Annotated in this window: 98 protein-coding genes, 2 tRNA genes, 5 pseudogenes and 1 riboswitch (1 of these 106 running past the window's edge); of the genes and pseudogenes, 40 read left to right on the plus strand and 65 right to left on the minus strand. The window is 60.2% G+C overall.

What is annotated here, in order from left to right:
• Positions 1 to 123: 123 nt before the first annotated feature.
• The 6 genes from QRN33_RS00005 to ltaE all read right to left on the minus strand — a co-directional run bounded on the left by QRN33_RS00005 (position 124) and on the right by ltaE (position 5,935).
• Positions 124 to 200: transfer RNA gene (locus QRN33_RS00005), tRNA-Arg, on the minus strand.
• Between the two features lie 107 nt (positions 201 to 307).
• Positions 308 to 398: transfer RNA gene (locus QRN33_RS00010), tRNA-Ser, on the minus strand.
• Positions 399 to 460: 62 nt separating this feature from the next.
• Positions 461 to 649, minus strand: a complete 189-nt coding sequence (gene csrA, locus QRN33_RS00015) for a carbon storage regulator CsrA (protein ID WP_002554426.1) — start codon at positions 647 to 649, stop codon at positions 461 to 463.
• 187 nt (positions 650 to 836) lie between these two features.
• Positions 837 to 2,078, minus strand: coding sequence for an aspartate kinase (locus QRN33_RS00020; protein ID WP_016773595.1), 1,242 nt, complete (start codon positions 2,076 to 2,078; stop codon positions 837 to 839).
• 90 nt (positions 2,079 to 2,168) lie between these two features.
• Entirely contained in the window at positions 2,169 to 4,784 is a 2,616-nt protein-coding gene (alaS, locus tag QRN33_RS00025; protein ID WP_285405859.1) for an alanine--tRNA ligase, read from the minus strand.
• A 146-nt stretch (positions 4,785 to 4,930) separates the two neighbouring features.
• A complete protein-coding gene (gene ltaE, locus QRN33_RS00030) occupies positions 4,931 to 5,935 on the minus strand; it encodes a low-specificity L-threonine aldolase (RefSeq protein WP_285405861.1) in 1,005 nt (334 codons plus the stop codon).
• Between the two features lie 189 nt (positions 5,936 to 6,124).
• Positions 6,125 to 6,295: riboswitch (FMN riboswitch) on the plus strand.
• A 103-nt stretch (positions 6,296 to 6,398) separates the two neighbouring features.
• Here ltaE and QRN33_RS00035 point away from each other — a divergent pair.
• Positions 6,399 to 6,908, plus strand: coding sequence for a 6,7-dimethyl-8-ribityllumazine synthase (locus QRN33_RS00035; protein ID WP_252880656.1), 510 nt, complete (start codon positions 6,399 to 6,401; stop codon positions 6,906 to 6,908).
• A 161-nt stretch (positions 6,909 to 7,069) separates the two neighbouring features.
• Here the strand turns inward: QRN33_RS00035 and astE are convergent, their stop codons facing one another.
• The 7 genes from astE to QRN33_RS00070 form a co-directional block, all read right to left on the minus strand.
• Entirely contained in the window at positions 7,070 to 8,077 is a 1,008-nt protein-coding gene (gene astE, locus QRN33_RS00040; RefSeq protein ID WP_285405866.1) for a succinylglutamate desuccinylase, read from the minus strand.
• Positions 8,078 to 8,089: 12 nt separating this feature from the next.
• Entirely contained in the window at positions 8,090 to 8,380 is a 291-nt protein-coding gene (locus QRN33_RS00045; protein ID WP_016773591.1) for a hypothetical protein, read from the minus strand.
• 57 nt (positions 8,381 to 8,437) lie between these two features.
• Positions 8,438 to 9,784, minus strand: coding sequence for an N-succinylarginine dihydrolase (gene astB, locus QRN33_RS00050; protein ID WP_042607201.1), 1,347 nt, complete (start codon positions 9,782 to 9,784; stop codon positions 8,438 to 8,440).
• A gap of 163 nt (positions 9,785 to 9,947) precedes the next feature.
• Positions 9,948 to 11,417 carry a succinylglutamate-semialdehyde dehydrogenase gene (gene astD, locus QRN33_RS00055; protein ID WP_285406300.1) on the minus strand — a complete coding sequence of 490 codons (1,470 nt, stop codon included), beginning with the start codon at positions 11,415 to 11,417 and terminating at the stop codon, positions 9,948 to 9,950.
• Entirely contained in the window at positions 11,414 to 12,439 is a 1,026-nt protein-coding gene (gene astA / locus QRN33_RS00060; RefSeq protein WP_024014014.1) for an arginine N-succinyltransferase, read from the minus strand. The genes astD and astA overlap by 4 nt, the downstream gene beginning before the upstream one ends.
• Positions 12,440 to 12,490: 51 nt before the next feature.
• Positions 12,491 to 13,510: an arginine/ornithine succinyltransferase subunit alpha gene (gene aruF, locus QRN33_RS00065; RefSeq protein WP_024014015.1), complete on the minus strand. Its 1,020-nt coding sequence runs from the start codon at positions 13,508 to 13,510 to the stop codon at positions 12,491 to 12,493.
• 202 nt (positions 13,511 to 13,712) lie between these two features.
• On the minus strand, positions 13,713 to 14,933 hold the full coding sequence (locus QRN33_RS00070) for an aspartate aminotransferase family protein (protein ID WP_065616775.1): 1,221 nt from the start codon (positions 14,931 to 14,933) through the stop codon (positions 13,713 to 13,715).
• Between the two features lie 303 nt (positions 14,934 to 15,236).
• On the opposite strand from QRN33_RS00070, the gene QRN33_RS00075 reads away from it, so the two are divergent.
• Positions 15,237 to 23,015, plus strand: coding sequence for a dermonecrotic toxin domain-containing protein (locus tag QRN33_RS00075; RefSeq protein WP_285405872.1), 7,779 nt, complete (start codon positions 15,237 to 15,239; stop codon positions 23,013 to 23,015).
• Positions 23,016 to 23,022: 7 nt separating this feature from the next.
• Here QRN33_RS00075 and argR read toward each other — a convergent pair whose 3' ends face one another.
• The 7 genes from argR to acs form a co-directional block, all read right to left on the minus strand.
• A complete protein-coding gene (gene argR, locus QRN33_RS00080; protein WP_042607205.1) occupies positions 23,023 to 24,003 on the minus strand; it encodes a transcriptional regulator ArgR in 981 nt (326 codons plus the stop codon).
• A 249-nt stretch (positions 24,004 to 24,252) separates the two neighbouring features.
• A complete protein-coding gene (locus QRN33_RS00085) occupies positions 24,253 to 25,017 on the minus strand; it encodes an ABC transporter ATP-binding protein (RefSeq protein ID WP_042607206.1) in 765 nt (254 codons plus the stop codon).
• A 27-nt stretch (positions 25,018 to 25,044) separates the two neighbouring features.
• Entirely contained in the window at positions 25,045 to 26,157 is a 1,113-nt protein-coding gene (locus QRN33_RS00090; RefSeq protein ID WP_285405875.1) for a succinylglutamate desuccinylase/aspartoacylase family protein, read from the minus strand.
• 1 nt (position 26,158) lies between these two features.
• Positions 26,159 to 26,857 carry an ABC transporter permease gene (locus QRN33_RS00095; protein ID WP_042607208.1) on the minus strand — a complete coding sequence of 233 codons (699 nt, stop codon included), beginning with the start codon at positions 26,855 to 26,857 and terminating at the stop codon, positions 26,159 to 26,161.
• Positions 26,854 to 27,543, minus strand: a complete 690-nt coding sequence (locus tag QRN33_RS00100) for an ABC transporter permease (RefSeq protein WP_016773583.1) — start codon at positions 27,541 to 27,543, stop codon at positions 26,854 to 26,856. The genes QRN33_RS00095 and QRN33_RS00100 overlap by 4 nt, the downstream gene beginning before the upstream one ends.
• Before the next feature lie 91 nt (positions 27,544 to 27,634).
• Complete coding sequence (aotJ, locus tag QRN33_RS00105; protein ID WP_039757969.1) at positions 27,635 to 28,408, minus strand: L-arginine-binding protein AotJ; 774 nt, start codon at positions 28,406 to 28,408, stop codon at positions 27,635 to 27,637.
• 709 nt (positions 28,409 to 29,117) lie between these two features.
• Entirely contained in the window at positions 29,118 to 31,073 is a 1,956-nt protein-coding gene (gene acs, locus QRN33_RS00110; protein ID WP_042607209.1) for an acetate--CoA ligase, read from the minus strand.
• 409 nt (positions 31,074 to 31,482) lie between these two features.
• On the opposite strand from acs, the gene QRN33_RS00115 reads away from it, so the two are divergent.
• The 5 genes from QRN33_RS00115 to QRN33_RS00135 all read left to right on the plus strand — a co-directional run bounded on the left by QRN33_RS00115 (position 31,483) and on the right by QRN33_RS00135 (position 36,554).
• On the plus strand, positions 31,483 to 31,743 hold the full coding sequence (locus QRN33_RS00115) for a DUF2790 domain-containing protein (RefSeq protein ID WP_042607210.1): 261 nt from the start codon (positions 31,483 to 31,485) through the stop codon (positions 31,741 to 31,743).
• 547 nt (positions 31,744 to 32,290) lie between these two features.
• A complete protein-coding gene (locus QRN33_RS00120; protein ID WP_016773579.1) occupies positions 32,291 to 33,541 on the plus strand; it encodes a ribonucleotide-diphosphate reductase subunit beta in 1,251 nt (416 codons plus the stop codon).
• Between the two features lie 348 nt (positions 33,542 to 33,889).
• A complete protein-coding gene (locus tag QRN33_RS00125; protein ID WP_285405881.1) occupies positions 33,890 to 34,423 on the plus strand; it encodes a BRO-N domain-containing protein in 534 nt (177 codons plus the stop codon).
• Between the two features lie 113 nt (positions 34,424 to 34,536).
• Positions 34,537 to 35,250 carry an HNH endonuclease gene (locus QRN33_RS00130; protein ID WP_285405883.1) on the plus strand — a complete coding sequence of 238 codons (714 nt, stop codon included), beginning with the start codon at positions 34,537 to 34,539 and terminating at the stop codon, positions 35,248 to 35,250.
• A gap of 317 nt (positions 35,251 to 35,567) precedes the next feature.
• The gene (locus tag QRN33_RS00135; RefSeq protein WP_285405885.1) at positions 35,568 to 36,554 is read left to right on the plus strand and encodes a hypothetical protein; all 987 of its coding nucleotides are present in this window, start codon (positions 35,568 to 35,570) and stop codon (positions 36,552 to 36,554) included.
• A gap of 47 nt (positions 36,555 to 36,601) precedes the next feature.
• Here QRN33_RS00135 and QRN33_RS00140 read toward each other — a convergent pair whose 3' ends face one another.
• Complete coding sequence (locus tag QRN33_RS00140) at positions 36,602 to 37,321, minus strand: DUF6933 domain-containing protein (protein ID WP_285405887.1); 720 nt, start codon at positions 37,319 to 37,321, stop codon at positions 36,602 to 36,604.
• A 77-nt stretch (positions 37,322 to 37,398) separates the two neighbouring features.
• Positions 37,399 to 38,214, minus strand: coding sequence for a sulfite exporter TauE/SafE family protein (locus QRN33_RS00145; RefSeq protein WP_285405889.1), 816 nt, complete (start codon positions 38,212 to 38,214; stop codon positions 37,399 to 37,401).
• 113 nt (positions 38,215 to 38,327) lie between these two features.
• On the opposite strand from QRN33_RS00145, the gene QRN33_RS00150 reads away from it, so the two are divergent.
• A complete protein-coding gene (locus tag QRN33_RS00150; protein WP_285405891.1) occupies positions 38,328 to 39,095 on the plus strand; it encodes an AraC family transcriptional regulator in 768 nt (255 codons plus the stop codon).
• A gap of 93 nt (positions 39,096 to 39,188) precedes the next feature.
• Positions 39,189 to 39,506, plus strand: a complete 318-nt coding sequence (locus tag QRN33_RS00155) for a helix-turn-helix domain-containing protein (RefSeq protein ID WP_123418913.1) — start codon at positions 39,189 to 39,191, stop codon at positions 39,504 to 39,506.
• Between the two features lie 36 nt (positions 39,507 to 39,542).
• Here the strand turns inward: QRN33_RS00155 and QRN33_RS00160 are convergent, their stop codons facing one another.
• Positions 39,543 to 40,598 (minus strand): MBL fold metallo-hydrolase, encoded by a 1,056-nt coding sequence (locus QRN33_RS00160; protein WP_285405895.1) that lies wholly within the window; start codon positions 40,596 to 40,598, stop codon positions 39,543 to 39,545.
• 211 nt (positions 40,599 to 40,809) lie between these two features.
• On the opposite strand from QRN33_RS00160, the gene QRN33_RS00165 reads away from it, so the two are divergent.
• Positions 40,810 to 41,418: a TetR/AcrR family transcriptional regulator gene (locus tag QRN33_RS00165; protein WP_285405898.1), complete on the plus strand. Its 609-nt coding sequence runs from the start codon at positions 40,810 to 40,812 to the stop codon at positions 41,416 to 41,418.
• 232 nt (positions 41,419 to 41,650) lie between these two features.
• Complete coding sequence (locus tag QRN33_RS00170) at positions 41,651 to 42,970, plus strand: methyl-accepting chemotaxis protein (protein ID WP_285405901.1); 1,320 nt, start codon at positions 41,651 to 41,653, stop codon at positions 42,968 to 42,970.
• 164 nt (positions 42,971 to 43,134) lie between these two features.
• On the opposite strand, the gene QRN33_RS00175 is transcribed toward QRN33_RS00170, so the two are convergent.
• Positions 43,135 to 43,461 (minus strand): DUF2025 family protein, encoded by a 327-nt coding sequence (locus QRN33_RS00175; RefSeq protein WP_065616759.1) that lies wholly within the window; start codon positions 43,459 to 43,461, stop codon positions 43,135 to 43,137.
• Positions 43,462 to 43,681: 220 nt separating this feature from the next.
• Between QRN33_RS00175 and QRN33_RS00180 the strand changes: the two genes are divergently transcribed.
• Together QRN33_RS00180 and QRN33_RS00185 are read left to right on the plus strand one after the other, a co-directional pair.
• Positions 43,682 to 44,809 (plus strand): glycerophosphodiester phosphodiesterase, encoded by a 1,128-nt coding sequence (locus tag QRN33_RS00180; RefSeq protein WP_083352158.1) that lies wholly within the window; start codon positions 43,682 to 43,684, stop codon positions 44,807 to 44,809.
• Positions 44,810 to 44,964: 155 nt separating this feature from the next.
• Positions 44,965 to 45,270, plus strand: a complete 306-nt coding sequence (locus QRN33_RS00185; RefSeq protein ID WP_123418909.1) for a PepSY domain-containing protein — start codon at positions 44,965 to 44,967, stop codon at positions 45,268 to 45,270.
• 299 nt (positions 45,271 to 45,569) lie between these two features.
• On the opposite strand, the gene QRN33_RS26630 is transcribed toward QRN33_RS00185, so the two are convergent.
• Together QRN33_RS26630 and QRN33_RS26635 are read right to left on the minus strand one after the other, a co-directional pair.
• A complete protein-coding gene (locus QRN33_RS26630) occupies positions 45,570 to 46,337 on the minus strand; it encodes a methyl-accepting chemotaxis protein (RefSeq protein ID WP_371919899.1) in 768 nt (255 codons plus the stop codon).
• 117 nt (positions 46,338 to 46,454) lie between these two features.
• Positions 46,455 to 47,270, minus strand: a pseudogene (locus tag QRN33_RS26635) (methyl-accepting chemotaxis protein); the annotation flags it as partial.
• A 197-nt stretch (positions 47,271 to 47,467) separates the two neighbouring features.
• Between QRN33_RS26635 and QRN33_RS00195 the strand changes: the two are divergent.
• Both QRN33_RS00195 and QRN33_RS00200 read left to right on the plus strand, forming a co-directional pair.
• Complete coding sequence (locus QRN33_RS00195; protein WP_042607225.1) at positions 47,468 to 48,490, plus strand: transporter; 1,023 nt, start codon at positions 47,468 to 47,470, stop codon at positions 48,488 to 48,490.
• A 247-nt stretch (positions 48,491 to 48,737) separates the two neighbouring features.
• On the plus strand, positions 48,738 to 50,351 hold the full coding sequence (locus tag QRN33_RS00200; RefSeq protein ID WP_042607226.1) for an inorganic phosphate transporter: 1,614 nt from the start codon (positions 48,738 to 48,740) through the stop codon (positions 50,349 to 50,351).
• A gap of 120 nt (positions 50,352 to 50,471) precedes the next feature.
• Here QRN33_RS00200 and QRN33_RS00205 read toward each other — a convergent pair whose 3' ends face one another.
• The gene (locus tag QRN33_RS00205) at positions 50,472 to 51,368 is read right to left on the minus strand and encodes a LysR family transcriptional regulator (protein ID WP_285405912.1); all 897 of its coding nucleotides are present in this window, start codon (positions 51,366 to 51,368) and stop codon (positions 50,472 to 50,474) included.
• A gap of 121 nt (positions 51,369 to 51,489) precedes the next feature.
• Between QRN33_RS00205 and QRN33_RS00210 the strand changes: the two genes are divergently transcribed.
• A complete protein-coding gene (locus QRN33_RS00210; protein WP_065616754.1) occupies positions 51,490 to 52,248 on the plus strand; it encodes an SDR family NAD(P)-dependent oxidoreductase in 759 nt (252 codons plus the stop codon).
• 93 nt (positions 52,249 to 52,341) lie between these two features.
• Here the strand turns inward: QRN33_RS00210 and QRN33_RS00215 are convergent, their stop codons facing one another.
• On the minus strand, positions 52,342 to 52,779 hold the full coding sequence (locus tag QRN33_RS00215) for a multidrug/biocide efflux PACE transporter (protein WP_116659220.1): 438 nt from the start codon (positions 52,777 to 52,779) through the stop codon (positions 52,342 to 52,344).
• 89 nt (positions 52,780 to 52,868) lie between these two features.
• Here QRN33_RS00215 and QRN33_RS00220 point away from each other — a divergent pair, with 89 nt between their 5' ends.
• Positions 52,869 to 53,723 carry a LysR family transcriptional regulator gene (locus QRN33_RS00220; protein ID WP_285405919.1) on the plus strand — a complete coding sequence of 285 codons (855 nt, stop codon included), beginning with the start codon at positions 52,869 to 52,871 and terminating at the stop codon, positions 53,721 to 53,723.
• 408 nt (positions 53,724 to 54,131) lie between these two features.
• Here the strand turns inward: QRN33_RS00220 and QRN33_RS00225 are convergent, their stop codons facing one another.
• Genes QRN33_RS00225 through QRN33_RS00235 form a run of 3 tightly spaced genes read right to left on the minus strand, consistent with a single transcriptional unit; the run spans position 54,132 to position 56,170 of the window.
• Complete coding sequence (locus QRN33_RS00225; protein ID WP_285405921.1) at positions 54,132 to 55,367, minus strand: RNA polymerase sigma factor; 1,236 nt, start codon at positions 55,365 to 55,367, stop codon at positions 54,132 to 54,134.
• Positions 55,360 to 55,704, minus strand: a complete 345-nt coding sequence (locus QRN33_RS00230; protein WP_042607232.1) for a YciI family protein — start codon at positions 55,702 to 55,704, stop codon at positions 55,360 to 55,362. Before QRN33_RS00230 ends, QRN33_RS00225 begins: the two co-directional genes overlap by 8 nt.
• Before the next feature lie 40 nt (positions 55,705 to 55,744).
• Positions 55,745 to 56,170: a YybH family protein gene (locus QRN33_RS00235; protein WP_042607233.1), complete on the minus strand. Its 426-nt coding sequence runs from the start codon at positions 56,168 to 56,170 to the stop codon at positions 55,745 to 55,747.
• 142 nt (positions 56,171 to 56,312) lie between these two features.
• Here QRN33_RS00235 and QRN33_RS00240 point away from each other — a divergent pair, with 142 nt between their 5' ends.
• Entirely contained in the window at positions 56,313 to 56,798 is a 486-nt protein-coding gene (locus QRN33_RS00240; RefSeq protein WP_285405924.1) for a GNAT family N-acetyltransferase, read from the plus strand.
• A 140-nt stretch (positions 56,799 to 56,938) separates the two neighbouring features.
• Here the strand turns inward: QRN33_RS00240 and QRN33_RS00245 are convergent, their stop codons facing one another.
• From QRN33_RS00245 to QRN33_RS00255, 3 genes are all read right to left on the minus strand, one after another.
• On the minus strand, positions 56,939 to 57,427 hold the full coding sequence (locus tag QRN33_RS00245) for a GNAT family N-acetyltransferase (RefSeq protein ID WP_252874963.1): 489 nt from the start codon (positions 57,425 to 57,427) through the stop codon (positions 56,939 to 56,941).
• Between the two features lie 88 nt (positions 57,428 to 57,515).
• Positions 57,516 to 58,001, minus strand: a complete 486-nt coding sequence (locus QRN33_RS00250) for a GyrI-like domain-containing protein (RefSeq protein ID WP_227972929.1) — start codon at positions 57,999 to 58,001, stop codon at positions 57,516 to 57,518.
• A 69-nt stretch (positions 58,002 to 58,070) separates the two neighbouring features.
• Complete coding sequence (locus tag QRN33_RS00255) at positions 58,071 to 58,733, minus strand: LysE family translocator (RefSeq protein ID WP_064119982.1); 663 nt, start codon at positions 58,731 to 58,733, stop codon at positions 58,071 to 58,073.
• Between the two features lie 138 nt (positions 58,734 to 58,871).
• On the opposite strand from QRN33_RS00255, the gene alaC reads away from it, so the two are divergent.
• Positions 58,872 to 60,089, plus strand: a complete 1,218-nt coding sequence (gene alaC / locus QRN33_RS00260; protein ID WP_042607238.1) for an alanine transaminase — start codon at positions 58,872 to 58,874, stop codon at positions 60,087 to 60,089.
• A 236-nt stretch (positions 60,090 to 60,325) separates the two neighbouring features.
• On the opposite strand, the gene QRN33_RS00265 is transcribed toward alaC, so the two are convergent.
• Entirely contained in the window at positions 60,326 to 61,678 is a 1,353-nt protein-coding gene (locus QRN33_RS00265) for a GntP family permease (protein WP_133339691.1), read from the minus strand.
• Positions 61,679 to 61,760: 82 nt separating this feature from the next.
• Positions 61,761 to 62,294, minus strand: a complete 534-nt coding sequence (locus tag QRN33_RS00270; RefSeq protein WP_285405934.1) for a gluconokinase — start codon at positions 62,292 to 62,294, stop codon at positions 61,761 to 61,763.
• A gap of 216 nt (positions 62,295 to 62,510) precedes the next feature.
• Here QRN33_RS00270 and gntR point away from each other — a divergent pair, with 216 nt between their 5' ends.
• On the plus strand, positions 62,511 to 63,542 hold the full coding sequence (gene gntR, locus QRN33_RS00275) for an HTH-type transcriptional regulator GntR (RefSeq protein ID WP_285405936.1): 1,032 nt from the start codon (positions 62,511 to 62,513) through the stop codon (positions 63,540 to 63,542).
• A 117-nt stretch (positions 63,543 to 63,659) separates the two neighbouring features.
• Here gntR and QRN33_RS00280 read toward each other — a convergent pair whose 3' ends face one another.
• A complete protein-coding gene (locus QRN33_RS00280) occupies positions 63,660 to 64,532 on the minus strand; it encodes a LysR family transcriptional regulator (RefSeq protein WP_064364944.1) in 873 nt (290 codons plus the stop codon).
• Between the two features lie 122 nt (positions 64,533 to 64,654).
• On the opposite strand from QRN33_RS00280, the gene QRN33_RS00285 reads away from it, so the two are divergent.
• Together QRN33_RS00285 and QRN33_RS00290 are read left to right on the plus strand one after the other, a co-directional pair.
• A complete protein-coding gene (locus QRN33_RS00285; protein ID WP_227972933.1) occupies positions 64,655 to 65,095 on the plus strand; it encodes a PACE efflux transporter in 441 nt (146 codons plus the stop codon).
• Position 65,096: 1 nt separating this feature from the next.
• Positions 65,097 to 65,249: pseudogene (locus tag QRN33_RS00290) on the plus strand (MFS transporter); the annotation flags it as partial.
• Between the two features lie 135 nt (positions 65,250 to 65,384).
• On the opposite strand, the gene QRN33_RS26640 reads toward QRN33_RS00290, so the two are convergent.
• From QRN33_RS26640 to QRN33_RS00315, 6 genes and pseudogenes are all read right to left on the minus strand, one after another.
• Positions 65,385 to 65,924 (minus strand): methyl-accepting chemotaxis protein, encoded by a 540-nt coding sequence (locus QRN33_RS26640; protein WP_223259141.1) that lies wholly within the window; start codon positions 65,922 to 65,924, stop codon positions 65,385 to 65,387.
• A 6-nt stretch (positions 65,925 to 65,930) separates the two neighbouring features.
• Positions 65,931 to 66,704, minus strand: a pseudogene (locus QRN33_RS26645) (PAS domain-containing protein); the annotation flags it as partial.
• A 563-nt stretch (positions 66,705 to 67,267) separates the two neighbouring features.
• Positions 67,268 to 68,281, minus strand: a pseudogene (locus QRN33_RS00300) (ABC transporter substrate-binding protein).
• On the minus strand, positions 68,278 to 68,805 hold the full coding sequence (locus tag QRN33_RS00305) for a sigma-70 family RNA polymerase sigma factor (RefSeq protein ID WP_285405943.1): 528 nt from the start codon (positions 68,803 to 68,805) through the stop codon (positions 68,278 to 68,280). Before QRN33_RS00305 ends, QRN33_RS00300 begins: the two are co-directional and overlap by 4 nt.
• Before the next feature lie 123 nt (positions 68,806 to 68,928).
• Positions 68,929 to 69,720, minus strand: coding sequence for a phosphate/phosphite/phosphonate ABC transporter substrate-binding protein (locus QRN33_RS00310; RefSeq protein ID WP_285405945.1), 792 nt, complete (start codon positions 69,718 to 69,720; stop codon positions 68,929 to 68,931).
• 140 nt (positions 69,721 to 69,860) lie between these two features.
• The gene (locus QRN33_RS00315) at positions 69,861 to 70,802 is read right to left on the minus strand and encodes a fatty acid desaturase (RefSeq protein ID WP_285405947.1); all 942 of its coding nucleotides are present in this window, start codon (positions 70,800 to 70,802) and stop codon (positions 69,861 to 69,863) included.
• Positions 70,803 to 71,125: 323 nt separating this feature from the next.
• Between QRN33_RS00315 and QRN33_RS00320 the strand changes: the two genes are divergently transcribed.
• The gene (locus QRN33_RS00320) at positions 71,126 to 71,542 is read left to right on the plus strand and encodes a GNAT family N-acetyltransferase (RefSeq protein WP_285405949.1); all 417 of its coding nucleotides are present in this window, start codon (positions 71,126 to 71,128) and stop codon (positions 71,540 to 71,542) included.
• A gap of 121 nt (positions 71,543 to 71,663) precedes the next feature.
• On the opposite strand, the gene def is transcribed toward QRN33_RS00320, so the two are convergent.
• The 3 genes from def to QRN33_RS00335 all read right to left on the minus strand — a co-directional run bounded on the left by def (position 71,664) and on the right by QRN33_RS00335 (position 73,511).
• A complete protein-coding gene (gene def / locus QRN33_RS00325) occupies positions 71,664 to 72,203 on the minus strand; it encodes a peptide deformylase (RefSeq protein ID WP_042607249.1) in 540 nt (179 codons plus the stop codon).
• Positions 72,200 to 73,156 (minus strand): YihY/virulence factor BrkB family protein, encoded by a 957-nt coding sequence (locus QRN33_RS00330; protein ID WP_039758093.1) that lies wholly within the window; start codon positions 73,154 to 73,156, stop codon positions 72,200 to 72,202. The genes def and QRN33_RS00330 overlap by 4 nt, the downstream gene beginning before the upstream one ends.
• Before the next feature lie 163 nt (positions 73,157 to 73,319).
• Entirely contained in the window at positions 73,320 to 73,511 is a 192-nt protein-coding gene (locus QRN33_RS00335; protein WP_042607250.1) for a CsbD family protein, read from the minus strand.
• A 195-nt stretch (positions 73,512 to 73,706) separates the two neighbouring features.
• Between QRN33_RS00335 and QRN33_RS00340 the strand changes: the two genes are divergently transcribed.
• Positions 73,707 to 74,084 (plus strand): hypothetical protein, encoded by a 378-nt coding sequence (locus tag QRN33_RS00340; RefSeq protein WP_042607251.1) that lies wholly within the window; start codon positions 73,707 to 73,709, stop codon positions 74,082 to 74,084.
• A gap of 265 nt (positions 74,085 to 74,349) precedes the next feature.
• Here QRN33_RS00340 and fadD1 read toward each other — a convergent pair whose 3' ends face one another.
• Both fadD1 and fadD2 read right to left on the minus strand, forming a co-directional pair.
• Positions 74,350 to 76,047, minus strand: a complete 1,698-nt coding sequence (gene fadD1 / locus QRN33_RS00345) for a long-chain-fatty-acid--CoA ligase FadD1 (RefSeq protein ID WP_123418887.1) — start codon at positions 76,045 to 76,047, stop codon at positions 74,350 to 74,352.
• A gap of 349 nt (positions 76,048 to 76,396) precedes the next feature.
• Positions 76,397 to 78,085 (minus strand): long-chain-fatty-acid--CoA ligase FadD2, encoded by a 1,689-nt coding sequence (fadD2, locus tag QRN33_RS00350; protein ID WP_042607253.1) that lies wholly within the window; start codon positions 78,083 to 78,085, stop codon positions 76,397 to 76,399.
• A gap of 225 nt (positions 78,086 to 78,310) precedes the next feature.
• On the opposite strand from fadD2, the gene QRN33_RS00355 reads away from it, so the two are divergent.
• Together QRN33_RS00355 and QRN33_RS00360 are read left to right on the plus strand one after the other, a co-directional pair.
• On the plus strand, positions 78,311 to 79,255 hold the full coding sequence (locus QRN33_RS00355) for an alpha/beta hydrolase (RefSeq protein ID WP_285405955.1): 945 nt from the start codon (positions 78,311 to 78,313) through the stop codon (positions 79,253 to 79,255).
• Between the two features lie 42 nt (positions 79,256 to 79,297).
• The gene (locus QRN33_RS00360; protein ID WP_003227420.1) at positions 79,298 to 79,768 is read left to right on the plus strand and encodes a MaoC family dehydratase; all 471 of its coding nucleotides are present in this window, start codon (positions 79,298 to 79,300) and stop codon (positions 79,766 to 79,768) included.
• 252 nt (positions 79,769 to 80,020) lie between these two features.
• Here QRN33_RS00360 and QRN33_RS00365 read toward each other — a convergent pair whose 3' ends face one another.
• Complete coding sequence (locus tag QRN33_RS00365) at positions 80,021 to 80,488, minus strand: ferritin-like domain-containing protein (RefSeq protein ID WP_123418886.1); 468 nt, start codon at positions 80,486 to 80,488, stop codon at positions 80,021 to 80,023.
• 206 nt (positions 80,489 to 80,694) lie between these two features.
• Here QRN33_RS00365 and QRN33_RS00370 point away from each other — a divergent pair, with 206 nt between their 5' ends.
• Positions 80,695 to 80,931, plus strand: coding sequence for a DUF3820 family protein (locus QRN33_RS00370; protein WP_003227425.1), 237 nt, complete (start codon positions 80,695 to 80,697; stop codon positions 80,929 to 80,931).
• 30 nt (positions 80,932 to 80,961) lie between these two features.
• A complete protein-coding gene (locus QRN33_RS00375) occupies positions 80,962 to 82,143 on the plus strand; it encodes an aminotransferase class V-fold PLP-dependent enzyme (RefSeq protein WP_285405958.1) in 1,182 nt (393 codons plus the stop codon).
• Here QRN33_RS00375 and QRN33_RS00380 read toward each other — a convergent pair.
• The 4 genes from QRN33_RS00380 to zwf form a co-directional block, all read right to left on the minus strand.
• Entirely contained in the window at positions 82,140 to 82,721 is a 582-nt protein-coding gene (locus QRN33_RS00380; RefSeq protein WP_285405960.1) for a peptidase associated/transthyretin-like domain-containing protein, read from the minus strand. The genes QRN33_RS00375 and QRN33_RS00380 overlap by 4 nt on opposite strands.
• Positions 82,722 to 82,891: 170 nt before the next feature.
• A complete protein-coding gene (locus QRN33_RS00385; protein ID WP_016773539.1) occupies positions 82,892 to 83,557 on the minus strand; it encodes a bifunctional 4-hydroxy-2-oxoglutarate aldolase/2-dehydro-3-deoxy-phosphogluconate aldolase in 666 nt (221 codons plus the stop codon).
• Between the two features lie 17 nt (positions 83,558 to 83,574).
• Positions 83,575 to 84,288 (minus strand): 6-phosphogluconolactonase, encoded by a 714-nt coding sequence (gene pgl / locus QRN33_RS00390; protein WP_285405962.1) that lies wholly within the window; start codon positions 84,286 to 84,288, stop codon positions 83,575 to 83,577.
• Positions 84,275 to 85,741 (minus strand): glucose-6-phosphate dehydrogenase, encoded by a 1,467-nt coding sequence (zwf, locus tag QRN33_RS00395; RefSeq protein WP_042607258.1) that lies wholly within the window; start codon positions 85,739 to 85,741, stop codon positions 84,275 to 84,277. The genes pgl and zwf overlap by 14 nt, the downstream gene beginning before the upstream one ends.
• A gap of 226 nt (positions 85,742 to 85,967) precedes the next feature.
• On the opposite strand from zwf, the gene QRN33_RS00400 reads away from it, so the two are divergent.
• Entirely contained in the window at positions 85,968 to 86,828 is an 861-nt protein-coding gene (locus tag QRN33_RS00400) for a MurR/RpiR family transcriptional regulator (RefSeq protein WP_169842436.1), read from the plus strand.
• 208 nt (positions 86,829 to 87,036) lie between these two features.
• Here the strand turns inward: QRN33_RS00400 and QRN33_RS00405 are convergent, their stop codons facing one another.
• From QRN33_RS00405 to edd, 11 genes are all read right to left on the minus strand, one after another.
• Positions 87,037 to 87,891 (minus strand): D-hexose-6-phosphate mutarotase, encoded by an 855-nt coding sequence (locus QRN33_RS00405; RefSeq protein ID WP_064364970.1) that lies wholly within the window; start codon positions 87,889 to 87,891, stop codon positions 87,037 to 87,039.
• Between the two features lie 113 nt (positions 87,892 to 88,004).
• Positions 88,005 to 89,354 (minus strand): carbohydrate porin, encoded by a 1,350-nt coding sequence (locus QRN33_RS00410; protein WP_042607260.1) that lies wholly within the window; start codon positions 89,352 to 89,354, stop codon positions 88,005 to 88,007.
• A 191-nt stretch (positions 89,355 to 89,545) separates the two neighbouring features.
• Positions 89,546 to 90,706: an ABC transporter ATP-binding protein gene (locus QRN33_RS00415; protein WP_064364972.1), complete on the minus strand. Its 1,161-nt coding sequence runs from the start codon at positions 90,704 to 90,706 to the stop codon at positions 89,546 to 89,548.
• Between the two features lie 2 nt (positions 90,707 to 90,708).
• A complete protein-coding gene (locus QRN33_RS00420; RefSeq protein WP_042607262.1) occupies positions 90,709 to 91,554 on the minus strand; it encodes a carbohydrate ABC transporter permease in 846 nt (281 codons plus the stop codon).
• Entirely contained in the window at positions 91,547 to 92,455 is a 909-nt protein-coding gene (locus QRN33_RS00425) for a carbohydrate ABC transporter permease (protein ID WP_042607263.1), read from the minus strand. The genes QRN33_RS00420 and QRN33_RS00425 overlap by 8 nt, the downstream gene beginning before the upstream one ends.
• 139 nt (positions 92,456 to 92,594) lie before the next feature.
• Positions 92,595 to 93,896: an ABC transporter substrate-binding protein gene (locus tag QRN33_RS00430; RefSeq protein WP_024014061.1), complete on the minus strand. Its 1,302-nt coding sequence runs from the start codon at positions 93,894 to 93,896 to the stop codon at positions 92,595 to 92,597.
• 118 nt (positions 93,897 to 94,014) lie between these two features.
• On the minus strand, positions 94,015 to 95,274 hold the full coding sequence (locus QRN33_RS00435) for a D-mannose isomerase (protein ID WP_285405970.1): 1,260 nt from the start codon (positions 95,272 to 95,274) through the stop codon (positions 94,015 to 94,017).
• A gap of 333 nt (positions 95,275 to 95,607) precedes the next feature.
• Positions 95,608 to 97,077, minus strand: coding sequence for an ATP-binding protein (locus tag QRN33_RS00440; RefSeq protein ID WP_285405971.1), 1,470 nt, complete (start codon positions 97,075 to 97,077; stop codon positions 95,608 to 95,610).
• Entirely contained in the window at positions 97,067 to 97,798 is a 732-nt protein-coding gene (locus tag QRN33_RS00445) for a response regulator (RefSeq protein ID WP_039758123.1), read from the minus strand. Before QRN33_RS00445 ends, QRN33_RS00440 begins: the two co-directional genes overlap by 11 nt.
• Before the next feature lie 178 nt (positions 97,799 to 97,976).
• Positions 97,977 to 98,936: a glucokinase gene (locus QRN33_RS00450; RefSeq protein WP_065616738.1), complete on the minus strand. Its 960-nt coding sequence runs from the start codon at positions 98,934 to 98,936 to the stop codon at positions 97,977 to 97,979.
• The gene (gene edd / locus QRN33_RS00455) at positions 98,933 to 100,759 is read right to left on the minus strand and encodes a phosphogluconate dehydratase (protein ID WP_016773527.1); all 1,827 of its coding nucleotides are present in this window, start codon (positions 100,757 to 100,759) and stop codon (positions 98,933 to 98,935) included. The genes QRN33_RS00450 and edd overlap by 4 nt, the downstream gene beginning before the upstream one ends.
• A gap of 220 nt (positions 100,760 to 100,979) precedes the next feature.
• Between edd and gap the strand changes: the two genes are divergently transcribed.
• From gap to QRN33_RS00500, 9 genes and pseudogenes are all read left to right on the plus strand, one after another.
• Complete coding sequence (gene gap, locus QRN33_RS00460) at positions 100,980 to 101,981, plus strand: type I glyceraldehyde-3-phosphate dehydrogenase (RefSeq protein ID WP_016773526.1); 1,002 nt, start codon at positions 100,980 to 100,982, stop codon at positions 101,979 to 101,981.
• Between the two features lie 198 nt (positions 101,982 to 102,179).
• Positions 102,180 to 102,707 carry an RNA polymerase sigma factor gene (locus tag QRN33_RS00465; protein WP_285405974.1) on the plus strand — a complete coding sequence of 176 codons (528 nt, stop codon included), beginning with the start codon at positions 102,180 to 102,182 and terminating at the stop codon, positions 102,705 to 102,707.
• 102 nt (positions 102,708 to 102,809) lie between these two features.
• Positions 102,810 to 103,775, plus strand: coding sequence for a FecR family protein (locus QRN33_RS00470; RefSeq protein ID WP_116658599.1), 966 nt, complete (start codon positions 102,810 to 102,812; stop codon positions 103,773 to 103,775).
• Positions 103,776 to 103,897: 122 nt separating this feature from the next.
• On the plus strand, positions 103,898 to 106,483 hold the full coding sequence (locus QRN33_RS00475) for a TonB-dependent receptor (RefSeq protein WP_285405977.1): 2,586 nt from the start codon (positions 103,898 to 103,900) through the stop codon (positions 106,481 to 106,483).
• Positions 106,484 to 106,586: 103 nt separating this feature from the next.
• Positions 106,587 to 107,183 carry a biliverdin-producing heme oxygenase gene (locus tag QRN33_RS00480; protein ID WP_252874977.1) on the plus strand — a complete coding sequence of 199 codons (597 nt, stop codon included), beginning with the start codon at positions 106,587 to 106,589 and terminating at the stop codon, positions 107,181 to 107,183.
• 164 nt (positions 107,184 to 107,347) lie between these two features.
• The gene (locus tag QRN33_RS00485) at positions 107,348 to 107,758 is read left to right on the plus strand and encodes a YbaN family protein (protein ID WP_227972947.1); all 411 of its coding nucleotides are present in this window, start codon (positions 107,348 to 107,350) and stop codon (positions 107,756 to 107,758) included.
• A gap of 441 nt (positions 107,759 to 108,199) precedes the next feature.
• Positions 108,200 to 109,207, plus strand: a pseudogene (locus QRN33_RS26650) (methyl-accepting chemotaxis protein); the annotation flags it as partial.
• Positions 109,208 to 109,309: 102 nt separating this feature from the next.
• Positions 109,310 to 110,065 carry a methyl-accepting chemotaxis protein gene (locus QRN33_RS26655; RefSeq protein WP_502944969.1) on the plus strand — a complete coding sequence of 252 codons (756 nt, stop codon included), beginning with the start codon at positions 109,310 to 109,312 and terminating at the stop codon, positions 110,063 to 110,065.
• 188 nt (positions 110,066 to 110,253) lie between these two features.
• Entirely contained in the window at positions 110,254 to 111,603 is a 1,350-nt protein-coding gene (locus QRN33_RS00500; protein ID WP_285405983.1) for a CoA transferase, read from the plus strand.
• 196 nt (positions 111,604 to 111,799) lie between these two features.
• Here the strand turns inward: QRN33_RS00500 and arcD (QRN33_RS00505) are convergent, their stop codons facing one another.
• The gene (arcD, locus tag QRN33_RS00505) at positions 111,800 to 113,227 is read right to left on the minus strand and encodes an arginine-ornithine antiporter (protein ID WP_285405986.1); all 1,428 of its coding nucleotides are present in this window, start codon (positions 113,225 to 113,227) and stop codon (positions 111,800 to 111,802) included.
• Between the two features lie 437 nt (positions 113,228 to 113,664).
• Here arcD (QRN33_RS00505) and arcD (QRN33_RS00510) point away from each other — a divergent pair, with 437 nt between their 5' ends.
• Together arcD (QRN33_RS00510) and arcA are read left to right on the plus strand one after the other, a co-directional pair.
• Entirely contained in the window at positions 113,665 to 115,092 is a 1,428-nt protein-coding gene (arcD, locus tag QRN33_RS00510; RefSeq protein WP_042607274.1) for an arginine-ornithine antiporter, read from the plus strand.
• Positions 115,093 to 115,127: 35 nt separating this feature from the next.
• Positions 115,128 to 115,343, plus strand: the 5' portion of a protein-coding gene (arcA, locus tag QRN33_RS00515) for an arginine deiminase (protein ID WP_285405990.1). 1,041 nt of this gene lie beyond the right edge of the window; the window shows 216 of its 1,257 coding nt (coding positions 1-216); it begins with the start codon at positions 115,128 to 115,130; the stop codon falls past the right edge of the window.

Below are 115,343 nucleotides of genomic sequence, written 5' to 3' on the forward strand. Positions count from 1 at the left end.
GTGACCGCTCGGTTCGTAGCCGAGTACTCTATCCAGCTGAGCTACGAGTGCATTTTGTGTTTTTAAACCAGACCACAACTGGCTGAAACCGAGTTACTCACCTTACAGCAAATAACTCTTAAATGGTGCACTCGACAGGATTCGAACCTGTGACCGCTCGGTTCGTAGCCGAGTACTCTATCCAGCTGAGCTACGAGTGCATTTGTTGCCGCGCATTATAGGCCGTCTAATCTCTATGTCAAACACTTTTTCTAGTAATTTCAACAACTTACAGAAGAAGCCAGATTACGACGTACTAAGCAAATAATGGCGGAGAACGGGGGATTCGAACCCCCGACACCCTTTTGAGGTGTACTCCCTTAGCAGGGGAGCGCCTTCGGCCACTCGGCCAGCTCTCCGCAACACGGGGCGTATATTAACCAGCTTCTTCCCCGTTTGCAAACATAAAAATCGATAAAAATTAATGGCTTGGTTCTTCGTCCTTCTCTTTCTTTATACGCAGGTAAATTTCCTCACGGTGCACCGCAACCTCTTTCGGAGCGTTGACGCCGATACGCACCTGGTTTCCTTTGACGCCGAGCACGGTCACGGTGATTTCGCCGTCACCGATAATCAGGCTTTCCGCGCACCGACGAGTCAGAATCAGCATACCTTTCTCCTTACGCCATTCATTTCAGGGACAACAGTCTGCAAAAAAAAGGCACCCGACCTACAACCGCAGCGATCGTAGCCCTACATGCCTGAGTATTGACCAGCGCGAGCAAAAGAACAGTTCAGGGCCCGCGCCATTCAAAAAATAAAGGGCGCGGTCAGACCGCGCCCTTCACAGAATCGGATTACTCGCCCTGACGGGCCGGAGCATCCAGTTCGAAAGCCGTGTGCAGCGCGCGCACGGCCAGTTCCAGGTACTTCTCTTCGATCACTACGGAAACCTTGATTTCCGACGTCGAGATCATCTGGATGTTGATGCTTTCTTTCGCCAGGGATTCGAACATGCGGCTGGCCACGCCTGCGTGGGAACGCATGCCGACGCCGACGATCGAGACCTTGGCGATTTTGGTGTCGCCAACCACCTCACGGGCACCGATCTCGCGAGCGGTGTTTTCCAGCACGGTCTGTGCGGCCTGATAGTCGTTGCGGTGCACGGTGAAGGTGAAGTCGGTGGTGTTATCGTGCGCGACGTTCTGCACAATCATGTCGACTTCGATGTTCGCGGCACTGATCGGGCCGAGAATCTTGAACGCCACACCCGGGGTGTCTGGCACGCCACGGATGGTCAGCTTGGCTTCATCGCGGTTGAAAGCGATGCCGGAAATGATCGGCTGTTCCATGGTTTCCTCTTCATCAATAGTAATGAGGGTGCCCGGACCCTCCTTGAAGCTGTGCAGTACGCGCAGCGGTACGTTGTACTTGCCGGCGAATTCCACCGCACGGATCTGCAGCACCTTGGAACCGAGGCTGGCCATTTCCAGCATCTCTTCAAAGGTGATCTTGTCCAGACGCTGAGCAACCGGCACCACACGCGGGTCGGTGGTGTAGACACCGTCGACGTCGGTGTAGATCTGGCATTCATCCGCCTTCAAGGCTGCCGCCAGCGCCACGCCAGTGGTATCGGAACCGCCACGCCCGAGGGTGGTGATGTTGCCGTGCTCGTCGACGCCCTGGAAACCGGCGACAACCACCACGCGACCGGCCTTCAGATCACCGCGAATCTTCTGGTCATCAATCTGCAAGATACGCGCTTTATTGTGCGCACTATCGGTCAGGATCCGCACCTGATTACCGGTGTACGACACCGCCGGCACACCGCGCTTGATCAGCGCCATGGCCAACAGGGCAATCGTCACCTGCTCACCGGTGGAAACGATCACGTCCAGCTCGCGCGGAACCGGTTGCGCCTCGCCACTGATTTGCTTGGCCAGATCGATCAGACGGTTGGTTTCGCCGCTCATTGCAGACAGCACAACCACCAGGTCATCGCCGGCATCGCGGAATTTCTTAACCTTGTCGGCGACCTGCTCGATTCTCTCGACAGTGCCGACCGAGGTGCCTCCAAATTTCTGTACGATCAAAGCCATTTCAAAGCCGCCTCTGCCCATGAAGGGCGCCCAATAATCTTTCCAACAGTCGCCGGGCCCGCCACTGGACTGCGGGGCCGGCGAGCCGTCTTATAAAGCCTGCTCGACGAATGGAACGGTCAGCGCCAGTGCGCCATCCAGCGCTGCGGCATCGACACCACCGCCCTGCGCCATGTCCGGACGACCACCGCCCTTCCCGCCCACTGCCGCAGCGGCCTGTTTCATCAAATCACCGGCTTTGAGTTGGCCAGTCAGGTCCTTGGTTACGCCTGCAACCAGTACGACCTTTTCCTCATGGACACCGCCGAGCAGGATCACTGCGCGGCCGAGTTTGTTTTTCAGCTGATCGACCAGCGCCAGCAGCGCCTTGCCGTCCTGACCGTCCAGACGGGCGGCCAGCACCTTCACATCCTTGACGTCCACCGCCGAGGCCGACAGATCGTCGCCCGCAGCGCTGGCAGCCTTGGCCTGCAACTGCTCGAGTTGTTTCTCCAGCAGACGGTTGCGCTCAAGTACCGCCGAGAGCTTGTCGATCAGGTTGTCGCGGCTGCCCTTGACGAGGCTGGCCGCTTCCTTGAGTTGTTCTTCCGCCCCGTTCAAGTAAGCCAGTGCTGCAGCACCGGTAACTGCCTCGATACGACGCACGCCCGATGCCACACCGCCTTCGCTGATGATTTTCAGCAGGCCGATGTCGCCGGTACGGTTGGCGTGGATACCACCGCACAGTTCGACGGAGAAGTCGCCCATGCTCAGCACGCGCACGCTGTCGCCGTACTTCTCGCCGAACAGCGCCATGGCGCCTTTGTTCTTCGCGGTTTCGATGTCGGTTTCTTCGGTTTCAACGGCGGAGTTCTTGCGAATCTCGGCGTTGACGATGTTTTCCAGCTGCTTGATCTGCTCTGGCTTGATCGCTTCAAAGTGACTGAAGTCGAAACGTAGGCGCTGACTGTCGACCAACGAGCCTTTCTGCTGTACGTGCTCACCCAGCACCTGACGCAGCGCGGCGTGGAGCAAGTGGGTGGCCGAGTGGTTCAGCGCGGTGGCGTGACGCACTTCGGCGTCGACGTGGGTTTGCACCGGCGCGCCAATGGTCAGGCTGCCCGAGGCCAGCACGCCGTGGTGGAGGAACGCGCCGCCGGTCTTGGTGGTATCACGAACGTCAAAACGGCTGTCGCCGGCCTGAATGAAACCGCAGTCGCCGATCTGGCCACCGGACTCGGCGTAGAACGGCGTCTGGTTGAGCACGATCACCCCCTCCTGACCTTCGCTCAGCACGTCGACCGACTGACCATCCTTATAGATGGCGACGATTTTTGCCGAACCACTGGTGGCGGCGTAACCGGTGAATTCGGTGGCTACATCAACCTTGACCAGGGTGTTGTAGTCCAGACCGAACGAGCTGGCCGAACGTGCACGCACACGCTGCGCTTCCATCTCGCGCTCGAAGCCGACTTCGTCGACAGTCAGGCCGCGTTCGCGAGCGATGTCGGCGGTCAGGTCCATAGGGAAACCATAGGTGTCGTAGAGTTTGAACACCACGTCGCCCGGCACCACGGTGCCTTTGAGCTCGGCCAGATCCTGCTCGAGGATTTTCAGGCCGTGCTCCAGGGTCTTGGAGAACTGCTCTTCTTCAGCCTTGAGCACGCGCTCGATGTTGCCTTGCTGCTTCTGCAGTTCCGGGAAGGCGTCGCCCATCTCGGCGACCAGCGCCGCAACGATCTTGTAGAAGAAGCTGCCGCTGGCGCCGAGCTTGTTGCCGTGACGGCAGGCGCGACGGATGATCCGGCGCAGCACGTAACCGCGACCTTCGTTGGACGGCAGCACGCCGTCGGCGATCAGGAAGCCGCAGGAACGAATGTGGTCGGACACTACTTTGAGCGACGACTGATCGCCGTTTTCGCAGCCGATCGCTTGCGCCGAAGCCTTCAGCAGGTTCTTGAACAGGTCGATGTCATAGTTGGAATTGACGTGCTGCATCACCGCACTGATCCGCTCCAGGCCCATGCCGGTGTCCACCGACGGCGCTGGCAACGGATGCAACACGCCATCGGCGGTGCGGTTGAACTGCATGAACACGTTGTTCCAGATCTCGATGTAGCGGTCGCCATCTTCTTCCGGCGAGCCCGGCGGGCCGCCCCAGATGTGCTCGCCGTGATCGTAGAAGATCTCGGTGCACGGGCCGCACGGGCCGGTATCGCCCATGGTCCAGAAGTTGTCGGAGGCGTAAGGCGCGCCCTTGTTGTCGCCGATGCGGATCATGCGCTCGGCCGGTACACCGATTTTCTGTGTCCAGATGTCATACGCTTCGTCGTCGGTGGCGTAGACGGTGACCCAGAGCTTTTCCTTCGGCAGCTTGAGCACGCCGGTGAGGAAGGTCCAGGCAAAGGTAATCGCGTCGTGCTTGAAGTAGTCACCGAAGCTGAAGTTGCCGAGCATTTCGAAGAACGTGTGGTGACGCGCGGTATAACCGACGTTTTCCAGGTCACTGTTCTTGCCGCCGGCGCGCACGCATTTCTGGCTGCTGGTGGCACGGGTGTACGCACGTTTTTCCTGGCCCAGGAAGCAGTCCTTGAACTGGTTCATCCCCGCGTTGGTGAACAGCAGGGTTGGGTCGTTGCCCGGAATCAAAGAGCTGGAGGCTACACGGGTGTGGCCTTGCTCTTCGAAGAAGCGAAGGAAGGCTTCACGGATTTCTGCGCTTTTCATTAGGTTCTTCCACGGAGGCTGCGGCCAAAGGCCTGTTCGAAACGTCGTGAGACGAAGCAACGGCAAAGGGCCGCATTATATCGGCCCTGCGCGCGGGGTACAGCGTGTTTATACGATAGAAACGGTCAATTGGACGGCTAACGCTGTCACTTGCGCGAAAACTCGACTAATGTCGCGATCACTTGCTCGATTTGCGCTCGGCTGACGTCCATGTGCGTGACCATGCGCAACCGTGCGGCGGCGCTGAGCTTGATCCCGCGTTCGCCGGCAAAGGCCTTGAGCGCTTGAGCCTTGTCGCCCATTTGCACATAAACCATGTTGGTTTGCACGGGTTCGACGACGAAACCGGCCTCACGCAGACCATCGGCGAGCACTTGCCCGTTGGCGTGATCGTCGGCCAGCCGTTCAACATGGTGATCCAGCGCATACAACCCAGCCGCCGCCAGCAAACCGGCCTGACGCATCCCGCCGCCGACCATTTTGCGCAAACGCCGCGCCTTGCCGATCAACGGTTCGGAGCCGCACAGCACCGAGCCGACCGGCGCGCCGAGGCCCTTGGACAGACACACCGACACCGAATCGAAATGCTGGGTGATCTCGCGGGCATCGACGCCGAGTCTGACCGCTGCGTTGTAAAGCCGCGCACCGTCGAGGTGCAATTGCAGGCCGTGATCCTGCGTAAAGCGTCGGGCGCGCGCCAGATATTCCAGCGGCAGCACCTTGCCCTGCATGGTGTTTTCCAGCGCCAGCAGGCGTGTGCGGGCGAAATGGAAGTCGTCGGGTTTGATCGCCGCCGCTACCTGATCCAGATCCAGCGACCCGTCGGCCTGCACTTCCAGCGGCTGCGGCTGGATCGAGCCGAGCACCGCCGCCCCGCCACCCTCGTACTTATAGGTGTGTGCCTGTTGACCGACGATGTACTCGTCGCCGCGCTCGCAATGGGCCATCAAGCCGAGCAGATTACTCATGGTGCCGGTGGGCACGAACAACGCAGCGGCAAAGCCCAGGCGTTTGGCCAGTTCGTCTTCGAGGCGATTGACCGTCGGATCTTCGCCGTACACATCGTCTCCGGTGTCCGCTGCGGTCATCGCTTCGAGCATGGCGGAAGTCGGTTGGGTAACGGTGTCGCTGCGAAGATCGATAACGCTCATGAACCTGGCCTCTGGTCAGCAGGGAGAATCCCTTTGTGAAAGGGATTACTGCGGTTAACGCGCGGATTAATCAAGCCTTGAACAAGGAAAAATCATCATCCTCAGAAAGAAGCACAATCCATGTGGGGGTCTGTGCAGGAGCGGAAAATATGTGTTACAAACTTGCCGCCGCCCGCCTATGGGCGGCGAAAACGTTCTCAGGGCGGGGTGCAATTCCCCACCGGCGGTAATTGCGCGCAATGCGCATAGCCCGCGAGCGCTTGGCGCTGCACACGACTTGATCGGGTGCGTCGGCAAGGTCAGCAGACCCGGTGTGATTCCGGGGCCGACGGTCATAGTCCGGATGAAGAGAGAACGGGATTGACGCCAAAGGGCCGTCCGCGTGCATTCGTGCCTGCGCTCGCACCCTTGCATCCCTTTCGATTCATAACGCCCTGTTTTTCACACAAACAGGAGTCAGAACATGCAACCCACCGCTATCGACAGCAAAAGCAAACACCCACAGGGCGAGCGCGTCGCGTTCATCCAGGCCTGCTGGCACAAGGAAATCGTCGACCAGAGCCGCAAAGGCTTCGTCGCCGAAATGCTGGTGCAGGGTTATCAGGAATCGGACATCGATTTCTTCGAAGTCGGCGGCGCTTTCGAAATGCCGCTGCACGCCAAGCTGCTGGCCAAGTCCGGCCGTTACGCCGGCATCGTCGCCGCCGCCCTGGTGGTGGACGGCGGCATCTACCGCCACGAGTTCGTTGCGCAATCGGTGGTCAGCGGCCTGATGCAGGTGCAGCTGGAAACCGAAGTGCCGGTGTTCTCGGTGTCGCTGACCCCGCATCACTTTCATTCGGGCGAAGAGCACCAGAAATTCTTTCTCGAACACTTTGTGCACAAGGGCCAGGAAGCGGCGCGGACTTGCGCCGATACGCTGCAGAAGATTCGCGCACTGCGCCGTACGGAGCCGCGGGCGGTAGCGGTCTGATTCCACCCGGCCGGGTGGGGACTCAAGCCCCACCCGAATTTAAATGTGGGAGCGAGCCTGCTCGCGAATGCGGTGTGTCAGCCACCATCATTTTTGGCTGGCAGTCAGCATTCGCGAGCAGGCTCGCTCCCACAGGAATTTGCTCCAGCCGCCAGATTGCGTCAGGCGAGGTTTTCGTCGGTGGTCGGGACGATCAGGATGCCGGCGCGCAGGCCGTTCTTGACCTTGGCATTGGGGAAGATGATCCGCGCGCCCTGCTCTTCGATCACCCAACGGGTATTGGCCAGGTCTTCGGCCAGCACATAACCCGGCTCCAGCTCGGAAAAATTCTCGATGTCCGCCGGCAGATTCAGGCGGAACGCATCGCTGTGCTTGATGATCTCCCGCGCGACGCTGAACAGTTGCAAACCATCCAGCCCTGCTTCTGTCTCCGGCTCATTGCCTTCGATGATCTGCTTCAGGCGGGTTTCCAGCAGTGAGACATTGACGCCGTCGTTCTGCCCGAACGGCCGCGCCTTGCCCAGTTCCAGGGTGAAAGCCTCGGCGTCGAGCTTGTCGTAGGTATACGAACTGAAGACGATCGACGGCTTGTTCTGCAACAGCACCGCTTCCATGCCGGCCGCGCGCAGCCGCGCCAGCTCACGACGGGAATGCTGACGCCCTTCCTTCCATGGGTACAAGGCGAACTGCTCGATCTTCGAACCACGAATCGCCGTGTGCAGGTCGTAGTGCAGACGCTGGCGCTCGGGCTTGCTGAAGAAAATCGCCGCCAGCCGCTCCAGCTCACAGGCGCGCAACGCTTCCGAGCCGCTGCTTTGCTCATGACGACCGTTGAACAGCCGATTGACGTCCTGCTCGACGAACCGCTCGCCCTTGCGAATCGCTTCCGGGTTGCCGAACAGGAACAGAATGCGTGCGCGCGGCTTCAGGTCGCCGCGTGCGATGTCGTGCAGCAACCGATCGAGCAACTCGATCGGCGCGGTTTCATTGCCGTGGATACCAGCCGAGAGCAGCAGGTCCAGGCCATTGTCGCGCGCTTCCGGGGGCCGGACTTCCAGCGCCCCTTCGCTCAACCAGCGCATGCGCACGCCTTCGACAGTCAGTTGAGTCTTCTCCGCCGGTTCGCGGCCGGCGAGGGTCAGTTCAAGCAGTTTGCCGAGGGCGAGCATAGAGCGGTTTCCTTAGTGGTCGTGGTTGCAATCCGGGCCGTGTACGTGATCCTCGTCAGCGCCGAGGTCAGCCGGTTCCATTTCCAGTTGCAGACTTACCAGATTAGTCGCCAATGGGCGCAGCAGCAGGTTGGCGTACTCTTCGTCACCTTCCTCCACGTCCACGCCGATCAGCAGCTGGCCACGGCCATCCTGCTGGATCCACAGCTCTTTGCCTTGCCACATGACCGCGACGCGGGTGCACGAGGTTTGCAATTGCGTGCCGTCGGTGTCTTCAAGGATCAGCTGCAGGGAATCGCTCATGTTTTTACTCTCTTGGGGTGACACGCCGCGCGCCGGGTTCAGGCAGCGCGCTGGCGATCAATTGATCTGGAAAGGATAAACCGCGCCCAGTTTAAGGATTTGCGTCAGTTCATCCAGTGCCGTCCGGCATTCAAGCAGCAACTGCGGGTCCGCCAGGTCGGTTTCGCTCAGGCGGTCGCGGTAGTGCTTTTCAACCCATGCGGTCAACGAACCGTACAACGGGGCCGTCATGATAACCCCTGGGTTGACCGCCGCCAGTTCGGTTTCATTCAGCGCCACGCGCAGACGCAGGCACGCCGGGCCACCGCCGTTCTGCATGCTTTGCTTGAGATCGAAGACTTTCACTTCGCGGATCATTCCACCCGAGCTGGTCAGGCTCTGCAGATAAGCCCAGACGCGTTCGTTGGCCTGGCATTCCTGCGGCACGATCAGCAGCATCGAACCGTCGGGACGCGACAGCAACTGGCTGTTGAACAGGTAGGAACGCACCGCGTCATCGACGCTGACCGCCGAACGCGGCACGCAAACGGACTGGAAGTTGCCGCCCACCTTGGCCAGTTTGCCTTGCAGTTCGGCGAGCATCTTGTCGGTCTCGAGGAACGCGTCCTCGTGATAGAACAGAACCTCGCCGTTGCCCACAGCGATCACGTCGTTGTGGAACACGCCCTGATCGATGACGTTGGGGTTCTGTTGCGCGTAGACCACGCCTTCGTCACGCAGACCGTGCAGGCGGGCAACGGCTTGCGAGGCTTCGAGGGTCTGGCGCGCCGGGTATTTCTGCGGCGCCGGGAAACGGTTGTCGAACGCGCTGCGGCCGAACACGAAAAACTCGACGCCGGCTTCACCGTACTCACGGCAGAAGCGCGTGTGGTTGGCCGCGCCTTCATCGCCAAACTGTGCCACCGCCGGCAACGCGGCGTGATGGGCGAAGTGCTGCTGATTGGCGAACATCGCGCCGAGCACGCGACTGGTGGTCGGGTGTTCGATGCTGCGGTGGTATTTGCAGTTGAGGTTGGCAGCGGTGAAGTGCACGCGGCCGTCGGCAGTGTCGGCACTCGGGCTGACCGTGGCAGCGTTGGCCACCCACATGCTCGACGCCGAGCAGCTGGCGACCAGCAGCGGCATCGCCTCTTTGGCGGCCCGCTCGATCACCTGCGCATCGGTGCCGCTGAAGCCCAGACGGCGCAGCGCCGCCACGTCGGGACGTTCCTGCGGAGCCAGTACGCCTTGCTGAAAGCCCATGTCCATCAGCGCTTTCATCTTCGCCAGACCTTGCAGCGCCGCTTCCTTCGGATTCGAGGATTGCTGACTGTTGCTCTGCGAGGCGACGTTGCCGTAGGACAGACCACCGTAGTTATGGGTCGGCCCCACTAGACCGTCAAAATTGACTTCATAGGATTTCATCAGCGAGGCTCCACGAGAATCTGTTGTTATAGGCTTCAGGTAACAATTCAGTCAGACCGCGTCGCGGCTATCGCGAGCAGGCTCACTCCTACAGGTTTAGCGGTGGACACATATGCTGTGTACAACACAAATCCTGTAGGAGTGAGCCTGCTCGCGATGGCCGCTACGCCATTTTCACGCCAGGCGTCAGGGCCGATGGCAACACCAGGCTCGGGGTTTCCAGCGATGCCACCGGGTACGCGCAGTAATCCGCTGCGTAATAGGCGCTGGCGCGGTGGTTGCCCGAGGCACCGACGCCGCCGAATGGCGCGCTGCTGGCGGCGCCGGTCAGCTGTTTGTTCCAGTTGACGATGCCGGCGCGGCTTTCCAGCCAGAACTGCTGGTAACGCGCTTCGGAATCCGAGAGCAAACCGGCGGCCAGCCCATAAGCGGTGTTGTTGGCTTCAGTGATCGCCGCAGCGAAATCGGCGTAGCGGATCACTTGCAGCAACGGCCCGAACAGTTCTTCGTCCGGACGCTCTTTGACTGCCGTTACATCGACGATGCCCGGGGTCAGCAAGGCCGACTGCGCCTGCGGCTGAGTCATTTCCAGCAGCGCCACCGCGCCGTTGGCCAGCAGTTGTTCCTGCGCATCCATCAGCGCTTTCGCCGCGCCGAGGGAAATCACCGAACCCATGAACGGCGCCGGTTGCTGATCGAACGCACCGACTTCGATGGTCGCGCTGACTTCCACCAGACGCTTGAGCAGGCTGTCGCCCCACGCGCCTTCTGGCACCAGCAGACGCCGGGCGCAGGTGCAGCGCTGGCCGGCGGAAATGAATGCCGACTGAATGATGGTGTACACCGCCGCATCCAGATCGGCGACCTGATCGACCACCAGCGGGTTGTTGCCGCCCATTTCCAACGCAAGAATCTTGTCCGGGCGACCGGCAAATTGCTGATGCAGATGATTGCCGGTGCGGCTGGAACCGGTGAAGAACAGACCGTCGATGCCCGGGTTCGCCGCCAGAGCGATACCGGTTTCCCGCGCGCCTTGCAGCAGGTTCAGCACGCCTGCCGGCAGGCCGGCTTCGATCCAGCACTTGACCGTCAGCTCGGCGACTTTCGGTGTCAGTTCGCTGGGTTTGAACAGCACGCTGTTACCGGCCAGCAGCGCCGGCACGATATGACCGTTGGGCAAGTGGCCGGGGAAGTTGTAAGGACCGAACACCGCGACCACGCCGTGGGGCTTGTGGCGCAATACGGCGGTGGCGTCACCCAGCGGGCCGCTCTTCTCGCCGGTACGTTCGCGGTAGCTCTGCACCGAGATGGCGATCTTGTTGACCATGCTGGTGACTTCAGTCGCGGACTCCCACAGCGGCTTGCCGGTTTCTTCACCGATGGTGCGAGCCAGTTCGTCAGCGTGGTTTTTCAGCGACGCGGCGAAAGCCTCGAGCACGCTGATGCGCTCTTCGAGCGTGCGACGTGCCCATTGAGGAAAGGCCTGACGGGCAGCCTGCACCGCCGACTCGACCTGCGCGGCCGTCGCGCCCTCGCCCGCCCACAGCACTTGCTGGGTCACCGGGTTCAGCGACTGAAAGGCTTCGTCCTGACCGGCCAGCCACTCACCTGCGATGTATAGCGAATTCATTATTTCGACTCCCGTGCAGCGGACAGCGCCACGGCGCGAACCTGATCGCCGGCGCTGAGTTGAAGACGTTTTGCGGTCTGCGGATCGACCACCAGGGTGCCCGCTGCCAGACGCGCTGGCGCGGCAGTGATGCGGCAATCCTCGCGCTTGCGGTTGTGGATGATGAACGGCGTGGCGTCATCGCCCGGCGTGCCCACGGCCAGCACCAGCGCTTCGCTGTCACGCACTGCGCGGATCTTGCTGGTTTCGCATTCGATGGCCGGGCCGGCGTCGAAGATGTCGACGTAACCCTGGTAGCTGAAGCCTTCGCTCTTGAGCATCGCCAGCGCCGGCTCGGTGTCCGGGTGCACCTGGCCGATGACGTTGCGCGCGTCCGGCGAGAGGAAGCAGGTGTACAGCGGGAATTTCGGCATCAGTTCGGCGATGAACGCCTTGTTGCCGACACCGGTCAGGTAATCCGCCTGGCTGAATTCCATCTTGAAGAAATGCCGGCCAAGGCTCTCCCAGAACGGCGAGCGCCCGGCGTCGTCGGACACGCCGCGCATTTCGGCGATGATCTTGTTGCCGAACAGCTCCGGGAACTCGGCGATGAACAGCATGCGTGCCTTGGACAGCATGCGGCCGTTCAGTCCGTTGCGGTAATCGGCGTGCAGGAACAGCGAGCACAGCTCGGAATTGCCGGTCAGGTCGTTGGCCAGGAACAGCGTCGGAATTTCGCGATAGATGTTCAGCTCTTGCGACGCACTGACGGTCAGACCGACGCGGAAGTTGTACCAGGGCTCACGCAGGCCGACCGCTCCGGCGATGGCGGAAATGCCCACCACGCGGCCGTCGTCGTCTTCGAGCACGAACAGGTAGTCCGCATCGCCACGCCCGGCTTCGCCGCGAAAGGTCTTCTCGGCCCAGCCGACCCGGTGGGTCAGGCGCTCTTCGTTGGCCGGCAAAGTGGTCAGGCCGGTGCCGGTGCTGCGGGCCAGGTCGATCAGCGCGGATAAATCGCTGCTGCGTACGGGACGAACAATCATGCTATCTCCTCAAACGGGCCGCTCGCGCCACCCGTGAAACTCGCTAAGGCGTTAAACCGCCACCAGGCGCACGCTGGCACCTTCACCGACGCCCAGGGCTTCGGCCGCTTCCATATCCAGCGTCACCGGTTTGCCCGGCGCGTAATCCAACTCGAGCAACACCGCGCGGTAATCCTGCAACTGCGCGTTGGCCACCAGATACTGACGCCCGGCGCCTTTGACCGGCTCGCCGATCTTCACCGGCACCACGCGGCTCTGCGCGATCGAACGGATCCCGGAAACCCGCGCATGCAGGGTCGGGCCGCCGTCGAAGATGTCGATGTAGTGATCGGTCTCGAAGCCTTCGCGCATCAGGATGTCGAAGGTGATCTGCGCCCGCGGGTGCACCTGACCCATCGCCTCTTGCGCGGAGTCCGGCAGCAGCGGCACGTAGATCGGGTAATGCGGCATCAGCTCGGCGAGGAAGGTGCGGCTTTTCAGCCCGCACAGACGCTCGGCTTCGGCGTAGTTGAGGTCGAAGAAGTTGCGCCCGATCGCATCCCAGAACGGCGAGTCGCCATTCTCGTCGCTGTAACCGACGATCTCGGTCACCACCGAATCGGCAAAACGTTCCGGGTGACTGGCGACGAACAGCAGACGGCCACGGGAATTGAGCTCGGCCCACGGCGACCCGACCAGCTCTCGCTGCACGTAGAAACTGGTCAGCAAGCTGTTGCCGGTCAGGTCGTGGCACTGCGAGAGCACGTGGATCTTGTTGTGAATCTTCAGCTCGCGGGAGGCATGCACGAACGTCTCGTTGCGGAAGCTGTAGAACGGCTCGGAGTAACCGGCCGACGCGACGATGGCCGAGCAGCCGACCAGTTTGCCGGTGCTCGAGTCTTCGAGGACGAAGAAGTAACTCTCTTCACCGTTGAAGCTCACTTCGGCGGCGAACGATGCTTCGCTCGCGGCGATCTTGTCGCTCAGACGTTCAACGTCATCCGGCAAGGAAGTGACACCAATCGGGCTGTCCGCAGCCAGACGCTGTACCTCGCCCAGATCAGCCATTTGCGCGGGGCGCATCACCAGCATGGTGTCACTCCTTTCTCTTCAAAATTCACAGAAAAAAACACCGGACCTTGTAGGAGTGAGCCTGCTCGCGATAGCAGTCTGTCAGAACCCGATGAGTCGACTGACAAACCGCTATCGCGAGCAGGCTCACTCCTACAGTGAACGTGCCCGGTATCAAAAATTGGCTTCGGCACCTGAAAAACTCCAGGCGCCGAAAGGTCCATCAGGCTTGCGTCAACTTCGCCGCAGCGCGTTCGAAGCGGTCCAGACCGGCATCGATATCGGCGTCTTCCACCACCAGACTCGGGGCGAAACGGATCACGTCCGGGCCAGCCTGGAGAATCATCAGGCCTTCCTGTTCGGCGGCGTTGAAAATGTCCTTGGCCTTGCCTTTCCAGGCGTCGCTCAGCACGCAACCGATCAGCAGACCGAGACCACGCACCTGGGTGAACAGGCCGTATTTCTCGCCGATCTGTTGCAGGCGGGTCTTGAACTTGTCGTGCTTGGCGTTCACGCCGTTCAACACTTCAGGAGTGTTGATCACGTCGATCACTGCCTCAGCGACAGCGCAGGCCAACGGGTTGCCGCCGTACGTGGTGCCGTGAGTGCCGACCACCAGATGTTTGGCCAGCGCTTCGGTGGTCAGCATCGCCGCGATCGGGAAACCACCGCCCAGGCTCTTGGCGCTGGTGAGGATGTCCGGGGTCACGCCGTAATGCTGGTAGGCGAACAGCTTGCCGCTGCGGCCCATGCCGGTCTGCACTTCGTCGAACACCAGCAGCGCGTTGTTCGCATCGCACAGTTCGCGGGCACCTTGCAGGTATTCAAGCTCGGCCGGCAGCACGCCGCCCTCGCCCTGGATCGGCTCGAGCACGACCGCGCAGGTCTTCTCGGACACCGCGGCTTTCAGCGCGGCCAGGTCGTTGTAGGGAACGTGGGTGATGCCGGTGATTTTCGGGCCGAACCCGTCGGAGTATTTCGACTGACCACCGACGTTGACGGTGAACAGGGTACGGCCGTGGAAGCTGTTCAGCGCGGCGATGATTTCGTATTTCTCCGTGCCGAAGCGGTCGAATGCAACGCGACGGGCCAGCTTGAACGCGGCCTCGTTGGCTTCAGCGCCGGAGTTGCAGAAGAACACGCGCTCGGCGAACGTGGCGTCGATCAGCTTGTGGGCCAGGCGCAGGGCCGGCTCGTTGGTGAACACGTTGGAGACGTGCCACAGCTTGTTCGCCTGTTCGGTCAACGCGCCGACCAGCGCCGGGTGCGCGTGGCCCAATACGTTGACGGCAATCCCGCCGGCGAAGTCGATCAGCTCGCGGCCGGCCTGATCCCAGACCCGGGAACCGGCGCCACGCACCGGAATGAAAGCGGCAGGCGCGTAGTTGGGAACCATTACCTGGTCGAAATCGGCGCGTTGTACCGCAGCGTGCTCAACGGACATCGGAGTCTCCTGAAGAGGAACACCCGCCTGGAACTGGCGAGCGATGGGGGGATTGTAAGGACAGTTTGGTGCCCGGCCTTGTCGCCAAGCGACAACTTCTTATAGCGCAAACCCCGGATTTTCCCGGGTTTACGGCAATGCGACATATAGCGTCGCAAAGGCGCAGTTTACCGGGCACGGCCGATTTGCGGGAGGCCGCGCAGAATACCAAGTCAGCCTCGCGAAAGAGATATGAATATGTACCGCACGGCGGGTGCTTGCTGCTGATTTGCTGAGGGTTCTTATCACCGCCAAGGAATGCTCATGCACCTGTCTGATCGACACTCACCGACAACCTCGAGCAAGACGCCCGATCCCCAACATCCGGACGAGCATTATCAACCACTGAAAAACGCGATTCCCCAGTGGCTCGGCAACACCTCCGCCTCCCGGCGCCAGGCACTGAGAAACAGCACTGCGCAAATGCCGGAGACACTCAGGCTCGCTGCCACCGAACAGCACGCTGTGCTGAAAGACCTCACTGCAACAAGTATCACCGCGCACAGCCAGGTGGACAAAAGCCTGGAACATTTGCAGGACGCCGCCGCGTTCGCCGAGCCGTTGCTCAAGGCGGAACTGAAAAAATGCTTCGATCTCGATCTGGACGTCAGAGGCACCTTCGTGCGCCTGTACATCCCCGTGACGACGCCGTGGTTTGCCATCAGCACGGGCGCCCGCGTCTGGACGGTATCGTTGCTGGATGCCGCGCTGCATAACTTCGAGGACCGGGAAACCCACGAAAACGCTTTCGAAGCGGCATCGACCTACACCACTGCGCCCTCCCCAGGCGGGCAGTTCGAGCCACTGCCGCAGATCAAGGCCAGACTCAGTATTGCGGCCTTCACCCAACTGTGTCGCCGCCTGGACATCGGTGCGCAGTACAAAGCCAGCCTGGAAAACAATCTCGGTTACTCCGATCCGATGGTCGCGACGGTGTTACGCGGCAAACTGGACGCCAGCGAGAAAGCTGCGATGAAAGCCGCGCTGCAATGGGCGCGGATGAACCGTGACGTATCGGAGAATCACTTTCGTCTGGTCGACGCCATGCTCGACGGCATGACCGGCATTTACATCAACGGTGCACCGGTGCTGCGCCATGACATGACCATGCTTTGTGCGCCGCTTACCGGCATCGTCGTGTTCGCTGCGGATCTGTACGTGACACGCGACGCTGCACGCGTCGTGGCCTATGTACCGAACGACCCCGAGCATCCGTTCAAGGAATACGCGTCGCCGGCTGAAATGCTCGTCGAGCTGACGCGCCAGTTGCGGTCAACGGAGTACCAGCAATTCTTCAGCCGCTTCGTCAATCACGAACAACGGGGCTACTTCTTCAGCACACTCAACAGCCGCCTGAGCGAAATCAAATGGCACCCGCACGAGCCCGGCAGCGCCCTGCCCGCCTGGCGAGAAGTGCCTGTGGAACGGCCCGATCTGCAGAGCGCGCTCGTGCCGTTCTACGACGACCTGTGGCAGCACTTGCACCAGGCCAAACTGAACAAGGTCTTCAACGATGCCCGAGTCATCGCCGTCCCGACGGCCTGGGTCGACCAACGCGCGCGCTGGGCGTTCTGGGATTCGGTGGTCAATATCCTTTCCAGCATCGTCCAGAGCGCTGCCCTGATCGTCGCGCCATTCGTGCCGGTGCTGGGCGAGGCAATGATGGCGTACATGGCTTATCAGATGCTCGACGAAACCTTCGAGGGCATCGTCGAGTGGGCACAGGGTCGCAACACCGAAGCCATCGGGCACCTGATGGATACCGTCGATTCGATGATTCAGTTGGGCCTTTTCGCAGTGGGCGGGGCGATTGGCGCGGCCGAATTCCGCAAGGTACTGCCCACAGAGGTCGTGGCGTTCATCGACCGGTTCAAACCGGTGAAACTGGCCAAAGGCGAAACCCGCTACTGGCAGCCCGATCTTGAGCGTTACAGGCACCCGCTGCGTCCGCCAGCCGATTCGCAACCCGACGGACTGGGCCTGCATGCCCATCAGGACAAGCAACTGCTGCCCCTCGACGATGCGCATTTTTCAGTGAAACCCGACGAGATGCCCGGGCAGTACCGCATCGAACATCCCACCCGGCCCGACGCCTACCAACCGGTGGTCCGCCATAACGGTGAAGGCGCCTGGCACACGGAGCTCGAGCAACCGCTCGAGTGGGACGGCGAAACCGCGCTGCGCCGCATCGGCCCGTCGGTCGAGAGCTTTTCGCCGGCCGAGCGGGAAACCATTCTGCAGGTCAGTGGCGCCAGCGAAGACGTTTTGCGCAAGATGCATGTCAATCAGGAAAAGGTTCCGCCGCTGCTGGCCGACAGCATTCAGCGCTTCAGGATCGACCAGCAGCTGCAGCGCTTCATCGATCAGCTCGACAGCGAAGCGTCTGAAGATTTCTTGCGTGCCGATCCGGTCACCCAGTTGCAATTGCTTGCCGACCACGGCCGTTGGCCGAGCAACAGACGACTGCGTCTGATCGACCGACAAGGCGAACTGCTCTGGCAATCCTCCGCAGACGAAAGCCTGCCCCTGACAGAGCTGCAGCAGGATCGCCTGGTCAGTGGCGACCTGCTCAAATCCTTGCTCGCGGTCCTCGATGAAGCGCAGATCAAGGCGCTGCTGGCTGAACCCTTTGCGCTGACGCCATCACTGGACGTTCGCAGCCAGACCCTGCGCAAGCAACTGGTCGGCCTCGCGAAAACCCACAGAAACACATTGTTCGAATCACGCTACCAGGCGCTGCAACCCATCGACGACCCACTGGCACAGCCGCTCCAGGCGCAAGCCCCCGACCTGCCGGTCAGCATCACCCGCGAACTGCTCGACACCGCCACCGGCGGCGAACTGTTACAGCTCGACCAGGGCCAGGTCCCGCCGCGCCAGCAGGAGCTGCTGCAATTGGCCCGCCAGGAAGTGCGCGTCGCCCGCGCCTACGAAGGGCTGCAACTGGGTTCGGTGAGCAATCCCGATTCCGATGCCCTCGCCCTGCATAGCCTCAAACTGTTGCCCGGCTGGAGCGGCGATGTGCGCATCGAAATCCGCGACGGCCGTTACGACGGCCCGGTACTCGACAGCATCGGCCGCGAAGACGCCCCCGAGCAAAAAGTCCTCGTGCGCACCGACGACGGGCGCTATCAACCCTACGATGAGCGCGGCCAGGCACTGCATTCGCTCAGCGATTTCTATTCCGGCCTGCTCCATGCGCTGCCCGACAGCGAGCGCCAGAGTCTCGATCTACGGATCGATGAGGGACAGGCGCTGAAGGCCGCAATCCGCGAGCGCACGCTGGAACGCAGCGAGCTGCGGGAGGTGCTGGCGGAACATCCGGTCACCCCGCCGAAAATCGATACGTTACGCCTGGTGGGTGCCGAGGGTTACCCACGGCTTTCCCGTGCGATCACGCTGGAGGACGCCCCACGACGCACCCTTGAAGCAGACATACGGGTCCTCTACCCGAGAATGTCGGATCGCCGCATCCAGCACCTGGCGCGGAGCATGCGCGCCAGCCCTTCCGGCGCTCGCGCGGAACTGGTTCGTTTGCAAGATGATTATCTGCAACTGCAGCACGAGCTGCAGGTCTGGGCCAACGACCCGCCCGCCCGACATCCAGAGACGGGTAGCGTGCTCACGGCAATCGAGCGACGCGCGGACATTCGCAACCGGCGATTGCTCAGGGAACAACTGCTCCAGGGCTGGCGACGTGAGAACGTCGTCGGGATCGATCCGCAGGGTGCCGCCTCGGGCCACGCCTTGTTGTTGACCCACGGCATCCTGGGCGACTTGCCTGTGCTGTCGGCCGACTTCAGCCACATCACTCTGCTCGCGATCGACGGCAATGCCACGACCGGTTCTCTCGACAGCTTTCTCCACTCTTTCACGCAACTGCAAAGCCTGGATGCGCGCAATCTCAATCTGCCCAGCCTGCCCCAGGCGCTCGGCTCGATGCCGGCGCTGCGCGAATTGAGATTGCGCAATTGCCGAGTCAGCCTGACCACCACGACCCAATCGGTGCTGGCGTCATTACCGCAACTCACCCTGCTCGATCTGCACGGCAATTCGTTGGGCCTGCCTCCCGATCTGCACGCAATGCCCTCGCTGCGTTACGTCAACTTGTCGAACACCGGCCTCTACGCCGTGCCGGATGACGTACTCGATCATCCGCGATTGATCTCTGCGCAGTTCGACGGCAACCGGATCACACGCATCCCCGACGGTTTCTTCAACCTGGCCAGCTCTCTGAGCGATGGCTACACCTTTGCTGACAACCCTTTGTCCACTGCGTCTCGCGAACGGGTAAAAGGCTTTTACAGCCACACCGGCAAACACTTCGGCGTCCGCCCCAAGTCGCAAGACCTGCGACGCACCATCAACCTGTTCCCCAACCTGGATGCCGAGCAGGCCACTCAGGTGTTGTACCGGCTACCCGGCACCTGGGCCGACGCCCGCGCCCAGTTGTCACGCTGGGAGACAGAGCTGAGCCAGATGAACGTCGAACTGGATCAATGGATCGCTCAGGCTTCCATCGCTCCACCTGAATCCGGCACGTCGACGACGTTTGAAGAAGACCCCCGCGAAATCAATGCCAGGCGTTCCTTTGCCCGGCAACTCAAGTTGTTCTGGCGCAGCCGGACCGCGTTCGGCCGCGCTGATGAGCTGAGGGCAAATGCCGAGTTCAGCGGCACCATGCCGGTACTCAGCGCCAATTTCGAGCACGTTTCGCGATTGAACCTGATCGGCAACAGGAACCTCTCCGCCATCGCGCCATTCCTGGAACGTTTCCCCAACCTGACTACCCTGCGCCTGGACGGCTTCGACCTGGACACAACCACACTGGCGGGAGTCAGCCTGCCCGGCCTGAGCGAGCTGGAGCTGAAGAACTGCGGCGTGATCCTGACCGCGGAAAACCAGGCTGCGCTGGTGTCGCTGAACAACCTGCGCAGGCTGGACCTGAGCGACAACCCGTTGGGGACATTTCCCGATCTGAACCTGCTGCCGGAACTGAGGTATATCGACCTGTCCAACAGCGGTCTTACCGTGGTGCCCGATGGGCTGGCCAGCCACCCGAATCAGCCCATTGCAGTGCTGACCGGCAACCGCATCACCGACCTTCCCGACGCCCTGTTCGACATTCCGGCAACTCGCAGCGACGGCATTTATCTTTCCGACAATCCGCTCTCGGCCGCAGCGCGGGACAAGATCAAAGCCTATTACCGCCTTTATCAAAACGACTTTGAAGTGCCCGCCGACGGCCAGGACATTGCCCTCGCCCGCCAACTGTTTCCCGACCTCGACCAGCAACAGGCCAGCGATATGATTTACGACCTGCCCGGCACCCTGGCGGACAGCCGTATCCAGCTTGATCAATGGCATGCAGAGCTGGAACAGATGCAGCTCGATCTCGCGCAGTGGACAGAGCAGATCACAGCCACCCATCCGGTTACCGGGCAGTTGCTGTCCGCCGCTGAATTACAGGCGCAGACAACTGCGCGAACCGCGTTCAAAAAGGCCCTGGAGGCGTTATGGCGACAGCGGTCGAGCGAGACTGCAGCGCGAAGCGGTTTCTTTTCGGCCGACCTGAAATTCTTTGGCGACATGCCCCGGCTGACCGCGGATTTCAGCCACGTTGAAAGCCTGAAGCTGAGCGGAAACGCTGCAATCAGCAACATCGGGACGTTCGTCGAACAATTCCCCAACCTCCAGGCTCTGGAACTGAGAGCCGTCGCCCTGAAGGAAATCCCGGCTTTCGTGGCAGGCCTGCGGACGCTCAAGGAACTGCGCCTGCGTCACTGCGCCGTGACGCTCACGCGCGCCGGACAGGATGTACTCGATTCCTTGCCTACCCTCAAGCTTGTGGATCTGAGCGATAACCCGTTGGCCATGGCACCCGATCTGCGCGGCATGCAGGCGCTGGGGGATATCTTCCTGATGAATACCGGCCTGACTGCCCTGCCAGAAGGGATCATCGACCACCCGACACTGCAGAGCGCATACCTCAACGACAACCACATGACTGAACTGCCGGAGGCTTTGTTCACGGCCAGCCCACAGCGTGCCGATGGCATACATCTGACCGGCAATCCGCTGTCCCTCAATGCGCGCGAGCGGATCAAGGCCTACCACGCAGTGCACGGTCGCAACTTCCGGGTCAGGCCCGCCACGGCGGATATAACCCTGGCGCGCCGGCTGTTTCCGTTGCTGGACGACGCTGCAGCCAGCGACATGATTTACCGACTCCCCGGTACGTTGCAGGCCGGTACGGCGCAACTGATCCGCTGGGAAGCGGAAATCGCCCGCATGATCAGTGACCTCAACACCTGGCGCGAGCAAGTGCCCGTCAGCAACCCTGCTACAGGACAACCGTGGACGGCCGAAGCGCGGGCGGCGCAACTTCTCGCCAGGCAACAGTTCGGTGAGCGCCTCGAAGAGCTTTGGCGCGGCCGACGCACGCGGGACCTGGCGCTACGCCTGGACAGGTTCGAAACGGAGGCAAAATTTTCCGGCGAATTACCGCAGTTGAGCGCAGATTTCAGCCACATCACTCATCTGCAGATCTCGGGCGATGGCGGCTCAGGCGTTCCGGACGGTTTCCTCACAAGCTTCAGCGGCTTGAATGGACTGGAACTCAAAGGCTGCAACCTGGGCCGGATGCCACAGGCGCTGGAGAGCATGCGGTCGCTTGAAACGCTGATGTTGAGCCGCTGCGAGATCACGCTCGATGCGGCCGGGCAAGCGACGTTGTCCACGCTTGTCCGCTTGAAGGCACTGGACCTGTTCGGCAATCCTTTACAGACCACCCCCGATGTATCGGCGCTGACGGACCTCAGGTTCCTCGACCTGATAAGGACCGGCATCGACGCAGTGCCTGCAGGGCTTGAGCAACTGCCGCGGCTGGGCGCCGCATTATTGAACGACAACAACATAACCGAGTTGCCGGGAGACCTGGTTCCCTACACCGGTAATGGCGTGGATATCGGCGCCAATCCGCTGTCGGCGGCGTCGAGAGAACGCATCAAAGCGACCTTTCAGACCACAGGCGACAATCTGGGCGTGTGGGGCGAATCAGCTGACTTGAGCCTGATTCAGTCGCTGTACCCCTCGTTGACCGCTTTCGAAGCCAACGACCTGCTGTATCGTCTGCCCGGCACGCTGGCCGACGGTCGCGTCGAGCTGATGCGCCGACAGACCGAAATAACCCGATTGCTGACGCGCCTTGATACCTGGAGCAACGAGACTGCGCACGACCCGGTGCTCCGCACGCCCCTGAAAGGAGAAGCCGCGCGCCGGGAATCGGCCCGCCGAAAACGCTTCAAGGAAAATCTGGAAGCACGTCTGCGGCGCTATCCGAAATCGCCAGGGGACAACGCGTTCGTCTGTGATTTGTCGTTCACTGGAGAGCTGCCGCCATTGGCCGGACGCTTCGACTACATCGAACAGCTGGGGCTGACCAGCACGGCCGCTTCGCCGCCGGACGTCAATCGGTTGGTGGAGCTGTTTCCGAAGCTGCGCGGGGTCGACATTCGCAATTATCCGCTGAGGGAAATCCCGCCTGCGATTCTCGGGCTCGATTCACTGGCGAACCTGAGCTTGCCAGACTGCCGCATCACGCTGCCACGGCAAACCGCAGACGCCATCGCCGGGATAAAAAACCTTCTTTCCCTGGACCTGGGCGACAACCCGCTGGGCAACGTGCCCGACCTGAGCAGACTGGTCAATCTGCGAGTATTGCGTCTGAACAATATCGGGCTGAGCGAAACGCCCAAAGGGCTGTTCGATTTGCCCGGGCTTGAGTCGGTGAACCTGGCCGACAACGTCATCAGCGAGCTGCCGAGTCAGTTTCCTTCCAGTCCCGGCGAGGTGGCGACGCATTACAACTTCAGCGGCAATCCCTTGAACCCGCAGAGTCAACTGCGTCTTGAGACCTACAATGCCGCTCGGCAAATGCGTCTGTTTGAGGAACAGGCAAGTCAGATCGACCTGAATCCACCGCGCGATGGCAGCGACGAGTCAGAGATTTCCATCGGTGTGGAGTTCAACCGCAACAACTGAACCGCGATCAGCCCCGCTCCGGTGGCATTGACGACAATTCGAACGGGCTGCTGCTGCGCCGCTGGTTGCGATCTTCCCGCGGCGTGGCACCGAAGAAGTTGCGGTAGGCGCTGGAGAAATGCGGCCCCGAGGAGAAGCCGCACGATAGGCCGATCTGGATGATCGACTTGCTGGTCTGCATCAACATCTGCCGGGCCTTGTTCAAACGCAGCTCGAGGTAGTACTGGCTCGGCACGCGGTTGAGGTATTGCTTGAAAATCCGCTCCAGTTGCCGACGGGATACGCACACGTGCTGGGCGATTTCGTCGGTGGTCAACGGCTCTTCGATGTTGGCTTCCATCAGCAACACCGCTTGGGTCAGCTTCGGATGACTGGAGCCGAGGCGATTCTGCAATGGAATGCGCTGACGCTCACCGCCCTCGCGGATGCGCTCGACCACCAGTTCTTCCGAGACCGCACCGGCCAGTTCCGCGCCGTGATCACGAGCGAGCACCGCCAGCAGCAGGTCGAGCACCGACATGCCACCGCAGGCGGTCAGACGATCGCGATCCCAGTCGAACAGATGGCTGGTGGCGATGACTTTCGGGAAGCGCTCAGCGAAATCGTCCTGCCAGCGCCAATGCACGGCGGCGCGATACCCGTCGAGCAACCCGAGCTGGGCCAGCGGATAGACACCGGCCGACAGACCACCGATCACGCAACCGGCGCGCACCACTTGCTTGAGCGCACTGCTCAGCGCCGGCGCCAGGGTGGTCGGCGGCTCGTCAGCGAGCAGAAAGAGTTTCTGGAAGTTTTCAAGCTTGCCGGCCCAGGGTTCACCGGGCAATTGCCAGGCACCTTCGGCAGGCGGCTCGGCCTGCAAGAACGACAGTTCGTAAACCACATCCGGGTGCACCCGCTGCGCAACACGCAAGGCCTCCTCCGCCAGCGCCAGCGTCAAGGCTTTAGTGCTGGGCCAAATCAGGAAACCAATTCGATGGGCAGTCATGGGCGGGCAATCCGAAACGAACAACGGTGATGAAGGCATGGGCCAATGCTAGCCCGGAAATGAACACAATTCACAAGACAGCGCAGATCCCTTGTAGGAGTGAGCCTGCTCGCGATAGCGGTGGTTCAGGCAATCATAATGTTGACTGTTACACCGCTATCGCGAGCAGGCTCACTCCTACAGGGAACTTTGTCAGCTCCCGAAGGCTGCGAAGCATGACCTAATCGGGTGCACAACGGCAGCGCTGATTTATTTCAGGCTACCCGACAGGAATTGCTGCAAACGCTCCGACTGCGGGTTGACCAGCACTTCGCGCGGGTTGCCGCTTTCTTCGACGACGCCTTTGTGCAGGAATACCAACTGGTTCGACACTTCACGGGCGAAGCCCATTTCGTGGGTCACGACGACCATGGTGCGACCTTCCTGCGCCAGCGCCTGCATGACTTTCAGCACGTCGCCGACCAGTTCCGGGTCGAGGGCCGAGGTCGGTTCGTCGAACAGCATCACTTCCGGCTCCATCGCCAGCGCCCGGGCGATCGCCACGCGCTGCTGCTCGCCGCCGGACATGTGCCCCGGGAACGCGTCTTTGCGATGGGCGACGCCGACCTTGTTCAGGTAGTGCTCGGCTTTCTCGCGGGCTTCGGCTTTGGACACACCGAGCACATGCACCGGCGCTTCCATGATGTTTTCCAGCGCAGTCATGTGCGACCACAGATTGAAATGCTGGAACACCATCGACAGGCGCGAACGCATGCGCTGCAGCTGCTTCGGGTCGGCGGCTTTCAGCGCGCCGTCCTTGTTCGCCACCAGTTTCAGCTCTTCGTTGTTGAGCAGGATCCTGCCGGCGTGCGGCTGCTCGAGCAGGTTGATGCAGCGCAGGAAAGTACTTTTGCCGGAGCCACTGGAGCCGATGATGCTGATCACATCGCCGGCGGCGGCTTTCAGGGACACGCCCTTGAGCACTTCGTGACTGCCATAGCGTTTATGCAGGTCTTGGACTTCAAGTTTGTACATGCGGTCGGTTCTCACAAAAACAGTCAGTCAGTCGTTGAGCAAGCGCCCGTGACGCAGCGCTTCGCGCCCCGCCACCTTGGCCAGCCAGAAACCGGGTTGGGCATAGCGCAGCCGTTCAATGGCAAACAGCACCCCGGACGTACCAGCACTTACCGTGCTGACCCGATCGGACACAGGGTCGATCACTTGAAAAATCTCGTCGCCCGCCTCGACCCATTCGCCGGGCCTGCGGGAAAAACTCACCACACCGGGGTGCGGCGCAAACAACAATTCGGTGCCTTCGAAGGGCATGCCTTCGCAATGCTCAAACGCCGGGTTCGGCCACTCGCCAGTGATCAGGCCTTGCTCGGCCAGAAACGCCAGAATGCCTTCGGCGTAAGCCTCGGCTTCGACACGACCGGTGTCGGCCTGCCCGCCCAGCTCGATGGTCGTCGCCAGACAGGCCAGCGGAATCTGCGCATCGGGGAACTGCCGCGACAGGCGCAGCCACGGTAGCGAGCACGCCTCGTCGAAGGAGCTGCCACCGGAATCTTCCGCGAGCAAACCGACCTTGACGTTCAGATGCGCCGACAGTGAACGCCACTGCGGCCAGTGCTGCGGCAGCGCGTACATGTGCAGCGCGGCTTCGGCGTCGCAGTGCAAATCCAGCACCACGTCGGCGGTGCAGGCGTGGCTGAGCAACACCCGCTGCATGCCTTGCAACTGGCTGCTCGCCTCAGGCAGCGCGGCCAGGTGATCGGCCATGGCCTGACGGATCAGCCGCACGTTGGCATGCGGATCATCACCGAGCCTGTCGCCCAGCGCGGCCGCGACCGGCGCGCTCAGCTCGACGAAATCACGGTTGAAATTCTTGCCGCTGCCCGCCTCGAAACGGCCCTGGAAATTACCTTGCAGCAATTGCCCCAGCCCGAGTGGATTGGCCACCGGCACCAGCTCGATCACACCGTTGAGCAAGCCCTGGGCTTCGAGTTCGCCGAGACGCTTTTTCAGCTCCCAGGCAGTGCGCATGCCCGGTAATTCATCAGCATGCAGGCTGGCCTGAATGTAGGCCTTGCGCTCGCCGCTACCAAACCGGAAAACCGACACCTTGCGCTCGCTGCCCAGATGACTCCATGGCAATACGTGATCGATGCGTTGCATATCAGTGCTTCCGTGGCGCGAGGTAGCTCAACCAGCGACGCTCGGCCAGTTTGAACAGCTTGACCAGAATGAAGGTCAGGCACAGGTAGAACACGCCGGCGGTGATGTACGCCTCGAACGGCAGATAGAACTGCGCGTTGACGGTACGCGCCGCGCCGGTGATGTCGATCAGGGTCACGATCGACGCCAGACTGGTGGTCTGCAGCATCATGATCACTTCGTTGCTGTACTGCGGCAGCGCCCGGCGCAGGGCCGACGGCAGCAGAATGCGCTTGTACAGTTTGAAGCGCGACATGCCCATGGCCTTGGCCGCTTCGATCTCACCGTTCGGCGTGGCCTTGAGGCTGCCGGCGATGATTTCTGCGGTGTAGGCGCTGGTGTTGATCGCAAAGGCCAGGCAGGCGCAGAACGTCGCGCTCGACAGCCATGGCCACAAGAAGCTTTCGCGCACCGCTTCGAACTGGGCCAGACCGTAGTAGATCAGGAACAGCTGCACCAGCATCGGCGTGCCACGAATCACGTAGGTGTACAGCCACGCCGCGCCATTGATCAGCGGGTTTTTCGAGACGCGCATCAGCCCCAGCGGCAACGCCGCGAGCAAGCCGAAGAACAGCGACAGCGCAAGCAGTTTGAGGGTGGTCAGCAGGCCGCCGAAGTACAGCGGCAGCGCCTCCCAAATGACGTTGTAGTCGAAGATCATAGATCAGCCGCCCTTACGCCTACCGAGTAGCGCTTCTCAAGGTGACGCAATGCCAGCAACGAAACACTGGTGATCACCAGGTACATCGCCGCCACTGCGAGGAAGAAGGTGAAAGGCTCACGCGTGGCATCCGCCGCCTGCTTGGCCTTGAACATCATGTCTTGCAGACCGACCACGGAAATCAGCGCGGTGGCCTTGGTCAGTACCAGCCAGTTGTTGGTAAAGCCCGGGATGGCCAGACGAATCATCTGCGGCACCATCACGCGGAAGAACACCTGAAAACTGCTCATGCCGTACGCCATGCCCGCTTCGGCCTGGCCTTTGGGAATCGCCATGAACGCGCCACGGAAAGTTTCCGACAGGTACGCACCGAAGATGAAACCGAGGGTGCCGATACCGGCGGCCAGCGGGTTCAGGTCGATGTAGTCGTCATAGCCAAGCATCGGCGCAACGCGGTTGAGCAGGTCCTGACCGCCGTAGAAGATCAGCAGGATCAGCACCAGGTCGGGAATCCCGCGGATCACCGTCGAATACAGGTCGCCCAGCCACGCCAGCCAGCGCACCGGCGACAGGCGCAATGCAACACCGATCAGCCCGAGAACGATGGCCAGAGCCATGGACGACAAGGCGAGCTGAAGCGTCAGCCATGCGCCATCGAGGATGACAGCCCCGTAGCCTTTCAACATGATTCAGGTCCTCGAAAGTTGGGATGAAAAAATGGCGCAAACCGCAGAGATTCTGTTGCTTGCGCCATTTCGGACTTGTCGCAGAGACGTCTTACTTGCCGTAGATATCGAAGGCGAAGTACTTGTCCTGGATTGCTTTGTATTTGCCGTTTTCGCGGATGGCCGCGATGGCAGTGTTGATCTTGTCTTTCAGGGCGTCGCCCTTGCGCACCGCGATACCTACGCCGTCGCCGAAGTATTTGACGTCGGTGAACGCAGGACCGACGAACGCGAAGCCTTTACCGGCGTCAGTTTTCAGGAAACCGTCGTCCAGCAGGGTTGCGTCAGCCACGGTACCGTCGAGACGACCGGCGGCCACGTCGAGGTAGATTTCGTTCTGCGAGCCGTACGGCTTGATCTCGGCGCCCAGTGGAGCGAGAACCTCGCGGGCGAAACGCTCGTGGATCGAACCACGCTGTACGCCGATGTTCTTGCCCTTCAGTTCAGCCAGGTTTTCGCTGACCTGAGTGCCGGCCTTCATGACCAGACGCGCCGGGGTGTTGTAGTACTTGTTGGTGAAGTCGACCGACTTCTTGCGGTCTTCGGTGATCGACATCGACGACAGGATCGCGTCGATCTTGCGCACTTTCAGCGCCGGGATCAGACCGTCGAACTCTTGCTCGACCCACACGCACTTGACCTTCATTTCTTCGCACAGCGCATTGCCGATGTCGTAGTCGAAACCGACGATGCTGCCGTCCGGAGCTTTCGAGGCGAATGGAGGGTAAGCCGCTTCGATGCCGATCTTCACAGGTTTTTCGTCAGCGACGGCATTCAACGAAAGCACGGACAGTGCCAGGGCGCCAAGCAGCACAAGTTTCTTCATCTTGGGACTCCATCGGTAAAGGGCAAAAACGGCAGAGTGAGCGACAGCCCAATATGCGAATGGGTGAATCGGAAATCGGTTGCGCATCGGCGGAAATTTCCCGTTGAAACCGCAGGCGATTTCAACATCAGCCACGATGAGCGAGTGATCGGCATTCTAACGACAGGCCCGAAGCCGATATTTCTTCAATGCGACAACTAATTACAGATGCACCAAGAAAGCGGTTTGAGCTCATTGACAGCCCTGCAATTTCATGCAAGAGCGAAAGACAGTGAACCGATACATATTGCAAGTTGCGGGCCCATTATTCGCAAACCCTTCTAATCCGGCAAGCGCAGCGTTGTGTCTTATTTTTCACTGGTGGTTGTGAGGCTCTAAAACGGGGCATGACGTTTCCCTTCGCCCCGGTTTGGCGCAGGGGGTTACACATTGGGTTGTGACGGGTAACAGCAGCAAGGGTCCTGCGGCGCAGATCGATAATTATTGGTTGGGGTTGTTGCGTTTTCCTACAAGCGGCTACAGCGGCGTCTGACAGATTGCTATCGCGAGCAGGCTCACTCCTACAGTGACTGCATTCCAACTGAAGAAACCCAATCCCTTGTAGGAGCGAGCCTGCTCGCGAAGAGGCCAGCCCGGCCACCACAAAACCTCCAGACACAAAAAAGCCCCGCCCGGTAATACCGGACGGGGCTTTCTGTGCTTCTAACGCTTAAGCAACATTCATGGTCTTGTGCGTATCAATCAAATGCTGCACCACACCCGGATCCGCCAGCGTCGAGATATCCCCCAACCCGTCATATTCCGCTGTGGCTATCTTGCGCAGAATCCGGCGCATGATCTTGCCCGAACGGGTTTTCGGCAGCCCCGGCGCCCACTGGATCACGTCCGGCGAAGCAATCGGGCCGATCTCCTTGCGCACCCAGTTCTTCAGCTCCAGACGCAACTGCTCAGTCGGCTCCTCGCCGTTCTTCAAGGTCACGTAGACATAAATGCCCTGCCCCTTGATGTCATGCGGCACACCCACCACCGCCGCTTCAGCGACTTTGGGATGCGCAACCATCGCGCTCTCGATCTCGGCGGTGCCCATGCGGTGGCCGGACACGTTGAGCACGTCGTCCACGCGCCCGGTGATCCAGTAGTAACCGTCGGCGTCACGACGCGCGCCGTCACCGGTGAAGTACATGCCACGGAAAGTCTTGAAGTAGGTATCGACGAATCGATCGTGATCACCGTACAGCGTGCGCGCCTGGCCTGGCCACGAATCGAGAATCACCAGATTGCCTTCGGCCTCGCCCTCGATGATGTTGCCCAGGTTGTCGACCAGCGCCGGCACCACGCCGAAGAACGGACGCGCCGCCGAACCCGGTTTCAGCGCATGAGCCCCCGGCAGCGGGCTCATCATGTTGCCGCCGGTCTCGGTCTGCCACCAAGTATCGACGATCGGGCAACGGGACTTGCCGACATTCTTGTAGTACCAGTCCCAGGCTTCCGGGTTGATCGGCTCGCCCACCGAGCCGAGCAGACGCAGGCTGCTGCCATCGGCGCCTTCGACCGCGGCCTGACCCGAAGCCATCATCGCGCGGATCGCGGTCGGCGCGGTGTAGAGAATGTTGACCTTGTGCTTGTCGATGATCTTCGCCACCCGGGTGATGTCCGGGTAATTCGGCACACCCTCGAACAGCACGGTGGTCGCACCATTGGCCAGCGGGCCGTAGACGATGTAACTGTGGCCGGTGACCCAGCCGACGTCGGCGGTGCACCAGTAGATTTCGCCCGGGCGGTAGTCGAACACGCGCTCGTGGGTCATCGCCGCATAGAGCAGATAACCGCCGGTGGTGTGCTGCACGCCCTTCGGCTTGCCGGTGGAGCCGGAGGTATAAAGGATGAACAGCGCTTCTTCGGCGCCCATCTCTTTCGGCGCGCAAACGGTGCCCGCGACTTTCATCAGGTCTTCGTACCAGATGTCGCGATGCTGGTTCCACTTGATGTCGCCACCGGTGCGCTTGCAGACGATGACTTTCTGGATGCTGCTGGTTTCCGGGTTGGTCAGGGCGTCGTCGACGTTGGCCTTGAGGGAAATCTTCTTGCCGGCGCGGATACCTTCGTCAGCGGTGATCACCACTTTCGATTTGCAGTCGATGATGCGACCGGCCAGGGCTTCCGGCGAGAAACCACCGAACACCACCGAGTGAATCGCGCCGATCCGGGTGCAGGCCAGCATGGCGACCACGGCTTCGGGGATCATCGGCATGTAAATGGTCACCACGTCGCCACGGTGCACGTCCTGACCACGCAGGGCGTTGGCCAGTTTGCACACTTGCTCGTGCAGTTCGCGGTAGGTGATGTTGCGGCTTTCGGAAGGATCGTCGCCTTCCCAGATGATCGCAATTTGATCGCCGCGCTCGGCCAGATGACGGTCGAGGCAGTTGTAGGAAACGTTCAGGGTGCCGTCGGCAAACCACTTGATGTCGACATGGTGATCGTCGAACGAGGTCTGTTTCACCGTGGTGAAGGGCTTGATCCAGTCCAGACGCTGGGCTTGCTCGCGCCAGAAGCCGTCAGGGTTGACGACCGACTGCTGGTACATGGCTTTGTAGGTCGCCTCGTCAGTCAGCGTGTTTGCCAGAACCTCGGGACGAACGGGATACAGAGAAGCCGCACTCATCTTTCCTACCTCGGTGTAATAGTTGTTTTTGTATGACCCCGTTGTAGCCGGGTGGGCCCCATAGAACCATTCGACGATGGTTGTAGGAGCTGCCGCAGGCTGCGATCTTTTGATCTCCAAAGCAAGATCAATAGATCGCAGCCTCGTTGCACTCGACAGCTCCTACAAGGGCCGTGCGGGGGATTGTTACCAAATATGCCAAAAGTGTTTATCAAAACCCGGTCTGTTTACCCCGCGCCCGACTCCCTAAAATTGACCTCGCCAACAAGGCAACCGCGATTAACAACGTTACAGCCCCCACGAAGGCCGTTAATCCAGCTCTCCAAGTAACGCATCAAATACCCAAGCTCCACACGCAACCCTAAAAAGGTTGCGTGACCCCACTCGACCTCAAAAAGGTGAATTAGAAATGAAAGCTTTATTGGTTCTGGCCCTCAGCAGTCTGTGCGCAACCGCCATGGCGAACGAGGGTCCGACTGATGTCGCACAGCAACAACCGGTTATCGAGGAATACACCTACTCCACACACCTGGACATCGCCAAAGTTGTATCGATGAGCGAAATTCCAAATGTCTGCGAAGTAGTACCGGCAAAAATGGAATACGACGACTCCAAAGGCCAACGCCACATCCTGCGCTACAGCATCATGGGCAACGGCTGCACGAACTGAATCAGACTGCACCGAATCGGATCGCTCAGCGCTACATTGAGGGTCGATTCCAGCCCGGCTTCGGTCGGGCTCAGTTGTGTCTGGAGACGCCCATAAGGGTTGCAAAACACAAGATATAGTGAAAACCGCACTTTTCTGGCTATTTTTTAAACAGAAAACCACCTGCCAAAAATTTAACGAAAAAAAATCTGCAGGCGCTGAATCCGCGCAAAGCCCTGTAATCCCTCGGTCGGATCGAAATCCACCCCCTCCCCGGCCTCGCCATGAGCCGATTCGCCGCACCACGCCGGTAAAAATTTCCCTATAATGCCGCCCCATACGGGTCAGCAATATTCCCTTACAGGGAGCAAAAGCCATTCTGAAGCCCCGCAACAGTGCCAGACGCTGATTGCGCCCATCAGAGGCTCTCGGAACCCGTCAAAATTTCTGTTTATTTGCCTGCGTGCAGCGCTGCAAAAAACGACATCCAACGCGGCTTTGGCCGTGTGAAAAACCAACCCATCAGGTTTCACACGGGCACAAGCCCTCACGCAGGAGACGACACGTCATGCTGAGCTGGGACGAATTCGATAAAGAAGACAGTGAAGTCGCAACCGTGAAAGGCGCCAACGCCGGCCACGCAAGCGAAGCCAACATGGACCGCCTCGACAACGCTGGCGGCGCCGCAGCGCTCGAAGCCCGCGCCGTGACCGCCGACGACTCGGCCGCCGTGGCCCGCGCCAAGGCTGCACTGAACTCCCTCGACGTCGCCGAAGGCCTCGCCGAACTCGAAGGCGCTTCCGCCCGTGTCGCCGTTGACGAAAAGCGCATGATCAACTGCCGCGCCGACCTCAACCAACTCGTGCCATTCAAGTACGACTGGGCCTGGCAGAAGTACTTGGACGGTTGCGCAAACCACTGGATGCCGCAAGAAGTCAACATGACCGCCGACATCGCCCTCTGGAAAAACCCGGAAGGTCTGACCGACGACGAGCGCCGCATCGTCATGCGCAACCTCGGCTTCTTCTCCACCGCCGACTCCCTGGTTGCCAACAACCTGGTACTGGCCGTGTACCGCCTGATCACCAACCCGGAATGCCGCCAGTACATCCTGCGCCAGGCTTTCGAAGAGGCGATCCACACCCACGCCTACCAGTACTGCATCGAATCGCTGGCCATGGATGAAGGCGAAATCTTCAACATGTACCACGAGATCCCATCGGTCGCGAAGAAAGCAGCCTGGGGCCTGAAGTACACCCGCTCGATCTCCGATCCGAAGTTCGAAACCGGCACCCCGGAAACCGACAAAGAATTGCTGCGCAACCTGATCGCCTACTACTGCGTTCTGGAAGGCATCTTCTTCTACTGCGGCTTCACCCAAATCCTCTCCATGGGCCGTCGCAACAAAATGACCGGCGTCGCCGAGCAGTTCCAATACATCCTGCGCGACGAATCCATGCACCTGAACTTCGGCATCGACGTGATCAACCAGATCAAAATCGAAAACCCACATTTGTGGGATGCCGAGATGAAAGAAGAAGCGACCCAGATGATCCTGCAGGGAACTCAGCTGGAGATTGAATACGCACGGGATACCATGCCTCGCGGGGTGTTGGGTATGAATGCGGCGATGATGGAGGACTACCTGAAGTTCATCGCTAACCGTCGGTTGTCGCAGATTGGTTTGAAAGAGGAATACCCAGGGACTACGAACCCGTTCCCTTGGATGAGCGAGATCATGGACTTGAAGAAAGAGAAGAATTTCTTTGAGACTCGCGTGATCGAATACCAAACTGGTGGTGCGCTTAGCTGGGACTAATAGTCTAGCTTGGTGCGATTTGACGATTGCGGTTTGAGTCGGCGAGTCGAGAAGGCAAAAAGCCCCGATCTGATCGGGGCTTTTTTATGTGCGATGGGTAATCTTTTTACGCCTACGTCACAACGTTCAATCTCCTACATCACTTACAGTCGCGTCCCATTGAAGCGTGCTGCGAGCACTACTAAAGCTCTGTGGCAGGTGCCTAAGAAACGCCCAACGTAGAAAGCTTGGTCAGTGACACAGACGCGTAATTCGTCGGTGACAACTGCTCTGCTCGTTGGGATTTCTTAAGTCCGCTCTACGTTGGGGTCAGGCCCTCCCAAAATCTAAAACGTAGAGGTCATAAATATGTCTGATCCATGTTCGGTAACCGTCTTGTCTCGCCACAATCTTTCTCTGCACGCCCTTCTAATCGAGAACCAGCCATGGTTCTCCGCCCGCGATGTCGGCCGCTTGATGGGTTTCCATCTGAATGATCGGGTGGTCAACAAGCTAGATAGCGACCAGCGCCGCGTCATGTGGATTGAGTACTTTCGAGAACCTGAACAGCAACTGATGCTCAGTGAATCTGGGGTGTATGCGCTGTTGGTGTATCACTACGTACCGGGGAATCGGTTGTTGCGGGAGTGGCTGACCAACGAGGTAGTGCCAACCTTGCGCGATGGGCAGGATTCAGGAGATTCAAATCGGCCGATGCTGAGTTCGTTGGATTGGCCGGAGATGTCTTTGAGTTTGCTGCATTGGCAAGATGAGGGCTGGATTCGGCTTCGGGATATGCCTTACCTGTTGCACGGTCAGAAGCCACCACGAGCCTCTCTAGAGAAACCCTGGTGGCGAAGGGTTAGGCACATGTTTCAGTCTTCGAAGCACTCGATGGGCTAGGGATTAGTTTGTAGGAATGCGCGAGATTCGTCGCTTTTTTATGTAGGAATTTTCGTAGACAGCAGTAATGGCCACTCAGTATCGTCCGAGGGTTTTCAACCCTCGGCGATTTTATGAGCGACAAGAAAAAAGATACTGACTGGACTGTGGCTGAGATTGAGGCAGCGGTTGATGCCTACCTGAAAATGTTTGAGCTTGAGCGAATCGGCCAAAAATTCAACAAGGCACATGAGAATCGCGTACTGCGTGCATCTGCCCTGCACAACCGCACTGAAGGCTCAGTTGAATTCCGCATGCAGAACATCTCTGCCGTTTTATTGAGAATGCATAGGGAATACATCAAAGGGTACAAGCCAGCCAGAAACGTTGGGGCCAACGTTGAGCCAGCCATCCGAGCAGTGTTGATTGCCAAAGGGGTCACGCTTGGGGATCCAACGGTTGCGACTGCGGATGAAGAAGCACTAGAGCAGAGAGCTCTGGCGCTAGAGAAACTGCCTCTTGAAGATGAACCTGCTGGGATTGTGAAGCCGATGCGCGCTCCCGCCCAGAGCACGGCATTTATACGTGACCCGAAGGTTAGAGCCTGGGTTCGTCAGAAAGCCAAAGGGATGTGTGAAGGGTGCGGTGAACCGGCGCCATTCACTAAAAATGACTCGCCTTACCTTGAAGTTCATCACGTGAAGCATTTGGCGAATAAGGGTTCTGATCGAATCAGCAATGCTGTAGCACTTTGTCCGAACTGTCATCGGCGCTGCCATCACTCGAATGACAGCAAAGAGTTCACCGAGTCGCTTTATGACAGGGTTAAACGGTTGGAGCGTGAGTAACTGAGCCAAAATTCCGTGGCGAGGGAGCTTGCTCCCGCTCGACTGCGCAGCAGTCGCCAGGCTCATAGTTCAATCTGTCTAACCCATCGCATTTGCCAGTTTTGGGGCTGCTTCGCAGCCCAGCGGGAGCAAGCTCCCTCGCCACAGGGGGATATGTGGCCTGCGATGTTGGTGTACGGATCGAAATCTGGTCGATGCCTGGAACCGCCAGCACGCTGGCTCCTACAGGTTTTGCATCATCCTGAAAACAATCAGTGCAACCCGCCCCGCCTCCCGCTATTAATACCCCTCCCCCACTCAAGGATCCGAGCCCCACCATGAAATTCGATCTCGCCTACTGCCTCAGCCTCGACGACAAGTTGTCGATCTATGACGTTCGCGATCTCAATTTCGATGAGACGGTGGCGTTTGACTCGGCGAAGGAACACTTCCAGTGCCCCAACGATGCTTGTCGTTCGGCGTTCGAGGCTTCCAACGAACTGGGTACGTTCAACGCCAAGAACGTGAATTACGTGCGCACGCCGCACTTCAAGAATCTGCCCACTACGCAGCATGTGGCGGGTTGTCCGTATGTGAGTTTGAAGGCTTCGGCGTCTGGCGTTGAGACGGCGGATGGCGAGGTGGATGACGGGCGTGAGGAACACTTCCCATCAGAGTTGTTGCTGACCCGGCGTGAGTATGTGCGCAAGCCTGTCGCGCCAGCGGGGGCGGCGGATGTGTTGCGCGATGACTCGGTGCGGGTGGCGGTGGACAGTGGTAAGGAGTCGGCGGGTCGTGAATCGGCGCCGGACAAGACCAGTGTTTTTGCGCATCCGGTGGAGTGTTTCGTTTCCAACTTCGCCGACAAGGATTTGCTCAAGCGCATGCCTTTGAAGGTCGGTGAGCATACGGCGCCGTACAGTTCGTTCTTCAAGAAGATCGAGTATCTGACGGACAACAAGGGGCTGATTTACTGGGGGCGGATCAAGAAGATCGAGGACTTCCACAGTGCCAGTTTTCGGATCGATTTCGACGACAAGGTCTGGTTCAAGAAGCCCGAGGACAGTAAGAAGAAGCCGTATCCGGTCAGTGTTTATCTGAACAAGAAGCTGATCGACGACTACCGCAAGCGCAAGGCGTTTCTGGAGGAGATCAAGCACGCGGTGGATAGCGACAAGGCGTTGTTCTGTTTCTTTTATGGGGTGACGCCGGAGTTGAAGCAGGTGCCCGGCAAGAATAACCCCGAAAAGCCTTTCGAGGTCTTCAATGCCAATATCGAGAACCTGGATCACTTCATTATTCGTGAAGCGCCGGGGTTGGAGTGAGGGGGCATGGGGTTGTTAATCAATCTGTGAATTCGTCACGTCCCGGCTTAATCACTCGAGTTCTGCCTCTCATACTCTTGCATAAAAGCCTTGCGCTCCATCTCCGCTATTTCCCGTGCGACTTGATGCCGACGCTCTTTCGCAGCATGCAGCTGGACATCATCGAGAAAGCAATAATGGCGCAGCCAGTGAAGCGTCATCTCCTCGTCCGGGAAGTAGTAGGACTTGACTCCCTTGCTGTTTCTCGGCGTGTCGTTCATTTGTTCATCGAACACCATCGCCGTGACTTCATCGGGCGGCAAGCAACCCGTTCCAGCCACCTTGCTTCGGAAGCACCAGGCAATTTCATCAATGTGTTTTTGCGCGCTGCGATGGCCGCGCCGATAGAATCGCTGGTGCTCACAAGTCTGTAGCATCCGCGCCAACATCAGCTCGGTGTCCAGCCATTGTCCGAGACCATGGTTCTGGGCATTGATCATCAGTCCATTCACCCAACGCTCGGTGAAGCGCACAACGAACCCTTGATCGTCGGCTTTTTTCGCGTTAGCCAGGATCACGCAATAGCGGGTTTTGATGTGCAGGACCAACAATACATGTTTGCGCTGCACAGTGATCGCATGGACCAGCCACTGTTCGTCCGCGCCGTTCAGCTCATCATCCTCAATAACCGATGACGGCGGTTTGGTGTCCACCGGCGTGATCGTTTTGCCTTTATGAACACGGCTGAAAAACTTGCTGGCGGCTTCGGTGCAATTGAAGATCAACATCCTGGATCTCTGCTGGTGACTGGCGGGCAACGCTCAGTCGCCGATTCTGATTTCTTTCGCCCGCACCAATCAACGATTCATTTGAGGGAAATGCTCAGCAGCACGATGACGAGCAATCCAATATAGACCCAGGCATGCACCCGATCCGAAATCCGCCCAATCCACGGCGCAGCCAATCTGATCCCCAGCAACGAGCCAACCGTCAGCAGCGCAAACGCCAGCACATCGATATACCCGACATACCAAACGCCCAATTCAGCCCCGGTGAAACCGGCCAGCGCCATGTACGTAAACGTCCCGGCCAATGCTACCGGCACGCTGAGCGGATTGGCCATGGACGTCGCTTGCGACATGCTGAGCCCGCAACGGCGCAGCAGCGGCACGGTCATGACGCTTCCTCCTACGCCGAGAAACGTCGCGATGGCGCCGATGCCTACACCGCCGGCGGATGTTTCCGTCGTGGTCAGTCGCCGTGGGATTGTGGTTTGAGACTGTGTGAGAAATCCGCGGCGCAGCAGGCAATCGACGATGGTCACGCCCAGATAGGCGATGAAGACGTAGCGGATCACTTGGCCGCTGACCCACATGGCAGCGATGGCGCCGACGACCGCGCCCAGGCCGATAAACCCGCCCAATGGCCAAAGGTAATCCCGAATGAGATTGCCCGCGCGCTGGTGTTTGCGTGTGGCGATCAGGGCGTTGACGATCATTACGCAGGTCGAGGTGGCCACGGCGATGTGCATGGCCGATTGCGCGATAGGGTCGGCGGCTGCGTGTGTGGCGGTGAGCATGCGGTAGAGCAGCGGCACGATGACGAAGCCACCGCCGAAACCGAAGAGCACGGCGCTGATACCGGTGAGGCAGCCGAACAGTGTAAGCAGGAGGTAGAACATGGTGAGCGTCCTGGATTGGGAAGCCCACGACATTAGTCGTGGCATGCATTGGCCGGCTTCAGTAGTTCAGCCAATAATGTTCGCGTTTACGCCAATCGCCGGAACCACGCCTGATGCGCAATATTTCGATCAATCAGCTCGATGACACCCCTCGCACGGTCGTGGCCATCGGTACCGATTATTCCCACGGCCACCTACTCCCGTTTCATACGCATCGACGCGCGCAATTGCTTTACGGCGCCACCGGTGTGATGCAGGTCAGCACTCAGAATGGCAACTGGGTGGTGCCGCCGCAACGCGCGGTGTGGATTCCGCCGGGCGTGGCCCATGAGGTATTGATGCTCGGGGTGAGCACGCGCAGTGTGTATATCGAACCGGGCAAGGTGGATCTGGGGTCGGACTGCCAAGTGCTCAACGTGTCGCCGCTGCTGCGGTATTTGCTGATGGAAGCAGTGGACGTGCCGCTGACGTACGACGAGTCCGGACGTGACGGTGTGCTGATCAATTTGCTGTTGCATGAACTGACACGCAGTGCGCCTCTTCCCCTACACATTCCTATGCCCGCCGAAGGAAAGCTCCTCAGTCTGTGTCAGACCTTTCTGAACATGCCCAATACGCATCAATCCCCGCAGCATTGGGCAGACCAGTTACACATAAGCTTGCGTACCTTTAACAGATTGTTTCGGCAGCAGACCGGGCTCAGCTTCCGCCAATGGCGGCAGCAAGCCTGCGTGGTGCAGGCACTGGCACGGTTGGCGGCGGGGGAAGCGGTGACGCGGATTGCCCTGGACTTCGGCTATGAAAGTCCGGCGGCCTTTTCAACGATGTTTCGGCGAGTGCTCGGTGAGGCACCGTCCGTCTGGTTGGAGGCGGCGAACTAGGCAAATTCGAAAATTGCGTTTGATCCCGGCCGAAAACAACTGTACAAAAACACAGTATATTTTCAATCAGCACTTTTGAGCCCGGAGCACACCATGGCCTCTCTTGCGATGAACCACGTCCTCGAACGCATTGCCCTTTTCCAGTTCACCCCGACCCACTGCGTCCAGGCCCGCGCCATGCTGGGCTGGAGCGTTGAACAACTGTCGCGCGAGGCCGAGGTGGCAGTGGCAGATATTCAGCGATTCGAAGCGCAGCAGGACGTGGCGGATGCCGCGAAGCTGGCACTGGCTTATCGGTTTGAAGCGCAGGGATTGGTGTTCTTTCCGGGGTTCGCACCGGGGCGCAGTGTCAGGGCGCAGGGTATGTCGGGGGAATCGGTGGGGCGTGGGGATTTTGCGATGGCTGAATAAGCAGGCGAGGGGGATGCCCCTCACCAACTGAGCAATTCATGCGTTCTGTACCACCGCATCACCCTCCTCCTCCACCGCCATCCACCAAGCGCTCCCCCGTTCTGGTTGCGCAATGTTGAACGCTTCACCCATTCGCGGTGTGGTAATCGCAATACTGCGTTCCCATGCGAGGGCGAGGATGCGGTCGAAGGGTTCGTGCCAGGCGTGCATGGCCAGGTCGAAGGTGCCGTTGTGGATCGGGAAGAGCCAGCGGCCTCTGAGGTCGATGTGGGCTTGCAGGGTTTCTTCCGGTTGCATGTGAACGTGGGGCCATTCGACGTTGTAGGCACCGGTTTCCATCAGGGTCAGGTCGAACGGGCCGTATTGTTCGCCGATGCGTTTGAAGCCGTCGAAGTAACCGCTGTCGCCGCTGAAAAAGATGCGTGTGTCGCCGTCGATCATCACCCATGACGCCCACAGCGTGCTGTTGCCGTCGAACAGGCCACGGCCGGAGAAGTGCTGCGATGGAGTGGCGATGAAGCGGATGCCGGCGAGTTCGGTGCCCTGCCACCAGTCGTAGTGGCGCACCTTGCTGGCGTCGATGCCCCATTTGATCAGGGTGTCGCCCACGCCCAGCGGGGTCAGGAAGTACGTGGTTTTCGCGGCGAGTTTGCGTACCGCTTCGTAGTCGAGATGGTCGTAATGATTGTGCGAGAGGATCACCGCCTCGATCGGCGGCAACTGGTCAATGCTGATCGGTGGCTGATGAAAGCGTTTCGGACCCGCCCACTGCACGGGCGAGGCGCGCTCGGCGAAGACCGGGTCTGTGATCCAGAACTTGTTGCGCATCTTCAGCAACAGGGTTGAATGCCCGAGGCGATAGACGCTGTGGTTTGGCGCTGCGAGCAGATCTTCGCGCGTCAGCGGCTGCACGGGGATGGCGGCGGTCGGACGGGTGTTGCGCGGTTTGTGGAAAATCATGTTCCACATGATTCGCAGCATTTTGCGCAGGCCTTCGCGTTGCACCGGCGCGTGATTGCGAAACAGCCCTTGATCCTGTCGAGAGGCTTCAGGCGCGGAAGTGTTATCCGGGAGGGAGACTGGATTGGCCATGATTGAACGACTCCGAAAAACCGTGTGCTGCACGGTATTCCACGGGGAATGAAAATGGCCAAGCTGCACGCAAGGGCCAAGCGCTCTGGTTTGTAAGGTGCGAGGATTAACGCAACATTACACTGAGCGGTGTAGTTTCTAGGTTGCATCAAAGCCGACGCCAAGTAAACTGCCGAGTGTAATTTCCTCTCTTCTCTGCCGAAGCCCGCTCATGACCGCTCCACAACGCCTCACCGACCGCAAACGCGAAGCCATCATCCAGGCGGCGATAACCGAATTCCGTGCCCATGGGTTCGAAATCACCAGCATGGACAAGATCGCCGCCACGGCCGGGGTGTCGAAGCGTACGGTGTACAACCACTTCCCGAGCAAGGAAGAGCTGTTCGCCGAAATCCTCAATCAATTGTGGGCGCGGATCATTGCCGAACCATCGGTGCGCTATAACCGCGAGCAACCACTGAGCGAGCAATTGCGGCAAATGTTGCGCGAGAAAGTGCAAATGATGGCCGACGAGAATTTCCTCACCCTCGCGCGGGTCGCAATCGCCGCAACCATTCATTCCCCCGAGCGCGCGCAGAACATGATCGAGCGCATGGGCGAGCGCGAGGAAGGCCTGACTGTCTGGATACGCGAGGCGCAAGCCGACGGCCGGCTCAAACCGGTGGATCCCGAGTTCGCTGCGCATCAGGTGCAAGGTTTGCTCAAGGCTTTTGCATTCTGGCCGCAGATCTCGCTCGGACGCGCAGCCCTTGATCCAGACGCGCAGAATGCAGTTGCCGAGTCGGCGCTGGAGATGTTCCTGGCACTGTATCAGCGGTGAATCACCGGCTCGTCGAGCCGTGTACAACTAATTTCGTAAAAAGTTATACAACCTCGCGAAAAATTCCTTCCTTGTACAACTTTATTAAGTTTTGTATAAGTAGCCATCTGCCAGTAACGGAACGTTGGCATTGAGCAGTCACCACCGAATGCCGCCTGTGCATTTCGGTTTGCCGGCGCAGGAATAGGGACTGAATCCTTTTGATTTTCCCCACTTCCCGAGTATCGCAAGCATGTTTTTCAATCGCCAGAAAGCCGCCCTCGCTGAACTGCAACACACCGTTTTTGACCAGGCCGCGATGCTCGAAGCGATCAACCGTTCGATGGCGGTGATCGAGTTCGATCTTGATGGCGTGGTGTTGCGTGCCAATGACAATTTCCTCAAGACCATGGGTTACACGGCTGCCCAGGCGATTGGCCAGCCGCACCGGCATTTCTGCACACCTGAGTTCGGTCGCAGTGCCCAATACACTGAGCTGTGGTCGCGCCTGAAAAACGGTCAGTTCCAGTCCGGCACCTTTGAACGGGTCGACAGCAAGGGCCAGCCGATCTGGCTGGAGGCCAGTTACAACCCGATCAAGGATGCGTCGGGACGGGTGATCAAAGTGGTCAAGTACGCGATGGATGTCACCGCCAAGGTGCAGCAGGAGAACGAGGCCAACGCCAAGCTGCAGGCGATCGATCGCGCGATGGCGGTGATCGAGTTCGATCTCGACGGCAACATTCTTACCGCCAACCAGAATTTTCTCACGCGCATGGGTTACAGCCTCGCAGAGCTCAAGGGCCAGCATCACCGCCTGTTCTGCACTCCGGCGCTGGTCAACAGCGGCGCCTATCAGGATTTCTGGCGGCGCCTGAATCAGGGCGAGTTCTTCCACGGACAGTTCGAGCGCGTGGATAAGCGCGGTCAGATCGTCTGGCTGGAGGCCAACTACAACCCGGTATATGACGCTTCGGGGCGCTTGTACAAAGTCGTGAAGTTCGCGTCTGACGTTACCGCCCGTGTCGAGCAACACGAGCAGGACGCGCGCAGTGCCAGCACCGCTTATCACATCTCGGTAGCGACGCGAAAAGTCGCCGAGCAAGGTACGCAAGTAATTCAACAGGCTGCCAGCGAAATGCGCGAAATCGCCGAAGACATCAGCCAGTCTTCAACATTGATCGCGCAACTGGGCGACCGCTCCGAGCAGATCACCGCCATCGTCAACACCATCCGCGCGATTGCCGATCAGACCAACCTGCTCGCCCTCAACGCCGCCATCGAAGCGGCACGCGCCGGTGAACAGGGACGCGGTTTTGCCGTGGTCGCCGATGAAGTGCGGCAACTGGCGGCGCGCACCAGCGGCTCCACTGCCGAAATTTCCAACATGATCAGTCTGATCCAGAGCGAAACGCGGCAAGCGATCAAAAGCATGCAAGGCACCCGCGACCGCGCGGCCGAAGGCGTGGAACTGGCCAATCAGGCCGGGACGGTGATTCTGCAGATTCGCGACGGCGCCAGTGAGGCCGTGGATGCGGTGAGCATGTTTGCCAATGAGCGGGTGCCAGGGTGATGGGAACTGACATCGGTTCGTGGTTGGGTAGCAATTGCGGCTGGCGGTGAACCGAGGTGCCGCCTTCGCGAGCAGGCTCGCTCCCACAGGGGATCTGTGCTGTTCACAAAATCCCTGTGGGAGCGAGCCTGCTCGCGAAGAGGCCCGCAACCACACTACAAACCTCAGCTGCGCACCAGACTTCGCACTGCAACAATCTCCGGTACTTCGACCTTGCTCATGTAGACCCGCAACGGTTCGCTGATGTTGATGCGCTCGTCGATGTGTTGATCAAGCAGCAACTGAATCAGTTCGCGCTTGAGCGTCATGGTGGTGTCCGATAGCGGTGCCCAGACGAACTCACTGGTCGGAATGATGCCGTCATCGGCCACGTCCATGCCGAACGAATCTTCGCTGAAGCGCACGAGGTATTGGCCGGTCTTGCGGTTGAGGCCGACGAAGCCTTTGAGATTGTCGGCGGCCTGGCAGATGAGTTGGGAGGTGATGCGCATGGTAAACCTCACGAAAGATGATCGATGGTTTACACGCAGGGCAACACAGCGGCGCGCCCTCTGCCGGGGCGTCTGCCGTGGGCAAGCGTACTGCAAACAGCGCCACAAAAGTGCAGGAAATTTCCGTTTTGCTCGCTTTATGTCGGTCTGGCGATAGCCCTGCGGCGCTTCAATTGTTAAAAGGTACGTCTCGAAAAAAACCTGCGAAAGGAACTCGACCATGCCTGCCACTTTTACCCGAAGCGCCCTGGTGCTGAGTCTGTTGTTCGGTCTCGGTCAGGCGCACGCCGACAGCCATCCTGAGCCCAAGGCAATTGCTGCCGCCCATGGCATTCCGCATCCGGCGGTGATCGCCCACCGTGGCGCGTCGTTCGATGCCCCGGAATCCACCGCAGCGGCCTACAAACTGGCCCGCGACCTCGGCGCCGATTACCTGGAAATGGACTTGCAACGCAGCAAGGACGGCGTGCTCTTCGCCCTGCACGACGACAATCTGCAACGCACCACCGACGTCGCCAGCAAATTCCCCGAGCGCAAGGACAGCCCGGCCACCGCGTTCACCATGGCCGAACTGAAAACCCTCGACGCCGGCAGTTGGTTCAACACCAAATACCCGGACCGCGCGCGCCCCTCTTACGCCGGGCTGAAAATCCTCACTCTTGATGAAATCATCGACATCGCCCGCGCCAACCCGCAACACAAGCCGGGCCTGTACATCGAAACCAAGGAGCCACAGCTGTTTCCCGGCATCGAACACGACCTGAAGGAAAAACTGCAGGATCGCGGCTGGCTCAGTCCGGCCGGTTCGAAACTGGCGAAAAGTGCACTGGGCGTCGGTCAGGGCAAAGGCAAGGTGATCCTGCAAACCTTCGACAAAAACAGCCTGCAACTGCTGGAAAAGGAAATGCCGCAAGTGCCGAAGATCCTGCTGTTGTGGGTCGGCGAAGGCAGCATCGAGCCGAAATCCGCCGTGACGTTTGCCGCGTCCGGTGAGAAGGACAAAAACGTTTTCTACGGCAAGCAGGAGCCAAAATCCGAAGCTGAATTCAAGCAATGGGTCGACTACGCCAAGGCCCAAGGCGCGATCGGCACCGGCCCTTCGGCGAAGCTGACGCATGGCGGTGACCAGAGCTATTCCGATCTGGTGCAACCGTGGATGAACCAGTACACCCACGACCAGGGCATGCTGGTGCACGTTTATACCGTCGATGAGCCGGTGGACTACGAGAAAGTCATGGCGGCGGGTGTCGATGGCATCTTTACCAACCGCGCCAGTGAGCTGTTGAAGTTTTATAAGCGTCCGGCGGTTGGCAGCATTGATGAAGTTTTGAAGAAGAACGGTTTCTGATTAGTTATCGAGTCGTCTGCTTCGCGAGCAGGCTCGCTCCCACAAGAGCGGTTTTCTCGCGAGGCGCAGATTTAAGGGTGAGTTAAGTTGCGCTGGTTAATCTGAACCCACTTACACAGATCAACCACTTCAACGCACTGCCAAGGAATGAACCGATGAAAACTTTGACTGCCCTGTTTACCGCCGCTGCCCTGACTCTTACCGCTGGCCTGGCTCAGGCTGACGTGCGTGTCGACCAGATCCCGCAACTGGTCAAGGACGGCAAGATCAAGTCGCTTGAATCGATGAACGAAGCAGCCCTGAAACTGCACCCGGGCGCAACGATTACCGACACCGACCTGGATAACCACTTCAACGGTTACGAGTACGAAGTCGAACTTAAAACTGCTGACGGCAAAGAGTTCGACGTGGACTTTGATGCCACCACCGGTAAAGTGCTGAGCGACAAGCAAGATACTTGATAGACCGTTGTTAAAGAGCCGCACGATTTAGCATCGTGCGGTTTTTTTATGATTTGCGTTTGGCATTGTTGATGAGTTGTCAGTGAAAACTTTACCCCCTCACCCCAGCCCTCTCCCCCAAGGGGGCGAGGGGGAAAGGGAGCAGATCGGGGAAATTTCGGAGCCTGAGTGCACCTCGACATCTCAGGTCGGCGTACCTCGAACAATCAACACGGTCAGTCCCCTCTCCCTCTGGGAGAGGGTTAGGGTGAGGGGCAAAAGCCATCACGCCGAAAACACTGACAAACCGCCAGCCAAAATCAGGCACTCAACCGCGCCGTCACCTCATTCAACTGCCCCGACAACCCATGCAGATTCTGACTGGCACTTTCGGTGCGCTGCACGTTGTCCAGATTGGTGCTGGCAATCGCGGTGATTTCAGTCAGGTTGCGCGAGATATCCTCGGCTACCGACGTCTGCTCCTCGGCTGCGGTGGCGATCTGACGGTTCATGTCACGAATGGCTTCCACGGCCAGGGTGATGCGCTCCAGCATCGCGCCAGCCTGGGTCACTTGCTCGACACTTTCGTCACTGCGCGCCTGTCCGCTCTCGATAGCCTGCGCGGCGTCGACAGCCCCAGTCTGCACGTTCTGAATGATCTGGTTGATCTCGATGATCGACTCCGCCGTGCGCTGGGCGAGGTTACGTACCTCGTCGGCCACCACCGCAAAACCGCGCCCGGCCTCGCCGGCCCGTGCCGCTTCGATGGCTGCGTTGAGCGCCAGCAGGTTGGTCTGCTCGGCGATGCCGCGAATCACCTCCAGCACCTTGCCGATACGACCGCTATCGGTTTCCAGACGACGGATCACCGTGGCGGTGTTGGCGATTTCGCCGCGCATCTGCGTGATGGAATGAATGGTGGTTTGCATGACCTTTTCGCCCTGCTGCGCCGACTGATCGGCATCGTCGGCAGCACGCGCGGCATCAGCGGCGTGACGGGCGACTTCCTGCGCGGTGGCGGACATTTCATTCATCGCCGTGGCCACCTGATCGGTCCGGTTGAATTGCTCGTTGGTGCCCCCGGCCATGGTCGTGGCAATGGCATTGAGCTCGCCGCTGGCGCTGTCCAGATTGCTGGCGCTGCGCTGCAACCGAGTGAAGGTGTCGGCAAGGAAATCGCGCAGGGTGTTCGCGGCGGCGGCGAGGTTGCCCAGCTCATCGCGGCGCTCGCTGACTACACGTTCGGCCAACTGGCCACGGCTCAAGCGAGTGACGTAATCGATGAGGTTGCGGATCGGCTCGATCAGGTTGCGGCTGACCAGCCACAGGCTCAGCAACCCGATCAGCAAGCCTGACCCGAGCATCACCAGAAGCCCCAGCCACACGGTGCGCTCAGCGCTGGCACTGATCAGCGCCGATTGCTCGGTGCCCTGCTGGCGCAACTCGGCGACCAGCGCACTCATTTGCTCACTGGTGGCGCGGTCGACGCCTTTGACCGCTGCGTCGCCGGCGCTCGGCTCACCACCGGCTGCCACGTAGGCATCACGGCCCTTCTGGTAGGCAGCACCCAACTGGCGATGCTCTTCGCGCAAACGTTCGATGCGTGATTTCAGATTTGTCTCGATGCCTTTCTGGCCGGCCAGTTCGCCGAGAATGTTCTGCACGTCGCGCTGACGCTCTTCGAACTGGCCCCAGTATTTCGCCAGATCCGCCGGTTGCTTGCCGCGCAGCAGGACGTTTTTCCACTCCTGAACCTGCACTTTGAATTGCAGGTTGGCTTCATCGATCAGTTGCGAAGTGTGCAACGGGCCGGCGATCAACTGGCTGTAGCTTTGCACGCCGTTGGAAAGGAAATGAAAGCAGGCCAGCGCGATCAACAGTATCGCCAGCAGACTGCCGCTCAGCAGTGCGAGGATTTGCGCTCTCAGGGATTTTTGCAGCATTGCAAGGTACTCGAAGCAGGGATGAGGCACGCCCGAACGGACGTGGAAATTGGCCGGACTTCCCTGTCGACACACCATGACCGAAAGCCAATGGCGCGCAACCTAACTCACCTGGGATCGGCGCGCCAGAGCGCTTCTTGAGAATCTTCCGACAGTCGGTAACGCATTGATTTGACGTCACTTCACTGTCACAAAACGGTCATGTGAGCTTGCGATGATGCCGCTCAGGTGAACCTGAAAATCCGCACCAGACACCCTCCTCCCAGCGAGCCGCCATGAACCATAGCCTCGATATCAGCCATCGCGATTCGGATCTGTTCGGCCTGCTCTACGGCTTTCGCTTCCTGCCCGGTGAGCGCGGTCGCGAGATCGATTCGGCGACGGCTTTGCGCTGTTTGCAGGACGACAGCGACAGCGGCGAATTCCTCTGGCTGCACCTGAACCTGGCCCATGCTGCGTGCGAGCGCTGGATGAAAAGTCATCTGCAATTGCCCGACGAATTTTTCGAGGCGTTGCACGAGGGTTCGCGTTCGACGCGCATCGAGCATGTCGACTCGGCGCTGCTGGCGGTGGTCAACGATGTGGTGTTCAACCTCAGCAGCATGGTCTCCTCGGACGTGTCGACGCTGTGGGTCTGCGTGCGCAGCAAGTTGATCGTCAGCGCACGCCTGCAACCGCTGCACTCGGTGGATAAATTGCGCTCGTCGGTGAAGGCCGGAGAGTGCTTTCGTTCGCCCTCGGAATTGCTCGTGCACCTGCTGCGCGATCAGGGCGAAGTGCTGACGCAGATCGTGCGCAAGACCAGCCTGAGCGTCGATCTGGTCGAGGATCAATTGCTTTCCTCGCGCCTGTCGACCAACCGTGCTGAACTCGGTGCCAATCGCCGCGTGCTGGTACGTTTGCAACGGCTGCTGGCACTGGAGCCGGGTTCGCTGCTGCGCCTGCTCAACCGCCCGCCGCCGTGGTTGCAGAAGGAGGACGTCAAGGAGTTGCGCAAATCCACCGAGGAGTTTGCGCTGATCATCAACGACCTCACTGCCCTCGGCGAGCGGATCAAATTGCTGCAGGAAGAAATCGCCGCCAACCTCAACGAACAGAGCAACCGCACGCTGTTCACCCTGACCGTGGTGACGGTGCTGGCCTTGCCCATCAACATCATTGCCGGTTTTTTCGGCATGAATGTCGGCGGTGTGCCGCTGTCGCAGGACCCGCACGGGTTTTGGGTGCTGGTTGCGCTGGTGGCGACGTTCACGGTGATCGCCGGGCGCTGGGCGTTCCGCAAGCGTGGGGATTATTGAGCGCAAATCCCACACACAAGACAGTCGTCCCTGTGGGAGCGAGCCTGCTCGCGAAGTCGGTGTGTCAGATAAATCAATGTTGAATGACAGGGCGCTTTCGCGAGCAGGCTCGCTCCCACAGGTTTCTTCTTCAGCCTTCGGATCAGCGGCGGGCTTGAACGCCCAAACACTGACCTGACGCAGTCTCTCTGTAACATTCTGCAACGATCATGTGCGACATTCCTTCCCTCGCTCAGGATTGTCCGCCATGGCCACGCCCTCACTGACCGCCAGCCCTGCGTCCGCCGCCAGTGGCAGACCGGCGCTCGACAAGAAAACCGGTCCGTTCACCTACGTCATCTTTTTCGCCGTGCTCGCCATGGGCATGCTGTTTACCGCCTACAGCCTGATGCACGACATGCACGAACTCGGCACGGTGGTCACCACCTGGACGCCGTTCCTGTTGCTCGGCGTGGCGCTGTTGATCGCGCTGGGATTCGAGTTCGTCAACGGTTTCCACGACACCGCCAACGCCGTCGCGACAGTCATCTACACCCACTCACTGCCGCCGAATGTCGCGGTGGTCTGGTCGGGGTTCTTCAATTTCCTAGGGGTGCTGCTGTCGAGCGGTGCGGTGGCGTTCGGCATCATTGCGCTGTTGCCGGTGGAGCTGATTCTGCAGGTCGGCTCGTCCGCCGGGTTTGCGATGATCTTCGCCCTGTTGATCGCGGCGATTCTGTGGAACCTTGGCACCTGGTGGCTGGGCTTGCCGGCGTCGTCTTCGCACACCTTGATCGGCTCGATCATCGGCGTCGGCGTGGCGAATGCCTTGATGCACGGCCGCGACGGTACCAGCGGTGTCGACTGGGCGCAGGCGACCAAGATCGGCTATGCGCTGCTGCTGTCGCCGCTGGTGGGTTTCGGTTGTGCGGCGCTGTTGCTGCTGGCGTTGCGCGCGTTCGTCAAGAACCGTGCGCTGTACAAGGCGCCCGAAGGCAATACTCCACCGCCACTGTGGATTCGCGGTTTGCTCATCGCCACCTGCACCGGCGTGTCGTTCGCCCACGGCTCCAACGACGGTCAGAAAGGCATGGGCCTGATCATGCTGATTCTGGTCGGCACGCTGCCAATGGCCTACGCATTGAACCGGACCATGCCGGAAGAACAATCGCTGCAATTCGCCGCCGTCGCCCAAGTCACTCAACAAGCGCTGGTGAAAAGTGCACCGCTGCCAGCACCTGCCGATCCACGCCCGGTCCTTTCGGATTACGTGCGCAGCAAGGAACCCACGCCGCAACTGATCCCCGCCCTCGCCGCCCTGACCGGGCATATCGGCGAGGAAGTCAAAGGCTACGGTTCGCTGGCAAAGGTCCCGGCCGAAGCCATGGGCAACGTGCGCAATGACATGTACCTGGCGAGCGAAAGCATTCGCCTGATGGACAAGAACAAGGTCGGCAACTTCGATGCCGACACCAGTAGCAAGCTGCAGCTGTTCAAACAACAGATCGACAACGCCACGCGGTTCATTCCGCTGTGGGTGAAGATCGCCGTGGCGATTGCGCTGGGACTCGGCACCATGGTCGGCTGGAAGCGCATTGTCGTGACCGTCGGCGAGAAGATCGGCAAGACTCACCTGACCTACGCCCAGGGCGCCTCGGCGGAAACCGTGGCGATGCTGACCATCGGCGCGGCGGACATGTTCGGTTTGCCGGTATCGACAACCCATGTGTTGTCCTCGGGCGTGGCCGGGACCATGGTTGCCAACGGCGCCGGGTTGCAGATGCGCACGATCCGTAATCTGTTGATGGCCTGGGTGTTGACCCTGCCAGCGGCCATCCTGCTGTCGGGCAGCCTTTACTGGCTGTTCACCCAAATCTTCTGACCCTATGCAAATCCCCCTGTAGGAGCTGCCGAAGGCTGCGATCTTTTGCTCTTGTTTTTACAAATCAAAGTCAAAAGATCGCAGCCTTCGGCAGCTCCTACACAGGGTTGCATTCCCAAGTCAGAGCGTTGAGCGGACCACGTCGCCGAGCCAATCCATAAACACCCGCACCCGCAGCGGCAAATACCGTTGTCGCGCATACAACAAGGAAATCGCCATCGGCGGTGCGGTGTACTGCGCCAGCACGGTCACCAGTTCGCCATTTTCCAGATGCGGTTGCATGCCGGTGCGCGGTACCTGGGTCAGGCCGAAACCGCCCAGGCACGCCGCTTCGTAGGCATCGGTGCTGTTGACCGTGACACTGCCGGCCATCGCCACGCGCCGCACCTCACCGTCCTCCTCATAGACAAACCCTTCCGAACGCGAGCCCAGCACGCCGACGTAATGCACCAGCCGATGCTGTGCCAGATCTTCCAGGGTCTGCGGCACGCCGTAACGTTGCAGATAATCCGGGCTGGCGCAGTTGACCATCGGGAAGTCGCCCAGATGCCGGGCGACCACCGACTGATCCGGCTGCGCGCCGATGCGCAACACGCAGTCGAAGCCCTCGCTCAGCAGATCGACACGGCGATCGGTGCTGCTGATTTCCATCTGCAGATTCGGGTGGCGATCCATGAACTCCGGCAGGCGCGGCATGATCAACCGTCGCGCGAGAATATTCGGCATATCGACCCGGATGCGCCCGGTCAGCGAAGCCTCGTCCTGCCGAAACAGCCCTTCGATTTCGTCCATGTGCGAGAGCAGATCCTTGCTGCGTTCATATAACACCAGACCGTCCTGGGTGGCCTGCACCTTGCGCGTGGTGCGCTGCAACAGGCGCGTGCCAAGCAAGGCTTCAAGTGCCTGCACCTGCTCGGACACCGTGGAGCGCGGCAGGCCGAGGCTTTCACCGGCGAGGGTGAAACTCGACAGTTCGCTGACCCGGACGAAGGTACGCAGCAGTTCCAGTTTGTTCATCACAGGCCTCGGTAATTGTTCGGCTGCGCCGATCAGTGATTCCGCTTTCGCCGTGTTTATCACCTCAGGGCGGATAAATAAACTTCTTCCATCCCCACTCAACGAAATCGAGGAAGTCCGCATGAATCGCAAAATCGCACTGATCACCGGCGCCAGTCGCGGCCTGGGCCGCAGCGCCGCCCTGCATCTCGCGGCGCAAGGCATCGACATCATCGGCACCTACAACAGCCGCGCCGACGAGGCGCAGAATCTGGTCATAGAGCTACAGGCACTCGGCGCGAAAGCGGCAATGCTGCAACTGGACGTCGGCCATAGCGAACACTTTGCCGCGTTCGCCGCGCAGGTTGCACAGGTCTTGGAGCAAACCTTTGAGCGCCAGCGCTTTGATTTCCTCATCAACAATGCCGGGGTCGGCGTGCATGCGCTGTTCAGCGAAACCACCCCGGAGCAGTTCGATCTGCTAATGAACGTGCAACTGAAAGGGCCGTTCTTTCTGACTCAGCAACTGCTGCCGCTGATCAACGACGGTGGTCGCATCGTCAATATTTCCAGCGGCCTGACCCGCTTCAGCCTGCCGGGTTACGGCGCCTATGCGGCGATGAAAGGCGCGATGGAAGTGCTGACCCGTTATCAGGCCAAGGAGCTTGGCGCGCGGCAGATTGGCGTGAACATTCTGGCGCCGGGTGCGATTGAAACCGATTTTGGTGGCGGTACGGTGCGCGACAACAGCGCTGTCAACGCGATGGTTGCGAGCAACACCGCGCTGGGTCGCGTCGGGCAGCCGGATGATATTGGCGGTGCACTGGCGCTGCTGCTGTCACCGGGTGGACAGTGGATCAACGGCCAGCGGGTCGAGGCATCGGGCGGCATGTTCCTGTAGCGCTTGACCCGCGTAGGAGCTGCCGAAGGCTGCGACTTAAAAAACAAAATCAAAAGATCGCAGCCTTCGGCAGCTCCTACAGGGGGATCGGCGTTAGCTTTCATAGGCGCGGCGCGCCATGAAGCGTTCGCGCAGGACGTCATAACCCCAGTGATAGACGTAGGTATACGGCAGGAAAAACAGCAGCACGCCGATGTCGAGCAACAACGCCTGCCACAGGCTGACCGACAGCCACCAGGCAATCAGCGGCACGCCCATCACGATCAGTCCACCTTCGAACAACAATGCATGCACCACCCGCACCCAGGCGTTATGCGACAGATTCATTCGCGCCAGAGCACGGTCGAAAAAACGGTTGAACACCACGTTCCATGCCAGCGCCAACATCGCAATGAGTACGGTCACGGCCCCCATGTCGAGCAGAGGTTTTTGCATGATCCACGCCAGCAGCGGTGTGCAAATGAGGATGGCGAGAAATTCGAACCCGACAGCCTGGAACACGCGTTCGGTGATGGACTTGTAGACAGTCATGGCCTGACTCCTTGTTTGACAATGGTTGCCATGATCCAACCGATTCCCGATACTTCATAACCAATAACCATCGATCAAGGCGATAGTTCATGGCTTCGCAGGAAGTGCTGTTGGCGTTTGTGCAGGCGGCGACGCAAGGCTCGTTTTCCGCCGCTGCGCGCAAGTTGGGGCGCAGTCAGTCGACCATCAGCGCAGCGGTCGCCAGTCTGGAAATCGATCTGGATTTGCAACTGTTTGACCGCAGCAGCCGCAAACCCACGCTCACCCCCGCCGGCCACGTCATGCTGCAGAAAGCCGAAGCGATTCTGGCCGCCACCAGTCGCCTGGAGATGAGCGCACGGCAATTGGCGCAAGGCGTCGAGCCGAAGCTGACCGTGGCGATTTCCGATACCTATCAGTCGTATCGTTTCGAGGCGGCACTGGTGAGTTTCGAGCAGCGATATCCAGAGCTGGAGCTGGAATGCCTGATTGCCGAATGCGATGACCTGATCGAACTGGTCCAGCGCGGCCGGGCGCATCTGGCCTTCGCGGAAATGCAGGACAACTACCCGCCGGATCTGGTCACCTCGACCGTCGCCGAGCGCACGGAGATTGCCCTGTTCGTCAGCCGCGAGCATCCATTGGCCAAGCTTGAGCATGTCGACCAGCAGATCCTCGAGCAACATCGCGAGTTGCGCCTGGCGACCATCGTCAATCCCTATGACAGTCGCGGCAAAGGCCGGGTGTGGTCGGCGCCGAGTTATCTGATGCTGCTGGAAATGGCGGAAAAGGGATTTGGCTGGGCGCCATTGCCGAGGTGGCTGGTGCAGCGCTATGCCAATGACTTGCTGATTGAACTGGACGTGCGCGGCTGGCCGAAACCGGTGTTTGTCGATGCCTTGTGGTCGCGGCTATATCCGCCGGGGCCGGCGGGGAGCTGGTTGTTGAGCAAGATGCTCGAATAAAGCTGCCAAGATCAAAAGCCCCTCACCCCAGCCCTCTCCCGGAGGGAGAGGGGGCCGACCGAGGTGTCTGCCGAGGTTCATCGACCTGAGGCACCGCGTCGATTATGGCTTTGGCTGGTATCGATTGCGGATTCAACAACACTCGCTCACGTCGGTGAATCTCTCCAATATCCCCCAATCAGTCCCCTCTCCCTCTGGGAGAGGGAGCTGACCGCGGTGTCTGCCGGGGTTCATCGACCTGAGGCACCGCGTCGATTATGGCTTTGGCTGGTATCGATTGCGGATTCAACAACACTCGCTCACGTCGGTGAATCTCTCCAATATCCCCCAATCAGTCCCCTCTCCCTCTGGGAGAGGGTTAGGGTGAGGGCAATCCACAGGCCGCCCACCGTCGCGAGAGCGCCAAACTCAGGGCAGTCCCAGCGCCTTGATCCGTCCTCGAATAAACCGCCGCTCCGGCTCCTGCCGCGTCAACTCCAGCGCCCGCTGATACGCAGCCCGCGCCTCCTCCACCCGGCCCAACTGCCGGCAAAACTCCGCCCGCGCCGAATGCGCCAGGTGGTAATCCTGCAACTCGCCCCGCGCCAGAATCCCTTCGATCACCAACAACCCCGCCAACGCTCCATCACGCTTGGCCACCGCCACCGCCCGGTTCAGCTCAATCACCGGCGAGGGCACCGCGCGCAGCAAGACATCGTACAGCCCGACAATCTGCCGCCAGTCGGTTTCCGCCGCCGACGGCGCTTCCGCATGCACCGCTGCAATCGCCGCCTGCAGGCAATACGGCCCGAAGCGTCGTGTACTCAGCGCGCGCTCGACCAGCGCGCAACCTTCTGCCATCAACCCGGCATCCCACAACGCCCGATCCTGATCGTCGAGCAGCACCAGCTCACCGCTCGGCGAGGTGCGTGCCGGCCGGCGTGATTCGTGCAGCAGCATCAGCGCCAGCAGGCCCATGACTTCCGGTTCCGGCAGCAACTCCATCAACAAGCGCCCCAGCCGAATCGCCTCGCGCGTCAGATCCTCGCGGGTCAGCTCGGCGCCGACCGAGGCCGAATAGCCTTCGTTGAACACCAGATAGATCACCCGCAGCACGCTGTCGAGGCGCTCGGGCAATTCGTTCAGAGTGGGTACTTGATAAGGGATTTTCGCGTCGCGGATCTTGGCTTTGGCGCGCACGATGCGCTGGGCAATCGCCGCCGGCGCCGAGAGAAAAGCACGGGCGATTTCTTCGGTGGTGAGGTCGCAGACTTCGCGCAAGGTCAGCGGCACTTGCGCATCCGCCGCCAGGGCCGGGTGGCAGCAGGTGAAGATCAGCCGCAAGCGATCATCTTCCACGTCTTCGCCACTCCAGTCAGCCTGTTCCAGCTCATCGAGTTGCGCCAGCAGCAGCGGTTGCGAGGCCTTGAACCGCGCGCGCCGGCGCAGCACATCGATGGCTTTGAAGCGCCCGGTCGAGACCAGCCAGGTGCGCGGGTTGTCCGGCACGCCGTCGCGCTCCCAGCGCTCGACCGCGACGAAGAACGCCTCGTGCAAGGCTTCTTCGGCGAGGTCGAAATCACCAAGCAGGCGAATCAGCGTCGCCAGGATCCGCCGCGAATCCTCGCGGTAGACCTGCTCGACCCGCGCCCGGACGTCAGACATTCAACTGCCGCACCGGGCGCACTTCAACGCTGCCGACCCGGGCTGCCGGGATGTTGCCGGCGACCTGAATCGCTTCGTTGAGATCCTTGGCATCGATCAGGTAGAAACCGGCCAGTTGCTCCTTGGTTTCAGCGAAAGGCCCGTCGGTGATCGACAACTTGCCGTTGCGCATCCGTACGGTGGTTGCGGTCTCTACCGACTCCAGCGCTTCGGCGGCGATCATCCTCCCGCTGCCCTGCACCGACTCGGCGTAGGCCGAGCATTCGGCGTCCTCGGGACTGTCGGGCGACGAGTGCAGCAGGCGTTCATCGCTGTAGACCAAGCATAGGTATTTCATGGCGATCTCCTGATTCGAACGGATCAACTATGGCTGAAGATCAGGGGGTCACATCGAACAGCGTCGCGCCGCTCATCGGATCGAACGGTGCCGACCAGTGTTCATGGGCAATCCGCCACGCGCCGCCGATCTGCCGATAGCACGCGGTGACGCGCATCCAGCAGCTTTGGGTTTCACCCTTCTCGTTGGTGCCGCCGCAATTGGCGACCCAGTGGGCGAAGGCGATGTTGTCGGCACTTTCGATGGCGATTTCGTGGAACTCGAAGATGTGCGGCCCGGGGCACATCTCCATGCACTCGACCCAGTGCGTACGGTAGGCCGCTTTGCCCTTGAATTGCAGGGCCTTGATCGCATCGAACGAGACAATGTCATCGGCATACAGGGCCATGACTTTTTCGACGTCCTTGGCCATCACCGCTTCGCGATAGGTGTTGATCAGGGTCTGGATTTCGGTCTGTGCGCTCATGGTGTTCTCCGTGGTTTTTGTTGTGAAGACACCCTTAGTCGTTTGCCCTTTGCGCAGATCGACAAGGCAAACAAAAAAAATCCGCCGACGACAATGTCGCTAGAATCCGAGGCTCATTCTTTGTAGGAAAAAGGAAATTCCCGTGTCAGCCCAACTCGTGCCGTACGACAGCCTCAGCCCTTTGCAGCGTCAGCAAGTCGAGGCCATTGAAATCCACCCCGAGCAGATCAGATTCTCCGGCGACATCCACGGTGCCTTGCACACCCTGCTGTCGAAACCCGGCCCCGGGGTAAAGGGTTTTGCCCTGCTGTCGGAGGACGTGCCGGTGGCATTTTTGCTGCTCAAGCGCCCGCCGGTATTGCCCGACTGGGCCGATGAACACAGCGCGACGCTGCATGCCTTGCAGGTCGATCGCCGCGCCCAAGGCAAGGGCTACGGCAAGGCTTGTCTGCAAGCACTGCCCGCCGTCGCGCGTGAAGCATGGCCGGAGATCAAGGGGCTGGAATTGTCGGTGGACGCCGATAACGAAGCGGCGATTGCGCTGTACGCCAGGCATGGCTACGTCGACAGCGGCGAAGCGTACAAGGGACGGATTGGGTACGAGCGGCGGATGGGGCTGGTTTTCTGAGTATCCAGAAACTCTCTGCTGACACACCACGATCCTCTGTAGGAGCTGCCGAAGGCTGCGATCTTTTGATCTGGCTTTTGAAGATCAAGATCAAAAGATCGCAGCCTTCGGCAGCTCCTACAGTTGCGATCGGTGTTGGTTTAGAGCGTCAGGATCATCTCGTGCCACGCCATGCCGCCATGGTCGGACTCGGACGGTTTGATGTAGGCAAAACCAAACCCGGCATACAGTGCAATGTGCTGCTCTTTGCACATCAGATGAATCGTCGCTTTGTCCATCGCGCGCATGCGCTCGATGAACTCTGCCAGCAGGCGCTTGGCCAGGCCCTGCCCTTGGTAATCCGGGTGCACTACCACCGACATGATCACCACGTTCGGGCCTTTCGGGTCGTGCCCGATCAGTTCCTTGAAGGCCTCGTCGGACATCTGCACGTCGAACGCCGCGCCGGAATTGATGAAACCGGCAACCACGCCGTCTACTTCGGCGACGATGAAGCCGTCCGGCCAAGTGGCAATGCGCGTGGCGATCTTCTCGCGGGTGGCGGCTTCATCGCCTTCATAGGCAACGGTTTCGATGGCGTAGCAGCGCTCGAGGTCGGCGGCGCTGACGTTGCGGATCACGGTGTTCATGGCAACTCGAAAATCTGTGGAAACAAGGCCCGCCAGCATAAAGCACAACCACCGGGGCGGACATGCTCCGCCTCGATTCGAACGCCGGTCAGGCCTTGATCGGCAGCCAGATTTCCAGGGTGCCGGTGTTGAGCTTCGGGTTGTAATCCTCGCTGTAGCGCTCGAATTCCGGCGCATCCGCCGCTTCGTAACCGGACCGCGGCAGCCAGGTTTTCCAGATGTACTGGAAGGTGTCGGGGAGTTGCGTCAGGGGCCCTTTGTGCGCGAACACCGCATATTCCTGCGGCTGGATTTCAACCCAGCGGTACTGCTCCGGCAGGTCATCGAGCTTGTCGATCTGCACGCCGGCGATGTACTCGAAACCTCCCTCGCCGTCCGCGTTGCAGCAAACGCCGTAGGTCACTTCGTTGACCTGCGCAGGGATTTTTCCCAGGTGCGGGATAAGCTTTTCCCACAGCCTTGGAATGTCTCCTGTGGTTTCCTGAGTGAATCGCCCGCCGAACCCGGCAATCAGCAGAAATTGCCCGTGTTCGAAGCGAGGTTCGGCTATTTCGACGCGTGTCTGTTCATCCATGACGCGGCTCCTCAGAACGGAAAAGTGGGTTCGGCTGGGAGTATAGAAAGCCCGACCCGTTTCGCACGTTTACAGCGCATGCAACTGCTCGACGGCGCCCGACCCGACAAACTCGTTATAGCCAGATACGATCACGTACACCGCGAAATAGCAGAAGATCGCCGCAGATGCCATGTAGGAGTAGCGCAGCAGTTTATCGCCCAAGAGCTTGCCGCCATGGCTTGCAGCGAAGCACAAACCGGCCGACCAGAGCAGCCCGGCGCAGAGAAAACCGCCGAGAAACAGCGCCGAACTCAACGGACCACCGCCACCGGATCGAGCGATCAACGTGCCGCCGACCGCAGCGAACCAGAGAATCGCGCTTGGCGACGACATGGCGAGAAAGATGCCGCGAAAGAATTCCTTGCGATGGGAGTTCTGCCCCACCTCGGCCGTCTCCGCCAGCAGCGCTTCGTGGTGGATCGCCGAATAAATCATCTTCGCCGCAAAATAGATCAGCAGCGCCGAACCGCCGATCCACAGCACCCAGCGTACGGTTTCGTATTGCAGCAAAACGGTCATGCCGGCCAGTGCCAGCACCGCATAAATCAAGTCGCCGACGCAGGTGCCCAGGCCAAGGGCGAAGCCCTGAAAGTAGCCGCGCTGCATGGCCAGGGTGATCATCGCGATGTTGGCCACGCCGATATCCAGGCACAGCGAAAGGCTCAGCAGGAAGCCGCTGGTGAATTCCATTGACCGATTTTCCTTGAAAAAAATGTTTACAACCGCGCTGGACAGTATGCCATCACTGCCCTTATCTTCCGCCACAGGTCACCGCAGTGACCAGCGTCGCTCGGACGGTTCCGGGCGCTTACGTTATCCGAGGCAACAATGGCCGAACAAGGTTCGCCGCGCCGCTTTGCGCGCATAGATCGACTCCCCCCTTACGTTTTCAACATCACCGCCGAGCTGAAGATGGCCGCTCGCCGCCGTGGTGAAGACATCATCGACCTGAGCATGGGCAATCCCGACGGCGCCACGCCGCCGCACATTGTCGAAAAACTCGTGCAGGTCGCCCAACGTGAAGACACCCACGGCTACTCGACGTCCAAGGGCATTCCGCGCCTGCGCCGGGCGATTTCCAACTGGTACAAGCAGCGCTACGAAGTCGATATCGACCCGGAAAGCGAAGCCATCGTCACCATCGGTTCCAAGGAAGGCCTGGCGCACTTGATGCTGGCGACTCTGGATCAGGGCGACACGGTGCTGGTGCCGAACCCGAGCTATCCGATTCACATCTACGGCGCGGTGATTGCCGGCGCTCAGGTGCGCTCGGTGCCGCTGGTGCCGGGGGTGGATTTCTTCGATGAGCTGGAGCGGGCGATTCGCGGCTCGATCCCCAAGCCGAAAATGATGATCCTCGGTTTCCCGTCAAACCCGACGGCGCAGTGCGTTGAGCTGGATTTCTTCGAACGGGTGATCGCCCTCGCCAAGCAGTACGACGTGCTGGTGATTCACGATCTGGCTTACGCCGACATCGTCTACGACGGCTGGAAAGCGCCGTCGATCATGCAAGTGCCGGGCGCCAAGGACATCGCGGTGGAATTTTTCACCCTGTCCAAGAGCTACAACATGGCCGGCTGGCGCATCGGTTTCATGGTCGGTAACCCGGAACTGGTCAACGCTCTGGCGCGGATCAAGAGCTACCACGACTACGGCACCTTTACTCCGCTGCAAGTGGCGGCGATTGCTGCGCTCGAAGGCGACCAGCAATGCGTGCGCGACATCGCCGAGCAGTATCGCCAGCGGCGTAACGTGCTGGTCAAGGGCCTGCATGAATTGGGCTGGATGGTCGAGAATCCAAAGGCTTCCATGTATGTGTGGGCGAAGATTCCCGACGCGTATGCACATCTGGGCTCATTGGAATTTGCCAAGAAACTGCTGGCCGAGGCCAAGGTCTGCGTGTCGCCGGGGGTGGGTTTCGGCGAGTACGGCGACGACCACGTGCGCTTCGCCCTGATCGAAAACCAGGACCGCATTCGTCAGGCCGTGCGCGGGATCCGCGGAATGTTCCGCGCGGATGGCTTAGTCGCAAGAACTGGCGGCTAACGCAGTACCTGCAGAACAACACTTATGTGGCGAGGGAGCTTGCTCCCGCTGGACTGCGCAGCAGGCCCAAATCCTGCAATCGCGGTCTGTCTGATTCACTGGGTGCAGAGGTTTTTACGACTGCTGCGCAGCCGAGCGGGAGCAAGCTTCCTCGCCACAACATCCGTGTTACCACAGATTTTTTACCCACAAAAAAACCGCATCGCTGCGGTTTTTTTGTGCCTGCAAACGGCCGCTTAAACGAACAGCGACAACAATAGGATAAAGCCCAACGCGACGATGGACAGAATGGTTTCCATCGCGGTCCAGGTCTTGAAGGTTTCGGCCACGGTCATGTTGAAGTACTGCTTGACCAGCCAGAAACCGGCGTCGTTGACGTGGGACAGGATCAGCGAACCGGCACCGGTGGCCAGCACCAGCAGCTCACGGTTGACGCCCGGAATCATGCCGACGACCGGCACAACGATACCGGCGCCGGTGATGGTTGCCACCGTCGCGGAACCGGTGGCGATACGAATCACCGCCGCCACCAGCCACGCCAGAAGGATCGGCGAGATCTGTGCGCTGACCGCCATGTGGCCGATCACATCACCCACGCCGCTGGTCACCAGCATCTGCTTGAAGCCACCGCCGGCACCGATGATGAGGATGATCGCAGCGGTTGGCGCCAGGCTTGCGTCGAGCCATTTGAGCATCTGGTTGGAACCGATGCCCTGCTTGTAGCCGAAGGTGTACAGCGACAGCAGCAACGCCAGCAGCAATGCGGAGATCGGGTGACCGATCATGTCCATCCAGATGCGGAAGAAATTGCCGTCCGGCAGCGCCACGTCAGCGAAGGTTTTCAGCAGCATCAGGAACACCGGAAGCAGCACGGTGACCAGGGTGATGCTGAAGCTCGGCAGGTTGGCCGAATCGTTTTCGCGGGCCAGTTGATCGACCAGTTCCTGATTCGGGTGACCCGGAATGTGCTTGGCGATGAACGTACCGAAGATCGGACCGGCAATGATGGCGGTCGGCAGCGCGACGATCAGCCCATAGAGAATGGTCTTGCCGATGTCAGCGCCGAACACGCCGATGGCCAACAGTGGGCCCGGATGCGGTGGCACCAGACCGTGCACAGCGGACAGGCCGGCGAGCAGCGGGATACCGATCTTGATGATCGATACGCCAGTGCGGCGGGCAACGATGAACACCAGCGGAATCAGCAGCACGAAGCCGATTTCGAAGAACAGCGGAATGCCTACCAGGAACGCGGCGAACATCATTGCCCACTGCACCTTGTCCTTGCCGAAGGCGCGGATCAGGGTCTGGGCGATCTGATCGGCGCCGCCGGATTCGGCCATCATCTTGCCGAGCATGGTGCCCAGGGCGAGGATGATGCCGACGAAACCGAGCACGCCACCGAAGCCATCCTGGAACGCCTTGATGATGGTGTTGATCGGCATGCCGGAAGTCAGGCCGAGGAACGCGGCGGCGATGGTCAGGGCGATAAAGGGGTGAATTTTGAACTTGGTGATCAGGATAATCAGGCCGATTACCGTGACCACCGCATCGAGCAGCAGGAACGTCTCGTGGGACATGCCAAACATGGGGGGTGTCTCCTGGATTGTTGTTGTTATTAAAGCGGGTTGAACAGAAGTCGGGAGGACAGCGCTGTCTTTTTCAACATACTCATACCGCCTGTTTCAGGCCGTTGGCCTGCCACCAGACATGAGCCTGCAGAGCCAGCTCTTCGACGCTGTGAACCGAGGCGTTGAGCGCCAGGGTCAGCGGCTCGCCTACTGGCGATTCGAGGGTGGCGAACTGGCTTTCGATCAACGTCGCCGGCATGAAGTGGCCCGGGCGGTGCGATACACGCTCGGCGGCGACTTCCGGGGTCAATTCAAGAAACACGAAGCCCAGGCCCGGCAAGGCGCTGCGCAGACGTTCGCGATAACTGTGTTTAAGGGCCGAGCAGGTCAACACCGGGCGCTGGCCTTCGGCATCGACGCGACGCAGTTCATCGCACAGGCTGTCGAGCCAGCCGGCACGGTCTTCGTCGTTCAGGGGGATCCCCGCGCTCATCTTTTCGATGTTCGCGGCCGGATGGAAAGTATCGCCTTCAATGGCAGTGGCGCCGCTCAAATGGCACAGGGCCTGGCTGACGCACGTCTTGCCGCAACCGGCAACGCCCATGATGACCAGGGCGGTGATGGGATGACTCATATAACACCTCAGCGCGCAGACAGCGCTACCTTTGCTAGCTATGACTCTAGTGCACAGGCAGAAGTTGCCGACGCCTTCTTGTCGTTTTTTTGGGTTGCAGCAGGTTTGTTCCCGATGCCAAAGCGCGCAGATCAGGCAGGACCGCGCTCACGCATTTGCAGCTGCATCAGGACAGCGCTACCTTAGTGCCTTGATTTTTGTTTGGCAAGCCGCCCGATGACCTCCCCCAAGAACGATAAAAATACCCGCACCACCGGCCGTCCGACCCTTAACGAAGTAGCCCGCCTGGCCGGCGTCAGCCCGATTACCGCCTCGCGCGCTCTGCGCGGGGTCAGCACGGTGGCCACCGAACTGGTGGAAAAAGTGCAGAAAGCCGCGCTCGAACTCAACTATGTAGTCAACCCCGCCGCCCGCGCGCTGGCCTCGGCGCAGAGCCATTCGGTAGTGGTGCTGGTGCCGTCGCTGTCCAACCTGCTGTTCATCGACACACTGGAAGCCATTCATCGGGTGCTGACGCCCAAAGGCTTCGAAGTGCTGATCGGCAACTTCCACTACTCGCGCGATGAAGAGGAAAACCTGCTGCGCAATTACATGGCTTACCAGCCGCGCGGGTTTCTGCTGACCGGTTTCGATCGCACCGAGAGTTCGCGGCGGATGATCGAGCTCAGCAACATTCCCTGCGTGTACATGATGGAGCTGGACAGCGCCGCCGGGGTCAATTGCGTGGGTTTTTCGCAGTTGAGCGCCGGTGAAACGGCGGCGGAGCATTTGCTGTCTCGCGGGCGCAAGCGCTTGGCCTACATTGGCGCGCAGCTGGATCAGCGCACGTTGTTGCGTGGTGAGGGTTTCCGCAAGGCACTGCAGAAGGCTGGCCGCTACGACCCGGATCTGGAAGTGCTGACGCCGCGCGCTTCGTCGGTGGGCTTGGGTGGTGAGTTGTTTCTGCAACTGCTGGCGTCGCATCCGGATGTCGATGCGATTTTCTTTGGCAACGATGACCTGGCCCAGGGTGCGCTGCTGGAAGCCTTGCGCAATGGCATCAAAATTCCCGAGCAAGTGGCGATTCTGGGCTTCAACGACCTGCCAATGTCCGAGCACATGGTCCCGCGCCTGAGCAGCATCAACACCCCGCGTGAGGCCATCGGCCGGCGCGCGGCGGAGCAAATGCTGACGTTGATGGCGGGCAACAAAGTAGCGCGGCCGGTGGAGGATATGGGGTTTGAGCTGAAGGTGCGCGAGAGTACCTGAAACTCACGCGATCCCCTGTAGGAGCTGCCGAAGGCTGCGATCTTTTGATTTTGCTTTCAAGAACAAGATCAAAAGATCGCAGCCTTCGGCAGCTCCTACAAGGGATCTCTATCAAATTCAGTGGCTGAGCAGGTCGACCAAGGCCTGCGCGCCCTTCTGCAATGGCTGGCTCTTGAGCCATACCGCATGCACCGGCAGCACCAGGCCATTTTCGATGTTGCGAAAATTCAGCCGTTTCAAGCGTCCGGACTCCAGCCACGGCTGCACCACCGACAGCGGAAAGTTGCCCCAGCCCAATCCCGCCTCGACCATCTCCATCGCCGTTTCGAGGTTATCCGTGCGCCAGTAGGATTCCGCCACCAACGGCCGCGTCTCGCTGATCGGCAAGTCGCGACTGGCGACGATGATCTGCCGCACCTGCACCAGATCTTCGAGAAACACATCTCGCCCTTGCAGCAACGGACTGTCCGCCGCCAGCGTGGCGATCATGCGTTCGCTGCCGACGAACTGAAACCGCTCCAGCGCATTTACGCTCAACCCGGCGAAGGCCAGGCACACGCTGACCCGGCCACTGTGCAACATCGCCAGCACATCATCCTGCGGCGCGGTCAGCACTTCGACGTCGAGCAGCGGATGACGCTCGGCAATCACCTTGATCGCGGCCAGCAAGCGACGTCGATCAAGGTCGGCGACCACGCCGATCGACAACCGGCTTTCCAGCCCCAGCGACAACTCCACCGCGTGCACCTGCAACTGCTTGAGCTGTTCGGCGATCAGTCGCGCGTGCGGCACCAGCGATTGCGCCATCGCCGTGGGTTGCGGCTCGCGATGGCTGCGGTCGAACAACGGGTAACCGAGTTCGGCTTCAAGGTTGGCAATGCCCATGCTCACCGCCGAAGGCACCTTGCCCAACTGCCGCGCAGCCGCGGAAAACGAACCGCGCTCGATCACCGCGAGAAACAATTCAATACTGTCGCTATTGAAATTCAACCTACCCACCTATCAATAAAACTGAAAGCTACCGACTTTTTCTGTCAGGTCTATTGAAGCTATCTTTCGCCGCCTTCGCCAGCCCCGCTGGCCAACATTCGGCAAGAAAGAGGCAAACCTGCATGCAAGGCGTGAAACGCAAACTGGTCTACGTATCGCTCTACGAAGTGATCGGCATGACCTTCTCGGCCCTCGGTCTGGCGTTGCTGTCGGGCACATCGCCGGGCAGCACCGGGCCGCTGGCGGTGATCATCACCAGCATCGCCGTGACCTGGAATTTCATTTACACCTCGTTGTTCGAGCGCTGGGAAAGTCGCCAGGTCTCGCGCACCCGCACGGTGAAACGGCGCATCGCCCATGCCGTCGGTTTTCAACTGACGCTGATCGTGTTTCTGATTCCGCTGATTGCCTGGTGGATGAACATCAGTCTGGTGCAGGCCTTTGTGCTGGATCTGGCGCTGATCATTTTCATCCCGTGCTACACGTTCGTGTTCAACTGGCTGTTTGACCGGATCTTCGGTTTGCCAAACTCGGCGCTGCCGGATTCTGCCGCTGCGGCATAAATCGAGTCTGCTGATTGGCATGTTTCTGGATAACTTCGGCACGCCGGGGGTGTTGGCATTCATTGCCAGCAGCATGCTGATCGTGATGCTGACCATCGGCTGGTTCGGCCCACGCACGCGCAATCTGGCCCTGGAGAATATTGCCCATCGCTGAAGGCCAATACAGGACTCCACTGTGTGAGCGAGCCTGCTCGCGAAGGCGCCGTGTCAGACAGGCATGTATTAGTTGACATAACGCTTTCGCGAGCAGGCTCGCCCCCACATTGGGCATTGGTGATGTTGAAACAGGTCAGTTCAATTGCAGGGTTTCATTGAACTGACTGATCGCATCCACCACATGCCGTGAGCCCTGCTGAATTTCCAGAATCACCTCGCCCGCTTCGTTGGCCAGTTCCACGCCCAGCCCGGTGCGGCTCAGGCTCGACTGCATGCTCGACACCGCACTCAGCGACAGGTCATGGTTCTTGCGCACCACATCGACGATTTCCAGCGTCGCCTGACTGGTTCGCGCGGCTAGGCTGCGTACCTCATCGGCCACTACTGCAAAACCGCGCCCATGTTCACCGGCGCGTGCCGCTTCGATCGCCGCGTTGAGCGCCAGCAAATTAGTCTGATCGGCGATCCCGCGAATGGTCTGGACGATGGTGCCGATGATGTCCGACTGCTTGCTCACCGCATCGATACTCACCGCGGCCTCATTCAGATCGCGGGAAATGTCCTGAATGATCTGCACGGTCTGCTGCACCACCTGTGAGCCTTTTTGCGCGCAGGCGTCGTTTTGTACCGAAGTGCTGTGGGCCGATTCCGCAGCGTTTTGCAGGGTGGTCATCTGCCGGGTGATGTCGCTGGCGAACTTGACCACTTTGTACAAGCGGCCCTTGGCGTCGAACAGCGGGTTATACGAGGCCTCCAGATAAACCATCTGCCCGGACTTGTTCTTGCGTTCGAAGCGGTGCGAGTGATATTCGCCGCGATTGAGCGAAGCCCAGAATGCCTTGTACTGCGCGGATTCGGCTTCGGCACGGTGACAGAACAGGCTGTGGTGCTGGCCGACAATTTCATTGTGCGTGTACTGCATGGTTTGCAGGAAGTTGTCGTTGGCGCTGATGACATGGCCTTCAGGGGTGAACTCGATCACTGCCATGGAACGGCCGATCGCCGCCAGCATGGCTTCTTCTTCATGCTCTTTGTTGATGCGTGCGGTGATGTCCGCCGCAACCTTGATGACACTTCTGACCTGTTTGTCGGGACCGAACACCGGCATGTAACTGGCCTCGAGCCAGATCTCCCGCCCGCTCTTGTTCAAACGCAGAAAAGTCCCGCTGAGGGGTTCACCACGGGCCAGGTCACGCCACAACTTTGCGTAGTCCTCGCTGCGATAAAAGCTTTCTTCGCAGAAGATCCGATGGTGTTTGCCGCGCACTTCATCGGCGCTGTAACCCATGGTCTTGCAGAAGTTCTCGTTGGCGTCGAGGACGATGCCTTCGGGCGTGAACTCGATCATGGCCATCGAGCGGCTGATCGCTTCGATTTTCGCATTGGCCTCGGTCAGCGCACAGCTGAAGCGCTCGATTTCCCGCAGGTCAGCCTTGCGATGTAGGTTGAACATGGTTGTATCACCTTCCGCGCGTTCTTTGATTTGATGAAAGCCCAGGTCCTTCAAGATCCACCACTACGTTCCACAGAACAGGCACACGCCTTCCTCCAAGAGAGGAAGTTGTCAGGTGATAAATGATGATCAATCGGAGGGGTCGTGCAGCGACGCTCTGATCAAGACATCCTTTTCTTGATAGCCCGCATGCGGGCCAGCCCTAACGCGTAGAAGAACTTCCATGTAGGTGACGCTCCTTGTTGGTTCAGTGTCGGTGCCTTGGATCGCGCACTCTGGCAGCATGAATCACGGGCCAACCCTGTGCCGCTGTCATGGATGGCATGACGGTCGACATGGTTAGTTACCTGCAAGGATAGCCAGCCTGACGCCGGGCGCAAGGCCACTAGTCGGCCAGTATCTGGCATTTTTTGTACAAGAAACGGTTCAGCGCGGGGAGATGGGTCATCAGGACAGGCGCTTTCGCGAGCAGGCTCGCTCCCACATGAGAATCCATTTTCCTGTAGGAGTGAGCCTGCTCGCGATAGCGTTAGTTGCAGCACCACAAAAACATCAGAAAAAACCTACAAACTCCCATTCACCTTGGCCGCCACCTCCCCCGGCACCCAAGCTGTCCAGACCTGCGGCTGATCACGCAAAAACGCCTCGGCCACCGCCCGCGGTTGCAGGCGTTTTTCACTCATGCCGGCCAATGTCTGGTTGAGCAGATCAATCGGCAGATCGACTTTCTCAAAGAACGCGACCAGCTCCGGGTACTGCGCCTTGAACGGCGCCGACACGCCAATCGCCAGGCTCGCCGGCATCGAGCGCGTGCCCTGCGGATTCGGGTTGTTGGCATCGGCCAGGGTTTTCCACGCTTCGGCATCGAACGGTGGCTCTTCCAGCTTCACCAGTTTGAAACGCCCGAGCAACGGCGTCGGCGACCAGTAATAGAACAGCACCGGTTTGCCGCGTTTGATCGACGACGCCACTTCCGCATCCAATGCCGCGCCGGAGCCGGTGCGGAAGTTGACGAAGCTGTCGCTCAGACCATACGCCTTGAGCTTCTGGCTGTTGACGATTTCCGAGGTCCAGCCGGTCGGGCTGTTGAGAAAGCGCCCGCGGCCCGGGTCTTCGGGGTCCCGGAACACATCCTTGTAGCGCGGCAGGTCAGCGACCGATTTCAGTTCCGGCGCCAGCGCCTTGATTCCGCGTTCCGGGTCGCCCTTGATCACATATTCCGGTACCCACCAGCCTTCGGTGGCACCTTGAACCGTGTCGCCGAGGCCGAATACCTTGCCCTCGGCGGCAGCCTTGACCCACGCCGGACTGCGCCCGGCCCACTCTTCGCCGATTACCTAAATGTCGTTTTTCGCCAATGCCGCCTCCAGGCTGACCGTGCTGCCCGGCAACGTGTCGGTCGGATAGCCGTAGCCTTTTTCCACGATCAGACGCAGCACTTCGGTGATGAAACTGCCGCTCTCCCACGTGATGTCGCCGAAGTGAATCGGCGCGCTTTTATCGGCTGCGCAAACAGCCCCGACGCTCAGGCTCAGCGCCAGCAGCGTGCGGCCGAGCAGGGTTTTGATCGATGTCATGCAGACCTCTTTTCTTCCAGGAATTGGTTGGCGCTGTGGCGATCGCACAGCGCTTGGGAACGAGCCATGTACACGCTCACCGAACGCTGTGAGATGCCCAGTTCGGCAGCGATTTGCGGGTAGGTCAGGCCATCGATACGCGCGAGCAGAAAGGTCGAACGGACCTTGGCCGGCAAGCGATGCAGGCTGCGATCGAGGCGATCGAGAGTTTGCGAGAGCTGAGCGAGGTGTTCAGGCGAAGCCGCGACATCGAGTTCGGATTGCTGAAGATGGCGGCGCTGCAGATCCGCACGGCGCCAGTGCTGATAGAGCACACGCTGCGCGATCGTCGTCAGTAAGGCGCGAGGTTCGCGAATCGCCGTCAGCGCTGGGGCTTCGAGCAGTTTGGCGAAGGTTTCGCCGGCAATGTCTTCCGCGCCGGCCACGTCGCGCGAGTGTCGACGCAGGTAATCACAGAGCCAGCGATAATGCGCGCGGAACAGGCGTTCCACGGTGTCGCGATGGAATTGATCGACGCCGGACATAGGGGCTCCTGGGCAAGGGTCGCTGAATGTCCGGTGTTCCGGTGGCGCGATCGTAGCAAGGCGCCTTATGCGTTAATAATATTTAAATATTATTTTTATATTCACTTTGGGAATTAGCTCGAGCTAGCGAAGTTGCCCGTAGCCCCGAGCTTCAGCGTCTCGCTGATAGTCGAGCAGCACCTCATAGTCGCTTTCAGTTGCCGGTAGAACTTCAGGCAAACCCAAGGTCTGCACTACCTCAGGCAATTCATGCAACGTCTGATTCATCACTTGCAGCAGCCGTTCGACCTGCGCGTCGCTGGCACCGGCAGCCGTGATGAATGGCAGTGTCGGACTCAACGCACTGAGCGCAACCACGCGCAATCCGCTGACTTCTTCGGGCGCGTGCCGGGCGATATAAGCGAACGTGACGCTGTCGATCGCGGCCAGGTCGGCGAGGTTTTCCCGCAGCCAGCGCAGGCTCTCGCGGTGGCCGCCACTGATGCCGACACTGGCGAAAAATCGGCCGTCCAGCTGCAGCGGCGCCAGACGCTGGCGCAGCAGGTTCATGCCGCTGTTGGAATCTTCGCTGTTGATCACGCCCCGGCTGTGGCGAAAGTCGCCAAGCGAACAGCGCGGATCAACAGCGCGGCCAAGGATCAGGCTGCAATGCTGGCCGCCGCTGGCCTCAGGCAATTCATAGCGCGGCCGGCCAATGAGACGGACCCGGCCACGCAGCGCTGTCATCAGCGGATAGCCGCAGGTCTGGGTGAGCAGCAGATGCGGCGATAGCCACAGTTCGGGCAGCGTCAGCTTGGTCGCGTCGAGTCGGCTGTGGCCGAGGTGTTCGAGGATGCGCGCCAGCCATTGTTCATTGGCCACGCGGACCGGCTCGGGGGCCGGGTACATCAGCAGTTCGGCGTGGTGTTGGGTCATGCAAATTTCTCCCCGACAACAAATTTCCCCTGTAGGAGTGAGCCTGCTCGCGATAGCGGTATGTCAGTGACAAACTCAGTGACTGATAAGACGCTATCGCGAGCAGGCTCACTCCTGCAGGGGATTGTGGTGTTTCTGGATCAGTGAAACGGATGCTCCGGGCTATCAATCGGTTTGAAGCCATGTTGTCGCCACAACTCCCCATACCCCCGCACGACAAACCCGCCACTGCGCGCAATCCACTGCTCGCGGTGCAGCCGGTAGACCTTGGGCAAGTCGTACCACGCCAGCCCCGGCAGGTCGTGATGCACCAGATGAAAATTCAGGTTGAGAAACAGCCAGCGCCACGGCCAGCCAGCCTCGTTGAGCACGGTGCGTTGCTCGGCCTGGGCATGCGGTCGATGCTCGTGAAACGAACGGATCATCGCGATCGACAGCGCCGGTACGCTGATCAGCAACAGGTAATGCCACACCGGCAAAATGCTGTAGCGGGCAATGAAACCCAGCATCAATAGAGTAACCACGCCGTGGCTCAGCCACATCAGCCAGGCTTGCGGATCAGCGTTTCGCAAGCGCTGCTGCTCCTCGCGCGCTAACGCCGTCAACGCGAGCGGCGCGCCAATCACGAAGCGTCCTAGCACCGTCTTGTTCAGCCAATGCACGCTGCGCTCGAACACCGAGCCGCCGTGCCAGTTGGCAGAGGTCAGATAGCGACTTTCCGGATCGACGCCCGGCACCGTCAAGTCTTCCTCGCGGTGATGACGCAAATGGCTGTCGCGATACAGCGTGTACGGATACCACACGGCAAACGGGGCGTAGCCGAGGATTTTATTGATGAAGGTCGAGCGGGTCGGATGGCCGTGAAGCAATTCATGCTGCAGCGACAACCACAACACCAGCAGCGGGATCAGCAGCAACGTACTCAAGCCGCGTCCCAGCCAGGCGCTGTTGAGGAGGATGGCGAACCAGCCGGCGTACACACCGATCAGCAACAGCCAGGTCGGCCATTCGGTGCGGGCGGTAAAGCGTTGGCGCAGGGTTTCGATTTGCTGGCGATGTCGGGCGTCGAAATAAAAAGCCATGGCGTTGCTCGGAACGGGAATCGTCCCCTTCTGTGCAACGAGGCGGTGCAATCTTGCAGATTATTTTTCGGATGGCGTGGAAGCCCGAGAGACGGGCTTCCGAAGGGATTGCTCAATGGCCGAAGATGTCGACTTTCTTGGCTTTCTTTTCTGCGCGTTTTTCAATCGCGGTCTTGGCCGGCTTCTTCTTCGCGGCTTTCTTTGAATCCATACCTTTGGACATGATCGGTACTCCACTCACAGTGATGTGAGATCAGGTATACACCTATCCCGAGCCGCGCGTTCTTTTATAATCGGCGCTTTTCGAACCGACAGTCCGAACCATGCCCGACATCCACTACAGCCAGCTCGACGAACCGTTGTGGCCGCTGATGAACAAGTTCTACCGCAGCCACCAGTCCTCGATGAAGGCCGTGCGCGAGGCGCAACTGTGGGTCGCGCGACGCGGCGAGATCGTGGCGGCGCTGTGCCTGCGGCAGGTATCGGGCGGCCACTGGCTGACAGGGTTGTTTGTCGATCCGGGGTGTCGGGAACAGGGAATTGCCGGGCAGTTGATTGCGGCGGCGGTTGCTCAGGTGGACGGGTCGGTGTGGCTGTTCTGTCATCCGGATCTGCGCGGGTTTTATGAGCGGCGCGGGTTCAGCGTTGATCCGGCGCTGCCGCAGGCGATGGCCGAACGGTTGAGCCGGTATGCGCGGAGCAAGCCGATGATTGCGATGGGGCTCAGCCCTCCAGACTGACGCAGTTCCCTTGTAGGAGTGAGCCTGCTCGCGATAGCGATCTATCAGTCACCGGATTCGTCAATGACAGACCGCTATCGCGAGCAGGCTCGCTCCTACAGGGAATTGTGGTGAGTCTGGATCAGTCGTCGGCCATGGGATCAAGATCCGGGAACAGCACTTCGGTAAAGCCGAACTTGCTGAAATCGGTAATCCGCGACGGATACAGCCGGCCGATCAGGTGATCGCATTCATGCTGCACCACTCGCGCATGAAAACCCGAGGCCACGCGCACGATCGGCTCACCCTTCGGATCAAAGCCTTCGTAGCGAATCTGCTGATAGCGATCCACCGCGCCGCGCAGGCCAGGTACCGACAAGCAGCCTTCAAAACCCTCTTCCATCAGCGGATTCAAAGGCGTGATCAGCGGATTGATCAGGATCGTCTGCGGCACAGCTTCGGCGTCAGGGTAACGCTCGCTGTGCTCGAAGCCGAAGATCACCAGTTGCAGATCGACGCCGATCTGCGGTGCCGCCAGACCCACGCCACCGACGCTTTCCATGGTCTGGAACATGTCGTCGATCAACTGCCAAAGCTCGGCGCTGTTGAACATCTCCGGCGGTACCGGCGGGGCGATGCGCAGCAGGCGCTCGTCGCCCATTTTCAGAATTTCACGGATCATGGTCGCGCTTCATCAGTGTCCGGCTTGAGCGAATGATCGCGGCCCAGGCCCGAGACGTGTTGTTTGCTGGATTCGTCGGGCTCGCCAGGGGCTTTCTCGCCCTTGTCCTTGCCTTCGGCGGACATGTGCTCGATCACCGCATTCATTTCCGCGCCGAGCAACAGCACCGCCGCGGAAATATAGAAATACAGCAAGAGCACGATGATCGCCCCGATGCTGCCATACATCGCGTTGTAGTTGGCGAAGGTTTTTACGTAGAAGGCAAAACCCAGCGAGGCGAGGATCCACACCACCACCGCCAGCACCGAACCGGGGGTGATGAAGCGGAAGTCCTGTTTGACGTCGGGCATCACGTAGTAGATCAGTGCCACCGCGACCATCATCAGAATCACGATCACCGGCCAGCGCGCGATGGTCCACACCGTGACGATGAAGTCTTCCAGCCCCACTTGTGCGGCGATCCAGCCCATCACCTGCGGCCCGAGCACCATCAGCGCGGCAGCGATCAGCAGCATGCCGGCAATGCCGACGGTGTAGACGATCGACAGGGGAAAACGCTTCCAGACCGGCCGGCCTTCGACCACGTCGTAAGCGGCATTCATCGCGCTCATCATCAGGCGCACGCCGGCCGACGCGGTGTACAGGGCGATCACGATACCGATTGAAAGCAGGCCACCCTTGGATTGCTGCAACTGGTCGATCACCGGGTTGACCTGCTCCAGCGCCTGCGGCGGCAGGACCAGTTCGGATTGCAGGCGCAGCCAGGAGAAGAAGTCCGGCAGATGGAGGAAACCGATCAGGGCAATCAGGAAGAGAATGAACGGAAACAGCGAGAACAGCATCTGGTAGGCCAGTGCCGAGGCGTAGGTCGACATTTCGTCATCGACGAACTCAGTGACCGTGCGCACCATCACCCGGTGCAGGGGCAGACCTTTCATGTCCGGAAATATCATTCGCGTCTCCTTGCGCCGCAAAAGGTTGAAGTCGTGGCGACTCAGGGGCCGTTTTTTACCTCAAGGTAGCCTGTTTGGCGATCCTTCGGCGGATGACCGCAGGGTTCTGATACAAAAACGGCCATCTTTGGATGGCCGCTCGTGTGATTCGTTCAAGGCTCGCTTACGCCTTGTCGACGCCTTTTTTCACAGCGTCCTTGGCGTTGCCGACCGCTTGCTGGGCTTCGCCTTTTTTCTCTTGAACTTTGCCTTCCGCGCGCAGTTTGTCGTTGTCAGTGGCCTTGCCGACGCCCTGTTTGACGTTACCGACAGCTTCGTTGGCCATGCCTTTTACTTTATCGCCTGTGCTACTCATGGTGTTTCTCCGTGATGCATATAGGGAAGAAAAGTCATTACGTAACGATTGACCGGTGCGCTTTGCGCCGAGTTTCATTTATTTTTGCGGGGATTTCGTCGCGATGCGCAGGTTGCGCTTTATGTTTGCCGGCGTTGCCCCGAGAATGCTCAGCCTATGGGCGTTGCGCCCCGCACACCGATTCGCAGGAATGTCATGAAGCTCAATAAAACCCAGGCCATCGCCCGTCGCAACCAGCAACTGGGCGGCGCCGTGCTCGGCACCAACAACTGCCACTTCGCCGAACTGAACCGCAACCGCAACATCTGGTGGTTCGACCTGCCGGTGTCGCGTCTGGCGATCGGTCAGTACGAGTGGATTCACTTGTTGCTGCACACCCCGGCCACCGATGAGTTGCTGCACCTGAAAGTGCCGACGGTGTTCCTGCGCGAAAAGCTCGAAGGTCTGGTGATCCGCAATGAAGGCAAGCGCAAGGCGGCGCTGAGCCTGGAGCTGAGTGCGGACAAGGATTCGTATCTGCAGGACATGCGTCCGGCGGGGACCAACGTGAATTTTGCGCCGTTTCGTCAGTAGGATTTGTGGCGTCAGCCCTTCCCCTCACCCTAGCCCTCTCCCAGAGGGAGAGGGGACCGAATGGGGGATATTCAAGAGATACGCCGACCTGATCGAGCTTACTGAATCCATAATCGACTCGGTTTTTCAGGTTGATGCTCAACGCCAGACATCTCGATCGGCTCCCTCTCCCTCGGGAGAGGGCTGGGGTGAGGGGCCGCTTCACCGCATGATCAAAGCCCTGCTCTGCACCAACAAAAAGCCCCGCATCTGCGGGGCTTTTTATTTACGCGGCAGACTTGGCCTTGAGCTTCTTCAGCTCTTCATCACGCAATTCGCGGCGCAGGATCTTGCCGACGTTGGTGGTCGGCAGCGCGTCGCGGAATTCCACCGAGCGCGGCACCTTGTAGCCGGTGACGTTGGCGCGCATGTGGTCCATGACCTGCTCCTTGGTCAGGGTCACACCCGGTTTGGCGACAATGAAAATCTTGATCGCCTCACCCGACTTCTCGTCCGGTACGCCGATGGCTGCGCATTGCAGGACGCCCGGCAAAGTCGCCAGCACGTCTTCCAGTTCGTTCGGATAAACGTTGAAACCGGACACCAGAATCATGTCTTTCTTGCGATCGACAATGCGCATGTAGCCGTCCGGCTGGATCAGCGCGATGTCACCGGTTTTCAGCCAGCCATCGCTGTCGAGCATTTCATCGGTGGCTTCCTGACGCTGCCAGTAGCCCTTCATGACCTGCGGACCCTTGACGCACAGTTCACCGATTTCGCCCAGCGGCTGCTCGACACCGGCATCGTCGATGACCTTGCACAGGGTCGACGGCACCGGAATGCCGATGGTGCCGATCTGGATGTGCTGGATCGGGTTGACCGTGGCCACCGGGCTGGTTTCGGTCATGCCGTAGCCTTCGCAGATGGCGCAACCGGTCACGGCTTTCCAGCGCTCGGCCGCGGCCAATTGCAGGGCCATGCCGCCGGACAGGGTGACTTTCAGCGCGGAGAAATCCAGCTTGCGGAAACCTTCGTTGTTGCACAGCGCCACGAACAGCGTGTTCAGACCGACGAAACCGCTGAACTTCCACTTCGACAGCTCCTTGACCATCGCCGGCAGGTCGCGCGGGTTGCTGATCAGGATGTTGTGGTTGCCGATCAGCATCATCGCCATGCAGTGAAAAGTGAACGCATAGATGTGGTACAGCGGCAGCGGCGTGATCAGGATCTCGCAGCCTTCGTTGAGGTTGGAGCCCATCAGCGCCTTGCATTGCAGCATGTTGGCGACCAGGTTGCGATGGGTGAGCATCGCGCCCTTGGCCACGCCGGTGGTGCCGCCGGTGTATTGCAGCACCGCGACATCGCCGCTGTCCGGGTTGGCTTCGGCCACTGGCTGACCGTGGCCCTTGCTCAGCACGTCGTTGAACTTGATGGCTTTGGGCAGGTGATAGGCCGGGACCATTTTCTTCACGTACTTGATGACGCTGTTGATCAGCAGGCGCTTGATCGGCGGCAGCAGGTCGGCGACTTCGGTGACGATGATGTGCTTGACGCCGGTCTTCGGCACCACGGCTTCGGCCAGGTGCGCCATGTTCGCCAGGCACACCAGCGCTTTGGCGCCGGAGTCGTTGAATTGGTGTTCCATTTCCCGCGCGGTGTACAGCGGGTTGGTGTTGACCACGATCAACCCGGCGCGAATGGCACCGAAGACCGCGACCGGGTATTGCAGGACGTTGGGCAGTTGCACGGCGATTCGATCACCGGGCTGCAAGTCGGTATGCTGTTGCAGATACGCGGCAAAGGCACCGGACAGTTCGTACAGTTCACCGTAGGTGATTGTCTTGCCCAGGTTGCTGAAAGCCGGTTTGTTGGCGAAGCGTTGGCAGGATTGCTTCAACACTGCCTGAATGTTCGGATACTCGTCTGGATTGATCTCGGCTGCGATTCCCGCCGGGTACTTATCCTTCCAAAAGTCTTCGATCATGGAAGCCCACTCCTCAGCAACGCGAATTCTTCACCGCATTTGATGCGATTATTATTGGTGTGTGTTTTGTATTGGTGAATCCGGCGTTTTACAGGCCGAGAAGTCACAAAGCGCGCCGAGAGTAGCAGCTTTGCCGAGGGTCGACCAGAGCCAAACGTGGGCCCTACAGTCATATTTATGACTCAATACTTGTCAGCGGTCATTTTAGAGCAAAAATCCTATTAAACCGTAAAAGCCCCATAGTCAGGGGTGTAAAAGCAAAAGATCGCAGCCTTCGGCAGCTCCTACAAAGGGAACGCATTCCAAATGTAGGAGCTGCCGAAGGCTGCGATCTTTTCGCTTGTGACCTTTATGCGATATCCCGCAACTCGCGCCGCAGAATTTTCCCTACAGGCGTCATCGGCAACGACTCACGCAGCACGATGTGCTTCGGCACTTTGTAGGCGGTGAAATTCTCTTTGCAGTAGGCCTTCAGCTCTTCAAGACTGACACCGGTTTCCCGCGCCACGACAAACAGCTTCACCGCCTCCCCCGAACGCTCGTCCGGCACGCCGATCACCGCGCAGTTGGCGACTTTCGGGTGGGCCATGACCACGTCTTCGATTTCGTTCGGATACACGTTGAAGCCGGAGACGATGATCATGTCCTTCTTGCGATCGACGATACGCACGAAACCGTCCGGGTCGATCACCGCGATGTCGCCAGACTTGAACCAGCCTTCGGCATCGAGCACTTCGGCAGTGGCCTCGGGTTTGTTCCAGTAGCCCTTCATGATCTGCGGGCCTTTGATGCACAGCTCGCCACGCTCGCCCAGCGGCTGCTCGACGCCGTCATCGTTGATGATTTTCACCAGCGTGCCCGGCACCGGCAGGCCGACGGTGCCCAGCCGCGACTGGTCGCCGTAGGGGTTGGTGCAGGCCACGGGCGAGGTTTCGGTCAGGCCGTAACCCTCGGTGATGCGGCAACCGGTCATCTGCTCCCAGCGCTCGGCGGTGGCCTTGACCAGCGCGGTGCCGCCGGAGTTGGTCAGCTTCAGGCTGGAGAAATCCAGGGTCTTGAAATCGGGATGGTCCATCAGCGCAACGAACAGGGTGTTCAAACCCAGCAATGCCGAGAAGCGCCAGTTCTTCAACTCCTTGATGAAGCCGGCGATGTCGCGCGGATTGGAGATCAGCACGTTGTGGTTGCCCGACACCATCATGCACATGCAATTCGCGGTGAACGCATAGATGTGGTACAGCGGCAGCGGCGCAATCATCACTTCCTGGCCCTCGCGCAACAGCGGCTGACCGTCCGGGCCGAGCTGGGCCAGACAGGCGCGCACTTGCTGCATGTTCGCCACGAGATTGCCGTGGGTGAGCATCGCGCCTTTCGCCAGGCCGGTGGTGCCGCCGGTGTATTGCAGCACGGCGATGTCCTCAAGGCCGACGCTCAGCGGTTTGATACCCAGGCCACGACCCATGCGCAGCGCGCTTTTGAAGGAGATCGCCTGGGGCAGCGAATATTCGGGAACCAGTTTTTTCACCTTGCTGACCACGGTATTGACCAGCCAGCCCTTGGCGGCGGGCATCAGGTCGCCCATCTTCGCTTCGATCAGGTATTGGATATCGGTGTCGGGCAGCACTTCCTGAACTTTTTGCCCGAACAGATTCAGGTAGACCAGCGCACGCGCACCGGAATCCTTGAATTGATGGCGCATCTCGCGCGGCGTGTAGAGCGGGTTGGTGTTGACCACGATCAGCCCGGCGCGCAAGGCCCCGAACACGGCGATCGGATAATGCAGGACGTTGGGCATCTGCACCGCGATGCGGTCTCCCGGCACCAGATCGGTATGGGCCTGCAGATAACCGGCAAACGCCGCGCTCTGGCGCTCGAGCTCGGCGTAGGTCAGGGTGATGCCCATGCTGCTGAACGCGGGGCGGTCAGCGAACTTCTTGCAGGAACGCTCAAACACTTCGATGACCGACTTGAACTCGCCCATGTCGATGTCCAGCGGTACGCCGGCCGGGCGTTTGTCATTCCAGAAATCAGGTTGCATTGTTCTTGTCCTCTTTACCTGAGCCGATCCGGGAGCCGCTTTCTGTCGTTTCTGCTTCGTCCATGGAAGGCGAAAAGCACAAAGCGGAGCTTCACGGACACTAGCAGCTATGGCCATTGAGGCAAATATGACGCAAGCCCTCATTGATCCCGTGAATCTTCGTGCCGTGGCGTGGGCTGATCAGACGCGCTATACACTGTGGCGATGCTGAGCAAAGGAATCGCCATGACCCACGACACCTTCTGGCTGGACGCGAGTGACCGCAGCCGCCTGTACGTCAACCGCTGGCTGCCGGCCACGCCCTTGAAAGCGGTGATTCTCGTCGCCCATGGCATGGCCGAGCACAGCGCTCGCTACGCCCGCCTCGCCGACACGTTTTGCGACAAAGACTATGGCGTCTACGCACCGGATCTGCGCGGCCATGGCCGCACCGCCGACAACGGCACCCTCGGCCATTTCGCCGATGACGATGGCTGGTGCAAGGTCGTTGGCGATCTGGCCAGCCTCAACCAGCACATCGGCCAGCAACACCCCGGCGTGCCGATCATTCTGCTCGGGCACAGCATGGGCAGTTACCTGGCCCAGGCCTATCTGCTGCACCACAGCGCCAGTCTGCACGGGGCGATTCTCAGCGGATCGAATTTCCAGCCAGTGGCCCTGTATCGCGTCGCCCGGCAGATTGCCCGGCTGGAAAAACTGCGTCAGGGCGGCAAGGGCCGCAGCGCGTTGATCGAGTGGCTGTCGTTCGGCTCGTTCAACAATACATTCAAACCGCTGCGCACCCGTTTCGACTGGCTGAGCCGCGATCCGGCCGAGGTCGACAAATACGCCGCCGACCCGTTGTGTGGCTTTCGCTGTACCAATCAGTTCTGGATCGACCTGCTCGGCGGCTTGCAGCAAATCAGCAAAGCGTCCAATCTCGCGCAAATCGATCCGGGCCTGCCGCTGCTGGTGATTGGCGGCGAATGTGATCCGGTGAGCGAGGGCAAGCGTCTGACTGATCTGGCCAACGCCTTGCGCAGGGCCGGCAGCCAGCACCTGCAACTGAAGATCTACCCGCAGGCCCGGCACGAATTGTTCAATGAAAGCAATCGCGACGAAGTGACCGCCGATGTGCTCGCCTGGATCGATCAGGCCCTGAGCCATCCGCGCCCGCAGCGCAGCGAATAATTTTTTGTGGATTCACTGAATCCGTCACAGGAATCGAAACCGATGACCCAGGTTACCAACATCCCTTACGAAGCCCTCGAAGTCGGCCAGACCGCCAGCTACAGCAAGACTGTCGAAGAGCGCGACATTCAGCTGTTCGCCGCGATGTCGGGCGACCACAACCCGGTGCACCTGGACGCCGAGTTTGCCGCCGCGAGCATGTTCAAGGAACGCATTGCCCACGGTATGTTCAGCGGTGCGCTGATCAGCGCCGCGGTCGCTTGCGAACTGCCTGGGCCGGGCACTATTTATATCGGTCAGCAGATGAGCTTTCAGAAACCGGTAAAGATCGGCGACACGCTGACGGTGCGTCTGGAGATTCTCGAGAAACTGCCGAAATTTCGCGTGCGCATTGCCACTCGCGTATTCAATCAGCGTGATGAGCTTGTGGTGGATGGCGAGGCGGAGATTCTCGCGCCGCGCAAGCAGCAGACGGTGACTTTGCCGACATTGCCGGCGATCAGTATTGGCTGATGGGTTGTAGGGTGTCAGGTAGAGCCTTTCCCCCTCACCCCAGCCCTCTCCCCCAAGGGGGCGAGGGGGGAAAGGGAGCCGATCTGCGTCGGATTCAAATCCTGAGTTCGACTCGATCATTCAGGTCGATGTTTAGCGAAAGACACCTCGGTCAGTCCCCTCTCCCTCCGGGAGAGGGCTGGGGTGAGGGGCTTTTCCTGCGGGCACAAAAAAACGCCAGACTAGCTGGCGTTTTTTGTAGCCGACTAACTCTTACGAGTTGGCACGAGCCTGGTTACGCAGGGCTTTCACCTGGTCGTGGTTGCGTTGTACGCCGTGGTACTGACGCTCAACCAGGTCACGAATACCCACCAGATTGTGCTTGTTGATTTTCTCGATGGCTTCGCGATAGGCCTTCAGCGCATGGTCTTCACCGCGCTCGGCTTCGTTCAGCACAGCTTCTTCGTCTTTGCCGGTGAACACGGATTTCACGTCGACCCAGCGACGGTGCAGATCACCGGCAACGCTGGTCGAAGTTTCCGGATCACCGCCCAGCGAACGTACCTGAGCCTGCAGCTCGGCTGCTGCGGTAGCGCAGTCAGCGGAGCGCTGCACGAACAGGGTTTTCAGTTCTGGGTGCTTGATGTCTTCGGCGCAAGTCTTGAACCCTTCCTGACCGTCCTTGCAGGTTTCAATCAGGTCGTTGAGTACAGAAATGGCTTCTTTATTCATGTCGGTCATTTTTCAATTCCTTGCGATGGGTTGAAGATGCAAGGGATATTGCAGTGTGCGTGCCAGCTTTTTGGTCGGATAGAAAAGCTTTTTTTTCAACAACTTACGAAAGATTGAACCATCTGTATGCTGGTTTTTTGCATGATCTGTCATTTGGCCTGCATGCAGAATGCCTGTATTTTCCAGACTGATCTGAAAACCAACGAAGCGCGCTGATGAATCCGGAAAAACTCGAACTGCTGATCACCCGCGAGATGCCTTTCGGCAAATACAAAGGCCGGATCATTGCCGACTTGCCTGGCCCCTATCTGAACTGGTTTGCCCGTGAAGGCTTTCCCCACGGCGAACTCGGTGGTCTGCTCGCGCTGATGCAGGAGATCGACCACAACGGCCTGTCCGACCTGCTTGAGCCGCTACGCGCCAAACATGGCAAGCCCGCCCCGCGCCACTGAAGCGCCCTCCTCTCTTGAGCCATGCCGACCATGCCTGACAACACCCGCCGAGCCCGTGACGAAGCTTTCTGGCAAACCTTTGCCGACCGATACGATGTGCAGCCCGGCCCGGTCAATCTGGAGAACGGTTACTTCGGGCGCCTGTCGCGTACGGTGATCGAGGAATACCAGCGCAACATCGAGCTGATCAACACCAGCAACTCGGTTTACGTGCGCCAGCGCTTTGAACAGCACGACAACCTCGAGATCCGCGCGCAACTGGCCGAATTGATTGGCGTACGCGCGCAAAGCGTGGCCCTGACGCGTAACGCCACCGAAGGCCTGCAATCGCTGATCCGCAATTACAATCGCCTGCAGCCGGGCGATCAGGTGCTGATCTGCGACCTCGACTACGACACGGTCAAAGGCGCCATGCGCTGGCTGGCGAAACACCGCGGGGTCGAGGTCATCGAAATTGCCCACCGCCATCCGGCCAGCTTCGAAAGCCTGCTGGAAAGCTACCGTGAGGCGTTCATCCGCCATCCGAAACTCAAACTGATGGCCTTGACCCACGTCACCCACCGCACTGGTCTGGTCATGCCGGTGCAGGCCATCGCCGCGCTGGCCAAAGAGCATGGGGTCGACATCATCCTCGACGGTGCCCACGCCCTCGGCCACATCGAATTCGACCTGCAAGCGTTGGGCATCGCTTTCGCCGGCTACAACCTGCACAAGTGGATCGGCGCGCCGCTGACCCTCGGCTTCATTTATGTTGCCCCGCAGCGTCTGGCCGACATCGATCCGGACATGGGCGAGATGCATTATCCGGTCACCGACATTCGCGCGCGCACCTCGTACAGCACGCCAAACATCCCGGCGCTGATGACCCTGCCGCTGGTGTTCGAAGAGCACAACGCCCTCGGCGGTGCCGCAGCCAAAAGCGCACGCCTGAATTACCTGCGCAATCTCTGGGTCAGCGCGGTGCGGGACCTGCCGGGCATCGAGGTGCTGACGCCGGATGATCCGCAACTGTATTGCGGGATCACCTCGCTGCGCTTCACTCGTCATGCCGATCAACAGGTCATGGTTGAGCGCCTGCTCAACGAGTTCAACCTGTTCACCGTGGTGCGCACCGGCGCCGCATGCGGGCCGTGCATCCGCGTCACACCGGGGCTGACCACCACGGCTGGCGAAATGGAGCAACTGGTAGGGGCGCTGAACCAGTTGCGCTAGAACGGCACAGCGGAATTTTTTTCGTAGCCTTCAAGGCCAAGCTGCGACGACACGGCGAAGGTGTCGATGCCGAGCGTCTGGCAGGCGAAGGCACCGTCGTCGAGATCCGCGCCAGCGATCGGCTGCAACACCAACCGCAAGGCTTCCTCGGCGGGCGCTTCACAGTCGCAGCAGCCGGGCAGGTGCAAGGTGCCGGCCCAGGCTTCGTGGTGAGCCTGGGCGCTTTTGTCGTCGCTGGGGATGTATACGTTCAGGGTTAGGCAAGATGTGCCAAGCGCCGGGCGATCCGGGTAGATGCTGGTGAAACGGACGACGCCATGGCTGTCGGTCAATTGGCTGCCGCAGAGGCTGGTGTGGCTATCGATACGCTGCTGAATGCGCACCAGCGCGCCGGTAACCGGCTCGCCGGTCATGGCATCGACCAGCAACAGACGCAGGATCAGCGGCAGGCCTTCGACTCCCTTGCTGATATTGCGCACCTGGGGTTCGGCTGCTCGGCCATCGGGGCGGCCATGGGTGGCCAGCTTCGGTTGATAAAGGGATTGTGGCGTAAGGGTCAGAGACTGAAGGTCGTCCATGAGGCGTTCTCTCTTCCATAAGATGAACGCAGGTTAACCCCGTGAAACAGCCAGCGTGCGGTAACTATGTATCGCGGCATGTACCGGCGGTTTTTTCAGCGCAAAAAAAAGGTGCGCCGACCAAGCGCACCATAAAGACGTAAAGCACACAACGAAGTGTTGGTTACCGATCAGTCCAGCAGCGCCAGAGCTTCGGCGGTGCATTCCTGAATGCGGGCCCAGTCGCCGTTCTTGATCCACTCCGGATCAAGCATCCAGCTACCGCCCACGCACATGACGTTTTTCAGCGCCATGTAGCTCTTGATATTGGCCGGGCCGACGCCGCCAGTCGGGCAGAATTTCACTTCGCCAAACGGACCGCCAAGGGCCTTGATTGCCGCTACGCCACCGCTGACTTCCGCCGGGAACAGCTTGAAGCGGCGATACCCCAGGCCGTAGCCTTCCATGATCCCCGAGGCGTTGCTGATGCCCGGCAGCAGCGGGATCGGGCTGTCGACACTGGCTTCGAGCAGGTCGCGGGTGATGCCCGGGGTGACGATGAATTGCGAGCCTGCCGCTTCCGCCGCCGCGAGCATGTTGCGGTCGAGCACGGTGCCAGCACCGGTCATCAGTTCCGGGCGTTGTTCGCGCAGGATCTGGATCGCTTTGAGGCCGAACTGCGAACGCAGGGTCACTTCCAGCGCGGTCAGGCCACCGGCGGCGAGGGCGTCGGCCAGCGGCAGCACGTCCTGTTCGCGGGCGATGGTGATCACCGGCAGGATCCGCGCCTTGGCGCAGAGACTGTCGATCAGGGCAACTTTGTCCGCCATGGAAACGGTCGGGGATGGGGTTGTCATAGCGGCTGTTCCTTGGCTCATGGGCACCAGTAAATCTCTAACGTAGGTTGCAGAAACGCGCGCACCGGCATGGCCGCGACGTCATCGGATGCCAGCGCGGCATTCAGGGTGGTCAGTTTCGATTGACCGGAAATCGACAGAATCTTGTGTTTGGCCGAAGCCAGCAGCGCACGGCTCATGGTCAGGCGCTGACGCGGCACGCTTGGCGCCAGCATCGGCCAGCAACGACGCGTGCCTTCGGTTTGCAGGGCTTCGGCGAGGTTCGGGCTGTCGGGGAACAGCGACGCGGTGTGTCCGTCATCGCCCATGCCCAGCACCAGTACGTCGATCGGCGGCAGCTCGGCGAGCAGACGGTCGGCCTGTTCCGCAGCCTGCTCGACATTCACCGCAGCGCTGTAGAGGCTGAGGAACTGCGCCTTGGCTGCCGGGCCTTTGAGCAAGTACTGCTTGAGCAGACCGGCATTGCTGTCGGCGTGTTCGACCGGCACCCAACGTTCGTCGGCCAGGGTCACAACGACTTTCGACCAGTCCAGTTCCTGTTTGGCCAGATGCTGGAAAAACGCCACCGGGCTGCGCCCGCCGGACACCACCAGCACCGCGTTGCCACGAGCCGCAATGGCCTCGCTCAATTGCTGGGCAACGTTCAGTGCCAGGCCTTCGGCCAGCAACACCGGGCTGTTGAATTCGCGGGCAGTCACGCCTGCTGGCAGTTGCACATCAGATATCGCCATACCACGACCTCCCGTCCCGCGTGATCAATGCAATGGAGCTCATCGGCCCCCACGACCCGGCCGCATACGGCTTGGGCGCGTCACCGGATTTTTTCCACCCGGCGATCAACTGGTCACACCACTTCCACGCGGCTTCGATTTCATCTTTACGGACAAACAGGTTCTGATTGCCGTTCATCACTTCCAGCAACAACCGCTCGTAGGCATCGGGGATTCGCGCGCTACGCCAAGTGTCGGAGAAATTCAGTTGCAGCGGCCCGCTGCGCAGTTGCATGCCCTTGTCCAGGCCCTGTTCTTTGGTCATCACCCGCAAGGAAATGCCTTCGTCCGGTTGCAGGCGGATGATCAGCTTGTTGCTGATCTGCAGGCGCTGCTCCGGGGCGAAGATGTAGTGCGACGGTTCCTTGAAATGGATGACGATCTGCGACAGCTTTTGCGGCATGCGCTTGCCGGTGCGCAAATAGAAAGGCACGCCAGCCCAGCGCCAGTTGCGGATATCGGCACGCAGGGCGACGAAGGTCTCGGTGTCGCTCTGGGTGTTGGAATTCGGTTCTTCGAGGTAACCCGGGACGGATTTCCCCTCGCTGTGGCCAGCGATGTACTGGCCACGCACCACTTGTGTGGTCAGGCCTTCCGGGCTGATCGGCGCCAGCGCCTTGAGCACTTTCACTTTCTCGTCACGGATGCTGTCGGCGGACAGATCGGCCGGCGGGTCCATGGCAATCAGGCAGAGCAGTTGCAGCAGGTGATTCTGGATCATGTCGCGCAGCTGGCCGGCCTTGTCGAAATAGCCCCAGCGGCCTTCGATGCCGACCTTCTCGGCCACGGTGATTTCCACGTGGGAGATGTAATTCTGGTTCCACTGGGTTTCGAACAGGCTGTTGGCGAACCGCAGGGCGATCAGGTTTTGAACGGTTTCCTTCCCTAGATAATGGTCGATGCGGTACGTGCGGTCTTCCGGGAAGAACTGCGCCACCGCATCGTTGACCTTGCGCGACGATTCCAGGTCAGAGCCGATCGGCTTTTCCAGGACCACGCGGGTGTTCTCGGCCAGACCGACTTTTTCCAGGTTCTCGCAGATCGCGCCGTACACCGCCGCCGGCGTGGCGAAGTAGGCGATCATGCGCTGACTGTTGCCGGCCAGTTCCGCCAGCGCCACGTAGTCTTCGGCCTTGAGAAAGTCGACGTGCAGGTAGGTTAGGCGCGCGAGAAAGCGCTCGGCCACGGTTTCGTTCAGCTCTTTGCCGACGTAACGGCGCAATTCGGCGGCGATGAACGCCATGTGCTGCTGCTCGCTGCCGGGCTCACGGGCCAGCGCGATGATGCGCGTGTCCTCGTGCAGCAGGTCGGCACCGTCAAGGTGATAAAGGGCAGGAAACAGCTTGCGCAGGGCCAGATCGCCCAGCGCGCCGAACAAGGCAAAGGTGCACGGTTCAACCGTAATGGAAGGCATGATATTTGTTCTTTTATCAAGTTAAGCTACAAATACCTTTTTTCAAGGCATCACTCAAGGGAAAATGTAGTAATAACCACAACATTTTCCCACAATGCACAATCCGAGTGGTGGTCGCCCGGACGCATCAGTAGGATAGGCCACCGTCCCGGGCCATATCAAAGGCCCAATTTGCATAGCCCGACGCAACTCTGCGTTGGTGAATCAGGAATTCCATATGGACCGCGTGCGAAATTTACTGGAACAGATCCAGAGTCGCCTTGAAGAGCTGAACAAGGCTGAACGCAAGGTCGCCGAGGTGATCCTGCTCAATCCGCAGCAGGCCACCCGCTTCAGCATCGCCGCCCTCGCCCAGGCCGCCTCGGTGAGCGAACCGACGGTCAACCGTTTCTGCCGTTCGTTCGGCGTCAGCGGTTATCCCGAACTCAAGTTGCAATTGGCCCAGAGCCTGGCCAGTGGCGCGGCGTATGTCAGCCGCGCGGTCGAGGCTGACGACAATCCCGAAGCCTACACACAGAAGATTTTCGGCAGCGCCATCGCCTCGCTGGACAGCGCTTGTCAGGCGCTGGACCCGAACCTGATCAGCCGCGCCGTCGACCTGTTGATCCAGGCCCGGCAGATCCACTTTTTCGGCCTCGGTGCTTCGGCCCCGGTAGCGCTGGATGCGCAGCACAAGTTCTTCCGCTTCAACCTCGCGGTCACTGCGCATGCCGACGTGCTGATGCAGCGGATGATCGCCTCGGTGGCGCACACCGGTGAGCTGTTCGTGATCATTTCCTACACCGGGCGGACGCGCGAACTGGTGGAAGTGGCGCGGATCGCCCGGGAGAACGGGGCGTCCGTGCTGGGCCTGACCGCGGAGAATTCGCCGCTGGCCAAGGCCAGTACGCTGAGCCTGAACATTCCGCTGCCGGAAGACACCGACATCTATATGCCGATGACCTCGCGGATCATTCAGTTGACCGTGCTGGATGTGTTGGCGACCGGGATGACCTTGCGTCGCGGGGTGGATTTCCAGCCGCATCTGCGCAAGATCAAAGAGAGCTTGAATGCAAGCCGGTATCCGGTTGGGGATGAATTCAACTAAAGATCAAAAGCCCCTCACCCCAGCCCTCTCCCGGAGGGAGAGGGGGCCGACGGAGGTGTCTCGCGCTGGACATCGACCTGAATGACCGAGTCGATTATGGATTCACCGACCTTCGTTCAGGTCGGTGGATCTCCTGAATATCCCCCATTCGGTCCCCTCTCCCTCTGGGAGAGGGCTAGGGTGAGGGCCCGCGCTCCAACTGACGTACTCAAGCCGCCGCCCACGCCTGCAAACTCAAATGCGCCTTCTCCCCCGGCGCCAGATGCAGACTGTCCGTCCCGCCCGCCGCCGCTTCCACACAGACAAACTCGGAAATCTCATCCCACGTCACGCCCAACAACGGCCGTGCCCCGGGATGCCAGACCACCGTGTCCGCGCTGTCACCGGTATCGATGCACAACTCGCGCTGCCAGGCGTGATCCTTGAGCTGCAATTCGCCGTCATGCTGGAACACTCGCTGACAACCGCCATCCACCCGCAACTCGCCTTCCTGCTGGCAAGACTGGCGACTCAACTGGTCATAACCCTGTGCGCCTTCGAGGCCAGACAGCGCTATCTCACCGACATCGCCAATACGCCAGTAAGCGTGCAAAGCCTGGCTCAACTGGCACGGCATGTCGTCCTGATGCTCGGTGCTCAGACGTAATTCCATGCGTTCGCCCAGATGCGCGTGCAGGTCGACCTGCCAATCGCACAGCTGCAATTGCCAGTGCAGGCGCACGCCATCCTCGGCGCTGCTGCTGTCGAGCAGTTTCCAGTCGAGCAGTCGCGCCCAACCATGGGATGGCCAGGCGTTTTCGCTCGGATGACGGCCATACCAGGGCCAGCACACCGGCACGCCACCGCGAATCGCGCCGACATGCGGCCACTTTGCCGCACACCACAACCACGGCTTCTGTCCACGCGGCTGAAAGTGCAGCAACTGCGCGCCCTGACGACTGAACACCGCCTGACACAGCGGATGATCGATCACCAACACGTCGCGCATCTGATAGCGCTCCCAGGCGAACACCGGTCGCTCGCGCAGGGATTTGAAGAAGCGTTGCAGCGGATGCTCAGGCATTGGCTACGGTTCCGAATTCAACTTTCATGGGCGGCGCGAACCCTCCAAAAAAAAGCGGACAGCCTGGGCTGTCCGCAAAATGCGCACATAGAGAGGAGCTTATCGCAGACGCGTCAGAACGTTGACTGAATTTTCAGGCCAGCGACCAAAGCGTTATCGACTTCATCCACACCGCCCGGATGGGTGATGTATTGCAGGTTTGGACGCACGGTCAGCCAGTTGGTGACGTGGAAACCGTAGTTCAGCTCGTAGTTGTATTCGGTTTCACGAATAGGCGAGAACGCGGCGTTGTCGTAGTCGGACACACCGTTGGAAGCGTTCAGCAGTTCAGCGTTGCGCTTGACGTCCTTGTTGACGTGGATACGCGCCGCGCCGATACCGATGTCATCCTTCGGACGCGCATCGAACGGGCCTTTGTAGACAAACATCACCGACTGGTAGTTGTCGATGAAGTTGGTGTCCTTGTCATGGAAGGTCGCGTTGGCAGCGATGTTCAGACCGCGAGTCGCGTCACCGTTGTGGCTGGTGAGTTGCTGTTGCGCCACGAACCAGTAGCCGTGTTTGCTGCTGTGCGACTTGTACTCGTCACCAGTGGTTGCCGCGTCGAAACCGTTGACGTCTTCGCGAACGTCGTCGGCATCGGCCGTGCTCTTGTAGTAACCGACGCGGTATTCGCCCGGCAGGCTGTTGACCTTCGGCGACCAGACCAATTCGACCGGCAGCACGGTACCCTTGGTGCCGCTGCCGCTGAGCTTGAAGCCGTTGCCGTGTTCCAGCTGCGACGGGTTCTGGTTGTACGCACCGATTTGCGCATAGAGCTCGTCGTTGATGTTGTACTTCACACGGATCGCGGCCTGGCTGACTGGCCAGTTGTACCAGATGTTGGTCGCCCAGTTACCCACTTGCGAACCGCAGAATGCGAGGTTCTGGAAGTCGCACGGGAAGGTGTTGAAGTCTTCGCCTTCGCCGAAGTAACCGGCCTTGACGTCGAGCTTGTTGTCGAAGAACTGGTGCTGAATCCACAGTTGGGTCAGACGCACCATGTGGCCACGGCCGTAGACTTCCTGCGAGGAGCTGAGGGTGCCGGCACGCGGATCGCCAACGCGGTCGTTGGAGATGTTGTAGCCGTTACGGTTGGTCAGCTGGATCTTCGCTTGCGTGTTGTCCCAGCCCCACAGTTTCTGCAGGTCGAGGGCCACGCCGAGGCCGAACTGGTCGCTGTAGCGGCCGGTCTTGTCGTCGTCATAACCGCCGTGCAGGTTGGCGCCCATCTCGCCAACGTAGTCGGCCTTGATGTCGATACCCTGCTCGATCAGCTTGGTGCGCTCGCCGCCCCAGTCGCCGGTCATCCATTTGGAGTCGGAGCTGAAGGCATCCGCCGCCATTGCATTACCGGCCAGCACCAGTGCAGCTGCCGCTGAAACCTGGCAGATCAACCGGGCATTGACGTGTTTCTTTTTCATCCCTACATCCTCGTCTTTATTGTTATTAACTGTTTTTATCTAACGCGGTTTACATAAATTGCGGTGCTCGACAGGCCGGGCACCGCGTGCTCCTTGTAGGAGTGAGCCTGCTCGCGATAGCGGTTTTACATTCAACATCTCTGTCGACTGATACACCGTCATCGCGAGCAGGCTCACTCCTACATTGTTTTTCAGCGCCCTTTGAATTGGGCGACGTTCGCAGACCGCGCATCGGTCTGTGGTTGACCGGCAGTGCCCAGACGCTCACCGGTATTGGCGTCGAACAACAACACTTTCGACGGATCGAATTGCAGCGTCAGGCTTTCGCCCACCTGCGGAGCCACGTCCGGTGCCAGTCGGCAGCAGACCTTGGTGTCATTCAGGTTGACGAACACCAGGGTGTCCGGCCCGGTCGGTTCCGTGACCTGCACTTCCGCGCGGATGCTTGGCAGGCCATTGCCCTCGCCGTTCGCCAGCACAATCTGCTCCGGGCGCAGGCCGAGGATCACTTCGCGATCTTCAAGTCCGGCGTCCTGCATGCTCATCGGCAATTCACAACGCGCCTGACCGCTGTCGAGCAGCGCCAGCAGACGACCGTCCTTGCGCTGCAGACGCAGGGGGATGAAGTTCATCGGCGGCGAACCGATGAAGCTGGCGACGAACAGGTTCGCCGGGTCGTTATAGATGTCTTTCGGCGTGCCGAACTGCTGAATGATGCCGTCCTTCATCACCGCGACTTTGTCGCCCAGGGTCATCGCTTCGATCTGGTCGTGGGTCACGTAGACCGTGGTGGTTTTCAGGCGCTGGTGCATCAGCTTCATTTCGGTACGCATCTCGACGCGCAGCTTGGCGTCGAGGTTGGACAGCGGTTCGTCGAACAGGTAGATCTTCGGCCGCCGCGCCAGCGCACGACCCATCGCCACGCGCTGTTGCTGACCACCGGAGAGCTGGCCCGGCTTGCGATTGAGCAGGTGTTCGATCTGCAGCAGCTTGGCCACGCGGGCGACTTCTTCGTCGATCGCGGCCTGCGGCATCTTGCGGATTTTCAGGCCGAACTCGATGTTCTCGCGCACGCTCATCGTCGGGTACAGCGCGTAGGACTGGAACACCATGGCGATGTCACGATCCTTGGGGCTCATGCCGCTGACGTCCTGATCACCGATCATGATCGCGCCGCCAGTGATGGTTTCGAGGCCGGCGATGCAGTTCATCAAGGTCGATTTACCGCAGCCCGACGGGCCGACGAGGATCAGGAATTCACCGTCCTTGATCGACAGTTCGATGTTCTTCAGGGTGTCCGGCAGGCCGGCCCCGTAGGTCTTGTTTACGTTGCGAAGTTCAAGCGTAGCCATGATTACCCCTTGACCGCGCCGGCCGTCAGCCCGCGCACGAAATACTTGCCTGCGACCACATAGACCAGCAGGGTCGGCAGGCCGGCGATCATCGCCGCTGCCATATCCACGTTGTATTCCTTGGCGCCGGTGCTGGTGTTGACCAGGTTGTTCAGCGCCACGGTGATCGGTTGCGAATCACCGCTGGAGAACACCACCCCGAACAGGAAGTCGTTCCAGATCTGGGTGAACTGCCAGATCAGGCAGACCATGATGATCGGCGTCGACATCGGCAGGATGATGCGGCGGAAAATCGTGAAGAACCCAGCGCCATCCAGGCGCGCAGCCTTGACCAGCGCATCGGGAATGCTCACGTAGTAGTTGCGGAAGAACAGCGTGGTGAACGCCAGACCGTAAACCACATGGACAAACACCAGGCCGGTGGTGGTGCTCGCCAGGCCCATCTTGCCGAGGGTGAACGAGGCCGGCAGCAGCACGGTCTGGAACGGCAGGAAGCAGCCGAACAGCAACAGACCGAAAAACAGTTGCGAACCCCGGAAACGCCACATCGACAGCACGTAACCGTTCAACGCACCGATGGCGGTGGAGATGATTACGGCCGGTACGGTGATCTTGATCGAGTTCCAGAAGTAGCCATCAACCGTGGCCCAGGCCTTGACCCAACCGATGCCGCTGACCACGGTCGGCCAGCTCAGCAGGTTGCCGGTGCTGATGTCTTCCGGGGTCTTGAAGCTGGTCAGCAACATGACCACCAGCGGCACCAGATAGAGAAACACCGCGAAGATCAGCACCGCGTAGATCGCGATACGGCTCAAGCTGATAGCGGGTTTGGCAGCAAGACTAGTCATTACGCTTGGTCCTCAGCTCGGAGTACAGGTAAGGCACGATGATCGCGAGGATCGCACCGAGCATCAGAATCGCACTGGCCGAGCCCATGCCCATCTGGCCGCGACTGAAGGTGAAGGAATACATGAACATCGCTGGCAGGTCGGAGGAATAACCCGGGCCACCGGCGGTCATTGCCGCAACGAGGTCGAAGCTCTTGATCGCGATGTGCGCAAGGATCATTACCGCACTGAAGAACACCGGACGAAGGCTTGGCAGCACGACTTTCCAGTAGATGCGCGGCATGCTCGCGCCGTCGATCTGCGCGGCACGGATGATCGATTGATCGACGCCACGCAGGCCGGCAAGGAACATCGCCATGATGAAGCCCGAGGCTTGCCACACAGCGGCGATCACCAGGCAATAAACCACTCGATCGGGGTCGATCAGCCAGTCCAGACGGAAGCCTTCCCAGCCCCAGTCACGCAACAATTTGTCCAGGCCCATGCCCGGGTTGAGCAGCCATTTCCACGCGGTACCGGTGACGATCATCGAGAGCGCCATCGGGTACAGGTAAATGGTGCGGATAAAGCCTTCGCGACGGATGCGCTGGTCGAGGAACACCGCCAGCAACACGCCGATCACCAGGGTGATGCCGATGAACATGCCGCCGAACACGGCGAGGTTCTTGCTCGCCACCCACCAGCGATCGTTGTCGAACAACCGCGCGTATTGCGCCAGGCCGGCCCACTTGTAGTTGGGCAGGAAGGTCGACGTGGTGAACGACAGAATGAACGTCCACAGGATGTAGCCATAGAAGCCCACCAGCACGATGAACATGCTCGGCGCCAGCACCAGTTTCGGTAGCCAGCGCTGCAATGCATCGAACGGCGAGGCCTTGCTGAACACAGCAACAGAACTCATGGGGAAATCCACAATAAGGGTTTACGAAAGCATTCCCCTTGTAGGAGTGAGCCTGCTCGCGATTGCGGTGTGTCAGTCACTCAGACGGTGGCTGACAGATTGCTATCGCGAGCAGGCTCACTCCTACAGGGGCCAAGCATTACTTGGCCGACTGAACTGCCGCGCCCAATTTCTTCGCGGCATCGGCCGGGTCGGCTTTCGGGTCGTTGATGTAGTTGGTGACTACGTCAAAGAACGCGCCCTGCACCGCCAGCGTGGTTGCCATGTTGTGCGCCATGCTTGGTTGCAGGCCGCCGGACTTGGCGTCCGCGAGGAAGTCCTTGGCAGCGGTCTGTGCGCAGGAATCGAAGCCGAGCTTGTCCATGTTGTTCAACATGTCGTTGCGCACCGGAATCGAGCCTTTGTTGATGCTGAAGACTTTCTGGAAGTTCTCACCCAGCACGACTTTGGCGATGTCCTGCTGACCGGCCGCAGTGCCTGCGTCCTTCTGCTTGAACACGGCCAGCGAGTCGATGTTGTAGGTGAACGCCTTGTCGGTGCCCGGGAACGCTACGCACTCGTAGTCCTTGCCGGCGACTTTCTTGGCGGCGGTCCATTCGGACTTGGCCCAGTCACCCATGATCTGCATGCCGGCCTTGCCGTTGATGACCTTGGCCGCTTCGAGGTTCCAGTCCTGGCCTTTGCCGTCAGCGTCCATGTAGGTCGCGACTTTCTTCAGCTCGGTGAGCGCCTTGACCATTTCCGGGCCGGTCAGCGCCTTGTTGTCGAGATCGACCAGGGCTTTCTTGTAGCCATCCACGCCCATGACCGAGAGCACCACGGCTTCGAACACGGTGCTGTCCTGCCAAGGCTGACCGCCGTGGGCCAGCGGAATGAAGCCCGCGGCTTTCAGCTTGTCGCCGGCGGCGTAGAACTCTTCGAGGGTGGTTGGATTCTTGGTGATGCCGGCTTTCTTGAAGACTTCCGGGTTGATCCACAGCCAGTTCACACGGTGAATGTTCACCGGCACGGCCACGTAATCACCGTCGTACTTCACGGTATCGGAGACTTTCTTGTCGAGCAGGCTGTCCCACTTTTCCGACTTGGCGACGTCTTTCAAAACGTCGGTGTCGAGCAGGCCGGTCGACGCCCATTCCTGGATGTCCGGACCTTTGATCTGCGCAACGCCAGGCGGGTTGCCGGCGACGGCGCGGCTCTTCAGCACGGTCATGGCAGTCGCACCGCCACCACCGGCGACAGCGCCGTCCTTCCAGGTGAAACCGTCTTTTTCGACTTGGGCCTTGAGCACATCGACGGCGGCTTTTTCACCACCGGAGGTCCACCAGTGCACGACTTCGACCGAACCTTTGGAGTCGGCAGCGGAGACACTGAGCGGCAGGATTGCGAGCGGGAACAGGGAGGCGACAGAAATGACAGTAGCGAGGCGAGAAATCGCATTCATTCGAGATGTACCTTTCTTGTTGTTATGCATTGCAAGTCTGGTGCTTGCGCTGCACGGAGTTTAAACAGAGCGTTTCGCTTCGCAGGTAACGAAGGGACGCGTAAATGTCACGACATGGTTACACAGGAACAGGCTGAGATAACCGCGCCAAAGCCGTGGCCATGCTCGGCGCCAGCGGCAACCGCGGAATCAGCACAGCCTGCCAGGCGTGATACAGATCGGGCTTGCCCGGCCAGATATCGGCGCTGGGCACATTCTGTGGATTGAGTTCGTGGTGCCAGCTGCCGTTGCAGCGGTCGATGAAATTCGTCTCACAGAATTCCCAGAACAGTCGGTACCAGGTTTCGTATTGCGCGTCGCCGGTGCGTTTGAGCAAGGCACTGGCGGCGGCGCTGGCTTCGGCATGCGTCCAGTGCAGGCGATGGCGAACGACGGCCTGGTTATCCCAGTCGAGGGTGTAGACGATGCCCGGCGCACCATCGACATCCCAGCCGTGACGGCAATTGTTTTCAAACAGCTTTTGCGCATCAAGGGCCAGCCAGCCCGGCGTGAGCATACCCGCCTGCCCCCGCGCGGCTTCGAGGTGCAGAAGCAATCGTGCCCACTCGAAACCGTGGCCCGGCGTGGTGCCATACGGACGGAAACCGTCAGCAGGATTGTCGTGGTTGTATTCGCGCAGCGGCTGCCAGTCACGGTCGAAGTGTTCGATGACCATGTAATCATTGGCCGCCGCGTGACCGTGGATCACCCGCTCAACGATGCGCTGAGCGCGCACCAGCCAGCGCGGATCTTCGGTGACATCGGCCAGCGCGAGGAATGCTTCGGTCGCGTGCATGTTGCTGTTGGCGCCGCGATAGGCTTCTTCTTCGCTCCAGTCGCGATTGAAGAATTCGCGCATGGCGCCCTCTTCTTCGCTCCAGAAATAAGTGTCGATGATGTCGATCGCGTCATCGAGCAAAGCCTGGGCGCCGGGCCGTTGCGCGACCACGGCAGAGCTGGCGGCGAGCGCGACAAAGGCGTGCAGGTAGGCGTTCTTGCCGGTGTTGTCGTCGCGATGCTGGGCAACCGCAAACCAGCCGCCATGCAGCGCATCACGCAGCGGCCCGCGCAGGGCGGCGATGCCGTGATCGATCAGCTCGGCGAACCCCGGCAGCCCATGAATGTGGGCCATGGCGAAGCTGTGGGTCATGCGCGCGGTGTTCATGGTTTCGGCTTGCGCGTGCGCCGGCAGACGGCCGCGCTCGTCGAGATTGCCGAAACCTTCTGGCAGCTTCGAGGCCTTGGCAAAATCCAGCAGACGCAGGCCTTCGGCGGCGAGCCACTGCTGATGACCAGGGGCATTCAGCCAACTGCTGAAGTCTGGGTGAAAGGTGTCCATGGAGTGACCCTTTTTTGTTGTTAGGACTGCGGGCAGTCTAAACAACGGGCCGGGGCGGGCTTGTAACGAAGGGGGCGGGGTTTGTCACTGGCTTGTGACACTAAAAGAACAAAAGCATCCTCACCCCAGCCCTCTCCCGGAGGGAGAGGGGGCCGACCGAGGCGTCTTGCGCTCTCCGTCGACCTGAACCATCGAGTCGATTATGGATTGGGCAATGCACCGGATCGACTCTGGATTCGACATCGCACGTTCAGGTCGGCGTATCCCTCAAATATCCCCCAATCGGTCCCCCTCTCCCTCCGGGAGAGGGCCAGGGTGAGGGGCTTTTCGGGATTAATCCACAGACCGCGGCAACTGCAACGTCACCCGCAACCCGCCTTCACGCAGGTTCTGCAGCGTCACCTCACCGCCATGGCTATGGGCAATGTTGCGCGCAATACCCAGACCGAGTCCGTAGCCATGCTGCTGCCCCGCCAGGCGGAAGTGGGGTTCGAACACCTGCTCCAACCGTTGCTGCGGCACGCCCGGGCCTTCATCGTCGACGTGCAAGACGAACGCGCTGTCATCGTCATCGATGTGCAGGTGCGCGTTCTGTCCGTATTTCAAGGCGTTGTCGATCAGGTTGCCGATGCAGCGCTTGAGCGCCAGCGGCTTGCCCGGATACGCCGACAGCGCGCGCCCATGCTGGGTTACGCGACCGTTGCCATTCGGCGCCAGGTACGGCTCGACCAGACAATCGAGGACATGGTTGAGATCCACCGGCTCGATGTTCTCGTGGATGTCGGTGTCTTTCACGCATTGCAACGCGCCTTTGACCAGCAGCTCCAGCTCATCCAGATCGCGGCCGAACTTGGCTTGCAGCTGTTCGTCCTCGAGCAGCTCGACGCGCAAACGCAAGCGGGTGATCGGCGTGCGCAAGTCGTGGGAAATCGCGCTGAACAACTGGCTGCGCTCGGTCAGGTAGCGGCTGATGCGTTCGCGCATGGTGTTGAACGCGCGCCCGACTTCGACCACTTCACTGCCGCCGCCCTCCGCCACTGGCTCGACGTCGGCGCCCAGCGACAGATCCCGCGCTGCCCGCGCCAGACGCTTGAGCGGCCGGCTCTGCCAGTGCACCAGCAGGCCGATGAACAACAACAGAAAGCCGCTGGTCAGGACGATGAACCACACCTGCTGCGCCGGCAGGCCTTGCTCTTCGAGACTGGTGTAGGGCTCGGGCAGCAACGAGGCGATGTACAACCACTCGCCCGGGGCCATCTGAATTTGAGTGACCAGCACCGGCGGATTCACCGGTTCAAGCGTCAACGCGTAATGCGCCCAGGAGCGCGGCAATTCATCGAGTTTCAGTCCGGCGTTGAAAATGCGCAGGTCTTCGGGACTGACAAAGGTCACCGAAATATCCGTATCATGGCCCAGCGACTGGCGCAGCACTTCATCCACCGCTTGCATCACCGCGGCCTTGCGCGGCGTCACTGGCAGCACGTCCATGCCCAAGGGCTTGTCGTTGAGGGTCACGACAAACCGGGTGCCGCCCATGCTGCGCAATTGATCGAGCACCAGCGGTCGATAGGCCACCGGCAAGGAACGGAAATAACTGACGCTGGCGGTCATCGAATGGGCCAGGCTGCGGGCGCTGGTGACCAGGCCTTCGAGCTGGGTGGCGCGCAACTGCGAAACCCAGATCACACTCGACAGCGTCTGTGCGAACAGCACCGCCAGCAGGGTCAGCAGCAACATCCGCCCGAGCAGCGAACGCGGCACCGGAATGCGGTTGGCGAACTTGCGCAGTGACTCAGTGAGCATTGCCGGCAACCACATTGGCTGCCAACTGGTAACCGCTGCCACGCACGGTGCGGATCAGCCGTGGCGGTTTTTCAGTGTCGCGCAGGCGTTGGCGCAAACGGCTGACGGCCATGTCGACGATGCGATCGAGCGGCATCAGATCGCGGCCACGGGTGGCGTTGCCGATGGTGTCGCGGTCGAGGATTTGCTGCGGGTGATCGAGGAACAGTTTCAGCAGGGCGAAATCGGCGCCGGAGAGGATCACCTCTTCACCGTCAGTGTGGAACAGCCGATGGCTGACCGTGTCCAGGCGCCAGTCGTCAAAGGCCAGCACTTCGCTGCCGCTGCGTTCGTGGGCGAATTGCGCACGGCGCAGCAAAGCCTTGATTCGCGCTTGCAGTTCGCGCGGGCTGAACGGTTTGCCGAGGTAGTCATCGGCGCCGAGTTCGAGACCGATCACGCGGTCGGCTTCGTCGGAACTGGCGGTCAGCATGATGATCGGCACCTGCGCCTGACGCGGATGCTGACGTACCCAACGGCACAGGCTGAAGCCGTCTTCGTCGGGCAGCATGACATCGAGGATCACCAGATCGCTCGGCGCCTCGTTGAGCGCCTGACGAAAACCGGCGCCATCGGCGGTGGCCCGCACCTGAAACCCGGCGCGGGTCAGGTAGGTTTCCAGCAACTCGCGTATTTCCTGGTCGTCATCGACCAACAATATCGACTTGTTGACTGAGCTCACTTCGAAGGCATCCTTGTTGTTGGAGTTGGGGCGGATTATGCCTTAAGCGCTGATTTTACAAACACCACAAAACCACTGTGGGAGCGAGCCTGCTCGCGATAGCGGTTTCACATACAACGGATTCGTTGACTGATGTACCGCTATCGCGAGCAGGCTCACTCCTACAGTTGACCGTATTTCAGGGTCGAGTTGCTTGATCCAGCGCGACGCCGGCGCCCACCAGGCCGGAATACGGTGCCGTCACCAGCCACACCGGGATGCCTTTGAAGTAGTCGCTCATGCAGCCCTTGTCGGCGAAGCAGCGAGCGAAGCCGCTTTCGAGGAAGAAATCGGCGAAGCGTGGAATCACCCCACCGACGATAAACACGCCGCCGCGCGCGCCGGTGGTGAGCACGTTGTTACCGGCGACGCGACCGAGCCAGCAGCAGAACTGCTCGAGCACTTCCAGAGCAATCGGGTCACCGGCAAGACCGGCGGCAGTGATGGCTTCCGGCGTCTCGAGCGTCGGCTCATGGCCATCCACCGCACAGATCGCCCGGTACAGCCGCGGCAGGCCGCCGCCGCTCAATGCGGTTTCCGCGCTGACATGGCCGATCTCGTTGTGGATGTGCTGCCACAATTGCGTTTCCCGCGGGCTGCTCAGTGGCAGATCGACGTGGCCGCCCTCGCCCGGCAGCGCAGCAAAGCGACCTTCGCCGAGATCGAGCAAGGTGCCGACACCCAGGCCAGTGCCCGGGCCGATCACCACCGCCGGGCGCAACGGCTCCGGCGTGCCTTCGCAGACCACGCGGAATTCGCCCGGCTGCAAACGAGTCATGCCCAGTGCCATCGCCGAGAAGTCGTTGGTCAGCAACAATTGGTCGACCTGCAAGGTCTTGCAGAACGCGCTGCGACTCAGCCGCCAGTGATTGTTGGTGAACTTGAATTCGTCGCCGCTCACCGGTCCCGCCACCGACAGGCACACCGAACCGATTGAACCCGGCGCCAGGCCAAGCCCGCTCAGGTACAGGCCGATCGCCTCTTCCGGCGTGGCGAAGTCGGCCGTGGCCAGCACCTGAACCGATTGCAGTTGCTGGTTTTGCCACAACGCGAAACGCGCGTTGGTGCCTCCGATGTCACCGACCAAAGCCAGTTTCAATTAAGCGTCTCCAGGGCAGAAGTGAAGGCGCTGGCGCCCTGCTCCGCCGAGCTGAAGGCCATGCGCATGAAGCCAAACAGCTCGCGGCCGCTGCCAATGTTGTTGCCCAACAGGCCCTTGGCAGGTTCGCGCGCTGCAAATTCGGCGGCGTCGACCTTCAGTTCCAAGGTGCCTTTGACGCCATCGACGCGGATGATATCGCCCTCTTGCACCCGCGCCAAAGCACCACCGACATAAGCTTCGGGGCTGACGTGAATCGCCGCCGGGATTTTCCCTGACGCGCCGGACATGCGCCCGTCAGTGACCAGCGCGACTTTGAAGCCGCGATCCTGCAGCACGCCGAGGAACGGCGTCATCTTGTGCAGCTCCGGCATGCCGTTGGAACGCGGGCCCTGGAAGCGCATCACCGCGACAAAATCCTTCTCCAGCAGACCGGCCTTGAACGCATCGGCCAGATCCTGCTGATCCTGGAAGACCATCGCCGGTGCTTCGACGATCTGGTTTTCCAGCGCGACGGCAGACACTTTCATCACGCCGCGACCGAGATTGCCTTCCATCACCCGCAGTCCGCCTTCTTGCGAGAACGCACGGGACACCGGACGGAGGATGTTTTCGTCGAGGCTGTCAGTCGGGCCTTCGCGCCAGACCAGCTCACCGTTATCGAGGAACGGTTCCTTGGTGTACTGGCTCAGGCCATGACCGAGCACGGTGTTGACGTCTTCGTGCAGCAGACCGGCGCCGAGCAGTTCGCGAATCAGGAACGACATGCCGCCGGCGGCCTGGAAGTGATTGATGTCAGCTTTGCCGTTCGGGTAGACGTGGCTCAGAGTCGGCACGACTTCGGAGAGGTCGGCCATGTCTTGCCAGGTCAGTTGAATGCCCGCGGCCATGGCGATGGCCGGCATGTGCAGGGTGTGGTTGGTCGAGCCGCCAGTGGCGTGCAGGGCAACGATGGAGTTGACCAGTGCCTTCTCGTCGACGATTTCGCCGATCGGCATGAAGTTGCCGTTCTGCTTGGTCAGGCGCGTGACCTGATGCGCGGCTTCGCGGGTCAGCGCGTCGCGCAGCGGTGTGTTCGGGTTGACGAAAGACGCGCCCGGCAAGTGCAGGCCCATGACTTCCATCAGCAACTGATTGGTGTTGGCGGTGCCGTAGAACGTGCAGGTGCCCGGGCTGTGGTAGGACTTCATCTCCGATTCCAGCAGCTCTTCACGGGTGGCCTTGCCTTCGGCGTACTTCTGGCGGACGTCGGCTTTTTCCTTGTTGGAAATCCCCGAAACCATCGGCCCGCCCGGGACAAAGATCGTTGGCAAATGACCGAAGCGCAGCGAGCCCATCATCAGGCCCGGAACAATCTTGTCGCAGATGCCGAGCATCAGCGCACCGTCGAACATGTTGTGCGACAGCGCCACGGCGGTCGACATGGCGATCACTTCGCGACTTGGCAGGCTCAGCTCCATGCCCGGCTCGCCCTGGGTCACGCCGTCACACATCGCCGGAGTGCCGCCGGCGAACTGGCCGACCGAGCCGATCTCGCGCAGGGCGTTCTTGATCTGTTGTGGGAAAACTTCGTATGGCTGATGCGCCGAAAGCATGTCGTTATACGAAGACACAATGGCGATGTTTGCCGAGTTCATCATCCGCAGGCTGTGCTTGTCTTCCGTGCCGCACCCGGCCACGCCGTGGGCGAAGTTGGCGCATTGCAGCTTGCCGCGCATCGGGCCGTCGGTGGCAGCGCCGCGAATCAATGCAAGGTAAGCCTGACGCGTGGCGCGGCTGCGGGCGATAAGCCGTTCGGTGACCTCAAGAACGCGGGGATGCATGTGTAGAACTCCAGGCTAACGGATGTGGCGACCTGATTGTCTATGCTGGTCAAACGCCGTTGTTGTTGGAATGACAGACGGCTTTTTTGACCATTCGGACCAGTTGATTCAGGTCACTCGTTGTAGATAAAACAAAATATTGCCACTAAAAAGGCTTGTTTTCTATTTTTATGCGAATAATCTTGTAATTCCAACAACAAAACGACGGCGGCGCTGTTCCATGACTCTTCGAATCGCAATCAATGGTTTTGGCCGCATCGGCCGTAATGTCCTGCGCGCACTGTATACCCAAGGCTATCGTCAAGACCTGCAGATCGTCGCGATCAACGATCTGGGTGACAGTTCGATCAATGCCCATCTGCTCAAATATGACACCGTCCACGGCACGTTCGACGCCGAAGTGGCCCACGATAACGAAAGCCTGACGGTCAATGGCGACCGCATCGCGGTCAGCGCCATTCGCAACCCGGCCGACCTGCCATGGGCCGCGGAAAAGATCGACGTGGTCTTCGAATGCACCGGTCTGTTCACCGACCGTGCCAAAGCCGCCGCGCACATCAGCGCCGGCGCCCGCAAAGTGATCATCTCGGCCCCGGCCAAAGGCGCCGACGCCACTGTCGTGTACGGCGTCAACCACGACATTCTGCGCCAGTCGCACCAGATCATCTCCAACGCTTCGTGCACCACCAACTGCCTCGCGCCAGTGGCGCAGGTGCTGCATCGCGAGCTGGGCATCGAGAGCGGTCTGATGACCACCATCCACGCCTACACCAACGACCAGAACCTCACCGACGTCTATCACAGCGACCCGTACCGCGCCCGTTCGGCGACGCAGAACATGATCCCGAGCAAGACCGGCGCAGCCGAAGCGGTGGGCCTGGTGCTGCCGGAACTGGCCGGCAAACTGACCGGCATGGCCGTGCGCGTACCGGTGATCAACGTGTCGCTGGTCGACCTCACCGTGCAACTGAAGAAAGAAGCCAGCGCCGACGAAGTCAACGCCCTGCTGAAAGCGGCCAGCCAGCATTCGAAAATCCTCGGTTACAACACCTTGCCGCTGGTTTCCAGCGATTTCAACCACAACCCGCTGTCGTCGATCTTCGACGCCAACCACACCAAAGTCAGCGGCAAGTTGCTCAAGGTGCTGGCCTGGTACGACAACGAATGGGGCTTCTCCAACCGCATGCTGGATAACTGCCTGGCGTTGTGTAACGCGGAATAATTGCGGGTATCCCCAAACCTGTGGGAGCGAGCCTGCTCGCGAAAGCTTTCTGCCAGTCGATATGGATTGACTGACACGACGCCTTCGCGAGCAGGCTCGCTCCCACAGGGACATGCATTGCAATCGATGAAATCAGCACTTGACCATTCAGTCAGATGATAAGCATTATCATTCGCTCGAAATGGATCAGGTCCTCCCGTGAGTCAATCGCGCTTCAACCACGTCTTCCTCGCCCAGCGCACTTCCCTGCTGCGCACGCTGGAACGGATGGTCAACAATCACAGCACCGCTGAGGACCTGTTGCAGGAGACTTACCTGCGCGTGACCCGGGCGTTGAGCGAGCGGGCCATCGATCACCTTGAACCCTTTGTCTTCCAGACCGCGCGTAACCTGGCACTGGACCATTTGCGTGCGCGTAAGATCCATGCGCGAACCATGGTCGATGACGTGCCGCAGGACGTGGTGCAGAGCATAGCCGCACCGGCCAGCAGCGCCGAAGACGCCGCCCATGCCGAACAACTGCTGGAGCGTTTGAACGTGAGCCTCAGTCAACTCAGCCCGCGCCAGCAGCAGATCTTCATCCTCAGTCGCCTGCACGGGCACAGCTATCAGGAAATCGCCGACGAACTGAACGTGTCGCTGAGCACCGTGCAGAAAGAACTGAAACTGATCATGTCGATCTGCATCGGCGTCGCACAACGACATGAAGGCAGCGGCAAGATATAAGCTGCAAGCTGCAAGTAAAAACAAAAAGCAGTAACGCACTCCGGCTTGCAGCTTGCAGCTTGAAGCTGGAAACTGCTTCGCCAGAAGCCTTGAGGAACCACCGTGACGGACACCCACCGCCCGCCTTCGCCCGATTCGGCGCGGGACGCTGCAGCAGCAATGGACCAGGCGCTGGACTGGCTCATCGTGCTCGGCAGCCCGGACGAGGAACAGACCCGGCAATTTCATGCCTGGCTGGCGGCGGATCCGTTGAATGCCGAAGTTTTCGCCAAGGCCCAGGCGATCTGGGATGGCCCGCAAGTGGTGCTGTGCGCCCAGGCCCTGGCAGCGAAACCGGCGAAAGTCACTGTCCTGCAACGTCTGCGTCCGCACTGGAAACCGCTGGCCAGCGCTGCGGTGTTGATCCTCGGTCTGTTCAGTTTCAGCAACCTGCCGATGCGCCTGCAGGCCGATCACCTGACCGTGGTCGGCGAGCGCCAGCGCCTGCAATTGGAGGACGGCTCGAAAGTGCTGCTCAACACCAATTCGGCATTCTCCAGCACCATCAATGACCAGCAACGCGTGGCCCGACTGTTTCAGGGCGAGGCGTTTTTCGAGATCGCCAGCGGGCGCAATCAGCCGCTGGAGATCGATGCGGGGCCGGTAACGGCCAGTGTGCACGACACCGCATTCGCCGTGCGCTACCTCGACGGGGTCGCGCTGGTGAATGTGCAGCGTGGCGATGTCGATCTGCGCGCCACCCACAACGATGCCCGCGTGCGCTTGCGTGCCGGGGAAAGCATTCGGATCGGTCCCAACGGATTTGATCGTCCGGCCAAGCTCGACGCCAATGCGGATCTGGCGTGGATTGAAGGCCGTCTGGTGTTCGAGAACTGTCCGCTCAATCAGGTGCTGGCCGAGCTGCGCCGCTACTACCCGGGCTGGATCATCAACAACAACGAACAACTGGCCGACGTCGCCGTCACCGGCAATTACCGTCTCGACCAGCCGCTCGACGTGGTGCGCTCCCTCGCCCACATCACCTCGGCACGCCTGCAGGAATTCCCCGCGCTGGTGATCTTGAACTGAATGAGAATTATTTTTACTCGATAGCCAACAGCAGTACGTCTCGTTATAGCCAATGCAATTGATTCGCATCTAACCATGCCGATCAGCACCTATAAAGATTCGTGCGACACGGAGCGCTATCGATGTCCTCACGCCTTACCCGCCAGACTTCCTCCCCTTCCCGCGTACTGTCGCTGCTGACTGCGGCGATTCTCATGGCCGGCACCGCGCCGCTGCTCGCAGCCACCGAGCAACCGGCGCGCAACATGGGCGACTACGCGTTCGCCATCGGCCAGCAACCGCTGGTTTCAGCGCTGAATGCCTTTACCGCCGTGACCGGTTGGCAGGTCGGCTTGCCGGCAGAGCTGGGTCAGAACGTTTCGTCGCCCGGCGTGCGCGGTTCGCTGCCACCGGAGAAAGCCCTCGAGCGCCTGTTGGTGGGGACCAACCTGAGCTTCCGCAAGCTGAGCAGCAACAACGTCGTGCTGGAAAAACGCGGCAGCAGCGGAACGCTGAATCTCGATCAGGTGACGATCAGCGCGACGCGTCAGGAACAGTCGGTCAACAGCGTGCCTTCGACAGTCAGCGTGCAGGATCGCCAAGAGCTCGACCGCAACAACGTCAACACCATCAAGGATCTGGTGCGCTACGAGCCGGGCGTTTCCGTTGGCGGTGCCGGTCAGCGTGGCGGCATCAGCGGCTATAACATTCGTGGTATCGACGGCGACCGCATCCTGACCCAGGTCGACGGCGTGGAAATCCCCAACGGTTTCTTCAACGGTCCGTACGCCAAGAGCCAGCGCAATTACGTCGACCCGGAAATCGTCAAGCGCGTGGAAATCCTCCGCGGCCCGGCCTCGGTGCTGTACGGCAGCAACGCCATCGGCGGCGCGGTCAGCTATTACACGCTGGACGCCGACGACATCATCAAACCGGGCAAGGATGTCGGCGCACGTTTGAAAAGCGGTTACAGCTCCGCCGACGACAGCTGGCTGAAATCCGCCACCGTCGCCGGGCGCAGCGGTGAGTTCGACGGTCTGCTGCATTACAGTCAGCGCGACGGCCACGAAACCGAATCCTTCGGCAGCCACAACGGCACTGGCCTTGCGCGCACCGCGGCGAACCCGGAAGACGTCCGTGCGACCAACGTGCTGGCCAAGCTCGGCTGGAACTACAACGACGATTCCCGCCTGGGCCTGACCTACGAAAAGTACAAGGACGACCGCGACACCGATCAGAAAAGTGCCTACGGCGGCCCGTACTTCAACGGCGCCCCGACCATCCCCGACAGCGTACTGCCTGGCGGCATGTACCAGTGGCGCACTGGCAACGACACCATCACCCGCGAGCGTTTCGGCATCGACCATTCGTTCGCCCTCGACAGCCTGCTGGCAGATAACGTGAAGTGGAGCCTCAATCACCAGATCGCCAAGACCGACCAGAGCACCGAAGAGGATTACTTCCCGATGACCCGCAGGGTGCTGCGTACCCGCGACACGATCTACCAGGAAAAACAGTGGGTGTTCGACGCGCAACTGGACAAGGCTTTCGCCATCGGTGATACCGATCATCTGCTGACTTACGGCACCACGATCAAGCAGCAGAAAGTCACCGGCTCGCGCAGCGGCGACGGCTCATGCCTGGCAGTCGGTCGCGGCTGCACGGCGATTGGCGCGACCAGCGCGGCGGACGTGCTGGCCAAGGCCAGCGACTTCCCCGATCCGACCATCAACACCTACAGCCTGTTTGCCCAGGATCAGATCAGTTGGAACGACTGGACCTTCCTGCCGGGTCTGCGCTACGACTACACCCAGCTCAAGCCGCACATCACTGAGGAGTTCCTCAACACCGTAAACGCCGACGGCCAGGGCACGGTCAGCGACAAGAACAAGACCTGGCACAAAGTCTCGCCGAAATTCGGCCTGACCTATGCGCTGACGGAACACTACACCTGGTACGGCCAGTACGCCGAAGGCTTCCGCACGCCGACGGCGAAAGCGCTGTACGGGCGTTTCGAGAACAACACCAGCGGCTACACCGTCGCGCCCAACTCCGACCTTGAGCCGGAAAAGAGCAAAGGCTTCGAAACCGGCCTGCGCGGGAATTTCGAGCAGGGTTCGTTCGACGTCGCGGTGTTCTATAACAAGTACCGCGACTTCATCAACGAAGACGCAGTCAAGCCGGGTGACGATCAGCTGACCTTCCAGAGCAACAACATCAAGCGCGCCACCATCAAGGGCGCGGAAGTCAAAGGTCGTTTGAACCTGGATGCATTCGGTGCGCCGCAGGGCCTGTATACCCAGGGCTCGATCGCTTACGCCTACGGCCGCAACAACGACAACGGCGAACCGATCAACAGCGTCAATCCACTGACCGGCGTGTTCGGCCTGGGTTACGACCAGGACACCTATGGCAGCCTGCTGAGCTGGACCGTGGTGAAGAAAAAGGACCGTGTCGACGACAGCAACTTCAAATCGCCGGACGGCGTCAGCAGTCAGTTCAAGACCCCGGGCTTCGGCATTCTCGATCTGGCCGGCTATTACAAAGTCAGCGACGACGTCACCGTCAGCGGCGGCATCTACAACCTCACCGACAAAAAATACTGGCTGTGGGACGACGTGCGCGGTTACGACAGCGTCGGCGAAGCCTCGGTGACGCAACCGGCCAACCTCGATCGCCTGACCCAACCGGGGCGCAACTTTGCGATCAATCTGATCTGGGACATCTGATCGGCCCGGCCTCACTGCGCTTAGCGGCGCAGTGAGTTTTTTTACTGTCCGGCGCCCGCCCGTACGTCTTGTTATCAAGCGCCTCATTTATCAAGGACACATCATGACTGCCTCGGAAAAAGCCCTGCGTTCGCAACGCCTGAACCAGATCACCCATGAGCCGCACAGCAAACTCGACGCGCTGGTCAAAGCCCACGCGCCGTTCGAAAGTCGCGCCAGCTTCGCCCGTTTCGTCGTCGCGCAATACCTGTTCCAGGCGGAACTGGTCGAGCTGTACAACGACGCTGAACTGACTGCGATCGTCCCTGACCTGCCGGCCCGTTGCCGCGCCGAAGCGGCCAAGGCTGACCTCGCCGACCTCGATACCGACGTCCCGGCCCCAGTGGCTGGCGCGCTGAAAAACCCGAGCAAGGCGCGGGCGCTGGGCTGGATCTTCGTGTCGGAGGGCTCCAAGCTCGGCGCGGCGTTCCTGATCAAGCGCGCCGTGGCGCTCGACTTGAGCGAAACCTTCGGCGCCCGGCATTTGGCTGAACCGCAAGGTGGCCGCGCCGAGGGCTGGAAAAGCTTCGTACGCACCCTCGACGCGTTGCCGTTCACGGCAGAGGAAGAGGCCGAAGTGGAGCAAGGCGCACTGGACGCGTTCAACCGCTTCACCGTGCTGCTGGAACGGGCTTATGCGACAGAAGCCGAACCTGCCTGACACACCGCCATTTCCCTCTGTAGGAGTGAGCCTGCTCGCGATAGCGTCCTTTCATTCAACATCGATGTCGACTGATACATTGCTATCGCGAGCAGGCTCACTCCTACAGGGGACTGCGTAAGTCTGTAAGATCCCCGTTCCGCTCCAGAAGCCACCTCGAGCCCATGCCCGCACCTGCCTCTTCGAAACTCGCCCGTCTGCTGTTCGCCCTGCTGGCCTATGTCAGCCTCGGCATTGGCCTGATCGCCATCGTCGTGCCCGGTCTGCCGACCACCGAGTTCATCCTCCTTGCCGCGTGGGCCGCGACCCGCAGTTCGCCACGCCTGAGTGCCTGGCTGGAAAACCATCGTCTGTTCGGGCCGATCCTCAGTAACTGGCGCAACGGCAAGATCATCGCGCGCAAGGCCAAGGTCAGTGCCACCGTGAGCATGCTGCTATGCGCAACATTGATGCTGGTGCTGCTCGATCACGGCTGGCCGATTTATCTGGCAATGGTCGGCATGGGCCTGGGCAATCTGTGGATCTGGTCGCGCCCGGAAGCGCCCGCTGCTGTCGCGAAACATCCCTGTAATTAAAGATTTTTCAGCACTTCCCCCTGCGCAAACGTTTAGCGGCGACCGTCCGTCGGCGGGCGCCTCATGCCGTCTCGCTCGACGCCGATCAGCATTGAATGGCGCTGAATGGATTTGGCAAACCGGGCTGCGGCCCAGGCCACCTGTCTATTTCATTCGCGAGATCGCCCCATGTTCGACGCTCTGTCCATTCGCCTGAAAATCGTCCTGCTCTCCGGCCTGTGCCTGCTCGGAGTGGTGGCGCTGATTGTCAGCATGAACATCTACCAGACCAACCAGAACGACGAACTGGTCAGTCAATCCAGCAACCAGTTGCTCACCGCCAGCGTGCAGAACCTGCTGCAGGCCAAGGCCGCCGAACAAGCGGTGCGGGTGCAGAAAACCTTTGGCGAAAGCCTGCTGGTGGTCACCGCCCTCGCCGACCAGATCAAGGATCTGCGGACGATGGCGGCCAAGCGTTCACTCGAACCAGGCGCGGTTCGTGAAGAGTTGAACCAGAGCCTGAAAACCGCGTTCGAGCGCAACGATAAAGTCCTCGGTATCTGGCTGGCCTTCGAACCCAACGGCCTCGACGGCAAGGACAGCGAGTTCGCCAACGACGCCGCGCGGCAGTCCAACGAGGCCGGGCGCTTCGCCTCCTACTGGAGCCGTGCCGCCGGCGCCGCGCTGAATACGATCATGGTCGAAGATGACCTGACCAAGACCACCCTCAGCGTCAGCGGCACGCCGTACAACAGTTGGTACACCTGCCCTCGCGACAACAAGCGCACCTGCCTGCTCGACCCGTATGCCGACACCGTCGGTGGCAAGGAAATGCTCATGACGACCATTTCCGTGCCAGTGATGGTCGACGGCAAAGCGATCGGCGTGGTCGGTGTCGACATCGCCCTAGACGCGCTGCAAGCCGCCGCCGTCGACTCGCAACGCAGCCTGTTCAACAACGCCGGGCATATGCTGATCGTTTCCGGCAGCGGCGTGCTGGCGGCCGACAGTGCTGACGCGACGCGGGTCGGCAAAAAGATCAGTGACACCCTCGGCGCTGACGGCAAGGACGTATTGCAATTGGTCGGCAGCGGCACGGCGAAAATTCTTGAACAGGGCGAGCTGATTCGCGCGGTTTACCCGGTTGATCCGATCGGCAATTCGCGGGCCTGGGGCGTGGTCATTGACCTGCCCAAACAAGTGCTGCTGGCTGACTCGGTGAAGCTGCAAGCGGTGCTGGATGATGCGCAGGAAACCGGCGTGATCACTGCTCTGCTGGTCGCCGTGGTGGCCGGTCTGGTCGGCCTGCTGCTGATCTGGCTCACCGCCTCCGGGGTCACCCGTCCGATCAACAGTGTCGCCGAAATGCTGAAGAACATTGCCAGCGGCGAAGGCGATCTGACCCAGCGTCTGAACTACAGCAAGAAAGACGAACTGGGCGAGTTGGTGAACTGGTTCAACCGCTTTCTCGACAAGCTGCAGCCGACCATCGCGCAGATCAAACAGAGCATCACCGAAGCCCGTGGCACGGCTGATCAGTCTTCGGAAATTGCCCGGCAGACCAGCGAAGGCATGCAGGTGCAGTTCCGCGAAATCGATCAGGTCGCCACCGCGTCCAACGAAATGAGCGCCACCGCCCACGATGTCACCAACAGTGCCTCGAACGCCGCCAATGCGGCCAAAGGTGCCGACCAGTCGGCCAAGGACGGCATGGCGATCATCGAACGCAGCACCCGCGACATCAATCAACTGGCCGATGAAGTCAGCAAAGCGGTGACCGAAGTCGAAGCGCTGGCGGTCAACAGCGAGCAGATCGGCTCGGTGCTGGAAGTGATCCGCAGCATCGCCGAACAGACCAACCTGCTGGCCCTCAACGCTGCTATCGAAGCCGCCCGCGCCGGCGAAAGCGGTCGCGGTTTTGCCGTGGTCGCCGACGAGGTGCGCAACCTGGCCAAGCGCACGCAGGATTCGGTGGAAGAAATCCGCGTGGTCATCGAGCGCATCCAGACCGGCACCCGTGGCGTGGTCGCGACCATGCACTCGAGCCAGACCCAGGCGCACAACAACGCCGGGCAGATCCGCCAGGCGGTCGATGCACTGGGCAAGATCAGCGACGCGGTGACGGTGATCAGCGACATGAACCTGCAGATCGCCAGTGCTGCCGAAGAGCAGAGCGCAGTGGCCGAAGAGGTCAACCGCAACGTCTCGGCGATTCGCACCGTGACCGAAACCCTGACCGAACAAGCCACGGAATCAGCGGCGATCAGCAGCCAGCTCAACAGCCTGGCGAGCCAGCAGATGAAATTGATGGATCAGTTCCGCGTGTAACAATCCAGCATAAATCCCTGTGGGAGCGAGCCTGCTCGCGAAGAGGTCGTCATATCCAAAATCAGTGTTGACTGACACGACGCCTTCGCGAGCAGGCTCGCTCCCACAGGGAACGGGTTCACATCCTGGTTTCATCTAAACCGCGATTTTTTTGCACTATCATCCCCCTCTCGCTCAGGAGGGCTTCGATGACTGATCTGCTTACGTCCATCCAGACCGCACTCGACCTGCCGCGCACGCCAATCCCCTTCAACGGTGACGGCGCGCTGCCCTCGGCGTTCGCGGTCACCGAGCTGGCCTGCGCCAGCATCGCCGCTGCCGGGCAAGCGGTCAGCGAATTGCTCCACCAGCAGACCGGTGACATGCCCGCCGTTGCGGTCGACCGACGTCTGGCCTCGTTCTGGTTCTCCACCTCGCTGCGCCCGATCGGCTGGCAAGTGCCGCCGCTGTGGGATCCGGTCGCCGGCGACTATGCCACCCGGGACGGCTGGATCCGCCTGCACACCAACGCCCCGCATCACCGCGCCGCCGCTGAACGGGTGCTTGGCGCCTGCGCCGACCGTGCAGCAATGGCGGCGAAAGTTGCGCAATGGGCAAGTACGGATCTGGAACAAGCGGTGGTCGACGCCCAGGGTTGCGCCGCTGAAATGCGCAGTTGGGCGCAGTGGCAGCAGCACCCGCAAGGGCTGGCAGTGAATGCTGAGCCGTTGGTGCATTTCATTGCGCAGACAGACGAACACCGCGCCGAATGGCAAGGTTCGATCGCGCGACCACTGGCCGGGATCAAGGTGCTCGATCTGACCCGCGTGCTCGCCGGCCCCACCGCCAGCCGCTTGCTCGCCGGGCTGGGCGCCAATGTGCTGCGCATCGATCCGCCGAGCTGGAACGAACCCGGCGTGGTTCCGGAGATGACCGTCGGCAAACATTGCGCGCGGCTGGACCTGCAGACTCCAGCGGATCGCGCAGTGTTCGAAGGTTTGTTGCAAGACGCCGACATCCTGCTGCACGGCTATCGTGCCGACGCTCTGGAACACCTCGGCTTTGGTGTTGAGCGCCGTCGACAACTGGCACCCGGTCTGATCGATGTCTGCCTCAACGCCTACGGCTGGAGCGGCCCGTGGCAGAACCGCAGGGGCTTCGACAGCCTGGTGCAGATGAGCAGCGGCATCGCCGAGGCCGGACAGCGCTGGAAGCACAGCGATAAACCGACGCCGTTGCCAGTGCAGGCGATGGATCATGCGACCGGGTATCTGATGGCGGCGAGTGCGATCAGGCTGCTGACTGAACGCCTGGCCAAAGGTCGCGGGGGTTCGGCGCGGCTGTCGCTGGCGCGCACGGCGAAGCTGTTGGTCGAGCATGGCCAGGGATCGGATGAAGCATTGCGTGGCGAAGATGTGCAGGATCAGGATTCGGCGCTTGAGCACACAGCGTGGGGCCCGGCGCGGAGGTTGCGCGTGCCGGTGCAGATCAGCGGGGTGGCGGTGCGGTGGGATTTGCCGGCGACGGAGTTGGGCTCGCATTCTGCGCAGTGGCTCTAGAAGAAGCCCCTCACCCCAGCCCTCTCCCGGAGGGAGAGGGGGCCGACCGAGGTGTCTTGCGCTATACGTCGACCTGAAAAAACCAGTCGATTATGGATTCGGTAAAGGTCTTTCACGTCGGCGTAATTCGCCAATATCCCCCGGTCGGCCCCCTCTACCTCCGGGATAGGGCTGGGGTGAGGGGCTGCTTTTCAGATCACAACGCCAACACCCCGCTATACAACCCATACGCCGCCAGCCCCGCGCCAATCACCACGCAGGCAAAAATCCCTTTCTCCACCGTGGTAAAAACCGGCTGGCCCTGTTCATGCTTGGCCTTGGCAAACAGAATCACCCCGGGGGCGTACAACAGCGCCGACAGCAGCAGATACTTCACCCCGCCGGCGTACAACAGCCACACCGCGTAAATCAGTGCGATGCCGCCAATCAGCAGATCCTTGGTGCGTTCGGCGGAGGCGTGTTCGTACGTTTCGCCACGCCCGCTGAGCAGCACCGCGTACGCCGCCGACCACAGATACGGCACCAGAATCATCGACGACGCCAGATAGATCAGACTGGTGTAAGTACCCGCCGAGAACAGCGTGATCAGCAGGAAAATCTGGATCATCGCGTTAGTCAGCCACAACGCGTTGACCGGTACGTGATTGTTGTTTTCCTTCTTCAGGAACGCCGGCATGGTCTTGTCCTTGGCCGTGGCGAAGAGGATTTCTGCGCACAGCAGAGCCCACGACAGCAACGCGCCCAACAGGGAAATCGCCAGCCCGACGCTGATCAGCAACGCGCCCCACGGCCCGACGATGTGTTCGAGCACCGCCGCCAGTGAAGGGTTCTGCAGATTGGCCAGTTCCGGCTGGCTCATGATCCCCAGCGACAGCACATTGACCAGCACCAGCAGCGCCAGCACGCCGATGAAACCGATCACCGTGGCGCGACCGACATCGCTGCGTTTTTCGGCACGGGCGGAGTAGACGCTGGCGCCTTCGATGCCGATGAACACGAACACGGTGACCAGCATCATGTTGCGCACCTGGTCCATCACCCCGCCGAAGTTCGGGTTGCTGCGGCCCCAGATGTCGCGGGTAAAGACGTCCGCCTTGAACGCCACGGCAGCGATGACGATGAACATGATCAGCGGTACGACCTTGGCCACTGTGGTCAACTGGTTGATCAGCGCCGCCTCCTTGATTCCGCGCATCACCAGAAAGTGCACCGCCCACAACAGTACCGAGGCGCAGCCGATGGCGATCGGCGTGTTGCCCTGGCCGAACACCGGAAAGAAGTAGCCGAGGGTGCTGAACAGCAAGACGAAATAACCGACGTTGCCCAGCCAGGCGCTGATCCAGTAACCCCAGGCCGACGAAAAGCCCATGTAATCGCCAAACCCGGCCTTGGCATAGGCATAGACGCCCGAGTCCAGCTCCGGTTTGCGATTGGCCAGCGTCTGAAAGACGAAGGCCAGGGTCAGCATGCCGATCGCGGTAATGCCCCAGCCAATCAGGATCGCCCCGGCATCGGCGCGCGCCGCCATGTTCTGCGGCAACGAGAAAATCCCCCCGCCGATCATCGAGCCCACCACCAGAGCGATCAACGCACCAAGGCGCAGCTTTTGCGTCGGTTGCGACATGCAGATCTCCTTGAACAAGCCGCTGTTATTTATTTGTAACAACAGCTGACTAAAAGCCTAAGAGTAGATGACGTTTATCAGGTAATGCATAGGCAAACACATTTATATATAGCGGATGACGATAACGCGTAGCACGTTAAGTCAGTTTTGTGCGCTGATCCTGATAATTCGATTCTGTACTGAAAACAGATGACGGACATTTGCCAAACCCGCAAAAGCAACTAGCGTCATAGTTCGAAAGCATTAATAGCTATTCCCAATTGCATTAGCGAAAAGGCTCTGTCACGGGCCTTTCAGAGCACAGCGTTATGCCCGCAACGGGTGGATAAGTCATTCATTAACAATGGAATGTAGCCATGCACTGATCCAAGTCAGCTATTCGAACAGACAACGGTACTAGGCTGTGAGCTCTCCTTTCCTGCAATGGAGTTATGCAAATGTCTGAAGCGCCCGGAAAACTAAGACTCGGTGCACTGGTTGCACTGGTAGTCGGTTCAATGATCGGTGGCGGGATATTTTCTTTGCCACAAAACATGGCCGCCAGCGCCGACGTCGGTGCCGTGCTGATCGGCTGGGCCATCACCGCCGTCGGCATGCTCACCCTCGCTTTCGTCTTTCAGACCCTCGCCAATCGCAAGCCTGACCTGGACGGTGGGGTCTACGCCTACGCCAAGGCCGGATTCGGCGACTACATGGGTTTCTCGTCTGCCTGGGGCTACTGGATCAGCGCCTGGCTGGGCAACGTCGGCTACTTCGTTCTGCTGTTCAGCACCCTCGGCTACTTCTTTCCGATCTTCGGCGAAGGCAACACGCCGGCGGCGGTGATCGGCGCGTCCTTGCTGCTGTGGGGCGTGCACTTCCTGGTGCTGCGCGGGATCAAAGAAGCGGCGTTCATCAACCTAGTGACCACGGTCGCCAAGGTCGTGCCGCTGCTGCTGTTCGTGCTGATCGCCATCTTCGCGTTCAAACTGGACATCTTCACCGCCGACATCTGGGGCGTAAAAAATCCGGATCTGGGCAGCGTGATGAACCAGGTGCGCAACATGATGCTGGTCACCGTCTGGGTGTTCATCGGCATCGAAGGCGCGAGCATCTTCTCCGCCCGCGCCGAGAAACGTTCGGATGTCGGCAAGGCCACCGTGATCGGTTTCATCACCGTGCTGCTGTTTCTGGTGCTGGTGAACGTGCTGTCGCTGGGCATCATGACCCAGCCGGAACTGGCGAAACTGCAGAACCCGTCGATGGCCGCCGTGCTTGAACACGTGGTCGGGCACTGGGGCGCGGTGCTGATCAGCGTCGGTCTGATCATTTCGCTGCTGGGGGCGCTGCTGTCATGGGTGCTGCTGTGTGCGGAGATCATGTTCGCCGCCGCCAAAGACCACACCATGCCGGAGTTCCTGCGCAAGGAAAACGCCAACCACGTGCCGGTCAACGCGCTGTGGCTGACCAATGCCATGGTGCAGATTTTCCTCATCATCACGCTGTTCTCGGCCAGCACGTACCTGTCGCTGATCTACCTCGCCACCTCGATGATTCTGGTGCCCTACCTGTGGTCGGCGGCCTATGCCCTGCTGCTGGCGGTGCGCGGCGAGAGCTACGAAGGGTTTGCCGCCGAGCGGCGCAAGGATCTGATCATCGGCGGTATCGCCCTGATCTATGCGGTGTGGTTGTTGTACGCCGGCGGGGTCAAGTACCTGCTGCTGTCGGCCCTGCTTTATGCGCCCGGCGCAATCCTGTTCGCCAAGGCCAAGCTGGAACTCAGACAACCGGTTTTCACCAACGTCGAGAAGCTGATTTTCGCCGCAGTGGTCGTGGGCGCCGTGGTGGCGGCCTACGGTCTCTACGATGGCTTCCTGACGCTGTAACCCCTGATTGATCTGTCATCTGGAGGAACACAGAAATGACCACGGAAAAAGTGAAGTACGGCGTCCACTCCGAAGCCGGGAAACTGCGTAAAGTCATGGTTTGCTCCCCAGGTCTGGCCCATCAGCGGCTGACCCCGAACAACTGCGATGAACTGCTGTTCGACGACGTGCTGTGGGTGGCACAGGCCAAGCGCGACCACTTCGACTTCGTCACCAAGATGCGCGAACGCGGTATCGACGTGCTGGAAATG

The organism is Pseudomonas sp. FR229a (assembly GCF_030209115.1).
Lineage (GTDB): Bacteria > Pseudomonadota > Gammaproteobacteria > Pseudomonadales > Pseudomonadaceae > Aquipseudomonas > Aquipseudomonas moraviensis_A.

Excerpts from the sequence above, each read along its gene's own strand:
- zwf (WP_042607258.1), bottom strand. The coding sequence starts at position 85,741 with ATGCCTTCCATTACGGTTGAACCGTGCACCTTTGCCTTGTTCGGCGCG.
- QRN33_RS00435 (WP_285405970.1), bottom strand. The coding sequence starts at position 95,274 with ATGGACACCTTTCACCCAGACTTCAGCAGTTGGCTGAATGCCCCTGGT.
- QRN33_RS00185 (WP_123418909.1), top strand. The coding sequence starts at position 44,965 with ATGAAAACTTTGACTGCCCTGTTTACCGCCGCTGCCCTGACTCTTACC.
- fadD2 (WP_042607253.1), bottom strand. The coding sequence starts at position 78,085 with ATGCAACCTGATTTCTGGAATGACAAACGCCCGGCCGGCGTACCGCTG.
- QRN33_RS00145 (WP_285405889.1), bottom strand. The coding sequence starts at position 38,214 with ATGTTCTACCTCCTGCTTACACTGTTCGGCTGCCTCACCGGTATCAGC.
- QRN33_RS00430 (WP_024014061.1), bottom strand. The coding sequence starts at position 93,896 with ATGAATGCGATTTCTCGCCTCGCTACTGTCATTTCTGTCGCCTCCCTG.
- QRN33_RS00330 (WP_039758093.1), bottom strand. The coding sequence starts at position 73,156 with ATGATATTTCCGGACATGAAAGGTCTGCCCCTGCACCGGGTGATGGTG.
- QRN33_RS00205 (WP_285405912.1), bottom strand. The coding sequence starts at position 51,368 with ATGAACAAACTGGAACTGCTGCGTACCTTCGTCCGGGTCAGCGAACTG.
- arcD (WP_285405986.1), bottom strand. The coding sequence starts at position 113,227 with ATGTCGCAACCGACGCAAAAGCTGCGCCTTGGTGCGTTGATCGCTCTG.
- QRN33_RS00310 (WP_285405945.1), bottom strand. The coding sequence starts at position 69,720 with ATGACCCAACACCACGCCGAACTGCTGATGTACCCGGCCCCCGAGCCG.
- gntR (WP_285405936.1), top strand. The coding sequence starts at position 62,511 with ATGACCTCCCCCAAGAACGATAAAAATACCCGCACCACCGGCCGTCCG.
- QRN33_RS00210 (WP_065616754.1), top strand. The coding sequence starts at position 51,490 with ATGAATCGCAAAATCGCACTGATCACCGGCGCCAGTCGCGGCCTGGGC.
- QRN33_RS00305 (WP_285405943.1), bottom strand. The coding sequence starts at position 68,805 with ATGTCCGGCGTCGATCAATTCCATCGCGACACCGTGGAACGCCTGTTC.
- QRN33_RS00410 (WP_042607260.1), bottom strand. The coding sequence starts at position 89,354 with ATGAAAAAGAAACACGTCAATGCCCGGTTGATCTGCCAGGTTTCAGCG.
- QRN33_RS00425 (WP_042607263.1), bottom strand. The coding sequence starts at position 92,455 with ATGAGTTCTGTTGCTGTGTTCAGCAAGGCCTCGCCGTTCGATGCATTG.
- QRN33_RS26640 (WP_223259141.1), bottom strand. The coding sequence starts at position 65,924 with ATGACCACCCTGCAAAACGCTGCGGAATCGGCCCACAGCACTTCGGTA.
- aruF (WP_024014015.1), bottom strand. The coding sequence starts at position 13,510 with ATGCTGGTGATGCGCCCCGCGCAAATGGCTGATCTGGGCGAGGTACAG.
- QRN33_RS00090 (WP_285405875.1), bottom strand. The coding sequence starts at position 26,157 with ATGCAACGCATCGATCACGTATTGCCATGGAGTCATCTGGGCAGCGAG.
- QRN33_RS00265 (WP_133339691.1), bottom strand. The coding sequence starts at position 61,678 with ATGTTTGGCATGTCCCACGAGACGTTCCTGCTGCTCGATGCGGTGGTC.
- QRN33_RS00235 (WP_042607233.1), bottom strand. The coding sequence starts at position 56,170 with ATGAGCGCACAGACCGAAATCCAGACCCTGATCAACACCTATCGCGAA.
- QRN33_RS00440 (WP_285405971.1), bottom strand. The coding sequence starts at position 97,077 with ATGCTCACTGAGTCACTGCGCAAGTTCGCCAACCGCATTCCGGTGCCG.
- QRN33_RS00230 (WP_042607232.1), bottom strand. The coding sequence starts at position 55,704 with ATGAAATACCTATGCTTGGTCTACAGCGATGAACGCCTGCTGCACTCG.
- QRN33_RS00195 (WP_042607225.1), top strand. The coding sequence starts at position 47,468 with ATGAACCATAGCCTCGATATCAGCCATCGCGATTCGGATCTGTTCGGC.
- QRN33_RS00130 (WP_285405883.1), top strand. The coding sequence starts at position 34,537 with ATGAGCGACAAGAAAAAAGATACTGACTGGACTGTGGCTGAGATTGAG.
- def (WP_042607249.1), bottom strand. The coding sequence starts at position 72,203 with ATGATCCGTGAAATTCTGAAAATGGGCGACGAGCGCCTGCTGCGCATC.
- QRN33_RS00100 (WP_016773583.1), bottom strand. The coding sequence starts at position 27,543 with ATGTTGAAAGGCTACGGGGCTGTCATCCTCGATGGCGCATGGCTGACG.
- QRN33_RS00380 (WP_285405960.1), bottom strand. The coding sequence starts at position 82,721 with ATGGACGACCTTCAGTCTCTGACCCTTACGCCACAATCCCTTTATCAA.
- QRN33_RS00070 (WP_065616775.1), bottom strand. The coding sequence starts at position 14,933 with ATGTCCGTTGAGCACGCTGCGGTACAACGCGCCGATTTCGACCAGGTA.
- QRN33_RS00075 (WP_285405872.1), top strand. The coding sequence starts at position 15,237 with ATGCACCTGTCTGATCGACACTCACCGACAACCTCGAGCAAGACGCCC.
- QRN33_RS00035 (WP_252880656.1), top strand. The coding sequence starts at position 6,399 with ATGCAACCCACCGCTATCGACAGCAAAAGCAAACACCCACAGGGCGAG.
- QRN33_RS00255 (WP_064119982.1), bottom strand. The coding sequence starts at position 58,733 with ATGGAATTCACCAGCGGCTTCCTGCTGAGCCTTTCGCTGTGCCTGGAT.
- QRN33_RS00160 (WP_285405895.1), bottom strand. The coding sequence starts at position 40,598 with ATGGCCAATCCAGTCTCCCTCCCGGATAACACTTCCGCGCCTGAAGCC.
- QRN33_RS00135 (WP_285405885.1), top strand. The coding sequence starts at position 35,568 with ATGAAATTCGATCTCGCCTACTGCCTCAGCCTCGACGACAAGTTGTCG.
- QRN33_RS00340 (WP_042607251.1), top strand. The coding sequence starts at position 73,707 with ATGAAGCTCAATAAAACCCAGGCCATCGCCCGTCGCAACCAGCAACTG.
- QRN33_RS00420 (WP_042607262.1), bottom strand. The coding sequence starts at position 91,554 with ATGACTAGTCTTGCTGCCAAACCCGCTATCAGCTTGAGCCGTATCGCG.
- fadD1 (WP_123418887.1), bottom strand. The coding sequence starts at position 76,047 with ATGATCGAAGACTTTTGGAAGGATAAGTACCCGGCGGGAATCGCAGCC.
- QRN33_RS00125 (WP_285405881.1), top strand. The coding sequence starts at position 33,890 with ATGTCTGATCCATGTTCGGTAACCGTCTTGTCTCGCCACAATCTTTCT.
- arcD (WP_042607274.1), top strand. The coding sequence starts at position 113,665 with ATGTCTGAAGCGCCCGGAAAACTAAGACTCGGTGCACTGGTTGCACTG.
- QRN33_RS00180 (WP_083352158.1), top strand. The coding sequence starts at position 43,682 with ATGCCTGCCACTTTTACCCGAAGCGCCCTGGTGCTGAGTCTGTTGTTC.
- QRN33_RS00165 (WP_285405898.1), top strand. The coding sequence starts at position 40,810 with ATGACCGCTCCACAACGCCTCACCGACCGCAAACGCGAAGCCATCATC.
- QRN33_RS00225 (WP_285405921.1), bottom strand. The coding sequence starts at position 55,367 with ATGTCTGACGTCCGGGCGCGGGTCGAGCAGGTCTACCGCGAGGATTCG.
- QRN33_RS00315 (WP_285405947.1), bottom strand. The coding sequence starts at position 70,802 with ATGGCTTTTTATTTCGACGCCCGACATCGCCAGCAAATCGAAACCCTG.
- QRN33_RS00120 (WP_016773579.1), top strand. The coding sequence starts at position 32,291 with ATGCTGAGCTGGGACGAATTCGATAAAGAAGACAGTGAAGTCGCAACC.
- QRN33_RS00405 (WP_064364970.1), bottom strand. The coding sequence starts at position 87,891 with ATGCCTGAGCATCCGCTGCAACGCTTCTTCAAATCCCTGCGCGAGCGA.
- QRN33_RS00095 (WP_042607208.1), bottom strand. The coding sequence starts at position 26,857 with ATGATCTTCGACTACAACGTCATTTGGGAGGCGCTGCCGCTGTACTTC.
- QRN33_RS00415 (WP_064364972.1), bottom strand. The coding sequence starts at position 90,706 with ATGGCTACGCTTGAACTTCGCAACGTAAACAAGACCTACGGGGCCGGC.
- QRN33_RS00170 (WP_285405901.1), top strand. The coding sequence starts at position 41,651 with ATGTTTTTCAATCGCCAGAAAGCCGCCCTCGCTGAACTGCAACACACC.
- alaC (WP_042607238.1), top strand. The coding sequence starts at position 58,872 with ATGGCCGAACAAGGTTCGCCGCGCCGCTTTGCGCGCATAGATCGACTC.
- astB (WP_042607201.1), bottom strand. The coding sequence starts at position 9,784 with ATGAAATCCTATGAAGTCAATTTTGACGGTCTAGTGGGGCCGACCCAT.
- QRN33_RS00250 (WP_227972929.1), bottom strand. The coding sequence starts at position 58,001 with ATGGATGAACAGACACGCGTCGAAATAGCCGAACCTCGCTTCGAACAC.
- QRN33_RS00385 (WP_016773539.1), bottom strand. The coding sequence starts at position 83,557 with ATGACAACCCCATCCCCGACCGTTTCCATGGCGGACAAAGTTGCCCTG.
- QRN33_RS00140 (WP_285405887.1), bottom strand. The coding sequence starts at position 37,321 with ATGTTGATCTTCAATTGCACCGAAGCCGCCAGCAAGTTTTTCAGCCGT.
- QRN33_RS00045 (WP_016773591.1), bottom strand. The coding sequence starts at position 8,380 with ATGAGCGATTCCCTGCAGCTGATCCTTGAAGACACCGACGGCACGCAA.
- ltaE (WP_285405861.1), bottom strand. The coding sequence starts at position 5,935 with ATGAGCGTTATCGATCTTCGCAGCGACACCGTTACCCAACCGACTTCC.
- QRN33_RS00480 (WP_252874977.1), top strand. The coding sequence starts at position 106,587 with ATGACTGCCTCGGAAAAAGCCCTGCGTTCGCAACGCCTGAACCAGATC.
- gap (WP_016773526.1), top strand. The coding sequence starts at position 100,980 with ATGACTCTTCGAATCGCAATCAATGGTTTTGGCCGCATCGGCCGTAAT.
- QRN33_RS00215 (WP_116659220.1), bottom strand. The coding sequence starts at position 52,779 with ATGACTGTCTACAAGTCCATCACCGAACGCGTGTTCCAGGCTGTCGGG.
- argR (WP_042607205.1), bottom strand. The coding sequence starts at position 24,003 with ATGACTGCCCATCGAATTGGTTTCCTGATTTGGCCCAGCACTAAAGCC.
- QRN33_RS26630 (WP_371919899.1), bottom strand. The coding sequence starts at position 46,337 with ATGGCCGGGGGCACCAACGAGCAATTCAACCGGACCGATCAGGTGGCC.
- QRN33_RS00370 (WP_003227425.1), top strand. The coding sequence starts at position 80,695 with ATGAATCCGGAAAAACTCGAACTGCTGATCACCCGCGAGATGCCTTTC.
- QRN33_RS00335 (WP_042607250.1), bottom strand. The coding sequence starts at position 73,511 with ATGAGTAGCACAGGCGATAAAGTAAAAGGCATGGCCAACGAAGCTGTC.
- QRN33_RS26655 (WP_502944969.1), top strand. The coding sequence starts at position 109,310 with ATGCAGGTGCAGTTCCGCGAAATCGATCAGGTCGCCACCGCGTCCAAC.
- edd (WP_016773527.1), bottom strand. The coding sequence starts at position 100,759 with ATGCATCCCCGCGTTCTTGAGGTCACCGAACGGCTTATCGCCCGCAGC.
- csrA (WP_002554426.1), bottom strand. The coding sequence starts at position 649 with ATGCTGATTCTGACTCGTCGGTGCGCGGAAAGCCTGATTATCGGTGAC.
- QRN33_RS00155 (WP_123418913.1), top strand. The coding sequence starts at position 39,189 with ATGGCCTCTCTTGCGATGAACCACGTCCTCGAACGCATTGCCCTTTTC.
- QRN33_RS00485 (WP_227972947.1), top strand. The coding sequence starts at position 107,348 with ATGCCCGCACCTGCCTCTTCGAAACTCGCCCGTCTGCTGTTCGCCCTG.
- astA (WP_024014014.1), bottom strand. The coding sequence starts at position 12,439 with ATGATTGTTCGTCCCGTACGCAGCAGCGATTTATCCGCGCTGATCGAC.
- astE (WP_285405866.1), bottom strand. The coding sequence starts at position 8,077 with ATGCTCGCCCTCGGCAAACTGCTTGAACTGACCCTCGCCGGCCGCGAA.
- QRN33_RS00320 (WP_285405949.1), top strand. The coding sequence starts at position 71,126 with ATGCCCGACATCCACTACAGCCAGCTCGACGAACCGTTGTGGCCGCTG.
- QRN33_RS00475 (WP_285405977.1), top strand. The coding sequence starts at position 103,898 with ATGTCCTCACGCCTTACCCGCCAGACTTCCTCCCCTTCCCGCGTACTG.
- QRN33_RS00360 (WP_003227420.1), top strand. The coding sequence starts at position 79,298 with ATGACCCAGGTTACCAACATCCCTTACGAAGCCCTCGAAGTCGGCCAG.
- QRN33_RS00085 (WP_042607206.1), bottom strand. The coding sequence starts at position 25,017 with ATGTACAAACTTGAAGTCCAAGACCTGCATAAACGCTATGGCAGTCAC.
- QRN33_RS00200 (WP_042607226.1), top strand. The coding sequence starts at position 48,738 with ATGGCCACGCCCTCACTGACCGCCAGCCCTGCGTCCGCCGCCAGTGGC.
- QRN33_RS00355 (WP_285405955.1), top strand. The coding sequence starts at position 78,311 with ATGACCCACGACACCTTCTGGCTGGACGCGAGTGACCGCAGCCGCCTG.
- aotJ (WP_039757969.1), bottom strand. The coding sequence starts at position 28,408 with ATGAAGAAACTTGTGCTGCTTGGCGCCCTGGCACTGTCCGTGCTTTCG.
- QRN33_RS00500 (WP_285405983.1), top strand. The coding sequence starts at position 110,254 with ATGACTGATCTGCTTACGTCCATCCAGACCGCACTCGACCTGCCGCGC.
- QRN33_RS00150 (WP_285405891.1), top strand. The coding sequence starts at position 38,328 with ATGCGCAATATTTCGATCAATCAGCTCGATGACACCCCTCGCACGGTC.
- QRN33_RS00115 (WP_042607210.1), top strand. The coding sequence starts at position 31,483 with ATGAAAGCTTTATTGGTTCTGGCCCTCAGCAGTCTGTGCGCAACCGCC.
- alaS (WP_285405859.1), bottom strand. The coding sequence starts at position 4,784 with ATGAAAAGCGCAGAAATCCGTGAAGCCTTCCTTCGCTTCTTCGAAGAG.
- pgl (WP_285405962.1), bottom strand. The coding sequence starts at position 84,288 with ATGGCGATATCTGATGTGCAACTGCCAGCAGGCGTGACTGCCCGCGAA.
- QRN33_RS00270 (WP_285405934.1), bottom strand. The coding sequence starts at position 62,294 with ATGAGTCATCCCATCACCGCCCTGGTCATCATGGGCGTTGCCGGTTGC.
- QRN33_RS00245 (WP_252874963.1), bottom strand. The coding sequence starts at position 57,427 with ATGAACACCGTGATCCGCAACGTCAGCGCCGCCGACCTCGAGCGCTGC.
- QRN33_RS00365 (WP_123418886.1), bottom strand. The coding sequence starts at position 80,488 with ATGACCGACATGAATAAAGAAGCCATTTCTGTACTCAACGACCTGATT.
- QRN33_RS00020 (WP_016773595.1), bottom strand. The coding sequence starts at position 2,078 with ATGGCTTTGATCGTACAGAAATTTGGAGGCACCTCGGTCGGCACTGTC.
- QRN33_RS00220 (WP_285405919.1), top strand. The coding sequence starts at position 52,869 with ATGGCTTCGCAGGAAGTGCTGTTGGCGTTTGTGCAGGCGGCGACGCAA.
- QRN33_RS00375 (WP_285405958.1), top strand. The coding sequence starts at position 80,962 with ATGCCTGACAACACCCGCCGAGCCCGTGACGAAGCTTTCTGGCAAACC.
- QRN33_RS00175 (WP_065616759.1), bottom strand. The coding sequence starts at position 43,461 with ATGCGCATCACCTCCCAACTCATCTGCCAGGCCGCCGACAATCTCAAA.
- acs (WP_042607209.1), bottom strand. The coding sequence starts at position 31,073 with ATGAGTGCGGCTTCTCTGTATCCCGTTCGTCCCGAGGTTCTGGCAAAC.
- QRN33_RS00285 (WP_227972933.1), top strand. The coding sequence starts at position 64,655 with ATGCAAGGCGTGAAACGCAAACTGGTCTACGTATCGCTCTACGAAGTG.